The 108,910-nt window shown below is 70.2% G+C and carries 104 protein-coding genes and 1 riboswitch (1 of these 105 cut by a window edge); of the genes, 44 read left to right on the forward strand and 60 right to left on the reverse strand.

The genetic code is table 11. The features are described from left to right. Together EDF53_RS13810 and EDF53_RS13815 are read right to left on the reverse strand one after the other, a co-directional pair. On the reverse strand, window positions 1–2,997 hold the 5' portion of the coding sequence (locus EDF53_RS13810; RefSeq protein WP_123294088.1) for an ATP-dependent DNA helicase. It extends 243 nt beyond the left edge of the window; only the first 2,997 of its 3,240 coding nucleotides appear in the window; its start codon is at window positions 2,995–2,997; its stop codon lies off the left edge, out of view. Next, entirely contained in the window at window positions 2,994–6,149 is a 3,156-nt protein-coding gene (locus EDF53_RS13815; RefSeq protein ID WP_185021047.1) for a UrvD/REP family ATP-dependent DNA helicase, read from the reverse strand. Before EDF53_RS13815 ends, EDF53_RS13810 begins: the two co-directional genes overlap by 4 nt. 127 nt (window positions 6,150–6,276) lie before the next feature. On the opposite strand from EDF53_RS13815, the gene EDF53_RS13820 reads away from it, so the two are divergent. Together EDF53_RS13820 and EDF53_RS13825 are read left to right on the forward strand one after the other, a co-directional pair. Continuing rightward, window positions 6,277–6,501 (forward strand): DUF3107 domain-containing protein, encoded by a 225-nt coding sequence (locus EDF53_RS13820; protein ID WP_111084998.1) that lies wholly within the window; start codon window positions 6,277–6,279, stop codon window positions 6,499–6,501. A 4-nt stretch (window positions 6,502–6,505) separates the two neighbouring features. Then, complete coding sequence (locus tag EDF53_RS13825) at window positions 6,506–6,802, forward strand: hypothetical protein (protein ID WP_123294090.1); 297 nt, start codon at window positions 6,506–6,508, stop codon at window positions 6,800–6,802. 22 nt (window positions 6,803–6,824) lie between these two features. On the opposite strand, the gene EDF53_RS13830 is transcribed toward EDF53_RS13825, so the two are convergent. Next, on the reverse strand, window positions 6,825–7,823 hold the full coding sequence (locus tag EDF53_RS13830; RefSeq protein WP_123294091.1) for an IS481 family transposase: 999 nt from the start codon (window positions 7,821–7,823) through the stop codon (window positions 6,825–6,827). A gap of 95 nt (window positions 7,824–7,918) precedes the next feature. Next, window positions 7,919–8,635 carry a ferritin-like fold-containing protein gene (locus EDF53_RS13835; RefSeq protein ID WP_235035842.1) on the reverse strand — a complete coding sequence of 239 codons (717 nt, stop codon included), beginning with the start codon at window positions 8,633–8,635 and terminating at the stop codon, window positions 7,919–7,921. A 90-nt stretch (window positions 8,636–8,725) separates the two neighbouring features. Here EDF53_RS13835 and EDF53_RS13840 point away from each other — a divergent pair, with 90 nt between their 5' ends. After that, window positions 8,726–10,228: a DEAD/DEAH box helicase gene (locus tag EDF53_RS13840; RefSeq protein ID WP_123294092.1), complete on the forward strand. Its 1,503-nt coding sequence runs from the start codon at window positions 8,726–8,728 to the stop codon at window positions 10,226–10,228. A 178-nt stretch (window positions 10,229–10,406) separates the two neighbouring features. On the opposite strand, the gene EDF53_RS13845 is transcribed toward EDF53_RS13840, so the two are convergent. Next, a complete protein-coding gene (locus tag EDF53_RS13845) occupies window positions 10,407–11,279 on the reverse strand; it encodes a PHP domain-containing protein (protein WP_123294093.1) in 873 nt (290 codons plus the stop codon). A 69-nt stretch (window positions 11,280–11,348) separates the two neighbouring features. Between EDF53_RS13845 and EDF53_RS13850 the strand changes: the two genes are divergently transcribed. Both EDF53_RS13850 and EDF53_RS13855 read left to right on the forward strand, forming a co-directional pair. Then, window positions 11,349–12,833: an aminopeptidase P family protein gene (locus EDF53_RS13850; RefSeq protein WP_123294094.1), complete on the forward strand. Its 1,485-nt coding sequence runs from the start codon at window positions 11,349–11,351 to the stop codon at window positions 12,831–12,833. Window positions 12,834–12,842: 9 nt separating this feature from the next. Then, window positions 12,843–13,331: a GNAT family N-acetyltransferase gene (locus EDF53_RS13855; RefSeq protein WP_123294095.1), complete on the forward strand. Its 489-nt coding sequence runs from the start codon at window positions 12,843–12,845 to the stop codon at window positions 13,329–13,331. A gap of 40 nt (window positions 13,332–13,371) precedes the next feature. Here EDF53_RS13855 and EDF53_RS13860 read toward each other — a convergent pair whose 3' ends face one another. Beyond that, window positions 13,372–14,289, reverse strand: a complete 918-nt coding sequence (locus EDF53_RS13860) for a general stress protein (RefSeq protein WP_123294096.1) — start codon at window positions 14,287–14,289, stop codon at window positions 13,372–13,374. An 83-nt stretch (window positions 14,290–14,372) separates the two neighbouring features. Between EDF53_RS13860 and EDF53_RS13865 the strand changes: the two genes are divergently transcribed. The 5 genes from EDF53_RS13865 (at window position 14,373) to EDF53_RS13885 (ending at window position 19,729) form a co-directional block, all read left to right on the forward strand. Continuing rightward, a complete protein-coding gene (locus EDF53_RS13865) occupies window positions 14,373–15,692 on the forward strand; it encodes a magnesium transporter MgtE N-terminal domain-containing protein (protein WP_111084991.1) in 1,320 nt (439 codons plus the stop codon). 52 nt (window positions 15,693–15,744) lie between these two features. Further along, complete coding sequence (locus EDF53_RS13870; RefSeq protein ID WP_123294206.1) at window positions 15,745–16,245, forward strand: DUF1003 domain-containing protein; 501 nt, start codon at window positions 15,745–15,747, stop codon at window positions 16,243–16,245. After that, window positions 16,238–17,398: an Mrp/NBP35 family ATP-binding protein gene (locus tag EDF53_RS13875; protein WP_123294097.1), complete on the forward strand. Its 1,161-nt coding sequence runs from the start codon at window positions 16,238–16,240 to the stop codon at window positions 17,396–17,398. Before EDF53_RS13870 ends, EDF53_RS13875 begins: the two co-directional genes overlap by 8 nt. A 10-nt stretch (window positions 17,399–17,408) precedes the next feature. Further along, window positions 17,409–18,257 (forward strand): bifunctional 2-polyprenyl-6-hydroxyphenol methylase/3-demethylubiquinol 3-O-methyltransferase UbiG, encoded by an 849-nt coding sequence (locus EDF53_RS13880; RefSeq protein WP_123294098.1) that lies wholly within the window; start codon window positions 17,409–17,411, stop codon window positions 18,255–18,257. Between the two features lie 167 nt (window positions 18,258–18,424). Continuing rightward, window positions 18,425–19,729, forward strand: a complete 1,305-nt coding sequence (locus EDF53_RS13885) for a carbohydrate-binding protein (protein WP_173169501.1) — start codon at window positions 18,425–18,427, stop codon at window positions 19,727–19,729. An 80-nt stretch (window positions 19,730–19,809) separates the two neighbouring features. Here the strand turns inward: EDF53_RS13885 and EDF53_RS13890 are convergent, their stop codons facing one another. Then, window positions 19,810–20,184 carry a twin-arginine translocase TatA/TatE family subunit gene (locus EDF53_RS13890; RefSeq protein WP_111084987.1) on the reverse strand — a complete coding sequence of 125 codons (375 nt, stop codon included), beginning with the start codon at window positions 20,182–20,184 and terminating at the stop codon, window positions 19,810–19,812. A gap of 64 nt (window positions 20,185–20,248) precedes the next feature. Here EDF53_RS13890 and EDF53_RS13895 point away from each other — a divergent pair, with 64 nt between their 5' ends. Next, window positions 20,249–20,881 carry an O-methyltransferase gene (locus EDF53_RS13895; protein ID WP_123294100.1) on the forward strand — a complete coding sequence of 211 codons (633 nt, stop codon included), beginning with the start codon at window positions 20,249–20,251 and terminating at the stop codon, window positions 20,879–20,881. 16 nt (window positions 20,882–20,897) lie between these two features. Here EDF53_RS13895 and EDF53_RS13900 read toward each other — a convergent pair whose 3' ends face one another. After that, a complete protein-coding gene (locus EDF53_RS13900; RefSeq protein WP_123294101.1) occupies window positions 20,898–21,626 on the reverse strand; it encodes an AAA family ATPase in 729 nt (242 codons plus the stop codon). Between the two features lie 127 nt (window positions 21,627–21,753). After that, window positions 21,754–21,924, reverse strand: a complete 171-nt coding sequence (locus EDF53_RS13905) for a DUF3117 domain-containing protein (protein ID WP_017887054.1) — start codon at window positions 21,922–21,924, stop codon at window positions 21,754–21,756. Between the two features lie 127 nt (window positions 21,925–22,051). On the opposite strand from EDF53_RS13905, the gene EDF53_RS13910 reads away from it, so the two are divergent. Then, on the forward strand, window positions 22,052–23,287 hold the full coding sequence (locus EDF53_RS13910; RefSeq protein ID WP_260215731.1) for an AI-2E family transporter: 1,236 nt from the start codon (window positions 22,052–22,054) through the stop codon (window positions 23,285–23,287). Here EDF53_RS13910 and EDF53_RS13915 read toward each other — a convergent pair. Together EDF53_RS13915 and dapE are read right to left on the reverse strand one after the other, a co-directional pair. Further along, window positions 23,266–24,510 (reverse strand): hypothetical protein, encoded by a 1,245-nt coding sequence (locus EDF53_RS13915; protein ID WP_123294102.1) that lies wholly within the window; start codon window positions 24,508–24,510, stop codon window positions 23,266–23,268. The genes EDF53_RS13910 and EDF53_RS13915 overlap by 22 nt on opposite strands. Beyond that, entirely contained in the window at window positions 24,495–25,577 is a 1,083-nt protein-coding gene (gene dapE, locus EDF53_RS13920) for a succinyl-diaminopimelate desuccinylase (RefSeq protein WP_123294103.1), read from the reverse strand. Before dapE ends, EDF53_RS13915 begins: the two co-directional genes overlap by 16 nt. A 131-nt stretch (window positions 25,578–25,708) precedes the next feature. Here dapE and dapD point away from each other — a divergent pair, with 131 nt between their 5' ends. Next, window positions 25,709–26,695, forward strand: a complete 987-nt coding sequence (dapD, locus tag EDF53_RS13925; protein ID WP_123294104.1) for a 2,3,4,5-tetrahydropyridine-2,6-dicarboxylate N-succinyltransferase — start codon at window positions 25,709–25,711, stop codon at window positions 26,693–26,695. A 76-nt stretch (window positions 26,696–26,771) separates the two neighbouring features. Here dapD and EDF53_RS13930 read toward each other — a convergent pair whose 3' ends face one another. The 7 genes from EDF53_RS13930 to typA form a co-directional block, all read right to left on the reverse strand. Next, the gene (locus tag EDF53_RS13930; RefSeq protein WP_123294208.1) at window positions 26,772–28,070 is read right to left on the reverse strand and encodes a citrate synthase; all 1,299 of its coding nucleotides are present in this window, start codon (window positions 28,068–28,070) and stop codon (window positions 26,772–26,774) included. Window positions 28,071–28,254: 184 nt separating this feature from the next. After that, window positions 28,255–29,373, reverse strand: coding sequence for a succinyldiaminopimelate transaminase (gene dapC / locus EDF53_RS13935; protein WP_123294105.1), 1,119 nt, complete (start codon window positions 29,371–29,373; stop codon window positions 28,255–28,257). A gap of 13 nt (window positions 29,374–29,386) precedes the next feature. Beyond that, window positions 29,387–29,704: a ferredoxin gene (gene fdxA / locus EDF53_RS13940; RefSeq protein WP_069711637.1), complete on the reverse strand. Its 318-nt coding sequence runs from the start codon at window positions 29,702–29,704 to the stop codon at window positions 29,387–29,389. Between the two features lie 35 nt (window positions 29,705–29,739). Then, window positions 29,740–30,930: a PIG-L family deacetylase gene (locus EDF53_RS13945; RefSeq protein WP_185021048.1), complete on the reverse strand. Its 1,191-nt coding sequence runs from the start codon at window positions 30,928–30,930 to the stop codon at window positions 29,740–29,742. A gap of 19 nt (window positions 30,931–30,949) precedes the next feature. Further along, window positions 30,950–31,492, reverse strand: a complete 543-nt coding sequence (locus EDF53_RS19420) for a hypothetical protein (RefSeq protein ID WP_123673112.1) — start codon at window positions 31,490–31,492, stop codon at window positions 30,950–30,952. 112 nt (window positions 31,493–31,604) lie between these two features. Further along, the gene (locus tag EDF53_RS13950) at window positions 31,605–32,798 is read right to left on the reverse strand and encodes an amidohydrolase (RefSeq protein WP_185021049.1); all 1,194 of its coding nucleotides are present in this window, start codon (window positions 32,796–32,798) and stop codon (window positions 31,605–31,607) included. A 66-nt stretch (window positions 32,799–32,864) separates the two neighbouring features. Continuing rightward, window positions 32,865–34,787, reverse strand: a complete 1,923-nt coding sequence (gene typA, locus EDF53_RS13955) for a translational GTPase TypA (RefSeq protein WP_111084979.1) — start codon at window positions 34,785–34,787, stop codon at window positions 32,865–32,867. A gap of 121 nt (window positions 34,788–34,908) precedes the next feature. On the opposite strand from typA, the gene EDF53_RS13960 reads away from it, so the two are divergent. From EDF53_RS13960 to EDF53_RS13970, 3 genes are all read left to right on the forward strand, one after another. Further along, window positions 34,909–35,658, forward strand: coding sequence for a CPBP family intramembrane glutamic endopeptidase (locus tag EDF53_RS13960; protein ID WP_123294108.1), 750 nt, complete (start codon window positions 34,909–34,911; stop codon window positions 35,656–35,658). Between the two features lie 9 nt (window positions 35,659–35,667). Further along, window positions 35,668–36,147: a peroxiredoxin gene (locus EDF53_RS13965; RefSeq protein ID WP_123294109.1), complete on the forward strand. Its 480-nt coding sequence runs from the start codon at window positions 35,668–35,670 to the stop codon at window positions 36,145–36,147. A 216-nt stretch (window positions 36,148–36,363) separates the two neighbouring features. Then, the gene (locus EDF53_RS13970; protein ID WP_123294110.1) at window positions 36,364–36,915 is read left to right on the forward strand and encodes a PH domain-containing protein; all 552 of its coding nucleotides are present in this window, start codon (window positions 36,364–36,366) and stop codon (window positions 36,913–36,915) included. Between the two features lie 89 nt (window positions 36,916–37,004). On the opposite strand, the gene EDF53_RS13975 is transcribed toward EDF53_RS13970, so the two are convergent. Next, entirely contained in the window at window positions 37,005–38,723 is a 1,719-nt protein-coding gene (locus EDF53_RS13975) for an ABC transporter family substrate-binding protein (RefSeq protein ID WP_123294111.1), read from the reverse strand. A gap of 256 nt (window positions 38,724–38,979) precedes the next feature. On the opposite strand from EDF53_RS13975, the gene EDF53_RS13980 reads away from it, so the two are divergent. From EDF53_RS13980 to EDF53_RS13990, 3 genes are read left to right on the forward strand one after another with little or no spacing between them, the layout of a single operon-like run. Continuing rightward, complete coding sequence (locus EDF53_RS13980) at window positions 38,980–39,960, forward strand: ABC transporter permease (RefSeq protein WP_123294112.1); 981 nt, start codon at window positions 38,980–38,982, stop codon at window positions 39,958–39,960. Window positions 39,961–39,963: 3 nt separating this feature from the next. Next, window positions 39,964–40,902 carry an ABC transporter permease gene (locus tag EDF53_RS13985; protein WP_123294113.1) on the forward strand — a complete coding sequence of 313 codons (939 nt, stop codon included), beginning with the start codon at window positions 39,964–39,966 and terminating at the stop codon, window positions 40,900–40,902. Beyond that, entirely contained in the window at window positions 40,895–43,039 is a 2,145-nt protein-coding gene (locus EDF53_RS13990; RefSeq protein ID WP_123294114.1) for a dipeptide ABC transporter ATP-binding protein, read from the forward strand. Before EDF53_RS13985 ends, EDF53_RS13990 begins: the two co-directional genes overlap by 8 nt. Before the next feature lie 181 nt (window positions 43,040–43,220). Here EDF53_RS13990 and EDF53_RS13995 read toward each other — a convergent pair whose 3' ends face one another. The 5 genes from EDF53_RS13995 to EDF53_RS14015 all read right to left on the reverse strand — a co-directional run bounded on the left by EDF53_RS13995 (window position 43,221) and on the right by EDF53_RS14015 (window position 49,250). Next, on the reverse strand, window positions 43,221–43,727 hold the full coding sequence (locus EDF53_RS13995; RefSeq protein ID WP_123294115.1) for a PH domain-containing protein: 507 nt from the start codon (window positions 43,725–43,727) through the stop codon (window positions 43,221–43,223). 62 nt (window positions 43,728–43,789) lie between these two features. Next, window positions 43,790–45,532, reverse strand: coding sequence for an ABC transporter ATP-binding protein (locus tag EDF53_RS14000; RefSeq protein WP_123294116.1), 1,743 nt, complete (start codon window positions 45,530–45,532; stop codon window positions 43,790–43,792). Continuing rightward, window positions 45,529–46,479 carry an ABC transporter permease gene (locus EDF53_RS14005; protein ID WP_123294117.1) on the reverse strand — a complete coding sequence of 317 codons (951 nt, stop codon included), beginning with the start codon at window positions 46,477–46,479 and terminating at the stop codon, window positions 45,529–45,531. Before EDF53_RS14005 ends, EDF53_RS14000 begins: the two co-directional genes overlap by 4 nt. Further along, a complete protein-coding gene (locus tag EDF53_RS14010) occupies window positions 46,469–47,398 on the reverse strand; it encodes an ABC transporter permease (protein WP_111084968.1) in 930 nt (309 codons plus the stop codon). Before EDF53_RS14010 ends, EDF53_RS14005 begins: the two co-directional genes overlap by 11 nt. Before the next feature lie 226 nt (window positions 47,399–47,624). Then, complete coding sequence (locus EDF53_RS14015) at window positions 47,625–49,250, reverse strand: ABC transporter substrate-binding protein (RefSeq protein WP_123294118.1); 1,626 nt, start codon at window positions 49,248–49,250, stop codon at window positions 47,625–47,627. Window positions 49,251–49,556: 306 nt separating this feature from the next. Between EDF53_RS14015 and EDF53_RS14020 the strand changes: the two genes are divergently transcribed. Continuing rightward, on the forward strand, window positions 49,557–51,554 hold the full coding sequence (locus EDF53_RS14020) for a S9 family peptidase (protein ID WP_123294119.1): 1,998 nt from the start codon (window positions 49,557–49,559) through the stop codon (window positions 51,552–51,554). Here the strand turns inward: EDF53_RS14020 and gcvP are convergent. The 3 genes from gcvP to gcvT are packed head-to-tail and all read right to left on the reverse strand — an operon-like array spanning window position 51,551 to window position 55,987. Further along, on the reverse strand, window positions 51,551–54,490 hold the full coding sequence (gene gcvP / locus EDF53_RS14025; RefSeq protein ID WP_123294120.1) for an aminomethyl-transferring glycine dehydrogenase: 2,940 nt from the start codon (window positions 54,488–54,490) through the stop codon (window positions 51,551–51,553). The genes EDF53_RS14020 and gcvP overlap by 4 nt on opposite strands. After that, window positions 54,487–54,864 (reverse strand): glycine cleavage system protein GcvH, encoded by a 378-nt coding sequence (gene gcvH, locus EDF53_RS14030; protein WP_123294121.1) that lies wholly within the window; start codon window positions 54,862–54,864, stop codon window positions 54,487–54,489. Before gcvH ends, gcvP begins: the two co-directional genes overlap by 4 nt. A gap of 4 nt (window positions 54,865–54,868) precedes the next feature. Continuing rightward, window positions 54,869–55,987, reverse strand: coding sequence for a glycine cleavage system aminomethyltransferase GcvT (gene gcvT, locus EDF53_RS14035; protein WP_123294122.1), 1,119 nt, complete (start codon window positions 55,985–55,987; stop codon window positions 54,869–54,871). A gap of 151 nt (window positions 55,988–56,138) precedes the next feature. Continuing rightward, window positions 56,139–56,241: riboswitch (glycine riboswitch) on the reverse strand. 96 nt (window positions 56,242–56,337) lie between these two features. On the opposite strand from gcvT, the gene EDF53_RS14040 reads away from it, so the two are divergent. From EDF53_RS14040 to EDF53_RS14055, 4 genes are read left to right on the forward strand one after another with little or no spacing between them, the layout of a single operon-like run. Further along, window positions 56,338–56,712: a BlaI/MecI/CopY family transcriptional regulator gene (locus EDF53_RS14040; protein WP_111084962.1), complete on the forward strand. Its 375-nt coding sequence runs from the start codon at window positions 56,338–56,340 to the stop codon at window positions 56,710–56,712. Window positions 56,713–56,725: 13 nt separating this feature from the next. Next, window positions 56,726–57,463, forward strand: coding sequence for a M48 family metalloprotease (locus EDF53_RS14045; RefSeq protein ID WP_111084961.1), 738 nt, complete (start codon window positions 56,726–56,728; stop codon window positions 57,461–57,463). A 40-nt stretch (window positions 57,464–57,503) separates the two neighbouring features. Beyond that, complete coding sequence (locus EDF53_RS14050; protein ID WP_185021050.1) at window positions 57,504–57,986, forward strand: FBP domain-containing protein; 483 nt, start codon at window positions 57,504–57,506, stop codon at window positions 57,984–57,986. Beyond that, a complete protein-coding gene (locus tag EDF53_RS14055) occupies window positions 57,983–58,243 on the forward strand; it encodes a hypothetical protein (RefSeq protein ID WP_123294124.1) in 261 nt (86 codons plus the stop codon). Before EDF53_RS14050 ends, EDF53_RS14055 begins: the two co-directional genes overlap by 4 nt. Before the next feature lie 40 nt (window positions 58,244–58,283). Here the strand turns inward: EDF53_RS14055 and EDF53_RS14060 are convergent, their stop codons facing one another. Beyond that, complete coding sequence (locus tag EDF53_RS14060; protein WP_123294125.1) at window positions 58,284–59,168, reverse strand: LysR substrate-binding domain-containing protein; 885 nt, start codon at window positions 59,166–59,168, stop codon at window positions 58,284–58,286. A 68-nt stretch (window positions 59,169–59,236) separates the two neighbouring features. On the opposite strand from EDF53_RS14060, the gene EDF53_RS14065 reads away from it, so the two are divergent. Together EDF53_RS14065 and EDF53_RS14070 are read left to right on the forward strand one after the other, a co-directional pair. Continuing rightward, window positions 59,237–59,725, forward strand: a complete 489-nt coding sequence (locus EDF53_RS14065; RefSeq protein ID WP_123294126.1) for a GNAT family N-acetyltransferase — start codon at window positions 59,237–59,239, stop codon at window positions 59,723–59,725. A gap of 29 nt (window positions 59,726–59,754) precedes the next feature. Then, window positions 59,755–59,940, forward strand: a complete 186-nt coding sequence (locus tag EDF53_RS14070; RefSeq protein WP_123294127.1) for a hypothetical protein — start codon at window positions 59,755–59,757, stop codon at window positions 59,938–59,940. Window positions 59,941–59,945: 5 nt separating this feature from the next. Here the strand turns inward: EDF53_RS14070 and EDF53_RS14075 are convergent, their stop codons facing one another. Next, the gene (locus EDF53_RS14075; RefSeq protein ID WP_123294128.1) at window positions 59,946–60,326 is read right to left on the reverse strand and encodes a hypothetical protein; all 381 of its coding nucleotides are present in this window, start codon (window positions 60,324–60,326) and stop codon (window positions 59,946–59,948) included. Between the two features lie 405 nt (window positions 60,327–60,731). Here EDF53_RS14075 and EDF53_RS14085 point away from each other — a divergent pair, with 405 nt between their 5' ends. Then, a complete protein-coding gene (locus EDF53_RS14085; protein ID WP_123294210.1) occupies window positions 60,732–61,505 on the forward strand; it encodes a class I SAM-dependent methyltransferase in 774 nt (257 codons plus the stop codon). Window positions 61,506–61,633: 128 nt separating this feature from the next. Here EDF53_RS14085 and EDF53_RS14090 read toward each other — a convergent pair whose 3' ends face one another. Continuing rightward, on the reverse strand, window positions 61,634–62,821 hold the full coding sequence (locus tag EDF53_RS14090) for a MalY/PatB family protein (RefSeq protein WP_254067067.1): 1,188 nt from the start codon (window positions 62,819–62,821) through the stop codon (window positions 61,634–61,636). A 110-nt stretch (window positions 62,822–62,931) separates the two neighbouring features. Here EDF53_RS14090 and EDF53_RS14095 point away from each other — a divergent pair, with 110 nt between their 5' ends. After that, complete coding sequence (locus EDF53_RS14095; RefSeq protein WP_123294130.1) at window positions 62,932–63,708, forward strand: isocitrate lyase/phosphoenolpyruvate mutase family protein; 777 nt, start codon at window positions 62,932–62,934, stop codon at window positions 63,706–63,708. 82 nt (window positions 63,709–63,790) lie between these two features. Here the strand turns inward: EDF53_RS14095 and EDF53_RS14100 are convergent, their stop codons facing one another. Then, window positions 63,791–65,635, reverse strand: a complete 1,845-nt coding sequence (locus EDF53_RS14100) for an amidase family protein (RefSeq protein WP_123294131.1) — start codon at window positions 65,633–65,635, stop codon at window positions 63,791–63,793. Next, a complete protein-coding gene (locus EDF53_RS19425) occupies window positions 65,632–66,459 on the reverse strand; it encodes a hypothetical protein (protein ID WP_185021051.1) in 828 nt (275 codons plus the stop codon). The genes EDF53_RS14100 and EDF53_RS19425 overlap by 4 nt, the downstream gene beginning before the upstream one ends. Window positions 66,460–66,596: 137 nt before the next feature. Between EDF53_RS19425 and EDF53_RS14105 the strand changes: the two genes are divergently transcribed. Together EDF53_RS14105 and EDF53_RS14110 are read left to right on the forward strand one after the other, a co-directional pair. Then, window positions 66,597–67,208 carry an HD domain-containing protein gene (locus tag EDF53_RS14105; RefSeq protein WP_123294132.1) on the forward strand — a complete coding sequence of 204 codons (612 nt, stop codon included), beginning with the start codon at window positions 66,597–66,599 and terminating at the stop codon, window positions 67,206–67,208. A gap of 273 nt (window positions 67,209–67,481) precedes the next feature. After that, complete coding sequence (locus EDF53_RS14110; RefSeq protein ID WP_111084949.1) at window positions 67,482–67,769, forward strand: hypothetical protein; 288 nt, start codon at window positions 67,482–67,484, stop codon at window positions 67,767–67,769. A 156-nt stretch (window positions 67,770–67,925) separates the two neighbouring features. Here EDF53_RS14110 and EDF53_RS14115 read toward each other — a convergent pair whose 3' ends face one another. Beyond that, entirely contained in the window at window positions 67,926–68,390 is a 465-nt protein-coding gene (locus tag EDF53_RS14115; RefSeq protein ID WP_123294134.1) for a phage tail protein, read from the reverse strand. A gap of 86 nt (window positions 68,391–68,476) precedes the next feature. Between EDF53_RS14115 and EDF53_RS14120 the strand changes: the two genes are divergently transcribed. Next, window positions 68,477–68,956, forward strand: a complete 480-nt coding sequence (locus EDF53_RS14120) for an XRE family transcriptional regulator (RefSeq protein ID WP_185021052.1) — start codon at window positions 68,477–68,479, stop codon at window positions 68,954–68,956. A gap of 30 nt (window positions 68,957–68,986) precedes the next feature. Here EDF53_RS14120 and EDF53_RS14125 read toward each other — a convergent pair whose 3' ends face one another. The 3 genes from EDF53_RS14125 to EDF53_RS14135 form a co-directional block, all read right to left on the reverse strand. Next, window positions 68,987–69,376 carry a DUF2510 domain-containing protein gene (locus tag EDF53_RS14125; RefSeq protein ID WP_123294136.1) on the reverse strand — a complete coding sequence of 130 codons (390 nt, stop codon included), beginning with the start codon at window positions 69,374–69,376 and terminating at the stop codon, window positions 68,987–68,989. 29 nt (window positions 69,377–69,405) lie between these two features. Then, entirely contained in the window at window positions 69,406–70,479 is a 1,074-nt protein-coding gene (gene ychF, locus EDF53_RS14130; RefSeq protein WP_123294137.1) for a redox-regulated ATPase YchF, read from the reverse strand. Between the two features lie 74 nt (window positions 70,480–70,553). Beyond that, a complete protein-coding gene (locus EDF53_RS14135) occupies window positions 70,554–71,111 on the reverse strand; it encodes a hypothetical protein (RefSeq protein WP_123294138.1) in 558 nt (185 codons plus the stop codon). 91 nt (window positions 71,112–71,202) lie between these two features. Here EDF53_RS14135 and EDF53_RS14140 point away from each other — a divergent pair, with 91 nt between their 5' ends. The 4 genes from EDF53_RS14140 to EDF53_RS14155 all read left to right on the forward strand — a co-directional run bounded on the left by EDF53_RS14140 (window position 71,203) and on the right by EDF53_RS14155 (window position 73,773). Continuing rightward, window positions 71,203–71,667 carry a hypothetical protein gene (locus tag EDF53_RS14140; protein WP_123294139.1) on the forward strand — a complete coding sequence of 155 codons (465 nt, stop codon included), beginning with the start codon at window positions 71,203–71,205 and terminating at the stop codon, window positions 71,665–71,667. A 64-nt stretch (window positions 71,668–71,731) separates the two neighbouring features. Further along, on the forward strand, window positions 71,732–72,370 hold the full coding sequence (locus tag EDF53_RS14145; RefSeq protein WP_123294211.1) for an exonuclease domain-containing protein: 639 nt from the start codon (window positions 71,732–71,734) through the stop codon (window positions 72,368–72,370). 90 nt (window positions 72,371–72,460) lie between these two features. Then, the gene (locus tag EDF53_RS14150; protein WP_123294140.1) at window positions 72,461–72,919 is read left to right on the forward strand and encodes an SRPBCC family protein; all 459 of its coding nucleotides are present in this window, start codon (window positions 72,461–72,463) and stop codon (window positions 72,917–72,919) included. Between the two features lie 95 nt (window positions 72,920–73,014). Continuing rightward, on the forward strand, window positions 73,015–73,773 hold the full coding sequence (locus EDF53_RS14155) for a GntR family transcriptional regulator (RefSeq protein ID WP_123294141.1): 759 nt from the start codon (window positions 73,015–73,017) through the stop codon (window positions 73,771–73,773). Window positions 73,774–73,908: 135 nt separating this feature from the next. On the opposite strand, the gene EDF53_RS14160 is transcribed toward EDF53_RS14155, so the two are convergent. The 11 genes from EDF53_RS14160 to iolC all read right to left on the reverse strand — a co-directional run bounded on the left by EDF53_RS14160 (window position 73,909) and on the right by iolC (window position 86,174). Next, window positions 73,909–74,316 (reverse strand): tautomerase family protein, encoded by a 408-nt coding sequence (locus EDF53_RS14160; RefSeq protein WP_123294142.1) that lies wholly within the window; start codon window positions 74,314–74,316, stop codon window positions 73,909–73,911. A gap of 122 nt (window positions 74,317–74,438) precedes the next feature. Further along, a complete protein-coding gene (locus tag EDF53_RS14165; RefSeq protein ID WP_123294143.1) occupies window positions 74,439–75,632 on the reverse strand; it encodes a Gfo/Idh/MocA family protein in 1,194 nt (397 codons plus the stop codon). Between the two features lie 146 nt (window positions 75,633–75,778). Further along, window positions 75,779–76,891 carry a transaldolase family protein gene (locus tag EDF53_RS14170; RefSeq protein ID WP_123294144.1) on the reverse strand — a complete coding sequence of 371 codons (1,113 nt, stop codon included), beginning with the start codon at window positions 76,889–76,891 and terminating at the stop codon, window positions 75,779–75,781. Further along, complete coding sequence (locus EDF53_RS14175; RefSeq protein ID WP_123294145.1) at window positions 76,888–77,757, reverse strand: sugar phosphate isomerase/epimerase; 870 nt, start codon at window positions 77,755–77,757, stop codon at window positions 76,888–76,890. Before EDF53_RS14175 ends, EDF53_RS14170 begins: the two co-directional genes overlap by 4 nt. A 3-nt stretch (window positions 77,758–77,760) precedes the next feature. Then, entirely contained in the window at window positions 77,761–78,792 is a 1,032-nt protein-coding gene (locus EDF53_RS14180) for a Gfo/Idh/MocA family protein (protein WP_123294146.1), read from the reverse strand. Between the two features lie 50 nt (window positions 78,793–78,842). Next, window positions 78,843–79,769 carry a sugar phosphate isomerase/epimerase gene (locus tag EDF53_RS14185; protein WP_123294147.1) on the reverse strand — a complete coding sequence of 309 codons (927 nt, stop codon included), beginning with the start codon at window positions 79,767–79,769 and terminating at the stop codon, window positions 78,843–78,845. Between the two features lie 50 nt (window positions 79,770–79,819). Continuing rightward, a complete protein-coding gene (gene iolD, locus EDF53_RS14190) occupies window positions 79,820–81,727 on the reverse strand; it encodes a 3D-(3,5/4)-trihydroxycyclohexane-1,2-dione acylhydrolase (decyclizing) (protein ID WP_123294212.1) in 1,908 nt (635 codons plus the stop codon). Between the two features lie 17 nt (window positions 81,728–81,744). Next, on the reverse strand, window positions 81,745–82,677 hold the full coding sequence (gene iolB, locus EDF53_RS14195) for a 5-deoxy-glucuronate isomerase (protein WP_123294148.1): 933 nt from the start codon (window positions 82,675–82,677) through the stop codon (window positions 81,745–81,747). A gap of 8 nt (window positions 82,678–82,685) precedes the next feature. Then, a complete protein-coding gene (locus EDF53_RS14200; RefSeq protein ID WP_173169470.1) occupies window positions 82,686–84,197 on the reverse strand; it encodes a CoA-acylating methylmalonate-semialdehyde dehydrogenase in 1,512 nt (503 codons plus the stop codon). Continuing rightward, the gene (locus tag EDF53_RS14205) at window positions 84,194–85,150 is read right to left on the reverse strand and encodes a class I fructose-bisphosphate aldolase (RefSeq protein ID WP_221181218.1); all 957 of its coding nucleotides are present in this window, start codon (window positions 85,148–85,150) and stop codon (window positions 84,194–84,196) included. The genes EDF53_RS14200 and EDF53_RS14205 overlap by 4 nt, the downstream gene beginning before the upstream one ends. Continuing rightward, window positions 85,143–86,174, reverse strand: a complete 1,032-nt coding sequence (gene iolC, locus EDF53_RS14210; RefSeq protein ID WP_123294149.1) for a 5-dehydro-2-deoxygluconokinase — start codon at window positions 86,172–86,174, stop codon at window positions 85,143–85,145. The genes EDF53_RS14205 and iolC overlap by 8 nt, the downstream gene beginning before the upstream one ends. Before the next feature lie 166 nt (window positions 86,175–86,340). Here iolC and EDF53_RS14215 point away from each other — a divergent pair, with 166 nt between their 5' ends. Both EDF53_RS14215 and EDF53_RS19430 read left to right on the forward strand, forming a co-directional pair. Then, a complete protein-coding gene (locus EDF53_RS14215; protein ID WP_123294150.1) occupies window positions 86,341–87,603 on the forward strand; it encodes a DNA recombination protein RmuC in 1,263 nt (420 codons plus the stop codon). A gap of 23 nt (window positions 87,604–87,626) precedes the next feature. After that, window positions 87,627–88,727 carry a DUF1266 domain-containing protein gene (locus tag EDF53_RS19430; protein WP_165901321.1) on the forward strand — a complete coding sequence of 367 codons (1,101 nt, stop codon included), beginning with the start codon at window positions 87,627–87,629 and terminating at the stop codon, window positions 88,725–88,727. 140 nt (window positions 88,728–88,867) lie between these two features. Here the strand turns inward: EDF53_RS19430 and EDF53_RS14230 are convergent, their stop codons facing one another. From EDF53_RS14230 to glpX, 9 genes are all read right to left on the reverse strand, one after another. Beyond that, window positions 88,868–89,494: a hypothetical protein gene (locus EDF53_RS14230; RefSeq protein ID WP_123294153.1), complete on the reverse strand. Its 627-nt coding sequence runs from the start codon at window positions 89,492–89,494 to the stop codon at window positions 88,868–88,870. A 192-nt stretch (window positions 89,495–89,686) separates the two neighbouring features. Continuing rightward, window positions 89,687–90,466: an ankyrin repeat domain-containing protein gene (locus EDF53_RS14235; RefSeq protein WP_123294154.1), complete on the reverse strand. Its 780-nt coding sequence runs from the start codon at window positions 90,464–90,466 to the stop codon at window positions 89,687–89,689. 222 nt (window positions 90,467–90,688) lie between these two features. After that, window positions 90,689–91,228 carry an RNA 2'-phosphotransferase gene (locus EDF53_RS14240; protein WP_123294155.1) on the reverse strand — a complete coding sequence of 180 codons (540 nt, stop codon included), beginning with the start codon at window positions 91,226–91,228 and terminating at the stop codon, window positions 90,689–90,691. 3 nt (window positions 91,229–91,231) lie between these two features. Next, complete coding sequence (locus tag EDF53_RS14245) at window positions 91,232–91,687, reverse strand: SMI1/KNR4 family protein (protein WP_131845300.1); 456 nt, start codon at window positions 91,685–91,687, stop codon at window positions 91,232–91,234. Between the two features lie 343 nt (window positions 91,688–92,030). After that, the gene (locus EDF53_RS19845; protein ID WP_123294157.1) at window positions 92,031–92,312 is read right to left on the reverse strand and encodes a YrhB domain-containing protein; all 282 of its coding nucleotides are present in this window, start codon (window positions 92,310–92,312) and stop codon (window positions 92,031–92,033) included. Between the two features lie 372 nt (window positions 92,313–92,684). Next, window positions 92,685–93,446 carry a PoNe immunity protein domain-containing protein gene (locus EDF53_RS14255; RefSeq protein ID WP_123294158.1) on the reverse strand — a complete coding sequence of 254 codons (762 nt, stop codon included), beginning with the start codon at window positions 93,444–93,446 and terminating at the stop codon, window positions 92,685–92,687. Then, the gene (locus tag EDF53_RS14260) at window positions 93,446–94,996 is read right to left on the reverse strand and encodes a putative T7SS-secreted protein (protein ID WP_395873670.1); all 1,551 of its coding nucleotides are present in this window, start codon (window positions 94,994–94,996) and stop codon (window positions 93,446–93,448) included. Before EDF53_RS14260 ends, EDF53_RS14255 begins: the two co-directional genes overlap by 1 nt. 100 nt (window positions 94,997–95,096) lie before the next feature. Next, on the reverse strand, window positions 95,097–95,993 hold the full coding sequence (locus EDF53_RS14265) for a hypothetical protein (protein WP_123294160.1): 897 nt from the start codon (window positions 95,991–95,993) through the stop codon (window positions 95,097–95,099). An 83-nt stretch (window positions 95,994–96,076) separates the two neighbouring features. Further along, window positions 96,077–97,066, reverse strand: coding sequence for a class II fructose-bisphosphatase (gene glpX, locus EDF53_RS14270; RefSeq protein ID WP_111084799.1), 990 nt, complete (start codon window positions 97,064–97,066; stop codon window positions 96,077–96,079). Between the two features lie 159 nt (window positions 97,067–97,225). On the opposite strand from glpX, the gene fbaA reads away from it, so the two are divergent. After that, window positions 97,226–98,254, forward strand: a complete 1,029-nt coding sequence (gene fbaA, locus EDF53_RS14275; protein ID WP_123294161.1) for a class II fructose-bisphosphate aldolase — start codon at window positions 97,226–97,228, stop codon at window positions 98,252–98,254. A gap of 93 nt (window positions 98,255–98,347) precedes the next feature. Continuing rightward, on the forward strand, window positions 98,348–99,607 hold the full coding sequence (locus EDF53_RS14280) for a M18 family aminopeptidase (protein ID WP_123294162.1): 1,260 nt from the start codon (window positions 98,348–98,350) through the stop codon (window positions 99,605–99,607). A gap of 210 nt (window positions 99,608–99,817) precedes the next feature. On the opposite strand, the gene EDF53_RS14285 is transcribed toward EDF53_RS14280, so the two are convergent. Together EDF53_RS14285 and EDF53_RS14290 are read right to left on the reverse strand one after the other, a co-directional pair. Then, on the reverse strand, window positions 99,818–100,582 hold the full coding sequence (locus tag EDF53_RS14285; protein ID WP_123294163.1) for a DUF6264 family protein: 765 nt from the start codon (window positions 100,580–100,582) through the stop codon (window positions 99,818–99,820). Continuing rightward, window positions 100,579–101,643, reverse strand: a complete 1,065-nt coding sequence (locus tag EDF53_RS14290) for a 4-hydroxy-3-methylbut-2-enyl diphosphate reductase (protein WP_395873674.1) — start codon at window positions 101,641–101,643, stop codon at window positions 100,579–100,581. Before EDF53_RS14290 ends, EDF53_RS14285 begins: the two co-directional genes overlap by 4 nt. Window positions 101,644–101,768: 125 nt before the next feature. Between EDF53_RS14290 and xseA the strand changes: the two genes are divergently transcribed. Next, window positions 101,769–103,028: an exodeoxyribonuclease VII large subunit gene (gene xseA / locus EDF53_RS14295; protein ID WP_123294164.1), complete on the forward strand. Its 1,260-nt coding sequence runs from the start codon at window positions 101,769–101,771 to the stop codon at window positions 103,026–103,028. 25 nt (window positions 103,029–103,053) lie between these two features. On the opposite strand, the gene EDF53_RS14300 is transcribed toward xseA, so the two are convergent. Then, window positions 103,054–103,809, reverse strand: coding sequence for an alpha/beta hydrolase (locus tag EDF53_RS14300; RefSeq protein WP_260215765.1), 756 nt, complete (start codon window positions 103,807–103,809; stop codon window positions 103,054–103,056). 81 nt (window positions 103,810–103,890) lie between these two features. Here EDF53_RS14300 and EDF53_RS14305 point away from each other — a divergent pair, with 81 nt between their 5' ends. The 4 genes from EDF53_RS14305 to EDF53_RS14320 all read left to right on the forward strand — a co-directional run bounded on the left by EDF53_RS14305 (window position 103,891) and on the right by EDF53_RS14320 (window position 107,024). After that, window positions 103,891–104,136, forward strand: coding sequence for an exodeoxyribonuclease VII small subunit (locus EDF53_RS14305; protein ID WP_111084805.1), 246 nt, complete (start codon window positions 103,891–103,893; stop codon window positions 104,134–104,136). Then, the gene (locus EDF53_RS14310) at window positions 104,133–104,768 is read left to right on the forward strand and encodes a DUF4245 domain-containing protein (protein WP_123294165.1); all 636 of its coding nucleotides are present in this window, start codon (window positions 104,133–104,135) and stop codon (window positions 104,766–104,768) included. Before EDF53_RS14305 ends, EDF53_RS14310 begins: the two co-directional genes overlap by 4 nt. A gap of 76 nt (window positions 104,769–104,844) precedes the next feature. Continuing rightward, on the forward strand, window positions 104,845–105,459 hold the full coding sequence (locus tag EDF53_RS14315; RefSeq protein WP_111084807.1) for a carbonic anhydrase: 615 nt from the start codon (window positions 104,845–104,847) through the stop codon (window positions 105,457–105,459). Between the two features lie 161 nt (window positions 105,460–105,620). Continuing rightward, entirely contained in the window at window positions 105,621–107,024 is a 1,404-nt protein-coding gene (locus EDF53_RS14320) for an aspartate ammonia-lyase (RefSeq protein ID WP_123294166.1), read from the forward strand. Window positions 107,025–107,145: 121 nt separating this feature from the next. Here the strand turns inward: EDF53_RS14320 and EDF53_RS14325 are convergent, their stop codons facing one another. Then, entirely contained in the window at window positions 107,146–108,507 is a 1,362-nt protein-coding gene (locus tag EDF53_RS14325) for a PhoH family protein (protein ID WP_185021053.1), read from the reverse strand. Window positions 108,508–108,910: the final 403 nt, after the last annotated feature.

Genomic DNA, 108,910 nt, shown 5'->3' on the forward strand with positions numbered 1-108,910 from the left:
CTCGTAGACGGCGTCGAGCTTGCAGACGACGCTGTGCCCGAGGAACGGGATGTGGATCTCGCGCTCGACCTCGACCGGCGTGCGGCCGGCCCACCGTGAGCGGGCGAAGGTGGCCTGGAAGTCGGCCAGCCGTCGGGCGTCGTCGTCCGTGACCACGGCGTCCGGCGAGGCGTCGACCAGGTCGTCGGCGTCGAGGTCGAGCTCGTCGCCCCACACGTCGAGCGTCTCGAGCGACCCGCCCGTCCGGGCACGCTGCTCCACCCACTGGTGGAAGAGCGTACCGAGCCGGGTCGCTCGGTACGGGCGCTCCGGCATCGGCCGCCGCAGGCGTTCGGCCACCTTGTCCGGCTCGGTGAGGTAGTCCTTGAAGCCGGAGGCCGGCACGCGGTGCGGGACCACGACCGCGTGCTTCGCGTTCCGGGTCGCGCGTCGTTCGGCGAGCAGCAGGTCGATGTCGGCCGCGTACCGGCCGGAGGCACCGGGGTTGGCGTTCCGGACCCGCTCGGCCGCCGCTAGCACCCGGGGCGCCCGCTGCCCGAACGGCACGTGCGGCCAGAGCTGCTGGGCGCCGTCCTCGCCGAGGGGGTTCTCGTCGTGCACGGTGGTCTCCGGGATCGCGGTGCCGTCGACGACCCCGGCCTCGACCAGGTCGTGCAGGTACGGGCTCGGCTCGGTGGGGCGCACGCCGCCGGCCCAGAACGAACCGGACACGAGCAGGTCGTGGCGGGCACGGGTCAGCGCGACGTACGTGAGTCGGCGTTCCTCGTCCTCGTTGCGGGCCTTCACCTGCTCCTTGAAGGCGTCGATCGCGGTCGTGACGTCCTTCTGGATCTCCTGCCCGCGCCACGCCAGGCTCGGCAGCTCGGCGCCGTCCCCCCGGAACTCGTACGGCAACCGGCCGAAGCCGAGCCACCCGGACGAGCCCTCCTGCGGCCGCGCGGGCAGTCCGCCCTCGACCATGCGCGGCACCGCGACGGCGTCCCACTCGAGGCCCTTCGACCCGTGGATCGTCAGGATCTGGACCGTGCCGGCTTCGGGTTCCTCGGAGCGCGGGCCCATGTCGTCACGGCGGGCGGCGGCGTCGATCCACCCCAGGAAGGAGCCGAGGTCGGCACGGTCGTCGGTGGACACGAACCCGGCGAGCTCGTCGATGAAGGCGTCGAGGTACGCCCCGCTGCCCTGCTCGTGCGCCGCGACCTCGATGTCGAGCCGCATCTCCTGCATCACGAGCGTCACGAAGTCGACCAGGTCGCTGCCGGCCCGCGACCGCAGCATCGCGAGCTGCGTGCCGAGCGCCCGCATCCGGCTGCGGCCGGCGGGCGTGATGCCCTCGAGCGCGCCGTGCTCGTCCGGTGCGGTCGCCACGAAGTCCAGGGCGTCGACGATCGAACCGTGCTCGCCCGCAGCCACCGAGGCGCGGAACGCCGCCGTCAGCTCGTCGTCGAGCCGCTGCTGCGTGTGGTCGCGCTGGAACAGCCACCGCGCGAGGTGGTGCAGGGCGACGACGTCCGCCGCGCCCACCCGCCACCGGGCACCCGCGAGCAACCGGATGAGGTCGTTGCCGGCAGCCGGGTCGTGCAGCACCCGCAGGCACGCGACCAGGTCCACGATCTCGGGGCGCTGGAGCAGACCGCCGGTGCCGAGCACGTGGAAGGGCACAGCACGCGCTCCGAGCGCCGCGGTGAACGACGCCAGGTCCTTGCGGGCACGGAGCAGCAGGGCCATCGACCCGGTCGGGTTCCGCTTCCGGTGGCCCTGGAACCAGGCGGCGACCTCGTCGGCCTCTTCCGGCAGGGTCTCCGGGAACACCGCCCGGACCGTCCCGGCGTCCGCACCGGGTCGCGGTGACAGGCGCTCGACGTCGACCTCGGATGCCTCGGACAGCGGCGCCACGATCGCGTTCGCCCCCGCGAGGACGTCGACCGGGTTCCGCCAGCTCGTCGACAGCGCGAACGTCACGGGCCGGACCGCATCCGGCTCGGTGCCGCCGAAGTCGTGCGGGAAGCGTGCGAGGTTCGCGGCACTCGCACCGCGGAACCCGTAGATCGACTGGTGCGGGTCGCCCACGGCCATCACCGAGTGCCCGCGGAACAGCCGGGCGAGGAACCGGGTCTGCACCACCGAGGTGTCCTGGTACTCGTCGAGCAGCACGACGCCGAACCGCTGCCTCAGGTCCGTGACCACCCGCGGCGCGGACTCGGCCGCGGCGAGCGCCAGGGCGATCTGGTCGGAGAACTCGACGAAGCCGCGGTCGACCTTCTGCCGCCGGAACTCCGCGACCAGGTCGGCGAGGGGCTCCAGCGCACCGATCGCGGCGACGGCGTCGGTGATCGCCTTGTACGGCTTGCCACGGTTGCCGGGCAGTTCGAGCAGGTCGGAGAACTCGACGGCGAACCGGCGGAGGTCCTCGGGTTCGACGAGGTGCTCGGACGTGGCCCCGGCGAGCGCCACGACGGCCGCGGTGAGCGTGTCGACGTCGCGGTCGAGTCCGGCCAGTCGGTCGTCACGCGCGGCCACCACGACGCGGCGGGCCAGCTGCCAGGCGGACGGTTCGGTCAGGACCTGCGACTCGCCGTCGCGGCCGACGAGCAGGGCGTTCTCGCGGAAGACGGCGTTCGCGAACGCGTTGTAGGTCGACACCGTGGGCGCTTCGAAGGCGTCGCCCGGGGTGATCAGGCCGACGTCCTCGAGTGCACGGATGCGGTCGTTGATGCGCACCGAGAGCTCGCCGGCGGCCTTGCGGGTGAAGGTCAGGCCGAGGACCTCGTCGGGGCGGACCATGCCGTTCGCGAGCAGCCAGACCACCCGCGACGCCATCGTCTCGGTCTTGCCGCTGCCGGCTCCGGCGACGACCAGGGCGGGGGTGAGCGGGGACTCGATGACGGCGCGCTGCTGTGCGGTCGGGCGGGGGCGGCCGAGGGCGTCGGCGATGGCGTCGGCGCCGTGCTGGACCACAGGCGCAACGAGGACGTCCGTCGTGTCGGTCGTTTCGGTCACCAGGTCACCTCCGAGACCACGTGGATGCGGCACTCGACGCCGGTCCGGGCCTTCTCGCAGTGGTCGTCCACGTTCGCCAGGAAGGTCCGTCCGGCCATGCCGCGCGCGACCCCGTGCAGGCGTTCCCGGTAGGCGTCGCGCGCCTCGGCGTCGAACGCTTGCTGGGTGCGCTCCGAGTAGGCCTGCCCGCCGCGGGGGTTCTGCACGAACACGAGTCGGGCGTCCGTCATGGGCGAGCCGGCCGGAACGCCCTCGACCGCGCCGTCCTCGATCGCCAGCTGGTACGCGCCGAGCTGCGGGTGCTCCGGCATGTCGTTCTTCTCGCTCGGCATCGAGCGTCCGGTCTTGAGGTCCACGACGCTGACACGGCCCTCGGGATCGACCTCGATGCGGTCGATGCTGCCGCGCATCCGGGCGGGGCCGGTGACCAGGGCGAACGAGGTCTCGGCGCCGAGCAACCGGCGGCCGGCGCCCGCGAAGGTCCGCAGGTAGTCGCTGAGCCCCTCGATCATGCGGCGGGTGCGCGCGCGTTCCCGATCGGCCACCCACGGCGACTCGAAGGTCAGTTCGTCCCACCGGGCCTCGACCCGTTCCCACAGCGACTCGACGTCGATCTCGGTCGCGTGCTCCATCGCCTCGTGCACGATCGTGCCGATCCCCATCGCCGGACTCGGCGCACCGCCGCCGAAGGTCTGCACGAACCAGTGCACCGGGCACTCCTCGAACGTGCCGATGCGCGACGGTGAGACGGACACGGTCGGTGCGACGGGTTCGCCGCCCTCGACGTCGGGCACAGGGTCGGCGTCGAGGTCGACCAGCGGCTCGTCGGTGGTGGGCTCGGCGAGGCCGTACCAGTCGTCCGGTGCGGCCCCGGGGACCTCGGCCTCGGCCAACCGGGCCAACGCCGAGGCGGCCTCGTGGTCGCCGGACAGGACGACCCGACGTCGCAGGGACCCGGCCAGTCCGCGCAGGGACAGCGGGTGCACGGTCGGCTGCCGGTCCGGCGGCACCGGCACCAGGCGGACGAACGGCGACGGGGACTCGTCGTCGTTGGCGACGGTGCCGATCACGACCTGCGTGGTCGCGCGGGAGACGGCGCGGGCGAACAAGCGGAGTTCGTCGGCGACCACCGCGGCGCGGTCGTCGATCGGCGAACGCTCGGCCCCCGACGCCGCACGGACCAGGCCGTCCGGGTCGAGCAGACTGCCGCGCTCCCGGGTGTTCGGCCACACGCCGTCCTGCAGTCCGAGCACCACGACGACGTCGCACTCGAGTCCGATCGTCGCCGAGGGGGTGAGCACCCGGACCCGGCCGGCGGTGCGGTCGGGGCCGATGGAGTCCTCGGGCAGGTCGGCGCCGAGCAGGTCGTCGACGAACACCCGGGCCGGGGCGTCCGGGGTGCGTTCGACGAACCGCTTGGCGGCGGTGAACAGGCCGACGACGGCGTCGAGGTGCCGGTCCGCTTCGCCGGCTCCGACCCCGCCGGCTGCGGACTGCCCGCCCCACGACTTCGCGAGGCCGCTGCGCTCCCACAGGCCCCAGAGGATCTCCTCGATGCTCGACCCGGCCTCGGCGTCGGCGTGTGCCTGCACCAGGCTGCGCGCGAGTCGTGTCGCCCGTCTGGCGAAGCCGGCGTCGACCGTGGCCAGACGCTCCGGGGCACCGAGCGCGTCGATCAGGAGTTCGTCGGCCGTGCGGGTGCCGTCGCCGGCGAGCTCTTCGCGCCGCAGGGCGAGCCGCAGCCGGCGCATCGCCAGGGTGTCGAGTCCGCCGAGCGGCCCGGTGGCGAACGCGGTGGCCAGGGCGGCGTCGAGGGGCAGGACCCCGAGGGCGACCGCCGCGGCGTCGAGCAGTGCCCGCGCCGCCGAGTCGTCACGGGGGCGGACGGGCGCGGCACCGGCGGTCGCGGGGACCTCGGCCACCGAGAGCGCACGCACGAGCTCGGGGATCGCGGCGCCGCTGCGGGTGACGACGGCCATCCGGTGCCACGGCACACCGTCGAGCAGACGGTGCTCGCGGAGCCGTCGGGCGACGGCGACGAGCAGCGCCGACCGGCTCGCCGCCTCGAGGTGCACGACGGCGTCGGCTCGGGCGTCCTCGTCACTCGCCGTCGCCGCGCGCTGCCGACCGGCCGCTGCCGTGCCGATGCGCCCCGTGATCCCGGAGACCAACGACCGGATCGGCGCGGGGTACCGGTGCACGGTGCCGAGGAAGAGTTCGTCGACCCGGTCCACGCCGAGCCGCACGGCCAGGCGCCCGAGCACGTCCGGTTCGGCCCCGCGGAACGCCGAGGCGGCGATGTCCGGGTCGCCGAACGCGACGACCTGCACGCCGGACCGGGCGAGCGCACCGAGCAGTGCCACCTCGCCCTCGACGAGTTCCTGGGTGTCGTCGACCACGATGAGTCCGAGGGCGGCGATGCTCGCCGGGAGTTCCCCGCGCAGCACGGCCGCGGTGGCGAACGCGACGAGCTCGCCGGAGTCGAGGCTGGTCGCGCGGAACGCGGTGACCGAGGCCCGGTACTCGTCGACGAAGTCACCGACGGCCCGCCACTCGGGTCGACCGCCCTCGTCGCCGAGCTCGCGCATGTCCTCGGGCTCGACGCCCACCGCGACCGCACGCATCATGACGTCGCGCAGCGCGGTCCGGAACCCGGCGCGCTCGCGCACCACCGCGGTGATGGGTTCGGGCCAGTCCGGACCGGTGCCGTCGAGCTCGTGACCGGCGAGCAGGTCGGCGATGATGCGGTCCTGCTCGCCACCGGTCAGCAGCGTGGGCGCTTCCTGCCCCTGGACCGCGGCGGCGTGCGCGACGATCTGGAAGGCCAACGAGTTCACGGTCCGGGCGAGCGCTCCGGGCACCACGCGGTCGACGGCGGCGGCGAGGCGGTCACGCAGGGCAGTGGCAGCGGTCCGCGACGAGGTCAGCGCGAGCACGGTGGCGTGCCCGTCGGGGCTGATCGCGTCCGGCCGGCGCAACCGGTCGGCGACGAGCCGGGCGAGCGTGGTCGTCTTGCCCGTGCCGGGAGCGCCGATGACCGCCGCGTGCCGGCCGTCGGGCAGCGCGAGCACGGCGGTCTGGGTCGGGTCGTCGACCAGGGCGCGTGCGACGCCGACGTCTGCGGGGGCTGGCGTCAGCGTGGTCTGCGGCACGCTCGTACGGTACCCACGACCGCCGACACCACCCGGCCCGACGCGGGCGCGGCGCGCACCCGGGCCGCCGAGTGCGCCCGCGGCGAACGTCCGATGTCCTCCGGGACCGCTCGGATACGCTGTGCTCGTGGACATCAAGATCGGCATCATCAACAGCCCGCGCGAGATCGCGTTCGAGACCGCCCAGACCGCCGACGAGATCGAGAAGGCCGTGTCTGAGGCCCTCGCGTCGAAGGCGACGCACCTGTCGCTCCAGGACGAGAAGGGCCGTCGCTTCATCGTTCCGGTCGCCGCCCTGGCGTACGTCGAGGTCGGCGCGGAAGAGGCACGCCGCATCGGCTTCGTCGCCTGACGACGTGGAACTGCTCTTCGCCGTCCTCGGCGGCCTGATCATCGGCGGGATCGCGCACGTGGTCCTGCCCTGGCGCGCCAGTCGTGGCGTCTTGATCGGGCCCGCCGTGGGCGGTATCGCCGCTGCCGTGCTGTGGGAGGCACTGACCTGGGCCGGGTGGCGGTACGACGCCACCTGGATCTGGGTCGTGGCCCTGGTCGGTGCGGGCGTCGTCGCCCTCGTCGTCGAGTGGCTGCTCGGGACGCGCCGCGACAAGAGCGACGTCGAGTACTACGAACGACTCAAGGCCCGCGGGGCCTGAGCCGAGCACGGGACCGCCGCGCCTAGGTGTAGTTCCCCGTGAGGTTGTGAACGCGATCTGATGGGGTTTGGCCGCCGAGGCCGGTGTGTGGTCGGTGGTGATTGTAGTGATGCAGCCAGTCCGCGTAGGTCGCGGTTCTGGCTGCATCACTGTCGTAGTGACGGGCGTAGGCCCATTCCGCGGCGAGGGTCCGATTGAACCGCTCGACCTTCCCGTTGGTCTGCGGCCGGTAGGGCCTGGTGAAGCGGTGCTTCGCGTCACCGAGGGCGGTCGCGAAGTCGCGGGATCGGTAACACGCACCGTTGTCGGTCATCACGGCCTCGACATGGATCCCCGCGGCGGCGAAGAACGTGTTTGCGCGGGCCCAGAACCCGGCAGCGGTGGCGCCGAGTTCGTTGTCGTGGATCTCTGAATACGCCAGCCGGGAGTGATCATCGACCGCGTGGTGCAGGAACCGGTATCCGCGAGAGGCGCGACCGCCCCGACGAGCAGCACGATCACGATTCGAGCCGGCGGCGCGGTCCTGGGCAGACCCGCGTCCGTGAGCGCGCCAGCCGCCACCATCTGGGATGCGGCCTTGCTTCTTGATGTCGACGTGGACGAGCTCACCCGGCCGGGACTTCTCGTATCGCACCGGAGTCGGCCGGCGAACCGGGAGCCCGGTTGCTTGGTCAATGTTGCGCAGCAGCGGCATCCGGAACCGGTCCAGGACACGTCCGACTGTCGAGCGGGCCAGGCCCAGGTGGAACGCAATCCGGTGCGGTCCCCACCGCCGGGTGACCCGCAACGCGAGGATGCGGCGTTCCAGCCGGGACGGGACTCTGGTCGGACTCGACAACGGCCTCGACGACCGGTCGGCCATCGACAAGCCCGCTCGGTATCGTGCAGCCCACTTCGCTGCCGTCGCTGGCGAGCACTGGAACCGTTCCGCGGCCCGACGGACCGGCCAACCATCGACGACGATCAGCCGAGCAAGGCGTTCTCTGCCCGTTGGAGTGAACGGGGCATTAGCGTGAGTCACGAAGACCTCCGGTGACGACGTGGTGTGTGGTAACTCACATCGTCCCGGAGGTCTTCACTTACGTCACCCGTTCACAACGTCCCGGGGAACTACACCTAGGCCGTCAGGCCGAGCGCGTCCATCCGACGGGTGTGCGCCGCGATCAGTTCGGTCCAGACCGGCTCGAGCCGCTCCTGGTCCTCGCGCGCGTGCGACGCCAGCGCCGACCGCGCCACGAGCAGGGTGTCGCCGACCAGACGCCGACCCCACATCGCCAGGCGCGAGCCGACCTCGGGGTCGTCCTCGATCCGGGCGGTCAGTTCCTCGACGACCGCGGGTTCCTCACGCGCGTCGAACACGGAGCGCAACCGCTGCCGCACGTCGTTCGGCAGCGACCGCAGCAGGTTGCCGAACAGGTCGTTCAGGATGCCGGCCGTGACGTAGCCGGTCAGCATCGACTCGTACCAGTCGGCGCCGCTCGTGCGCTCGAGGAACCGGTCGATCGCCTCGCGGTGCGGCGCCATCAGTTCCGCCGGGTCCGACCCGTTGCGTTCGATCTCGGCGACGATCGTGCGGTGCCGGTCGAGCGCCGTCGTCGCGAGCACACCGGTCACCAGGCGACCGGACAGCGTCGGCGCCGAGGCACCGGCACGACCCATCGTCTCGTAGACGGAGAGCTGCAGGTACGCGGCCTGGCCCAGGTAGACGTCGAGCTCAGGGGTGACGTCGTCGAGCGCCAGACGCTTGACCTGGCTTGCGTTGCGCGGGTTCCGCGACGCGAGCCACGCTGCTGCGAGCTGCGCCGCGCGCTTCCGGTTCCACCACGACACCACCCGGAGAGCATAGCGGGAACCGCCTCGCGCCCCGCTCCACCCGCCCATCGGTAGACTGGCCCGGACTTCCACCAGAACTAAGGTGATTCTTTGACTTTCGCAGACCTCTCCATCGAGCAGGACATCGTCGACGCGCTCGCGGGCAAGGGCATCCTCGAGCCCTTCCCGATCCAGCAGCAGACGATCCCGCTCGCCCTCACCGGCCAGGACATCATCGGCCAGGCCAAGACCGGTACCGGCAAGACCTTCGGGTTCGGCCTCCCCCTCATCCAGCGCCTCGGCGCCGACCCGGCGCCCGGCGTCAAGGCCCTCGTCGTCGTCCCGACCCGCGAACTCGCGGTCCAGGTGACCGAGGACCTCGAGGTCGCCACCTCGAACCGCCCGACCACCGTCGCGGCGATCTACGGCGGCAAGGCGTACGAGGGCCAGATCGAGCAGCTCAAGGCCGGCGCCCAGATCGTCGTCGGCACGCCCGGGCGCCTCATCGACCTGCAGCGCCAGCGACTCCTCGACCTGTCCCACGTGCAGGAAGTCGTCCTCGACGAGGCCGACCGCATGCTCGACCTGGGCTTCCTGTCGGACATCGAGCGCATCTTCCAGGCCATCCCCGAGGTGCGGCACACGATGCTGTTCTCGGCCACGATGCCCGCGCCGATCGTGGCCCTCGCCCGCCGGTTCATGAGCCGTCCGGTGCACATCCGGGCGACCGACCCGGACGAGGGCCTCATGCAGGCCAACATCAAGCACCTCATCTACCGCGCGCACTCCCTGGACAAGGACGAGGTCATCGCCCGCATCCTCCAGGCCGAGGGCCGCGGCAAGACCGTGATCTTCACCCGCACCAAGCGTGCGGCGGCGAAGCTGGTCGAGGAGCTCAAGGACCGCGGGTTCAACGCCGCAGCGGTGCACGGTGACCTCAACCAGGAGCAGCGCGAGCGCGCGATGGCCGCCTTCAAGGCCGGCAAGCGCGACGTGCTCATCGCCACCGACGTCGCCGCCCGCGGCATCGACGTGGACGACGTCACGCACGTCATCAACCACACGATCCCGGACGACCCGGACACCTACCTGCACCGCGCCGGTCGTACCGGCCGTGCCGGCAAGACCGGCATCGCGGTCACGTTCGTCGACTGGGACGACCTGCACAAGTGGACGCTGATCGACAAGGCCCTCGAGTTCGGCATCCCCGAGCCCGTCGAGACCTACTCGTCGTCGCCGCACCTGTTCGAGGAACTCGACATCCCGAAGGGCACCAAGGGCCGTCTGCCCGGTGCCTCGTCGCACGCCGCGTCGGCCGGTGCCCCCGCCGAGAAGCGCAGCAGTGACCGTCCGGCGTCCGGTCCGCGTGACGCGTCGCGTTCGCGGTCGCGCAGCCGCACCCGGTCAGGAGGCTCGGAGCAGCCCGCCTCGCAGGCTCCCGCCACCGAGTCCGCGGCTCCGACCTCCGCGCCCACCGACGACACGTCGGCCACCGAGGGCGGGACCACCGACGGCGCCGCGAAGCGTCGCCGCCGTCGCCGCCGTCGCGGAGCCGGCACCGGCGATGCCTCGGCGACCGCCTCGGCACCGCAGGGTTCGTCGGACGGCGAGTAGCGCCTCCAGACCGAAGGGTCCGTCGCTGACGCGACGGGCCCTTCGTCGTCCCCACCTGCCGACTGCCCCCGCGAAAGCGACAGATTGCCGCGAACTGTCGGCGGGAATCTGTCGCTTTCGCGGAGGGGTCGGGCCGCGCCGAGCGAGAACTGTCGCTTCGGTGGGGACGAGCCTCGGGTCAGGACAGGCGCGCACCGGGGCCGACCACGGGGGCGCTCCCGGTGGCCTCGGACAGGATGGCGTCGAACGCGACCCGAGCCGTCCGGTGCTCGCCGAGCCGGTTCGGCTTGCCCGTGCCGTGGTAGTCGCTCGAACCGGTGACGAACAGGCCGTAGCGCGACGCCCAGTCGAGCAGGGTGCGCTTGCCGTGCGCCAGGTTCTCGCGGTGGTCGACCTCGAGCCCGCCGAGCCCGGCGTCGACGAGGTCGCGGAGCATCGGCTCGTCGATGACGATCCCCCGCGACGAGGCTGCCGGGTGCGCGATGACCGGCACACCACCCGCCTGTCGGATGAGTTCGACGCCGCGCAGGGGCGACGGCGCCTCGTGCGGTTCGTAGTAGCCGGACGCCGGGTGCAGGATGCCGCGGAACGCCGCGCTCCGGTCGGACTCGAGGCCCCGCGCGACGAGCGCGTCGGCGATGTGCGGGCGGCCGATGGTGGCCCCGGGGCTCGCCTGCGCCAGGACGTCGGCCCAGGTGATCGGGTGGTCCTCGCCGATGCGGTCGACCATGCGGTGCGCGCGGGAGAGGCGGCCGGAGCGGATGCGGTCCGTCTCCTCGACCAGGCCCGGGTCGTGTGGATCGACCAGGTAGCCGAGGACGTGCACGCTGCGGAAGCCGATGCGCGTGCTGAGCTCGAGACCCGGCAGGAGCGTCAACGGCAGCTCGCGTGCGGACCCGGACGCGTCGGCCCAGCCGGCGGTCGTGTCGTGGTCGGTCAGCGCGACGGCGTCCAGGCCGGCGGCCGCGGCCGCTCGGACGAGCTCCGCGGGTCGCTCGGTGCCGTCGGAGACACTCGAGTGCGCGTGCAGGTCGATGAACGGGTCGGGCACGTCGACAATGCTATCCACAGGTGAGGGGCTGCACAGGACGCCGGTGCAGCGCGGTGCGATGATGGGGGCATGGCCGACACGACTCCCCGCGCGACGAGCAACCGATCCACGACCCCCGGGTCCTCGACCTTCAAGGACTTCATCGGGTCGCAGTGGGCCGACCGCGAGCAGACGATCCCCGAGCCCCGCGAGCAGGCCGCCTTCGCTGCCGAGCGTCGGGCCCGCATCTCCGAGCTGCACCCGGGCCGCACGATCGTCGTCCCCGCCGGACAGGCCAAGGTCCGCTCGAACGACTGCGACTACCCCTTCCGCCCGCACTCCACGTTCGCGCACCTGACCGGGTGGGGCACCGACACCGTCGTCGGCTCCGTCCTCGTGATGACGCCGAACGGCTCCGGGCACGACGCCACGCTCTACTTCCGTGCCACGGCCGGTCGTGAGTCGGAAGAGTTCTACGCGAACCCCGAGATCGGCGAGTTCTGGGTCGGCCCGCGTCCCTCGCTCGACGCCGTCGCCGCCGACCTCGGGCTGGCCACGGCCGACCTCGGTGCCTTCTCGGACGTCGCCGACGGGCTCGACGCCTCGGCGCTGCTCGTGCGCGAGGCCGACGACGACCTGACCCGCACCCTCGACGCACGACTCGGCAGCGCCGTCGGCGGCGCGCCGGAGACCGACGACGCACCGGCGACCGACGACGTCCTCGCCCGCGACCTGTCCGAGCAGCGCCTGGTGAAGGACGCGTACGAGGTGGGCGAGCTCCGCAAGGCCGTCGACGCGACGAAGCACGGCTTCGACGACGTGATCGCCGACTTCGACGCCGTCCTGGCACACCAGCGGGGCGAGCGCATCGTCGAGGGCACCTTCAACCGCCGGGCTCGTGCAGACGGCAACACGGTCGGCTACGACACGATCGCCGCCTCGGGCCACCACGCCTGCATCCTGCACTGGACCCGGAACGACGGCGCCGTGCAGCCGGGTGACCTGATCCTCATCGACGCCGGGGTCGAGGTCGACTCGTTCTACACGGCCGACATCACCCGCACGCTGCCGGTCAGCGGCACGTTCTCCCCCGTGCAGCGCATGGTCTACGACGCCGTGCTCGAGGCAGCAGACGCCGCGTTCGCCATCGTCAAGCCGGGCATCACGTTCCGCCAGGTGCACGCCACCGCGATGGAGGTCATCGCCCGCAAGACCGCCGAGTGGGGCTTCCTGCCCGTCTCGGCGGAAGAGTCGCTCGAGCCGGACAACCAGTTCCACCGCCGCTACATGGTGCACGGCACGAGCCACCACCTCGGCCTCGACGTGCACGACTGCGCGAAGGCCCGTCGCGAGATGTACATCGACGGCGTCGTGCAGCCCGGCATGGTGTTCACGATCGAGCCCGGTCTGTACTTCCAGCAGGACGACCTGACCGTGCCCGAGGAGTTCCGCGGCATCGGCGTCCGGATCGAGGACGACATCCTGGTCACCGAGGACGGGGCCGAGAACCTGTCGATCGGCATCCCCCGGACCCCCTCGGAAGTGGAGGGGTGGATCGCCCGCTCCGGCCGCTAGCCTGAGCGGGTGACGACGCCCGACGCCTCCACCGACTCCCGCACGCCGCAGTTCTCGATCGAGGTCGAGCACTTCGACTCCCCCGACGCGCAGCGACTCCGAGCCGCGCAGCGCCTGGAGATCGACCGTGCCTACGGCGGCGACACCGAACCCGGCGAGAAGCCGACGGCGGACTCCATCGCGGTGTTCTTCCTGGCGCGCGACGAGGCCGGCACTCCGCTGGCGTGCGGCGGACTGCGGGTCGTCGACGACGGCATCACCGAGATCAAGCGCATGTACGTCCGGCCGGAGTCCCGCGGCTCGGGTGTGGCAGCCGCGCTGCTGCGTCGGCTCGAAGAGGCCGCGCTGGACCTCGGGTCACCGGCGCTCGTGCTCGAGACGGGGAACGAGCAGAAGCGCGCCGTCGGGTTCTACGAGCGCGAGGGCTTCACGCGCATCGCCAACTTCGGCCCGTACGTCGGCGCCCCGCTGTCGATCTGCTACTCGAAGGTGCTGTAACCCGAGCGCATCGAGCCAGGGCCCACCGACCCTGCAGGCGTCAGGCGCGCTCGTCGCCCTTCGGGGACGACGGGGTCGACGAAGACGACGGTGCCGGCGGCGTCGCACCGGGCACCCGCTCGCCGTACTGCGGCGGGTCCTGCGGACGACGCTCGGGGATCGCCGGCCCTCCCGAGGTGGGTCGGTCGGCGGGGGCGGCGGCCGACGGGTCGGCGTTCTCGCCGTACCGGGGCCCGTCGTTCGTGCCGTACCGCGGCGCGCTCGACGCACCCGACGCCGTGGGCGCATCCGTCTGACCGTCGGGAGCCGACGTGCCGGGCTGCTGCGGGCCTCCTGGCTGCTGGTGGGGTGTGGCGTGTCCGCCGTACGGCGACTGCTGCTGCGGCGGGGCGGGACGCCACGGCTGCTGTCCCTGCACCGGTGCGCCGGGAGCGCCCTGCTGGGGCTGCTCGTTCCAGTGCGTGGACGGCGTCGCACCGTGCTCACCCAGGATCCGCTGCGCCTGACCGGTCAGCTGCGGGTTGACGACGATCTGGTAGTTCGTGGCGAGCACCTGGTGGACGCTCGTGAAGTCGCGCTGTCGCTTGGTGATCGCGAACGAGACGATGCCGTAGAGCATGCCGAACGCGGCGCCGATGATCGCGGCGGCGAGGATCAGGCCACCGGAGCTCGGCGAGAAAAGGGTGAGCACGATGCCGAAGAAGATGCCGAGCCAGAGACCGGACAGGGCTCCGGCGATCGCCGCACGGCCGTAGGTCATCTTGCCGGTGACGCGCTCGACGGTCTTCAGGTCGTTGCCCACGATCGAGAGCTGGTTGACCGGGAAGTCGGCGTCGGCGAGCTTCGCCACGACGCGCTGCGCATCGGGGTAGCTGTCGTACGTGCCGAGGACGTCGCCCTTGGGCAGCGTCGGGAAGGCCTGGGCGGTCCTGCCGGCGAAGGGACTCTGATTGCTCACACAGCCATCATTCACCGCGCACCTTGCAATCGCACGTGCACCGCCGGGGAAGCGCCAGCACGCAACCGACTACGCTGGGTCGGGTGAGCGCCACGAAGGTCTTCGTCGCCCGCCTCGCCGGGTGCTCCGTCTTCGACCCCGCGGGCGACCGCGTGGGCAAGGTCCGGGACGTCCTGGTGGTCTACCGCCGGGCCGATCCCCCGCACGTCGTGGGGTTGATCGTCGAGGTGCCGGGCAAGCGCCGCATCTTCGTCAGCGTCGGCCGCATCACCTCGATCGGTGCCGGCCAGGTCATCACCACCGGGCTCGTCAACATGCGCCGCTTCGAGCAGCGCGGCGGCGAGGTCCGGGTGATCGCCGAGATGCTCGGTCGCAAGGTGCTCATCAAGAACCAGCGCATCCGCGCCACCATCGAGGACGTCGCGATCGAGGACCGCGGGCAGGGCGACTGGGAGGTCGCACAGCTCTTCCTCCGCAAGCCGAAGACCACCCCGTCGCCGTTCGGCAAGGGCCCGACGACGTTCGCGACGTGGAACGAGGTCACTGAGGACGAGCTCCCCGGCGAGGCCCAGTCCGCCGAGCACGTCATCGCCGCGTACTCCGACCTGGTGCCCGCCGACCTGGCGAGCACGCTGCTCGACCTGCCGGAGGAACGCCGGTTCGAGGTCGCCGAGGAGCTCCCCGACGACCGGCTGGCCGACGTGCTCGAGGAGATGCCCGACCAGGAGCGCGTCGAGATCCTGTCGCGGCTCGAGGACTCCCGCGCGGCCGACGTCCTCGACCAGATGCAGCCGGACGACGCCGCCGACGTGCTCGCGCAGTTCTCCGACGAACGGAGCGAGGCGCTCCTGCAGCTCATGGAGCCGGAGGAGGCGCAGGACGTCCGCATGCTCCTGGAGTACGAGCCGGACACCGCCGGTGGTCTGATGACCACCGAGCCCGTCATCGTCTCCGCCGACGCGACCGTCGCCGAGGGGCTCGCACTCGTCCGCCGACACGACCTCGCCCCGGTGCTCGGCGCCGCGGTGTGCGTCACGCTGCCGCCGTACGAGCCGCCGACCGGTCGGTTCCTCGGGCTGGTGCACTTCCAGCGCATGCTCCGCTACCCGCCGAACGAACGGCTCGGCACGCTCATCGACCAGCAGACCGAGCCGGTCCGGGTCGACGCGAGCGCCGCCGAGGTCACCCGCGTGATGGCGACCTACAACCTGCTGTCCGTCCCCGTGGTCGACGACGCCCACCGCCTCGTCGGGGTGGTGACGATCGACGATGTCCTCGACCACGTCCTGCCGGACGACTGGCGAAGTCAGGGCGAGGGGGAACCCTCACCGCTTCCACGCCAACGCCCGCGCAAGACACCCGTGACGACGGGAAGGAGGACCACCCGTGGCCCGAACGGATGAGAACCGTCGTGATCGCGAGCGCTCCGACGTCCGCCTCGACTCCCCCAAGGGCATGCGCACGCGCGTGCTCCCGACCCGCCGTCGTGGCGGACGCGGTGACACGTTCGGTCGCGCGACCGAGGGCATCGCACGGGGCATGGGCACGCCGTGGTTCCTCATCGGCCTCACCCTGTTCTGTGTGGTCTGGATGGGTTACAACACCCTCGCGCCGAAGCCGTGGCAGTTCGACTCCGCCGCGATCGGCTTCACCGCGCTGACCCTGGTGCTGTCGCTGCAGGCCTCGTACGCCGCCCCGCTCATCCTGCTCGCGCAGAACCGGCAGGACGACCGCGACCGCGTGCAGTTCGAACAGGACCGGCAGCGTGCGGAGCGCAACCTGGCGGACACCGAGTACCTGGCGCGCGAGGTCGTCGCGCTCCGGCTGGCGATGCGCGACATGGCGTCGAAGGACTTCATCCGTGCCGAGTTGCGGTCGCTGCTCGAGGAACTCGACCGGCGCGACGCCGACGACGCCGGCTACGCGAGCGAGCCCGGCAGCTCCACCCGTGGCTGACGCGGCTCCCGCCGACGAGCAGCTGGGCACGGCGGTCCTCGCCGCGCTCGGCCGCGTGATCGACCCCGAGATCCGTCGGCCCGTCACGGAACTCGACATGATCCGTGGTGTCGACGTGCAGCCGGGAGGCGCGGTGCGCGTCGACCTGCAGCTCACGATCGTGGGGTGCCCCGCCGCCGACACCATCGAGCGCGACGTGCGCGTCGCCGCCGGTTCCGTGGACGGGGTGTCGTCGGTCGACGTCGACGTGTCGGTGATGGCCCCCGCGACGCGTGCCGCGCTGACCGAACGCCTGCGGGCCGGCCGGCCGAACGGCATCCAGTTCACGGCGGACTCGCTCACCCGGGTGATCGCCGTCACGAGCGGCAAGGGTGGTGTCGGCAAGTCGACGGTCACCGCCAACCTCGCCGTCGCGCTCGCCCGCCGGGGCCTGCGGGTCGGGATCGTCGACGTCGACGTGCACGGCTTCAGCATCCCCGGGCTGATGGGCCTGACCGACGAGCACGGCGTCGCGCCGCGTCCGACCCGGGTGGACAGCATGATCCTGCCGCCCGTCGCCCACGACGTGAAGGTCGTGTCGATCGGGATGTTCGTCGACGACGCCTCCACCGCGGTGTCCTGGCGTGGCCCGATGCTGCACCGCACCGTGAACCAGTTCCTGACCGACGTGTTCTTCGGCGACCTGGACGTGCTCCTGCTCGACCTGCCGCCCGGTACCGGCGACGTCGCGATCTCGGTCGGCCAGCTCCTCCCGCACGCCGAGGTCCTCGTCGTCACCACGCCCCAGGCCGCCGCGGCCGACGTCGCCGAGCGCAGCGGGATCGTCGCACGCCAGACGGGCCAGCGGGTGATCGGGGTCATCGAGAACATGGCCGGGCTCGTGCAGCCCGACGGCTCGGTCCTGCACCTGTTCGGCGAGGGCGGTGGCGCCGAGACCGCCGCACGGCTGTCCCGCGGGCAGGACGCCCCCGTGCCGGTGCTCGGCAGCGTGCCGCTGTCCGTGCCGCTCCGTGAGGGCGGGGACACCGGCCTGCCGGTCGTGCTCGGCGCGCCGGAGGACCCCGCGGCAGTCGCCCTCGCCGCGATCGCCGACGGCATCACGACGATGGGGCGCGGACTGGCCGGACGGAAGCTGGGTCTGTCGCTGTCCTAGGCTCGTCAGCATGAGCATGGATCACGTCAGCGTCGACTGGGACCGCGCCCGCGACACGAACCGGGCGAACTGGGACGACCGGGTGCCGATCCACGAGGGCGCCTACGCCGTCGACGAGCTGTCCGACCCGGCGCACCGCTCGGACGTCGTGCGCGACGACCTGCCGGCCCTGACGCCGTGGCTGCCGGACGGCTCGCTCGCCGGCCTCGACGTCTGCCACCTGCAGTGCCACATCGGCACCGACACCGTGTCGCTCGCCCGCGAGGGAGCCCGGCTCACCGGCGTCGACTTCTCCCCCGCGGCGCTCGCCTCCGCCGCCGGCCTCGCGACGCGGCTCGGCATCGACGTCACCTGGGTGGAGACCGACGTGCTCGACGCCCGCGCTGCCGTCTCCGGCGACTTCGACGTCGTCTACACGAGCATCGGCACGATCTGCTGGCTCCCCGACCTCGACCGCTGGGCCGCACAGGTCGCCGGCTTGCTGCGCCCGGGCGGGGTGTTCTTCATCCGCGACGGCCACCCCGCGCTCTACGGCCTCGACGAGACCGCCGACGAGCTCGTCACCCGGTACCGGTACTTCCCGGACGGCACCGCGCAGCAGTGGGACGACGCCGGCACCTACGCCGGCGACGGCACCGTGGCGAACACCCGCACGTTCGAATGGCCGCATCCGCTGTCCGAGATCGTGAACGCGCTGCTCGGCGCCGGACTCCGACTCCGCCGCCTGGACGAGGGGCGCACCCTGCCCTGGCGCTTCAGTCCCCGCATGGAGGACACCGGTGACGGCTCGTGGGCGTGGCCCGACGCTGATCGCGACCGGGTCCCCCTGACGTACACGATCGTCGCCACCCGCGACTGACGACGGGCGCCTGCCATCCGCTCGGCGCGCGCCTGTACGTTCGTTCATGGACAGGTCGTTCCACCCCGGAGCATTATGCAAGGGCATTGCACAATGCCCTTGCGGAATGTGACCGCCTGGGCTCCACCCGCCGAACGACGACGTCCGGCCGAGGACAGGAGAACCGTGTGAACCAGAACACCCGAGTACGGATCGGCCTCGTGGCCACCGTCGCCGCAGTGATCGCCGGCGGATCCCTCGCCGCAGCACCGGCCATCGCCGCGACACCGTCGTGCGCGACCGCGTGGACCGCCGGCACCGCGTACTCCGGCGGTGCCACCGTCAGCGAGAACGGATCGAACTACACCGCGAACTGGTGGACGCAGGGCGACGACCCCGCGACGCACGCCGGGGCGACGGGCAGCGGCCAGCCGTGGACGTCGACCGGCGCCTGCTCCGGCACGGGCACGGGCACGGGCACGGGCGGCGGGACCACTCCTCCCGGCGGGGGGACGACGACCCCCGGCACGGGCGGGAGCGGCGGCACGGCCAGCGGACTGGTGTTCAGCCCGTACAAGGACATCACCGTGAACCTCGACTGGAACACGAACGTCATGAACACCGCGGTCACCGGGACGCGGATCCCGGTGGTCGGCTCGAGCAACAGCCTGGTGTCGACCCGGGAGCCCGGCCTCAAGGCGATCACCCTCGCCTTCGCGACCGGCACGTGTGGCAGCGAGAACTGGGGTGGCGTCGCGGCGGATGCCTTCGCGAACGCCAACATCCCGAAGCTCGACGCCGCCGGGGTGGACTACATCGTCAGCACCGGTGGAGCCGCCGGTTCGTTCAAGTGCTCGGGCACCGCACTGCAGTCGTTCATCGCCCGGTACGCGACCCCGCACATGATCGGCGTCGACTTCGACATCGAGAGCGGTCAGTCGGCCGCCGACGTGCAGAACCTCGTGAGCGCCGCAGCCCTCGCCCAGGCGAAGTACCCGGGCATGCGCTTCTCGTTCACGCTCGCGACCCTGGCCGCCAGCGACGGCTCGTACGGCGGGCTGAACAGCACCGGCGACGCCACCGTGAAGGCGATCAAGGCGTCGACCCTGACGAACTACACGATCAACCTCATGACGATGGACTTCGGCCGCGCGACCACGGCGAACTGCGTGCTCTCCGGCTCCACCTGCCAGATGGGCAAGTCCTCGATCCAGGCCGTCACGAACCTGCAGCACACGTACGGCATCGCGTCGTCGAAGATCGAGGTCACCCCGATGATCGGCGTCAACGACACCACCGACGAGGTCTTCACCCTCGCCGACGTCGACACCCTGTCCGCCTACGCGAAGGCGAACGGCCTCGCCGGGATCCACTACTGGTCGCTCGACCGGGACACGCCCTGCGCCTCGACGACGGCGTCGTCCACCTGCAGCTCCGTCCCGAGCGCACCGGCACTCGCCTGGACGGATCGCTTCCTCGCCGACCTGAAGTAGTCGTCACCACACCGAAGACGGGAGGCCCGGTGCCAGCTGGCACCGGGCCTCCCGTCCGTCTCGTGGTCACGTGACGGGCGTCAGGTCGCTTCCGCGTCGAACGGTGGCGCTTCTCCCGCGGCCAGCGGCACGACGGGAGCCGTCGCGCGCACCTTGGAGGCGGTCACCTGCGCGGTCTGGACCGCGGCGGCGCTGCTGGCGCTGCCGGAGTCGAGGAGCGCATCGCGGATGATCCGGCGGGGGTCGTACTGTCGCGGGTCGAGCTTCTGCCACTCGATGTCGTCGAACTCCGGGCCCATCTCGTCGCGCATCCGCTCCTTCGCGGTGTCGGCGAACCGGCGGACGGCCTTCACGAACTCGGCCAACTTCTGGGCGTACATCGGCAGGCGCTGCGGCCCGAGCAAGAGCACGGCAATGATCCCGATGATCAGGATCTTGTCGAGCGGGATGTTCACGTGAGCGAGCCTAACCCGTACGGCTCCGATGCACCCCTAGAGTTGTCAACCGAACGGAGTGTGCGTGTCAGAGAAAGAGTCGAACTGGAAGTTCGCCGAGGACATCGTCTCGGAGTCCGAGGCGATCGCCCGCGCTCGTGAGCACTCCCTGGAGCTCGGTGTCGAGGCGATCTCGCCCGCGATCGGCGCGCAGATCGGCGTCATCGCCGCAGCCTCCCGAGCCACGAGCATCATCGAGATCGGGACGGGCCTGGGAGTCTCCGGGCTGTACCTGCTCGGCGGCGCGCCGGACGCGACCCTGACCACGATCGACGTGGAGGTCGACCACCAGCAGTTCGCCCGCGACGCCTACATCAGCGCCGGCACCGCCCCCGCTCGGATCCGGCTCATCCCGGGCCGCGCGAACCAGGTGCTCCCCCGGATGAACGAGGCGTCGTACGACGTCGTCCTGGTCGATGCCGACCCCGAGCACGTCATCGAGTACGTCGAGCACGGGCTGCGGCTCGCGCGCCTCGGCGGGACCGTCCTGGTGCCGCACGCGCTGTGGCGCGGACGCGTGGCCGACCCGGTCAAGCGCGACCGGGCGACGACCGACTTCCGGCTGCTGCTCACCGAGGTGTCGACGTCGGGGGCGGTGCGCAGTGCGCTCTCGCCGGCTGGTGACGGGCTGCTGCAGTTGACGAAGGTCACCGCGTAGCAGCCGTCCCCACCGGTCACTCGAGGTGCCGCAGGTACCGCTCCGGGGACTCGAGGAACGACCGCTGGTTGCGCACCAGGTCGAGGTCCTCCCACTCGGTGCGCCGGAACCCCCACTCGCCGACCTCGTGGATCGTCGCGCCGGGGAACGCCGCCAGGACCGGTGAGTGCGTCGAGAGCACGACCTGCCCGACCCCGCTGTCGACGATCGACCGCAGCAACGCGATGAGCGTCAGGCACCCGGAGAAGGACAGCGCCGACTCCGGTTCGTCGAGGATCCAGAGCCCCGGCCACTGCGCGCGGTCGATGACGAAGTCGAGGAACGACTCACCGTGGCTGCGCTCGTGGAACACCGGCTCGGGGCGGGAGTGGTTGGGGTGGTCCTCGAGGTAGGTGAAGAAGCCGTGCATGGTCTCGGCACGCAGGAAGAACCCACCGCGGGGCGCACCGAAGTCACGGCGGAGGACGATGTGCTGCCACAGCGACGACTCGGACGGACGCGTCGAGTGGTTCGCCAGGGTGGAGCCGCCCTCTGGTGACATGCCGAACCGGAGCGCGATCGCCTCGATCAAGGTGGACTTGCCGACACCGTTGTCACCGACGAACACCGTCACCGGGTCGAGGTCGAGCCCCTCGTCGAGCAGCTGCCGCACCGGGGGCAGCGTCGCCGGCCAGACGTCCCGCGGCATCGGGTCCGGGTCGCGGTACTCCTCGACGCGGCGGATCGGCATGTGGGTCCTCGGCACGAGGCCATCCTGCCGGACCCGACCGACAGCGCGACGGGCGCGCACGCCGACGGCGCGGCGCCCCGGACGCAGACGACGGGCCCGGCGCGTACACGCTCCGGACCCGTCGTTCTGGTGCTTTCGACTACTAGGCCGAGACGACCTCAGCGAGTGCGTCATGGAGTTCCTTGGCCTCGGCATCGTTGACCGAGACGACCAGGCGGCCTCCTCCTTCGAGCGGAACCCGCACGATGATGAGTCGACCCTCCTTAACAGCCTCCATCGGCCCGTCACCGGTCCTCGGCTTCATGGCTGCCATCAGATGTCCCCTTTCGTGCAGTACATGCCCGCTCATTATCTCGTATTGATGGGGCAACTGCGAAACCGCCCAGGTTGGGGGTGTCGGATCGGCGGTTCTTCGCGGGTTCCGTTCGTAACCTTGGCGGATGCCGAACATCCGCTCCATGCGCCGTCAGTCCCCCAGCGGACGTCCCGAGCGGTCCGAGCCGACCGGCAGGTCCGACGACGCAGTGCCCGCTGGCCTGCGGATCGGCGCGGCGTTCACCTGGCGCATCCTCGTCGTCGGTGCCGGCCTCGCCGTCCTGGTGGCGCTGGTCGTGCTGCTGCAGGACATCGTGGTGCCGTTCCTCATCGCGCTGCTGGTCTGCGCGCTCCTCATGCCGATGTCGTCGTTCCTGCAGCGGCACCGGTGGCCGAAGTGGACGGCGGTACTGTCGAGCCTCGTGGCGCTGGTGCTGGCACTCGGTGGGCTGGCGCTGCTCGTCACCGAGCAGGTGCGGTCCGACCTGCCGTCGCTCGAACGCCGGCTCCACCACAGCGTGCAGTCCCTGCGGACCCTGCTCGACAGCGAGCCGTTCGGGATCACAGCGAAGGACGTCGACTCGTGGGTGTCGAACGGCTTCGACTACCTGCAGGAGCACGCCTCGACGATCCTGTCCGGGTTCCAGGCCGCCGGCACCGGCGCCGTGCACGTGCTCGAGGGGCTGTTCATCATCGTGTTCACGACGCTGTTCGTGCTCATCGACGGCCCGCGCATCTGGGGGTGGGTCGTCCGGCTCTTCCCGCGCCGGGCACGTGCTCGCATCGACGTCGCCGGGCACGCCGGCTGGAAGACCCTGACGAGCTTCATCCGCGTCCAGCTGGTCGTCGCCGTCACCGATGCCCTCGGCGTGACCATCGGAGCGCTCGCCCTGCAGATCCCGCTGGCGATCCCGATCGGCGTCATCGTCTTCTTCGGCGCGTTCGTCCCCGTCGTCGGGGCGATCGTCGCCGGTGCGGTCGCGGTGCTCATCGCCCTGGTCTTCAACGGCTGGGTGCCGGCGCTCGTGATGCTCGGCATCGTGGTCGTCGTGCAGCAGCTCGAGAGCCACGTCCTGCACCCGTTCCTGACCGGTACGGCCGTCAAGGTCCACCCGCTCGGAGTCGTCCTCGGGGTGACCGCGGGCACGACGATCGCGGGTGTCGTCGGCGCGTTCTTCGCAGTGCCGTTCATCGCCACCGTCAACGCGATGGTCGTGGCGGCGGCGAACTGGCGGCCGGGTGACCCGGAGCCGATGTCAGCGACGGTGCCGAAGCGCGAGCGGAGCGGTCCCGCCGCACGGCTCCTGGCCCGCGCCCAGGCCCGTGAGCGCCGTGCCGATCACGGCGGGGTCCAGTCGTAGCCGTTGATCCACCAGCAGTAGTACAGCCAGACCCACTGCAGCCCGACGAACGCCACCACGACGGCCACCCGGTACACGCGGGACCGCGGCAGCGCCACGATGCCGAGCAGCGGCGCGATCGGCACCAGGATCCGCCAGGTGCTCGACTGCGGGAAGAACACGGCGAGCAGGTACACGACGTAGGCGATGCCCCAGAGGCGCAGCTCGATCCCGAGCACCCGGGCTGCGGGCATGCAGACGAACGCCACGAATCCGACGACCACGACGGCCAGCAGGACCCCGCCGGCGGGCTGGTGGAACCACCACCCGAAGCCCTGGATCCACGGCGCGAACGGCACGAGCTCCTGCCACCCGACGTAGGACGACCGCCAGGCGAGCTCGGTGTCGGTGTACGCCTTGGGCACCCCGGTGACGGCCCAGGCGATCGCCGGCCACGCCAGGCCGACCAGTCCGGACACGACCGCGACCACGGCGGGCGGCACGAGGCGGCGCAGGGTGAGCGGTTCCGACGACCGCACCCACGCGGGCCGGATCGCCCAGGCGCCGACGAACAGCACGACGAGCAGCGCGAAGGCGAGCCCGGTCGGCCGGGTCATCCCGAGCAGCAGCACGACGGGCAGCATCGTCCACCACCGCCGGTCGACCATGAGCAGCAGCGCGACGAGCAGCAGGAACAGCCCCATCGACTCGGCGTAGGCCACCTGGAACATCGCCGACACGGGCGCGACGCAGAACAGCACCGTGGCGAAGGTCGCCCGCGCCGGGTCGAGGAAGCGCCCCACCAGGCGACGGAACACGAGCGCAGCGCCGAGTCCGGCGAGCAGCGAGACCGCCACCGCGACGAACTCGAACGACGCTCCGGTGAGCAGCATCAGGCCGCGCACCAGGAACGGGTACGCGGGCATGAACGCCCACGCGTTCTCGGTCACGTGCCCCGCGGCGTCCACGGGCAGGGTCGACGGGTAGCCGCCGGTCGCGATGACGCGGTACCAGGCGCCGTCCCAGATGGACGCGAACGACAGGTACGCCGGGTGCTGGACGGTGAACGAGTTCGCCGCCTGCACGCTCGCGAAGGCCTGCATCATCAGTCCGGTGACGAACCGGGCGAGCACGTAGACGACCGTGATGCGGACCCACCACGGCACGACCCGGTAGCGGGCGCGCCAACGGGTGCGTGCAGGGGTCGGCCGGGTGGCCCCGGCCGTCGTCAGGCCGTCAGCCACCGACGGAGGCCGGCCTCGACCGCGGTGATCTGCGCGACCGGGACCTGCTCGTCGTCGTGGTGGGCGAAGACGGGTTCGCCGGGTCCGTAGTTGACCGCGGGCACCCCGAGCGCCGAGAAGCGGGCGACGTCGGTCCAGCCGTACTTCGGGCGGGGCTCCGGGCCACCGACCGCCGACACGAAGTCCTGCGCGAGCGGGGCGTCGAGGCCGGGGCGGGCACCGGCGGCGAGGTCGACGATGGTCACGTCGTAGCCGTCGAAGAGTTCGCGGATGTGCGCCACGGCCTCGTCGGCCGAACGCGACGGCGCGAAGCGGTAGTTCACGTGCACCATCGCCTCGTCCGGGATGATGTTGCCCGCGATGCCGCCGCTGATCCCGACGGCGTTGAGGCCCTCGCGGTACTCGAGCCCGTCGACCGTGACGGTGCGGGGCTCGTAGGCGGCCAGCGTGGCGAGGATCGGTGCCGTCTTGTGGATCGCGTTGTCGCCGATCCAGCTGCGGGCGCTGTGCGAGCGCTTGCCGAACGTGCGGATCTCGGCGCGGAGGTTGCCGTTGCAGCCACCCTCGATCTGCGCGCCGGACGGCTCCCCCAGGATGGCGAAGTCGGCGGCCAGCAGTTCCGGGCGGGTCCGGGCGAGACGACCGAGGCCGTTCAGCAGGTCGCTGACCTCTTCGTGGTCGTACCAGACCCACGTGACGTCGACCGAGGGCTCGACGAGGTCGTACGCGAGCTTGAGCTGCACCGCGCAGCCGGCCTTCATGTCGACGGTGCCGCGACCCCAGAGGATCTCGGTGCCGTCCTCGGCGGTGCGGAACTCGGTCGGCAGGTTGTCGTTGAGCGGCACGGTGTCGATGTGCCCGGCGATCACGACGCGGCGGTCGCGGCCGAGGTTCGTGCGGGCGACGATCGCGTCGCCGTCCCGGATCACCTCGAGGTGCGGCAGCGGTGCGAGCACCGCCTCGATCGCGTCAGCGAGGGCCTGCTCGTTCCCCGACACCGATTCGATGTCGCAGATGGCACGGGTGATGTCGATGGACGAGGCGGTGAGGTCGAGCTGCTCCGGCATGCGGTCACCTTATCTGCCGTCGCTCCCGTCGCGCTGGCCCACGGCACGGCGGCCGGGAGGCACGGTGCGGTTCCGCAGCGTCCGTCCGGTCGGTCCGGTGCTCCCGTCCAGTGCGTCGGTACCCTGGTGCGGTGACCGACACGACCGCTGCCACCGACCCGACCGCCACCGCCGACCGCCCGACGCACGCCTGGGGCCACGGCCTCGCGACGATCGCCGCCGACGGCACGACGCTCGACACCTGGTACCCGGAGACCCACCTCGGCCCGCTGCCGACCAACGCGGTGTTCCCGGCAGCACTGCAGGCGCACGTCGGCGACGACACCCGCCGCGAGGTCCGGATCGAGGCCGTCACCACCGAGGTCACCATCGACGCCGCCCCGACCAGCACCGAGGACGCGTACCTGCGTCTGCACCTGCTGAGCCACCTGCACGTGCGTCCGAACACCATCAACCTCGACGGTGTCTTCGGGTACCTCCCGATCGTCGCGTGGACGAACGCGGGGCCGGTCCACCCGGAGTCCCTGACCCGCCTGCGCCCGTCGCTGCAGCGCGCGGGCATCGCCGTGCACGCCATCGACAAGTTCCCCCGTCTGGTCGACTACGTCGTGCCGGACCGCGTCCGCATCGGTGACGCCAACCGCGTCCGTCTCGGGGCGCACCTGGCGCCGGGCACGACCGTCATGCACGAGGGCTTCGTGAACTTCAACGCCGGCACCCTCGGCGACGCCATGATCGAGGGCCGTGTCTCGCAGGGCGTCGTCGTCGGCAACGGCACCGACATCGGCGGCGGGGCGTCCATCATGGGCACGCTCTCCGGCGGCGGCACGCACCGGGTCTCCCTGGGCGAGCGCGCGCTGCTCGGTGCGAACGCGGGCCTCGGCATCTCCCTCGGCGACGACTCCGTCATCGAGGCCGGCCTGTACGTCACAGCCGGCACGAAGGTCGTCCTGGTCGGCGCCGCACCGAACCCGGACGGCACGCCGAAGACCGTCAAGGCCGCCGAGCTGTCCGGTACCCCGAACGTCCTGTTCCGCCGCAACAGCGTCAGCGGCGCCGTCGAGGCGCTGCAGCGCAAGGGCGAGGGCATCCAGCTCAACACCGCGCTCCACGCGTAGGCCTGGCCCCGCGAAAGCGACAGAGTCTTGCGAACTGTTCGCGGGACTCTGTCGCTTTCGCGGGTGAGAACGCGCGTCAGCGCGCGGGGAGGTCCCGCTTCGGCGCACCCACGTAGAGCTGCTGCGGGCGACCGATCTTGTTGAGCGGGTCGTTGTTCAGCTCGCGCCACTGCGCGATCCAGCCGGGCAGGCGGCCGATCGCGAACAGCACCGTGAACATGCGCGGCGGGAAGCCCATCGCCTTGTAGATGATGCCGGTGTAGAAGTCGACGTTCGGGTACAGCTTGCGGTCGATGAAGTACTGGTCGCTCAGCGCGATCTGCTCGAGCTCCTTCGCGATGTCGAGCAGGTCGTCCTGCACGCCGAGGGACTCGAGTACCTCGTCCGCCGACTCCTTGACGAGCTTCGCGCGGGGGTCGTAGTTCTTGTAGACGCGGTGTCCGAAGCCCATGAGCTTCACGCCGCGCTCCTTGTTCTTCACCCGCTCGACGAAGCGCTGCACCGGCTCGCCGGAGTCCTTGATCTGCTGCAGCATCTCGAGCACGGCCTCGTTCGCGCCGCCGTGCAGCGGCCCGTACAGGGCGTTGATGCCGGCCGAGATCGACGCGAACATGTTCGCCTTCGTCGAGCCGACCAGGCGGACCGTCGCGGTGGAGGCGTTCTGCTCGTGGTCCTCGTGCAGGATGAGGAGCCGGTCGAGGGCCTTCGACAGCACCGGGTTCGGCTGGTAGGTCTCGGCCATGGTGCCGAAGTTCAGGCGCAGGAAGTTGTCGACGAACGACAGCCCGTTGTCCGGGTACAGGAACGCCTGCCCGATGGACTTCTTGTGCGCGTACGCGGCGATGACCGGCAGCTTGGCGAGCAGCCGCACGGTCTGCAGCTCGACCTTCTCCGGGTCGTCGACGTCCATGTCGTCCTCGTAGTACGTCGACAGGGCACTGACGGCGCTGGACAGCACGGACATCGGGTGCGCGGAGTGCGGGAGCGCGTCGAACAGGCGCCGGAGGTCCTCGTGCAGCAGGGTGTGCCGACGGATGCGGGCATCGAAGTCGGCGAGTTCGGACTCGTCGGGCAGCTCGCCGTAGATCAGGAGCCACGCGACCTCGAGGAAGGTGCAGTTCGACGCGACCTGGTCGATCGGGTACCCGCGGTACCGCAGGATGCCCTCGTCGCCGTCGATGTAGGTGATCGCGCTCTTGGTCGACCCGGTGTTCACGAACCCGTAGTCGAGCGTGTTCATCCCGGTCTGCTTCTTGAACGTCGAGATGTCTATCGTGGACGCGCCGTCGACGCTCGGCAGGATCGGGAACTCCGCGCTGCCGCCCGGGTACGTCAGCGTCGCGGTCTCGCCCGTCTGTTCGGCGGCGGGACTCACGGGCACGGGCGTCGTGGGCGGTGTGGCCGTCTTCTGAGCGTCGTTGGCAGTGTCAGTCACGTTGACAGCCTAATCGCGGCGTCTGTCGCTCGTGCACACATCGATGGTCACGACTTGGTGGGAACCCCCGGTTGCGCTCCGGGCGGAATGCACGATCCGGCCGGTCGCGGGGTCCGTCCCCGCGCTACGCGGTGCCGAGCCGACGGCTGCTGGCCAGCCGCTGGGCCGCCGCGGCGATGCGCTCGTCGGTCGCGGTGAGGGCCACCCGGACGTGCTCCCCGCCCGCCGTGCCGTAGAACGTGCCCGGTGCGACGAGGATCCCGCGGTCGGCCAACCACGACACCGTGTCGAGCGCGGGCTCACCGCGGGTCGCCCAGAGGTACAGGCCGGCCTCGCTGTGGTCGATGCGGAAGCCGGCGTCCTCGAGTGCCCGTCGGAGCATGTTCCGGCGCGCCCGGTAGCGGGCCTTCTGCTGTTGCACGTGGGTCTGGTCCGCGAGTGCGACGATCATCGCTTCCTGCACCGGCAGTGGCGGCATCAGCCCCGCGTGCTTCCGGACCGCGAGCACGTCGGCGAGGATCCGGGCGTCACCGGCGACGAACGCCGCACGGTACCCAGCGAGGTTCGACTGCTTCGACAGCGAGTACACGCTGAGCACGCCGTCGACCGAGTCGCCGACGACGCTGGGGTCGAGGATCGTGGGGGTCGGGGTGGTCGCGTACTGCGGGTCCCAGCCGAGCTCGGCGTAGCACTCGTCACCGACGATGACGGCACCGAGTTCGCGGGCGCGGTCGACCGCGACGCGCAGGTCGTCGATCGAGAGCACGCGGCCGTCGGGGTTGCCGGGCGAGTTCAGCCACACCAGCTTCGTCGTCGCCGGCCACGCCGCCGGGTCGTCCGATGCGAGGGCGTCCGCACCGACCAGGGCCGCGCCGAGCTCGTAGGTGGGGTACGCAGCGGCGGGGAACACCACGGTGTCGCCGGCGCCGATGCCGAGCCAGAGCGCCAGGCCGGCGATGAACTCCTTCGACCCGATCGTCGGCAGCGTGTGCGCCTCGGTCAGCTGCACCCCGTGCCGGCGGCCGTACCAGTCGGCGATGGCCTGCCGCAGCGCCGGGGTGCCGGCGACCTGCGGGTAGGCGTGCGCGTCGGTGGCGTCGGCGAGAGCACGCCGGACGACCTCGGGGGTGGGGTCGACGGGCGAGCCGACGCTCAGGTCGACGATGCCGCCCTCGTACCCGGCCGCGCGCTGCTTGAACGGGACGAGCTGGTCCCAGGGGAAGTCGGGCAGGTCGAGCGCCACGTGCGTGTCCGGCTCAGCCGCGGGGCGGTTCGGCCATGACGACCGGGTGGTCCTTGTGGATCACACCGACCTTCGCGGCGCCACCGGGCGAGCCGACTTCCTGGAAGAACTCGACGTTGGCCTTGTAGTAGTCGGCCCACTCGTCGGGCAGGTCGTCCTCGTAGTAGATGGCCTCGACCGGGCACACCGGCTCGCACGCACCGCAGTCGACGCACTCGTCGGGGTGGATGTACAGCGAGCGGTCGCCCTCGTAGATGCAGTCGACGGGGCATTCGTCGATGCAGGCACGGTCCTTGACGTCGACACAGGGCTGGGCGATCACGTAGGTCACGGTTCGGGTGCTCCCTTCGACGAGCGGGTTCGAGTCTACTCGCGGCCCGGGGCCGTCCGGGACCGCAGCCCCGACAGGTCCGGCCACGCGAGCACCAGGGCGGCGATGACGGCGGGGGCGAACGTCCACACGTACCCGGCCGCGTTCGCCAGCACGAGCGGCGAGCCCTGGCCGCCGACGGAGACGAGCACCTGCGTGGCGACGAGGATGCCGATGCCGATCGCGGCGACCATCGCCCGCGACCGGTACAGCAGCCGGATGCCCACGGTCAGCCCGATCACGAGCAGCGTGGTGATCACCATGCCGATCGGGAACGCGGCGGCGCCGACGGTCTGCTGGTGCGTCACCGTGCCCAGTCCGCCGGTGACGAGCCCGAGCACGAGCGCGACGGCGACCGCGGCGACCTTGCCCTGGCCGGACATCTCGGCGTAGGTCTGCGGTGCCGGGGGCTGCGGGTCGGCGTCGTGCCGGAAGGCCTCGACGGCGGGGGCGTGCTCGCGGACGCCGTGCGGCATCACCCACGACAGCGCGGTCGGGTCGGCGGGGTCGACCGGGTCGACGGTGACCTGCGAGCGGTACTGCTCGACGGCGGCACGCACCTTCGCCCGCACCGGCAGGACGTCGACGGTGACGTCGGCCTCCCCGGTCTCCGGGGCGACGATCATCGAGAACGCGACCTCTTCGGCCCGGGCCGCGTACCGAGCAGCGTGGTGCACACGCACGTGGTCGGGGTGGCCGTACCCGCCGTCGTCGGCGTAGCTCACGACCGCGTCCGCCCCGGTGGAGCGGATCGCGGCACGGACGTCGTCGACGACCTCGCCCAGGTCGGCGGCGGTCAGCGAGTCGACGGGGGCGTCGTCGGCGGCGGTCGCCCGGCCGTCGGGCCCCCACTGCATGCCGGAGTCGACGTACCGTCGTTCCGGCAGGTCGGTGGGCCGCGCACCGCGACCGCCGAGCCACAGGTGCGCCGGGCCGCCGAGGGCCGCGAGCGCCGCGTCGATCTCGGTCTCGCGGTGCGCGGCGACGCGCTGCGCGTCGCCGGCCAGGGGTGCGAGCCGCTCGGTGAGCATCTCGCCGCGCTCACCGCGGGTAGCCGTCAACACGGTGACCTCGGCGCCGAGCTCGAGCAGGGTCGCGATCGTCCCGCCGGACGACAGGGTCTCGTCGTCGGGGTGGGCGTGCACGAACAGGACGCGCTCGGGGCGCGTGACGGAGGCCTTCGACATCGCCCCCAAGGGTACGGGACTAGCGGGCCGTGACGATGTAGGTCGCGGTGACGCCGTCGTCGCCGTCCGAGAACGTGAGCACGACGCGGTACCCGTCGCTGCGGAACATCCCGAACGCACTCGACGAGTCGGCGCGCTTCGCCGACTCGGTGTAGCCGGCGTCGGCGAGCTGCTGCGCGGCGGAGGCGAAGTCGTCGACCGAGCCGGCACGCACCTGCACGACCCACCCGGAGCCGTTCGGTCCCGCTCCCCCGCCGAGCACCGTGCCGTCGACGAGCGGCACATCGGACGACGGGAACCCGTCGGGCACCTTGCCGTCAGAGGTGACGTTCGCACCCTTGAGCGCCGTGTCGAGTGCACCGTCGATGCCGCCCGCGACCGAGGACATGCCGTCCTGGATCGCCTTGCCGTCGATGCCCGCGACGCCGTCCGCGACCGTCGAGGCCACTGAGGACCCGAGGTCCGTCGCCTGCTTCACGGAGTCGGACGAGCAGCCGGTGAGTCCGGCCAGGGCGATGCCGGCAGCGACGGCGGCGATCAGCGGGGTACGGAGGGAACGCATGCGCCGACGGTAACGGGTGAGCCGGGAGGCACGGCGCGAGTTGGCTGTGAACGTCCTGTCCCCGGGGCGGTCACCCGCGCGGCGGGGCCGCCCCGCGCCTCCCGTCCGCCCGTCAGGCGACGTAGGCGCGCGTCGCGGCGACCAAGGCGTCGACGCCCACCGGGATCGCGGTCTCGGCCTGCGGCGCGTAGAACGGCGAGTGGTTGCTCGGGATGTCGTCGCCGCGGCGGAACAGCTCCGGGTCGGTGATCCCCGTGAACCAGTACACGAGCGGGACGCCCGCCGCCGTCGCGAGCTGCCCGACGTCCTCCGACGCCATCGCCAGCCCGATCTCCAGCTCGCGCGCACCCGGTACGGCGGCGCTGACGGCCGCGAGCACCCGGGCAGCGGACTCCGCGTCGTTCACGGTCACCTCGGCACCGGGCGACCGCACGATCGTCGGCTCCGGCAGCCCGCCGGCGTCGCTCTCGGCACGGACGATCCGCTCGATCGACGCGATGATCCGCGCCCGGGTCTCCTCGTTGCGGGCACGCGTCGAGATCTCGATGACGGCCTGGTCGGGGATGATGTTCGCGCGGGTGCCGGCGTGGAAGCTGCCGACGGTGACGACGCCGGCGTCGCTCGGCGAGACCTCGCGCGAGACGACGGTCTGCAGCCGGACGACGGCGGACGCGGCGGTGACGACCGGGTCGAGGGATGCCTGCGGCGCGGACCCGTGCGCCCCGCGACCGTTGAAGGTCACGGTGAGCCGGTCGCTCGACGCCATCACCGGGCCGGAGCCGATCGCGACGATGCCGACCGGGGCCGGAGCCGAGTGCTGGCCGAGCACGACGTCGGGCTTCGGGAACCGGTCGACCAGGCCGTCCTCGACCATGGCGCGGGCGCCGGAGATGACCTCCTCCGCCGGCTGGAAGACGCCGACGACCGTGCCGCTCCACTGGCCCCGGGTGGCGACGAGGCGCTCGAGCGTGCCGAGCAGCCAGGTGACGTGGATGTCGTGGCCACAGGCGTGCATCGTCGGGACGTCGTTGCCGTCCTCGTCGGTGCCGCGGTGCTGGCTGGCGTAGGACAGACCCGTCCGCTCCTGGACCGGCAGGCCGTCCATGTCGGCGCGGAGCCACACGACCGGGCCCGCGCCGTTCGACAGGACGCCGACGACACCGGTGCCACCGACGCCGGTGGTCACCTCGATGCCACCGAGTTCGGCGAGCCGGTCGGCCACGATGCCCGCAGTGCGGTGCTCCTGGAAACCGAGCTCGGGGTGGGCGTGCAGGTCCTGGTACAGCGAGAGGAGGTCGAGGGTCACGGCATCCACCGTAACCCCCGACCTCCTCAGGTCGTGCTCTTGCTGACGCGACGCGTCGCTTGGTGCTTACGCGTCCTGACGCTTCAGGCGGGCGTACGAGCGCTGGCGGGCCTGCGCGTCGAGCTCGACCTTGCGGATGCGGACGACGGCCGGGGTGACCTCGACGCACTCGTCCTCGCGCGCGAACTCCAGGCACTCCTCGAGGGAGAGCTGGCGCGACGGCGTCATCGACTCGAAGGAGTCGGCGTTCGCCGAACGCATGTTCGTGAGCTTCTTCTCCTTCGTGATGTTGACGTCCATGTCGTCGGCGCGCGAGTTCTCGCCGATGACCATGCCCTCGTAGACCTCTTCGGTGGGGTTGACGAAGAACGTCATCCGCTCCTGCAGGTTCGTGATGGCGAACGGCGTGACGACACCCGAGCGGTCGGACACGATCGAGCCGTTGATACGGGTCTGGATCGGGCCGGCCCACTCGTCGTAGCCGTGCGAGATCGCGTTGGCGATGCCGGTGCCGCGGGTCTCGGTCAGGAACGACGTGCGGAAGCCGATCAGGCCGCGCGACGGGACGATGAACTCCATGCGCACCCAGCCGGTGCCGTGGTTCGTCATGTTCTCCATGCGGCCCTTGCGAGCGGCCATGAGCTGCGTGATCGCGCCGAGGTACTCCTCCGGCGTGTCGATCGTCATGTGCTCGTACGGCTCCTGCAGCTTGCCGTTCTCGTCACGCTTCGTGACGACCTGCGGCTTGCCGACGGTGAGCTCGAAGCCCTCACGACGCATCTGCTCGACCAGGATGGCGAGCGCGAGCTCACCACGGCCCTGGACCTCCCACGCATCGGGACGACCGATGTCGAGGACCTTGAGCGAGACGTTGCCGATGAGCTCGCGGTCGAGGCGTTCCTTGACCATGCGGGCGGTCAGCTTGTGACCCTTGACCTTGCCGACGAGCGGGCTGGTGTTCGTGCCGATCGTCATCGAGATCGCCGGGTCGTCGACCGTGATGGTCGGCAGCGGGCGGACGTCCTCGGGGTCGGTCAGCGTCTCACCGATGGTGATCGTGTCGAAGCCGGCGACGGCGACGATGTCACCGGGGCCAGCCGACTCGGCCGGGTAGCGCTCGAGGGCCTTGGTGATGAGGAGCTCGGTGATGCGGGCGTTCACGACGGTGCCGTCGTGCTTGACCCACGCGACCGTCTGGCCCTTCTTCATCGTGCCGTGGAAGATGCGCAGCAGCGCGAGACGACCGAGGAACGGCGACGCGTCGAGGTTGGTGACGTGGGCCTGCAGCGGGTGCTGGTCGTCGTACTTCGGCGCGGGGACGTGCTGCAGGATCGCTTCGAACAGCGGCTCGAGGTCGTCGTTGTCGGGCAGCGAGCCGTCAGCCGGCTTGTTGCGCGACGCGGCACCGGCACGACCCGAGGCGTAGACCACGGGGACGTCGAGGATCGCGTCGAGGTCGAGGTCGTCGACCTCGTCCGACAGGTCGGACGCCAGGCCGAGGAGCAGGTCCTGCGACTCGGAGACGACCTCGTCGATGCGGGAGTCGGGGCGGTCCGTCTTGTTGACGAGCAGGATCACCGGGAGCTTCGCGGCGAGCGCCTTGCGGAGCACGAAGCGGGTCTGGGGCAGCGGGCCCTCGGACGCGTCGACGAGCAGGACGACACCGTCGACCATGGAGAGGCCTCGCTCGACCTCACCACCGAAGTCGGCGTGACCCGGGGTGTCGATCACGTTGATGGTGATGGGGCCGTCCGCGCCGAACTCGGTCGCGTGCTTGCCGTTGTAGAGCACCGACGTGTTCTTCGCGAGGATCGTGATGCCCTTCTCGCGCTCGAGGTCGTTCGAGTCCATCATGCGGTCTTCGCCCTCGAAGTGGGCGTCGAACGAGTTGGTCTGCGTGAGCATCGCGTCGACGAGGGTGGTCTTGCCGTGGTCGACGTGTGCCACGATGGCGACGTTGCGCAGGTCGGACCGGGTGGCGAGCGCCATACAGGACATCCTTCAATTTCTGGGAGAGTGTCGGGCCAGTGATTTGTCGGCACCGCACCCGCGGGCAGAACGCCCGACACGCCAGTCTACCGGTAGTTCGCAACCGTCAGGAGTACAGCAGATGAGCCGACGGCGAACGTGGGTCGAGATCACCATCGTGCTGCTGCTCTCACTGGGTGCCAGCGCGCTGTACTCGATCCTCCAGATCATCGACGACCTGTCGCAGACGACCCCGCTCGGCGAGCAGTCCACGGCACTCAACACGTCGTCGACGACGGTGCAGTACGTCGACCTGGCCCGGCAGCTGCTCGGCATCGCAGTGGACCTGGCACCGGTCGCGCTCGTCTGTTTCCTGCTGTGGAGCACGTCCCGCCCGCACCTGTCCCGGCTCGGCATCGACCGGTTCCGGGTGAAGCCCGACCTGGGCGGTCCGGCGCTCATCGCGCTGTGCATCGGGATCCCGGGGCTCGCCCTGTACTTCGCCGGGCGTGCGCTCGGCATCACGGTGAACGTGGACCCCGCTGCCCTGAACTCGTACTGGTGGACGGTGCCGGTCCTCCTGCTGTCCGCGATCCGCTCCGGCCTGCAGGAAGAGGTCATCGTGATCGGGTACCTCTACGCCCGGCTCGGCGACCTGGGCTGGGGGCGGTGGCAGGTGATCCTGTCGACGGCACTGCTGCGCGGGAGCTACCACCTGTACCAGGGCTTCGGCGCGTTCGTCGGCAACGCCGTGATGGGCATCGTGTTCGGCTGGATCTACACGAAGTGGGGCCGCCTGATGCCCCTGATCATCACGCACTGCCTGCTCGACGCCGCGGTGTTCGTCGGGTACCCCTGGGTCGCGAGCGCGTTCCCCCGGTTGTTCTCGTAGCGTGAGCACATGAGCATCCCCGAGGTCGGCGAGTCCGCGCCGACGTTCACCCTGCCGGGCATGATCGTCCGCGACGGGGTCCGCACCGACGACGAGTACGACCTGTCGTCGGAGATCGGCCGGACGGTGGTGCTCGCCTTCTACCCCGGCGACGCGACGGCCGTGTGCACCGCGCAGCTGTGCAGCTACCAGGCGGAACTCGACGAGTTCGACGACCTGGGTGCCGTGGTGTGGGGCATCAGCCCGCAGGCCCTCGACTCGCACGAGACGTTCGCACGCGGCTCCTCGCTCACGTTCCCCCTGCTGAGCGACACGGCCGGATCGGTGATCCGCGACTACGGCGTGCGTGCGCCGGGGATCGGACTCCGTCGGTCGGTGTTCGTGATCGGTCCCGACGGGGTCGTGCGGTGGCGGCACGTCGGGCTGGTCGGTCTGCGGTTCCCGAAGGCCGAGACCATCCGTGAACAGATCGAACTGCTGGTCTCGTAACCGGACCCCGCGGCTTCGGCCGTTCCCGGCGTGGGGAATCCCGGAATCCGTCTCCATGGGGTATTGACACCCGAACTGGGGGCGACGACCATTGTCGGCACGAGAGGTCCACGCAGGATCTGCCTCCCCGGGGAATCGGGTCGTCCGGAGATACGCGCTGGTGTGTCACACCCGCTCCCCGGGCGTCTCCGGGGAGGCATCTCGTAACCTCGTCCGGTGCACACCACCATCGTCGCCCCGGGTCTTCGCCGTCTCGCCATCGTCCTCTGGGTCGTCGCGGTGGCGCTCGTCCCCCTGGCACTGCTCGGTGGCAGCAACCCGTGGCTCGTCCCGGTCCCGAGCATCTGCATCGCGTTCGTGGCGTGGGCCGCCCTCTGGCGTCCGCGCATCGAGCTGACGCCCGAGCACCTGCGGATCGTGGATGTCCGCCGCACCAGCACCTACACGTGGTCGCGCGTCACCGAGGTGCGCACCAAGTACGGCATCGAGGTCGTCACGAGCGAGGGCGTCCGCCGCGTCTGGACCGCGACGCGCCCGACCGCGCGGCTCACCGCGCAGGTCCAGGGCCGACCGGGAGGCCCGGATCACCTCGACGTCGACGCTGCGGCCGCGCGGATGCTGGCCCTCGTACCCGCCCCGGCTCCGCAGGACGGCCCGCCGCCCGCGACCGTGACGGCGGCGCCGATCACCCACCGGGTGCACGGCTGGACGGTCCTGGCGTTCGTCGTGCTCGGGATCGCGGCGTCGCTCGCGGCGGCCCGGCTGTAGCGCCCGGAGTCCCCTCCCGTCGACGCAGAACGACACCCCCGACGTCGTGCGACGTCGAGGGTGTCGTTGCGGGTCGTGCGACCGCGGGACTACTTGGTGTAGCCCACGTCCTGCCACTTGACCGAGGACTGCTGGAACTGCGCGGGCCCGTAGTTCACGAGGTCCTTGCGGACACCCCAGGCGTACGGCTCGGCGAACAGTGGGATCGTGCCGGCGACGGCGACGATCTTCTTGTCGATCGCCTGCGCGTCCTTGATGCGGGCATCCGGGTCGAGCTCGCCGTTCGCCTTGTCCCATGCCGCGCCGAGCGAGTCGTCCGTCACACCGGTGTAGTTCTGACCGGCGTCGGCGGGGTAGTAGATCGACTTGAGCGACGAGATCGGGAACGGCGTGCCCTGCCACGCGAAGTACGTGGCGTCGAAGTCACGCGTCGTCGTGGTGATGTACTTCGTGAAGAAGTCGTCCGAGGGGACGGTGTCGATCGTGACCTTGAAACCGGCGAGCTTCGTCTGCTGCTGCACGAGCTGCGCGACGTTCGCCGAGTTCGGGTTGTCCGACGGGATCACGAAGCGGACGTCGAGCTCCTTGCCGCCCTTGGTCGCGTAGCCGTCCGAGCCGACCTTCCAGCCGGCGTCCTCGAGCTTCGACTTCGCCTTGTCGGTGCTGTAGCCGTAGACCGACGACACGTCGTCCTGGTAGCCCTCCTGACCGGGCAGGTACGTCAGGTTGTTGAGCACGTCACCGGGGCTCTTCACCGGCGACAGGATCGCCTGGGCGAGGACCTTGCGGTTGATGGCCTGCGCGAACGCCTGGCGCACGTCCTGGTCCTTGAAGACGTCCGAGGTGCCGTTCAGCGTGATCTGCCGCTGCGTGGTGCCGAGCGAGCGCTCGATCTTCGAGTCGGAGCGCGAGTTCGCCGTCTTGAGGTTGTCGGCGCTGCCGTTCAGGTTGAACGCGTCGAGTTCCTTGTTGCCGTACGCCTGGGCGACACCGTCGCGCGAGACCGTCTTGAAGACGATGGTGTCGAGCTTGCCCTCGTCGCCCCACCACTTCGGGTTCTTCTCGAAGGTCACGACGCCGCCGTTGGCGTCGAAGGACTTCAGGATGTACGGGCCACCGGAGACGTAGGTCTTGCCGTCGGCGGCGTACGGGCCCTTGGCCCAGGCCTTGTTGAAGTGGTCGGGGGTGTCGACGGCCCAGTACGGGTAGATGGCGCCGAGGACGCTCGCCCAGTCGGCGTTCGTCTTCGAGAACGTCATGATGACGTCGCGCTCGTCCGAGCCCTGCTTGACCGAGTCGACGTCCTCCCACACGTTGGTTGCGAGGGGCGCGAATGCCTTGTTCGTGCCGTTCAGCGCCTTCCAGTTGGCGATGACGTCCTTCGCGCTGATCGGGGTGCCGTCGGACCACACGGCCTTCGGGTTGATCTTGATCTCGACGGTCTGGGGCGAGTCCTTGGTCAACTCGACCGAGGTCGCGTAGTCCTTGTTCGCCTCCCACTCGCCGTTCTCCTTGAACTGGATGAAGCCCGGCAGGTAGGTCTGCGAGATCGTGGTGTCGTCCACCGTCCCGGAGTCCAGGTTGGCGAGCTGCCAGTTGGCCGGTGCGGTGTCGATCGGCAGGGTGATCGACCCGCCGTCCTTGACGTCCGCGCGGTCCGCGACGGTCCAGCCGGTCGACTTCAGCGTCGACTCGGCGACTGCGGAGCTGCTGTTGCCCGCCTGTCCACCGCCGGAGCAGCCGGCCAGCACGACGGCCGCAGCCGCAGCGGTGGCCAGCACGGCGATGCCCTTGATCCTCTTTCGCATGGCGAGGATTCCCTTTCGTTGTGGTTCGCGCAGTTCGCGCTGGAACGCGACGACCCCCGCCGCCACGCCTGTTGGTTGAGAACCCTAGTCACATCCGAAGGCTCCACAAGGGGTGATGCGCGGAATCGAAACATGCTCGTAACGAATGTTGCATAGCGTCACAACAGAAGTCCCACCCCTCCGTCGCGAACGGCTAACCTGTCGCCACCGACAACGCCGTCCGGACGGACGGCCGCACCCCACGAGGTCCCAGTACATGCTTGCCTTCATCGCAAAGCGGATCGTCAACTACATCGTCCTGACGATCGTCGCGACGACCCTCGGTTACATCCTCGCCAGCAGCACCCTGAACCCGGCTGCCCGGTTCCTGGGCCGCAACCCGGCCGTGCCGCAGGGCACGATCGACGAGTCCCTGCGGAAGCTCGGCGCCGATCCGGGCACCCCGCTCATCGTCCGGACGTGGACCTGGTGGTCGAACCTGATCACGCACGGATCGCTCGGCATGAGCACGCGCGGCACCGAGGTGACGGCCGACATCGTCGCCCGCTCCGGCACGAGTCTGCGCTTGCTGGTCATCGGCACCCTGCTCGGCGCGATCCTCGGGGTGCTGCTCGGCGTGTGGAACGCCGTCCGCCAGTACCGCACGTCGGACCAGGTCTCGACGTACCTGTCGTTCGCGGTGCTCGCCACCCCGACCTTCGTCATCGCGGTCGTCCTGATGATCCTCGCGACGGCGATGAACCAGGGGCTCGGCACCCAGGTGATCCGGTTCACGGGTGAGTACACGCCGGGGGTGAACGGGTTCTTCCCCGTGCTCGGCGACCGACTGATCCACCTGTTGTTACCCACGATCTCGCTGACGGTCGGCGCCGTCGCCACCTACTCGCGGTACCAGCGCTCCGCGATGCTCGACGTGTTGTCGAACGACTTCATCCGCACCGCGCGGTCGAAGGGCCGGACGCGCGGATCGGCCATCATGCGCCACGGCGTCCGCGTCGCCCTCATCCCGATGTCGACGTTCTTCGCGTACTCGTTCGGGCTGATCCTGACCGGCGCGAGCATCACCGAGCTGGTCTTCAGCTGGCACGGAATGGGCGAGTACTTCGTCCAGGGCATCACCAACAACGACATCAACGCGGCCTCGGGCACGATCCTCTTCACGGCGATCCTCGTGCTCATCGCAGGAACCCTCGCGGACCTGCTCTACGCCGCGCTCGACCCGCGAGTGAGGGTGTGACCCGTGTCTGTTCTCGACCCCACGACCACGACCACTGCCGGTGACCCCGGTGACGGCAACGCCGGCACCCCGGCGCACGTCATCGAGGTCAAGGGCGGCCGCACGCCGCTCTGGCGCAAGGTGTTCGGCACCTGGCGTGCCCGCATCGGTGGCGGCGCCCTGCTGCTCATCCTGCTGTGGGCCTTCGTCGGCCCGCACCTGTACCACTGGAACGCTGTTGACTCCGACGGCCTGGCGTTCGGCATGCCGCCGAGCGCCGCGCACTGGTTCGGCACGAACGACATCGGCCAGGACATCTACGCGCAGACGCTCGTCGGCCTGCAGAAGTCGCTGCTCATCGGCCTCATCGCTGGTCCGGCCGCCACGCTGATCGCCGGCATCGTCGGTGCGATCGCCGGCTACTTCGGCGGCACCGTGGACCGCGTGCTCGTGTGGGTCATCGACCTGCTGCTCGTGATCCCCTCGTTCTACGCGCTCGTGCTCCTCAGCCCGGTGTTCAAGAACCTGACGTGGGTGGCGCTCATCGTCGGCCTCGCGGTGTTCAGCTGGATGGTGATGGCCCGCGTCATCCGCGGCCAGACGATGTCCCTGCGCGAACGCGACTACGTCAAGGCCGCCCGCTTCATGGGCGTCCCCTCGTTCACGATCATCCGACGGCACATCCTGCCGAACGTGGCGTCCCTGCTCATCATCGACGCGACGCTCGGCGTCGGGGCCGCGATCCTGGCGGAGAGCTCGCTGAGCTTCTTCGGTTTCGGCATCCAGATCCCCGACGTCTCGCTCGGCACCCTGCTCGCCGCCGGCAGCCAGTCCGCCGTCACCCGCCCGTGGCTGTTCGTCCTGCCCGCCGCGACCCTCGTCGCGACCGTGCTCTCGACCAGCCTGCTCGGCGACGCCCTGCGCGACGCCATCGACCCCACCTCCGGAGCCAACCGTGACTGAGCCGTTGCTGACCGTGTCCGACCTGTCGGTCACGTTCAACCCGAAGACCAAGCCCGTCTACGCCGTCCGCGGGGTCGACTACACGGTGGCCCCCGGCGAGTTCCTCGGGATCGTCGGCGAGTCCGGCTCCGGCAAGTCGGTGTCCTCGATGGCCGTGATGGGTCTGCTCCCGTCGTCCGCCCACGTCGAGGGCAGCATCCGCTTCGACGGCCAAGAGCTCTTGGGCAAGAACGACCGCGAGATGTCCCGCCTGCGCGGCGGCGACATCGCGATGGTGTTCCAGGACCCGCTGTCCGCCCTGACACCCGTGTACACGATCGGCCAGCAGATCATCGAGGGGCTGCGACTGCACGACCGCTCCCTCACCCAGCACGCCGCCCGCACCCGCGCCGAGGAACTCCTGCGCGTCGTCGGCATCCCGAACCCCGCTCGGCGCCTCGACGCGTTCCCGCACGAGTTCTCCGGCGGCATGCGGCAGCGCGCGATGATCGCCATCGCCATCGCGAACGACCCGAAGCTGATCATCGCCGACGAGCCGACCACCGCGCTCGACGTGACGATCCAGGCGCAGATCCTCGACGTGCTGCAGACGGCGAAGGACATGACCGGCGCCGCCGTGGTCCTCATCACGCACGACCTCGGAGTCGTGGCCGGCAACGCGGACCGCGTCGCCGTCATGTACGCGGGCCGCATCGTCGAGACGGCTCCGGTCGAGCCGCTCTTCCGCGAGCCCGTCATGCCGTACACGATCGGGCTCCTCCGCTCGATGCCGAACATGACCGCTGCCCGCACCGAACGGCTCGTGCCGCTCGAAGGCCGCCCGCCCCTGCTCACGCAGAAGCCGACCGGCTGCCCGTTCGCCGATCGCTGCCCCGCGGTCATCGACGCCTGCCGCGACGGTGAGCCCGCGCTGGTCGAGCCGACCGTCCCGCAGAGCGGCGACAACCCGGTCCTGACCGGGACCGTCCCGACGATCGGCAACGGCACGCTGCTCGACGACCACACCGCAGCGTGCATCCGTCGCGACGAGATCGCGGCGGGCACCCTCGAGCGGTCGGAGATCTTCCCCCGCCCCGAGGACATCCCCGAAGCGGCGGTCGACCACGGCGACGACGTCGTCCTCGAGCTCACCGACGTCGTCAAGACGTTCCCGCTCACCAAGGGCGCGCTCTTCCGCCGGCAGATCGGCGAGGTGCACGCGGTCGACGGCATCTCCCTGACGCTCAAGCGCGGGCAGGTGCTCGGCCTGGTCGGTGAGTCCGGCTGCGGCAAGACCACCACGATCATGGAGATCCTCGAGCTCGCCGGCGCCCAGCAGGGCACCATCCGGGTGAACGGCGTCGACACCGCGTCGCTGTCGAAGAAGGACCGCCTGGCGATCCGCCGCGACATCCAGGTCGTGTTCCAGGACCCGATGGCGTCGATCGACCCCCGGCTCGACATCGGTTCGGTGATCGGTGAGCCGCTGACGGTGCACGGGGTCGCGAAGGACGAGATCCGCCGCCGGGTCCGCGAGGTCCTCGAGCTCGTCGGGCTCGAGCCGAGCTACATCGACCGGTACCCGCACGAGTTCTCCGGTGGCCAGCGGCAGCGCATCGGCATCGCCCGCGCGCTCATCGTCGAACCGAAGATCCTCGTGCTCGACGAGCCCGTCTCGGCGCTCGACGTCTCGGTGCAGGCCGGCGTGATCAACCTGCTCGAGGACCTGAAGCACCGCCTCGGCCTGTCGTACCTGTTCGTCGCCCACGACCTGTCCGTCGTCCGGCACATCGCCGACGACGTCGCGGTCATGTACCTCGGCCGCATCGTCGAGTACGGCGACGGCGACAAGGTGTTCTCCGACCCGCAGCACCCGTACACGCGGGCCCTGCTGTCGGCCGTGCCGGTGCCGGACCCGTCCGCCGAGGCCGCCCGCGGGCGGATCCTGCTCGACGGCGACCTGCCCTCCCCCACCGAGCGCATCGACGGCTGCCGGTTCCGCACCCGCTGCCCGCTCTACCAGCTCCTCGACGAGGGCCGGCAGGAACAGTGCCGCACCGTCGACCCGCGCCTGCAGGACGTGCACGGCCGCGGCGTCGCGTGCATCCAGACCGACCAGGAGCACCTGCTCACCGAGCGGGTCGGCGCGGTCGTCTGACGACGCGGGTCACGTTCACCGTTCCACATCGTGAGCAGGAATGGTCGGGTCCCGTTGGCGGACCCGACCATTTCTGCTCACCAAGCGCGGCAGTGGACGTGACCAGAGGACGGACGGGAGGCCCGGCGCACGTCGTGCGCCGGGCCTCCCGTCCGTCTCGTGGTCGCGATCGCGAGCCGCGTCAGCCGCCCAGCGACAGGCTCAGCAGCGAGACCACGAGGAGCGCCAGCGCGACCGCACCGACGATGACGGCGGGGCGGTCCCAGCCGCGCACGGCGTCGCCGTCACCGGCGACGGCACGCTGCTCAGCCCACCGGTCGAGCAGCACGGTCATCTCGTCCGGCTGGCGCAGCACGGCACGCTCGCCGCGCCGGGCCGGCTTCGGCCGGGGCAGCGATGGGCCGCCCCAGCACTGCACGCGACGGCCTGCGACCGTCTCGATGACGATCTGCCAGCGGAGCTTGACGTCGGCGACCGCGTGCCACGGCACCACGGTGCGGCGGAGCGGGTTGACGACGGTGACGGCCGTGTCGTCGATGCGGATGCACGGGCGGTACGTGAGCACCCACAGGACCCAGACCAGCACGGCGATCGGTCCGACGGCGTCGAGCACCACGATCCAGCTGCCGCGCACCGCCGCGTCGACCAGCAGGAAGAGGCCCAGGACGGCGACGAGGCCGGCCGCCACGGCGCCTCTGCGACCAGCGCGGAGGACGACGGGACGTCCGGCCTCGTTCGTGTCCAGCAGGATCAGCGTCCGAACTCGAACCCGGCGCCGGGGATGGCAGCCAGGAGGTCCTTCGTGTACTGCTCCTTCGGGGCGGCGAAGACCTCGTCGGTCGTCGCCTTCTCGACGATCTTGCCCTGGCGCATGACGCACACGTTGTCCGCGACCAGGCGGACGACCGCCAGATCGTGCGTGATGAACAGGTAGGTCAGGCCGAGTTCGGTCTGCAGCTCCGTCAGCAGGTCGAGGATCTGCCCCTGCACGAGCACGTCGAGCGCGGAGACGGCCTCGTCGAGGACGATGACCTCCGGCTTGAGCGCGAGCGCGCGAGCGACGGCGATGCGCTGCCGCTGCCCGCCCGAGAGCTCGTTCGGGTAGCGGTTGACCATCGACTTCGGCAGCGCGACCTGGTCGAGCAGCTCGAGCACGCGGGCCCGGCGCGATGCCTTGTCGCCCACCTTGTGCGTGGCGAGCGGCTCGGCGATCGTGTTCCCGACGTTGTACATCGGGTCCAGCGAGCCGTACGGGTCCTGGAACACCGGCTGCACACGGCGGCGGAAGTCGAAGAGGTCCTTGCCCTTCAGCGCGCCGATGTCGATGCCGTCGAACTGCACGGTGCCGCTCGAGATGCTCTCGAGCTGCAGCACCAGCTTGGCGACGGTCGACTTGCCCGAACCGGACTCGCCGACGAGCGCCGTGGTGGTGCCCTTCGGGATCGCGAACGACACGTCGTCGACGGCCTTGAGCTCGCGGGTGGCGAGGCTCTTGCCACGCAGCTTGTAGATCTTCTCGAGGTTCTTCACCACGATGAGGTCCTCGGCGGGACGGTGCTCCCGCTCCTGCGCCCGGGCGATGAGCTCGGCGTCGTCGTTGCCGGCGTCGGCGATCTCGATGCGCTCGTGCTGCACCTTCGACTGGATGCGGCGGCTCGCGAGCGAGGGCGCCGCGGCGACCAGGCGCTGCGTGTACGGGTGCTGCGGGTTCGCCAGGATCTCCTTCGAGGGACCGGCCTCGACGACCTGGCCCTTGTACATCACGACGAGCTTCTCGGCCCGCTCGGCGGCGAGGCCGAGGTCGTGCGTGATGAACAGCACCGAGGTGCCGAAGTCGCGGGTCAGGCTCTCGAGGTGGTCGAGGATGACGCGCTGGACCGTGACGTCGAGCGCGCTCGTCGGCTCGTCGGCGATGAGCAGCTGCGGGCGGCTCGACAGACCGATGCCGATGAGCACGCGCTGTCGCATACCGCCGGAGAACTCGTGCGGGTACTGCTTGAGGCGGGTCGAGGCGTCGCCGAGGCCCGCTTCCTTCAGGACCTCGATCGCACGGTCGCGGACCGCCTTCTTGCCGGTGGCCATGCCGTTCGCACGGATCGCCTCCTCGACCTGGAAACCGATCGACCACAGCGGGTTGAGGTTCGACATCGGGTCCTGTGGGACGTAGCCGATCTCCTTCCCGCGGATCTCGGACATCTCCTTGTCGCTCAGCCCGACGAGCTCGCGCCCGTTGAACTTGATCGACCCGCCGGTGACCTGACCGGTGCCGGGCAGCAGCTTGATGATCGCCTGGGCGCTCGTCGACTTGCCGGAACCGGACTCGCCGACGATGGCCAGACGCTCGCCCTGCTCGAGGGTGAGGTCGACACTGCGCACGGCCTGCACGAGACCGGACTGCGTCTTGAAGCCGACCTGCAGGTTGCGGATCTCGAGCAGCGGGGCGCCGTCGGCGTTGGTGCGTCGGCCGGTGGGGTTGGTCAGCGTCTCGCTCATCGGCGGGCCCTCGCCTTCGGGTCGAGCGCGTCGCGCACCACGTCACCGAGGAGCAGGAACGCGAGCACGGTGATGGACAGCGCGGCCGACGGCCAGAAGATCGTCGACGGGTTGGTGCGGATCGACGTCTGCGCCGTGCCGATGTCGAGACCCCAGCTGAGGGCCGACGGCGGCAGTCCGATGCCGAGGAACGACAGGGTCGCCTCGGCCACGATGAACGTGCCGAGCGACACGGTCGCGACCACGATGACCGGAGCCAACGAGTTCGGGATGACGTGGCGCACGAGCGTCCGGAACCGGCTGGCGCCGAGGGCCGCCGACGCCATGACGTAGTCGGCCTGCTTGGCGCTCAGGACGGCACCGCGCATGATGCGGGCGATCTGCGGCCACGCGAAGGCCGAGAGCACGAGCGCGACGGTGATCGCGTTCCGCGCGGGGATGACGGACATGATCACGATCGCACCGAGGACGGTGGGGATCGAGAAGAAGATGTCACCGATGCGGGACACGATCGTGTCGAGCCAGCCGCCGTAGAACCCGGCCAGCGCACCGATCACGATGCCGACGATGGACACCAGGACCGTCGCGACGATGCCGACGATGAGCGAGTTCTGGGCGCCCCAGATCACGCGGGCGTAGACGTCGGAACCCTGACGCGTGAAGCCGAGGATGTGCCCGGCCTCGGGTCCGCCGTCACTGTTGTCGAGGTTCGACGCACGCGGGTCGACGTGGGCGAAGAGCCCGGGGAAGACCGCGACGACGATGATCAGCAGGATCAGGATCGAGGAGATCCAGAACGTCGGGCGGGTCCGCATGGACTCCCAGGCGTCGGTCCACAGGGAACGGGTCTTCTCGTCCTCGTTGACCTGGTCGATCGCCTGCAGGGGCGTTTCCTCCAGCGGGGCGACGAAGTGCGTCGCCGAGCGGGGTGCGGCGTTACTTGGCATAGCGGATCCTCGGGTCCAGGACGGCGTAGAGCAGGTCCACCAGGAGGTTGGCGAGCATGAAGATGATGACCATCACGGCGACGAAGGAGACCACCGTCGGGCCCTCGCCGAGCTTGACGGCGCGGAACACCGTGCCGCCGACACCGTTGATGTTGAAGATGCCCTCGGTGACGATCGCACCGACCATCAGGTTGCCGATGTCGACACCCAGGTAGGTCACCACGGGGATGAGCGAGTTCCGGAAGATGTGCACGCCCACCACTCGACGACGGGGCAGGCCCTTCGCGGTCGCGGTACGCACGAAGTCCGCCGTGGTGTTCTCCGCCACGCTCGCGCGGGTGAGCCGCACGATGTAGGCGAACGACACGGACGCCAGCACGATCGCCGGCAGGATCAGTTCGTCCCACGGCGCCTGCCCGGACACCGTGACCCGGAACAACCCGAGCTTGATGCCGAACACGTACTGCAGCACGAACCCGACGACGAAGGTCGGCACCGAGATGAGCAGGAGCGACACGACCAGGGCGGTGGCGTCGAAGAGCTTGCCCTTACGCAGACCCGCGATGACGCCGACGACGATGCCGGCGACGGCCTCGAACACGAGCGCGAGGATCGCGAGGCGAGCGGTGATCGGGAACGCCGAGGCGAGCTGCTGGCTGACCGGCAGACCCGAGTAGGTCACGCCGAGGTCGCCGCGGAACACCCCGCCGATCCAGAGCAGGTACTGGACGATGAACGGCTTGTCCAGGTTGTACTGCTGGCGCAGGGTCTCGATGACCTGCGGCGACGGCTGGCGGTCGCCGAACAGCGCTGCGATGGGGTCGCCGGGCAGCGAGAACACCATGAAGTAGATGAGGAACGTGGCCCCGAAGAACACGGGGATGAGTTGCAGGAGGCGCTTGCCGAGGTACCAGAGCATCAGATCCCTGCCCGGTCCGGAGCGATGTCGATCAGGTTCATTGTGGTGAGGGGTGGACGTTCCGAGGGTCGGCACGGATGTCCGGTTCGGGCGGCGGCGCCCGATGTGGTGGGGAGGTGTTGCCGCCGAGGTACGGGGGTTCGAGGACCGTTGTGGTCCCCGAACCCCCGTCCGGTGGTCGCGAGGCAGGATACCTGCTCGCGCTTTGGTCTCTGGGAGACCTAGATCAGTTCTTGACCTCGATGTCGTAGTACAGCGGCACCGAGTTCCAACCGAACTTCACGTTGGACACGTTGTCTGCGTTCCAGACACCGGTGACGTTCGAGTACCAGAGCGGGATCTCCGGGAGGTCCTTGAACAGGAGCTCCTGGGCCTGGTCGAAGGCCTTGTTGCCCTCTTCGACCGTGGCGGCCGAACGGCCCTCGGCGAGCAGCTCGTTGTACTCCTTGGAGTCGTACCGCGAGTAGTTGTTCGACGAGCCCTCACCCATGGTCGGGCCGAGGAAGTTGTACAGCGACGGGTAGTCGGCCTGCCAACCGGTGCGGCTGCCGCCCGTGAGCTTGTCGTTCGTCTGGAGGTCAAGGGCCTCCTGGAACGTCGGGATCGCGTTGCCCTCGGCCTTGATGCCGAGCGTGTTCGAGATCGAGTTCGTGACCGCGGTCACCCACGCCTCGTGCCCACCGTCGGCGTTGTACGTGATGGTGAGGGTGTCGTCGTACTTCGAGATCTTGTCGGCCTCAGCCCACAGCTTCTTGGCCTCGGACTCGTTGTAGTCCAGGACGTCGGAGCCGTCGAGGTCGTCGTTCCAGCCCGCGATGACCGGCGACGTGAAGTCCTTCGCCGGGGTGCGCGTGCCGTCGAAGATCTTGTCGGTGATCTGCTTGCGGTTGATGGCCATCGAGACGGCCTCACGACGGAGCGTCCCTTCCTCGCCCTTCCAGTGGTCGAGGTAGAACGGCAGGTAGATCGCCTGGAAGATGGCGGCCGGCTGGTTGACGTTCGAGTCCGGGAAGTCCGACTTGTACGTCTTGAAGGCGCTGTCCGGCACGGCGTCGAGGACGTCGAGGTTGCCGCCCTGCGCGTCGGAGTACGCGGTGTCCTGCGAAGCGTAGAACGTGATCGTCAGACCACCGTTCTTCGGCTTGCGCTTGCCCTCGTAGTCCTTGTTGGTGACGAGCTTGATGGACTGGTTGTGCGTCCAGGCCTTCTTGCCGTCGAGCTTGTACGGACCGTTGCCGATCGGGTTCTCACCGAACGCCTTGGTGTCGTCGTAGAACGAGGACGGCAGCGGCACGAACGCCGAGTAGCCGAGCGACAGCGGGAAGTCCGACTGGGCCGACTTCAGCGTGACGGTGAACTCGTCGTCGTCGACGACCTTGAGGCCCGTGAGCTCCGAGTCCTTGTCGGCGTTGTAGCCCTCGATGTTCTCGAAGAAGTAGCTGGCGCCCTGGGCGTTCGACTTCTGCGCGGCCCAGTTCCAGGCCTTGGTGAAGGACTCCGCGGTGACCTTCTCGCCGTTCGTGAACGTGTAGTTCGTGTTCAGCTTGATGTCGAAGGTCTTCGAGTCATCGGTGTCGATGCTCTTCGCGACCTCGTTGACGGACTTGCCGTCGGCGTCGTAGGACACGAGGCCCTCGAAGAGCGAGTCGATGATCTTGCCGCCACCGGTCTCGGTGGTGTTCGACGGGATCAGCGGGTTCTGCGGCTCGCTGCCGTTGGTCGTGACGATGCCGGAGGCGTTGGACGAGCCCGAGCCACCCCCACTGTTGCTGTTGCTGGAGCAGGCGGTCAGGGCGAGTGCTGTGGCCCCGAGCACGGCGAGGGCTGTGAGCCCGGCGCGCTTCTTGATCAAGGTTCCTCCTGGTGCATGGGACGCGCAAGGGCACAGCGGTGTCACCCGGGCGCGTTTGACATCTGCACTGTAGGCAAGGTGGACAGCAGCCTCCAAACCCTGGAGCGAACGGTTACAAGCCGGTAACCAACTTGCACGATCCTTGCGAGAAGATGCAAGATTCGCGCGCTTGCTGAACGCCCTCGCGCTTTTGTTGCATCTGCATGAAACTTGTTGCACTGCGACACAGTTCTGTGCAAGGAAGATCTGTTCCGAGTCCCCCTCAGGACCCGGGCATCCGCGCCGCACCAGCCGTACCGTGAACACGTGCTCGCGAACGACATCCCCCATCTCCACGTCCCCTCCTCCCCCACCGTCAGCGGTGATCCCGGGGACGGCGGAGCGGCCTTCGTCGCCGTCTCGCGTCCGGACCTCGAACAGGACGCGTACCGCAGCACCATCGAGCGCGTGACCGCCGAGGGCGTGGTCCGCTGGACGTCCGGTGACCGCGACTCCTCGCCGGCCCTGTCCCCCGACGGTCGCTCGCTCGCCTTCCTCCGGTCCGTCCGGGACGACCACGGCGTCGCACACCCGCAGCTCGCCGTCGCACCGGTGCACGGCGGCGAGGCCCGCGTCGTCACCGCGCTCCCCCTCGGTGCCGGCGACCCCGTTTGGTCCCCCGACTCGACACGCGTCGCCGTGACCGCACGCTTCCCCGAACCCGGACGCTACGGCTCCGCAGTCCCCGGCGGCGACCGTCGCCCGGCAGCGGCCGCCGAGGCGCCGCGGCTCGTGTCCCGGCTCGACTTCCACGTCGACGGCACGGGGTACCTGCTCGACAAGCCGCAGCAGATCGTGGTCGTCGACGTCACCGACCCGGCAGCGGCACCGGTGGACTCCCCGCTCACGAGTGCGCCCTGCTCGGTCTCCGCACCGGCCTGGTACCCGGACGGCGGCGCGCTCCTCGTCGTCGCCCCGCGAGACCTCGGTGTGCGTGAGAGCCACGACGACGACCTGTACCGCGTCGACGCGTCCGACGGCACGATGGCGCTGGCGGTCCGGACCGAGGGCTCTGTCAGCTCGATCGCGATCGCCCCGGACCGTACCGTCCACTACGTCGGGGCGTCGCACCGCGACGGGCGACTGGTCGGCGAACCCGAAGGGCTGTGGGTCGCGGCGCACGACTCCGAACCGGTCCGACTGACCGCCCGCGAGACGGTCGACGTCGCAGGGATGCCGGTGTTCCACCGCGACGACGTCCTCGTGCAGGTGCTCGACCGCGGCACCGTCACCGTCCGTCGTGTCCCGGCCGGCACGACGGCTCCGCTCCGGCTGGACCAGCTGGGGGTCGTCCTCGGCGGCCGCCTGGTCGTCTCGGGCTTCGACGTCGACGGGGACGTCCTGGTCGCCACGGCTGCCACGACGGACTCGCCCGGCGAGGTGCACGTGGTCGACCTGACCGCGTCCGACGATGCCGTCCCGACGGCGCTCACCGACTACGCGGCCCCGCTCCGGTCCGAGGCATCAGCCCCCGGTGTCCGCCGCATCGAGGAGCTCAACGGCACAGCTCCAGACGGCACCCCGGTGCACGGCTGGGTCGTCCTGCCCGAGGGCGAGGGGCCGCACCCCGTCCTCCGGGTGGTGCACGGCGGACCGTTCGGCCAGGACACCTGGGCGTTCTTCGACGAGGCGCAGGTCTACGCCAGTGCCGGGTACGCCGTCGTCATCGGCAACCCGCGAGGATCCGGTGGCTACGGACTCGACCACGGCCGCGCGGTCATCGGGGCGATGGGCACCGTCGACGTCGACGACGTGCTCGCCCTGCTCGACGCAGCGCTCGAGCGCCCCGACCTCGACGCGGCACGCGTCGGCATCATGGGCGGCTCCTACGGCGGGTTCATGACGAGCTGGGTCGCCGCCCACCACGGCCAGCGGTTCGTCGCCGCGTGGAGCGAGCGCGCCGTGAACGCGTGGGACTCGTTCGCGGGCAGCTCCGACATCGGTTGGTACTTCGCCGACGCGTACGTCGGCGCCGACCCGGAAGAGCAGCGTCGCCGCAGCCCGCTGACGTACGCCGCGCAGGTCACGATCCCGTTCATGGTCGCGCACTCGGAAGCGGACTGGCGCTGCCCGATCGAGCAGGGGCAGCGCCAGTTCGTGGCCCTCCGGCGCGCAGGAGTCGACGCGTCGTTCCTCGTGTTCCCCGGCGAGGGCCACGAGCTCTCCCGCTCCGGCACGCCGTGGCACCGCGTGCAGCGGTTCGAGCACGTCCTCGCCTGGTGGGCGGAGCACCTGCCCGTCACGCCGGTGGACGCGGGTCGCTAGGCGAACGCCTCCACCGGCGGGCACGCGCACACCAGGTTGCGGTCGCCGTACGCCTGGTCGATCCGGCGCACCGGCGGCCAGTACTTGCGGCCGCTGATGCCCGGCAGCGGGTAGACGGCCTGCTCGCGGGTGTAGGCGTGCTCCCACTCCCCCGAGATCACCGACGAGGCCGTGTGCGGGGCGTGCACGAGCGGGTTGTCGTCCGCCGGCCACTCTCCGCGCTCCACCGCCGAGGCCTCGGCACGGATGGCGAGCATCGCGTCGACGAAGCGGTCGAGCTCGGCCAGGTCCTCGCTCTCGGTCGGCTCCACCATCAGGGTGCCGGCGACCGGGAACGACATGGTCGGGGCGTGGAAGCCGTAGTCGACCAGGCGCTTCGCGACGTCGTCGACGGTGATGCCGGTGGCGTCGCGCAGTGGCCGCAGGTCGAGGATGCACTCGTGCGCCACGAGGCCGTCCTCGCCCGTGTAGAGCACCGGGAACGCGTCGCGCAGTCGGGCCGCGATGTAGTTCGCTCCGAGCACGGCTGCCTCGGTCGCACGGGTGAGGCCTTCGAGCCCCATCATCCGGACGTAGGTCCACGTGATGGGCAGGATACTCGGGCTGCCGTACGGCGCCGCGCTGACCGGGCCGCCGGCGTGCGCCAGGCGGTCGTCGGCCTCGGCCGCGGTCGAACCGGGCCGTCGGTCGGCCTGCTGCGCGAACGGGTGCCCCGGCAGGTACGGCGCCAGGTGTGCCTTCGCCGCGACCGGACCGACACCGGGTCCGCCGCCGCCGTGCGGGATGCAGAAGGTCTTGTGCAGGTTGAGGTGCGAGACGTCGCCGCCGAAGTCGCCGAAGCGGGCGTGGCCGAGCAGTGCGTTGAGATTCGCGCCGTCGACGTAGACCTGGCCGCCGGCGTCGTGCACGGCGTCGCAGATCTCGCGGATGTCGTGCTCGTACACGCCGTGGGTCGACGGGTACGTGATCATCAGCGCCGCGAGGGTGTCGGCGTGCTGTTCCGTCTTCGCCCGCAGGTCCTCGAGGTCGACGTTGCCGTTCTCGTCGCAGGCGACCACGACGACCTTCATGCCGGCGAGCACCGCGGACGCGGCGTTCGTGCCGTGCGCGCTCGACGGGATGAGGCAGACGGTGCGCGCGGTGTCGCCGTTCGCCAGGTGGTACCCGCGGATCGCGAGGAGTCCGGCGAGCTCGCCCTGGCTGCCCGCGTTCGGCTGCAGGGACACGGTGTCGTACCCGGTGACCTCGGCCAGCCAGGACTCCAGGTCACCGATCATGTCGAGGTAGCCCTCGACGTCGCCGCGCGGCGCGAACGGGTGGATGTTCGCGAACTCCGGCCACGTCACCGCGGCCATCTCGGTCGCCGCGTTGAGCTTCATCGTGCAGCTGCCGAGCGGGATCATGCCCCGGTCGAGCGCGTAGTCCTTGTCGGCCAGGTGCTTCAGGTACCGCATCATGCGGGTCTCGCTGCGGTGCGCGCTGAAGACGGGGTGCGTCAGGTACTCGCTCTCGCGCAGCAGACCGGCCGGGAGGCCCGTGGCCGCGTCCCGCACGGCCACCTCGGTCGCGGGGACGGTCACGTCCACCGCCCCGAACACGCCCGCCAGTCGCGTGACGTCGTCGGGCGTGGTCGTCTCGTCGACGGAGAGCTGGAACACGTCCTCGTCCACCTGGTGCAGCAGGAAGTCGGCGTCCTGCGCTGCGCCGACGATCGCCCCGGCGCGACCGGTGGCCCGCAGGGTGAGCGTGTCGAAGTACGCGTCGTGCACGACGTCGAGGCCGGCGTCGCGGGCGACCGCGGCGAGCGCCGACGTCGTCCGGGCGACCCGGTCCGCGATGAACCGCAGCCCCTCGGGCCCGTGGTAGACGGCGTACATCGAGGCCATCACGGCGAGCAGGACCTGCGCGGTGCAGATGTTGCTCGTCGCCTTCTCGCGGCGGATGTGCTGCTCGCGGGTCTGCAGGCTGAGGCGGTAGGCCATCGCACCGTCGGCATCGAAGGACACTCCGACCAGGCGACCGGGCAGCTGGCGTTCGAGCCCGGCACGCACGGCGAGGTAGCCGGCGTGCGGGCCGCCGAAGCCGAGCGGGACGCCGAAGCGCTGGCTCGTGCCCACGGCGACGTCGGCACCCAGGTCACCGGGGCTGGCGAGCAGGGTCATGGCGAGCAGGTCGGCCGCGACGACGGCGATGCCGCCGCCGGCGTGGACGCGCTCGATGATCGACGACGGGTCGACGATCCGGCCGGAGGCACCGGGGTACTGCACGATCACGCCGAAGGCGCCGTCGAGCTGTTCGTCGGTCGGCCCGGCGACGGGGTCGAACGCCCGCAGCGTGATGCCGACGGCGTCGGCGCGGTGGTCGAGCAGCGCGCGGGTCTGCGGCAGCAGGTCGTCGTCGACCAGGAACGCGTCGCCCTTCACCTTGGAGGCGCGGCGGGCGAGGAGCATGCCCTCGACCACGGCGGTGCCCTCGTCGAGCATCGAGGCGCCGGCGGTGGCCATGCCCGTCAGGTCGGAGACCATCGTCTGGAAGTTGATGAGCGCTTCGAGCCGGCCCTGCGAGATCTCCGGCTGGTACGGCGTGTAGGCCGTGTACCAGCTCGGGTTCTCGAGCACGTTCCGCTGGATCACGGCGGGGGTGTGGGTGCCGTGGTAGCCGAGGCCGATCATGGCGCGGCGGACGGTGTTGCGCCCGGCCTTGGCGCGGAGTTCGGCGAGCGCCTCGGTCTCGCCGACGGCGGCGGGGATCACCGAGTCGGTGACGAGTGCTGCGTGGATCGACTCCGGGATCGCGGCGCGGACCAGGGCGTCGAGCGACGGCCGGCCGACGGTGTCGAGCATCGTCTGCTGGTCGGCCGGGGTGGTGCCGATGTGGCGGTCGGCGAACGCGGTCTGCAGGTTCTGGAACACCTGCTGGTCGTCGGGGCCGGTCATGCGATGGACGCCCGGTACGCGTCGTGGTCCATCAGGTCCTCGGGGAACGACGTGCCGTCGACCTTGATCTTCACGAGCCAGCCGGTGCCGAACGGGTCCTGGTTGACGGTGTCGGGGGCATCGACCACGGCGTCGTTGACCGCGACGACCTCGCCCTCGATCGGCGCGAAGAGTTCACCGACGCTCTTGGTGGACTCGATCTCGCCGATCTGCTCGCCCGCGGTGGTGGCGGTGCCGACGGCGGGGAGCTCGACGTAGACGACGTCACCGAGCTGCTCGGCGGCGTGGTCGGTGATGCCGACGGTGACGGTGTCGCCCTCGACGAGGAGCCACTCGTGGTCGGCGGTGTACTGGAGTGCGGTCTGGTCGCTCACGGGATCAGCCTTTCTGAGGACGGCGGTAGAAGGGGAACGCGGTGACGGTGCTGGGTATGGCCGTTCCGCGGACGTCGATGTGCAGGACTTGTCCCTCGGTGGCGAGCGCCGGGTCCACGAAGGCCATCGCGACCGGGTGGCCGAGCGTCGGCGAGAGGGCTCCCGAGGTGACGGTGCCGACGACCGCGCCGTCGTGGACCACGTCGTAGCCGGCACGCGGGGCGCGGCGCCCCTCGGTGACGAGCCCGACGAGCACGCGGGCGTCGTCCGACGGCGCGACACCGGCAGCGCCGACGAAGTCACCGCTCTTCGCGACCACGCGGCCGAGGCCTGCCTGGGCGGGGCGCACGTCGGTGCCGAGCTCGTGCCCGTACAGGGGCATGCCGGCCTCGAGCCGCAGGGTGTCGCGTGCCGCCAGTCCGGCGGGGACGACACCGCGGTCGGCACCGGCCTCGAGCAGCGCGTCCCAGATCGCCGGGGCGACCTCCGGTGCGCTGTACAGCTCGAAGCCGTCCTCGCCGGTGTACCCGGTGCGGGCGACGAGCACCTCGGAGCCGTCGAACACGGCGTGCAGGGCGCGGTAGTAGCCGAGGTCGTCGAGGGGGCTCTCCGGCTGCAGGCGGTCGGCGACGACGAGGGCGTCGAGCGTGCCGGCGGCCGCGGGGCCCTGGATCGCGACGAGTGCGGTGCTGTCCGAGTCGTCCGACACCGCGACGTCGAACCCGTCGGTGCGCGCGGACAGTGCGGCGACGGCGACCTCGCGGTTCGAGGCGTTCGCGACGACGAGGAACACGTCGTCGTCGGTGCGGTACACGACGAGGTCGTCGAGGATCCCGCCGTCTTCGGCGAGCAGCAGCGAGTACTTCGCGCGGCCGAGCGGCATCGCGCCGAAGGAGCCGGCGAGCGCGTGGTCGAGGAACGCGACGGCGTCCGGACCGGTGACGCCGATCTCGGCCATGTGCGACAGGTCGAAGACCCCGGCCGACTGGCGCACGGCGTGGTGCTCGGCGAGGTCGGACGAGTAGCGCACGGGCATGCGGTACCCGGCGAAGTCGGTGAAGGTCGCACCGGCGGCTTCGTGCGCGGGTTCGAGCGGGGACGAACGCAGTGGCGTCGGACTCATGGCGGAGTTCTCCTGGCATCAGCAGGGCCCGGCGACGATCGCCGGGTGGAACTCCCCCTCTGTCATGGGCCTGAGAGTTTCACCGCGGCCCGTGAGGTCCGGCGGCTTTCACCGTGGGCGAGACGACTGAGCGTCTGCTTTTCAGAGTGGCCTGTCCGCTGCGGTGTGGGACCTGAGAGATTGACGGGGGGATTGCTCCTTCGGTGCCGTGCGTGCGCCCATGGGCACTGCACGGCGTCTCCCGCGACGGATGAGCGGCCGGTGTGTTCAGTTGTCCGCGCTGAGCATACCGAGACCGCGTTACGAACGTGTGTCGCGTGCCGGCCTTCGACATCTCGTAGAATGCGGGGATGGCCGGACAGCGATCACGCCCCAGGGGGCAGCTCGAGCAAGCGGTGCTCGACGCGCTCCGCTCCGTGACCGACGGCCTCACCGCACGACAGGTGCTCGATGCCTTCCCGGAGCCCCGGCCGGCGCTGACCACCGTGCTCACCGTCCTCGACCGGCTCGGCCGCAAGGGCCAGGTGGAGCGGCAGGAGCACGACGACGCCCCGCTGAGCTTCCGTGCCGTGCACAGCCGCGACGAACAGACCGCGTCCCTCATGTCGAGTGCGCTCGCCGCCTCGGCCGACCGTGAAGCAGCGTTGCTGCAGTTCACCGGCTCGCTCGCCTCCGACGATCTCGAGGCCCTGCGCCGCGCCCTCGACGCCCGCGCACGTTCCTGACCGGGGTCGCTCCGTGGTCGTCGCCGGCATCGCGCTCATCGTCCTCGCCCTGCTGGTGGTCGTGTTCGCACCGCGGGTGCTGACCCGGTCCGCCTGGACCATCGACCGCCCGCGCACCGCCCTGGTCTGCTGGTCGCTCGCGGTGCTGCTCGGCGTCGTCGGGTTCGTCGCCGGCATCGCCCTCGTCGTGCTCGCCGACCGCCCGCTCACCGAACTCCTCGGCGGTGACGGCTCCCCCACGCACGGCTTCAACGTCGGCGTCGCACTGCTCGCGGTCATCGCGTTCGTCGTCGCCGTCCGCGTCCGGCCCGGGCCCGAGCACGAGGCCGTCCGCCAGGCCATGCGCTCCGGCGTCGCGCCGCACCGCGAGATCGACGGCACCCCGGTGGCCGTCGTCGATGCGGACCACGCCCTGGCCTGCGCCGTGCCCGGGCGGAGCGGCGGTGTGCTGGTCAGCACCGGCTTGGCAGACCGGTTGCGGACGGACGAACTGGAGGCGGTGGTCGCCCACGAGCGCGCCCACCTGACCCAGCACCACGCGGCTGCGGTCGCGGTCGCCGAATCGATCGAACGTGCGGTCCCGTGGGTGCCCGGTGCGCGCGCCATGGCGCGCTCGACACGCGTCCTCGTGGAGTTCGCCGCCGACGACGCCGCAGCCCGACGTGTCGGACGCGACGCCCTGCGCCGGGCCGTCCTGGTGGCGGACGAGAGCAGCGCGCTCGGGGCGATCCGCGCCTCCCGTCTGTCCTGAGCGAGCACGTGTCGGAGGCGAGGCATATGGTGATCGGACCGTGAAGCCACTGACCGAAGCCGACATCCGATCCTCGTTCGTCAACGCCACCCCCGACGAGCTCGCGCAGCTGCCGATCCCCGGCCTGCACGAGATGCTCTGGGACGAGCGCGAGTTCCTGGGCTGGCGCGACCCGCAGGCCGCCCGCCGCGGGTACATCGTGTCCTGGATCGACGACCGCCCCGTGGGCATCATCGTCCGGTCCGCGGGCGGGTCCCTGCGCGCCGGCATCGCCGCGATGTGCTCGTTCTGCCACTCCCCGCAGCCGGCGACGCAGGTGCGGCTGTTCTCGGCACCCCGTGCGGGCGAAGCCGGGCGCAACGGCAACACGATCGGCACCTACATCTGCGAGGACCTCGGGTGCTCGATGCTCATCCGCACCGCTCCCCCGCACCTCAACCCGCCGGCGACGATCGCGATGCGCGGTGCCTCGCTGCTGCAGCGCGTGCAGAACTTCACCGCGGACATCATGAAGTCGGCGTGAGCCGCTTCGGCACCGCCCGCTGGGCCGTGGTCGAGGAACTCGGCGACGGCCGTTGGCGCCTCACCCTGCGCGACGAGGCCGACGACGAACTCGGTGCGTTCGGCCTCGGGGTCGAGGGTCCGTGGGACCCGGACGTCGAACCCCACGTCGGGTTCGTGCTCGTGCAGCTCGGGCTGACCCTGCGGGGTGCACGGCCGTGGCACGTCGACGAGCTCGGCGACCACCGGGCGCCCGTGCTCGCGCTCGCGCTCGGCTGAGCGAAGCGCTTCCAGCCGGGCGTCGCTCAGTCGGCGTCGCTCAGTCGGCTTCGACGAAGTTGCGCAGGATCTCGCGGTCGTCGTCGGCGCGCATCGCCCATGACAGCTCGCTGCGGTGATCGCTGTCGGTCAGCGGCAGCAGCACGACGGTGTCCGGTGCGGCGAGCGCGGCACTCTCCGGAGCGACGGTCACGCCGAGTCCCGCGCCCACCAGGTGCAGGACGGTGGCCCAGGTCGTGGCCTCCTGCACGACCGCGGGCCGTCGGCCACCGGCGGTGACCGGGGCGAGGTTCCGCTCGGTCGCGAGCGAACCGGCCACGGCGGGGAAGAACACGAACGGCTCGTCCACGAGCTCGGTGCCGCGGATCGCCGCACGGCCCGCGAGCCGGTGTCCGCGTGGGACCGCCGCGACGAACGCCTCGGTCCGGAACGGCAGCAGCCGCACGGCGGGATCCGGATCCGGGTCGCGCACGACGGCCAGGTCGAGCTCGCCCCGCACGATCCGGGCGAGGAGCGTCGACGAGTAGCCCTCGGTCAGGTCCACACGGACCAGCGGGTACCGCTCGCGGAACGCCTGCACCCGCTCGATCGGCCCGAGGGGCAGCGCGGAGACGACGAACCCGACGTCGAGCCGGCCGGCCTCACCTCGACCGACCCGGACCGTCTCGTCGAGGTCACGGCGCACCTGCCCGAGCAACGACCGCGCACGTCCCTGCAGCACCTGGCCGGCGGCGGTGAGGGCGACGCTGCGGCTCGTCCGGACGAACAGGTCGACGCCGAGTTCGCGCTCGGTGCGGCGGATCTGCTGGGACAGCGCCGGCTGCGCGATGCGGAGGCGTTCGGCCGCGCGCCCGAAGTGCAGTTCGTCGGCCACGGCGAGGAACGCGCGGAGCTGGCGGAGGTCGACGTCCGGATCCCGATCCATGCACGCAGCCTATCGATCGACGCGAACGAGTATTGGACGTGACCTCATCCGGGTCGGAGGATGGAGCCATGCCCGAAGCGACCTCCACCGTCACCATCGCCGACCTCGCCACCCCCGCTGACGCCGAGGCGTTCCGCGTCCTCAACGAGGCCTGGATCACGCAGTTCTTCGCACTCGAGGACGAGGACCGCAAGTTCCTCGGCGACCCCGTCGGTCACGTCGTCGAGCCCGGCGGCGCCGTCTTCGTCGCGCGACTCGACGACCAGGTGATCGGGTGCATCGGCATCGTGCCGACGACTCCGGGGGTGTTCGAACTCGTGAAGATGGCCGTCGCTCCCGGCCACCAGGGGCACGGCACCGGTCGGAAGCTCATCGCCGCTGCCCTCGATCGCGCCCGGGAGCTCGGCGCGCAGCGGATCGACCTCGAGAGCAACGCACAGCTGGCCAGCGCCGTGCACCTGTACGAGGCGTTCGGCTTCCGGCACCTGCGCGACGACGAGCTGGTGCCGAGCCCCTACGTCCGCGCCGACGTGCACATGACGCTCGAACTTCGCTGACGACAGCGCCGTTTCGGTACGCTCGCGGCATGGCGACGTACGAAGTGCAGGCGGTCCGTGAGCGCGGCGCGTGGCAGGTGTTCATCGACGGGTTCATGGTCACCGAGGTCGACCGCTGGCCGGCCGTCGGCTTCGTCGCCCGCGAGATCCTGGCGATGGACCGCACCGACCACCTGCAGATCCGTGTCGTCGGGCGCAACCAGTACATCGACTGACCCGGTCAGCGAGCGGCGGCGACCAACTGCTGTGCTCGCTGGTGCGACACGTGGAGCAGCGGTCCGATCTCACGCACCGTGAGCCCGGACTCGTGCAGCACCAGCGCCGCGGCGGCCGTCTCCTTCGCCGCTTCGATGCGCGCTCGCTCGGATTCCTCGCGGAGCGCCACCGCGCGGTCCAGGTGCGCCTGTGCCGCTTCGGGCATCGACACCTCGACGACGAGCTCGAAGGACTCCGGATCGCGGTCGTCGTTCATCAACGAGAGCCAGTCACGGGCCATGAGCTCGATCTCACGCTCGCGCTTCGCCTGGGTCCGGATGACCCCGTCGATCCAGATCACCCAGTACTTCTTGCCGCGCTCAGCTCGCACCGTGTGTCGGCTCATCGTCGCCCATCTCCTTCTCGGTCGCAGTCACGGAGGATGCCGCGCGCCGTCATCTCCTCCACCTCTCGGTGCCTCGGGACGACGATCGTGTTCCGACCGAAGCGGAACAGGTCGTGACTCCCGCCGTGACGGTGGAACACGAACGCGACATCGTTCTCGTCAGCCTTCCGAGCGAGCCGGCGAAGCAACTCCGTGCGCTTCACCGTAGTTCGCCAACCAGGACTAGGCAAGTCTGCCTATCGCGGCTGGACAAGGACGGCTCGTATGTCTGCATCCACCGACCGTGGCGGCCCGCGGAGTGCGATCCGGGAGCGCCGTGGTGATCTGTGGACAGGCTGCAGCCGGGGCATGCTGTGGAGGAACAGCGGTTGGCACTCGCACCGGCGAGACGCCACCATGGACGGCATGCGCACCACGTTCGACGACCTGATCGCGATCGGCGAAGCCGCCGACGTCACCGGCTGGGACTTCTCGTGGCTCGACGGCCGTGCCACCGAGGAACGCCCGCCGTGGGGCGACGCGAAGATGCTCGGCGAGCGACTCGGTCGCCTCGCCGGGGTCTCCGGCACCGCGAGCCTCGACGTGCAGACCGGCGGTGGCGAGGTCCTCGCCGAGGCGCCGGCGTTCCCGGCCACCGCGGTGGCGACGGAGTCCTGGGCACCGAACATCGCCACCGCCACACGACTCCTGCACCCACGCGGCGTGGTCGTCGTCGCCGATCCGGACGAGCCGCCGCTGCCTTTCGCCGACGGCGCCTTCGACCTCGTGACGAGCCGGCACCCCGCTGCGATCCACTGGGACGAGATCGCCCGGGTCCTTGCTCCCGGCGGCACGTACTTCGCCCAGCACGTCGGCCCGGCGAGCGTCTTCGAGCTGATCGAGTTCTTCCTCGGCCCGAAGCCCGTCGAGCGGCGCGGACGGCACCACGACGACGAGGCCGACGCAGCACGCGCCGCCGGACTCGAGGTCGTCGAGCTGCGGACGGCGCGGACCCGGATCGAGATCCACGACGTCGCCGCGGTCGTCTACCTGCTCCGGAAGGTGATCTGGTGGGTGCCGGACTTCACCGTCGAGCGGTACCGCGACCGCCTGCTAGACCTGCACGAGCTGATGCAGCGAGACGGACCGTTCGTGGCGCACTCGACGCGCCACCTCATCGAAGCGCGCCGACCCGCCTGAGCCGACCCGGGCCTCCTGGCCGCTGCGTCCCGCTCGAGTGAGCAGAAGACGTCGAGTGCGCGCTGCCGACCCGACGTCTTGTGCTCACTCGATGCTGCACAGGCGGCAAACCACGCCGTTCCACGCGCTCACGCGACGTGCCAGACCAGCCCCTCCTGCGCACTCGACGGGTACGCCGAGGCAATGCGGAACACGGCTTCGCGCAGCGTCTCCGGTGAGCACGCCAGGTTGAGGCGGACGAACCCACGCCCCTCGCTCCCGAACCCGAGCCCGGAGTTCAGCGCGACGTAGGCGTTCTCGCGCAGCGGCACGGCCGGGTCGTCGCCGAGCCCGATACCGCGAAAGTCGAGCCACGCCAGGTATCCCGCGCGCGGCCGTGTGTAGACGACACCGGGCAGGTGCTCGGCGAGGAGCTTCGCGAGCAGCCGGTCGTTGGCCACGATCCGGGACACCACGTCGTCGAGCCAGGTGGTCCCGACGGTGAACGCGGCGAGGTTCGCGTGCAGCCCGAGGATGCTCGTGCGGCAGGCGACCTCTTCCCACAGGGTGTCGAGGAGTGCGGCGGTCCGGTCGTCACCGGCGACGATGATCGAGCACTTCACGCCCGCGAGGTTCCAGCCCTTGCTCGCCGAGGTCACGCAGACGCTGCGGGCGCCGACCGGCTCGGCGACGGCCGCGAACGGGGTGAACTGCACGCCCGGGTGTGTCAACGGTGCGTGGATCTCGTCACTGATGACGAGCACGTCGTACTTCGCCGCGAGTTCGGCGATCGCGAGCAGGTCGGCCCGGTCGTGCACGAGTCCGACGGGGTTGTGCGGGTTGCAGAGCAGGAAGACGCCGACCCCGCTGACGAACGCCCGCTCGAGTCCCTCGAGGTCGAGTCGGTACTGGCCCCACTGCTCGAGCAGCGGGACCTCTTCCACCTGACATCGGGCCTCGTCGACGAGCTCGAAGAACGGCGGGTACACCGGCGGCGTGATCGCGACGCGACCGCCGTCGGGCAGCGCGAGCCGCAGCGACTCGACGATGCCGACGCTGACGTCGGTGGCCAGGTGGATGCGGGGCGGGTCGATCTCCCAGCCCCAGCGGTCGAGCGCGAACTGCGCGAACGCGGGCGCGAGTGGCCCGGGCCCGTCGAGGTAGCCGAGGTCGGACTGCGACACGCGCTCGATCAGGGCCTGGCGGATCTCCGGCGCGACGTCGTGGTCCATCTCGGCGACGAAAAGCGGCAGCACGTCGGGCGCGTACCGCGTCCACTTGATGCTCGTACGGACCCCGCGGAGCGTGCCGACCGGGTCCTGCTCGTCGCTCGCCATGCGTCCCAGCATGCACCGACCGGGAGGCCCGGCGCGAGCCCGCCTGTCATCCAGCGTCGTCTTCCGCGCGCCCTGGGACGCGGGGCGTCGCCCCGCCTACTGTCGGTCCCATGAGCACGAGCACCGCCGACAAGGCCACCACCCTCAAGCAGCTGCACGAAGCCCCGGAAATCCTCCGCGTCGTGAACGTGTGGGACGCGATCACCGCGAAGGTCGTCAGCGACCTGCCCGGCACGAAGGCGATCGCCACCGCCGGGCACTCGATCGCCGCGTCGTACGGGTACGAGGACGGCGGGATGCCCCTCGACCTCGCGCTGTCGGGCGCCGCGATCGTGGCCGCCGCGACCGACCTGCCGGTCACCGCAGACCTGGACGACGGCTACGAGGACCCGGCCGAGACCATCCGCCGCGCGATCGGCTCGGGCATCGTCGGCGCCAACGTCGAGGACCGCCTGCGTCCCTTCGACGAGGCCGTCGCCCGGGTCGCCGCGATCACGGCCGCTGCCCAGGCCGAGGGCGTCGACTTCCAGTTGAACGCCCGCACCGACGCGATCGCCCGCGGCGGCGACCGTCCGATCGACGAGAGCATCGCGGACGCCATCGCACGCGGCAAGGCGTTCCTCGACAACGGCGCCGCGCTCGTCTTCGTGCCCGGCGCGATCCAGCGCGACGTCGTGGAGCAGCTCGTCGCGGGCCTCGGCCGCGGCAAGCTGTCGGTCATCGGCCTGCCGGGAGCCCTGCCCGCCGCCGAGTACGAGGCGCTCGGCGTGGCCCGCATCTCCTACGGTCCGCTCACCCAGCGCGTCGCGCTGCGCGCGCTCCGCGACCTGGCGACCGACCTGTACGCCGACGGCGTCGTGCCGGAGGACACCCCGACCCTGAACTGACGGAGCGGACGGACGGGAGGCCCGGTGTCAGCTGGCACCGGGCCTCCCGTCTGCATGTGGTCGCGATCGCGACCCGCTCAGCTCAGCCGAGCGCCGGGTACAGCGCGGGCGTGGTGCGCGCCTTCGTCTCCTGCTCGAAGGCGTAGCCGAGGCCGATCAGCGTGCTCTCGTCGAACGAGCGACCGAGGAACTCGAGGTTCACGCCGGCGCCGGTGACCGTGCCGTCGGCCGCGGTCGCCTGCCCCATCGGGACGGTGATCGCCGGCATCCCGGTGTTCGGGCTCAGACGCATGTTCGTCGACTGCGTGCCGTAGGGCGTGCCCGACGGGTAGATGAGCGAGTCGAGGTCCTGGTCGTCGAGCATCTGCGTGACGAGCTGCTTGCCGGTGGCGAGCTGCGTCGTGTGCGACCCCGTCGGCCCGGCCCACGCCTGGTACTGCGCGTCGGTGATCAGGTCGCGGGACTCGTAGGTCGACTTGCGGCTCGGCACGTACTCGCCCGAGGCCAGGATGCCCTGCAGCGACCGGGCGGTCACGTCGGGGTCGAGGTGCTTCGCGACGTACTCGTCCAGGTCGTGCTTGAACTCGTTCGTGCTGCCGCTGCCCTCGGACAGGACCCGGTTGAAGGCCGTCGTCGCGGTGATCGGGACGACGGTCGCCCCAGCGGCCTCGAGCTTCGCGACGGACGCGTCGAACAGTCGCTTGGCTGTGGCGTTCGTGCCGACCATGCTCGTGACGTAGCCGATGCGGGCGCCGTCGAGCGAGTCCGCATCGAGCGACGACGTGTACGAGGTCGGCACCTTGCCGGACTGCGCGCTCGTGACGGGGTCGGCCGCGTCCACGCCGGTCACGGCGTCGAGCGCGACGGCCGCGTCGGTCACCGAGCGGGCGATGGGCCCGCCGGTGTCCTGCGACAGCGCGAGCGGGATGATGCCGTCGCGGCTGGCCAGGCCGACCGTCGGGCGGATGCCGACGAGCTGGTTGTACGTCGACGGGATGCGGATCGAGCCACCGGTGTCGGTGCCGAACCCGATGCCGGCGAGGTTCGCTGCGATCGCCGCACCGGTGCCGCCGCTGGAGCCACCGGCGGTCTGCGCCGTGTTGTACGGGCTGGCGACCAGCAGGGACGAACCGGCGGGCTGGTTCGACGAGAACTCCGAGACGAAGCCGTAGGCGAACTCATCGAGGCTGGCCTTGGCGAGGATCACCGCACCGGCCCCTCGCAGTCCGGCGACCATGGTGGCGTCGGTGTCGGTCTGGTTGTCGTCCCAGCAGCCGCAGCCGCCCGTGGTCGGCATGTCCTTGGTGTCGTAGTTGTCCTTCACCGCGATCGGCACGCCCAGCAGCATGCTCGTCATGCCGTGCTCGGCACGCTCGGTGTCCGCCGTCTTCGCCGCGGCGAGGGCCTCGGCGTTCGTCGTGACGATCGAGTTGAGCGCGCGGCCGGTCGACGCGGAGTCGACCTTGGTGCGGTCGTACGCGGCGATGCGGTCGAGGTAGTCCTGGGTGATGGCGACCGAGGTGGTGACCCCGGCGTTCATCGCAGCCTGCATGTCGATGGTGGACGCCTCGACGAGCGTGAACGGGCCGTCGTCGTAGATCATCCGCTGGGACAGCGCCGCGAGGTCCGCGACGGTGATCGTGCCGTCGGCGTCGGTGTCCGCGGCGCTGACCGTCGCCCAGTCACCGCTGGCACTCGTGGCCCCGAGGTGCTCGGTGAGCACCGCGAGGTCGGCCTTCGTGACCTGGTCGTCGCCGGTCAGGTCGAGGTCCGTGTAGTACGGCGCGAGCATCGCGGCGGGGCTGGCGTCCACGGCTGCCGGTGCTGCTGCGGCCGTGATCGCGGGGGTCGCGGCGAGGACGGTGCCGACGAGGGCGATGAGCGAGGCGCCGGCGACGGCCGTGCGCTTCCGGCTGGTGGCGGTCATTCGGCTGCTCCGGTGCGCTCGCGGCGGGCGCGGCGCGCACGCAGGGTGATCAGGGTCCCGCCAGCGGCGAGGAGGGCCAGCGACGCGGCGATCCACGGGGCGACGTCGGCGCCGGTCCAGGCGAGTTCGCCGCCGGTCGGACGGTCACCACCGGCTGCGGCCACGGCGGTGGCGCCGCTGGTCGGGCCGGAGGGGTCGCTCGGGCCGGCGGTGGTCGTCGGGTCGGGGTCGCCGGCGCCGGCGCCCGGGTCGGCCGTGGCGGTGGCGCCCGGGGTGGGCGTGGCCGTCGGGGTGGGCGTCGGGGTGGCCGTCGCTGCTGCAGCGATCGAGATCGAGGTGCTCGCCGGGTCGGTGAGCGTCGTCGAGGTGCCGTCGGAGCCGACGAGCGTGATGCTCGTGACCGCCAGGTCGACGCTGCCCGGTGCGGTCGGCGTCAGGCCGATCGAGGCAGCGAGGTCGCCGTCGAGCGCCGGGGACGTCCCGAGCCGGGTGTGCACGATCGTCAGGGCGTCGCCGTCCTGCTCGACGCTGTCGAAGCCGCCGTCGGGACCGGTGACGCTGTCCTCCACGTACGACACGGAGTCCGCGTCGGCGTCGAGGGTGATCTCGTAGGCGTAGACGTCGGTCGTCGCCGGGATCGTCAGGTCGACGTCGAAGGCGGTGCCGACGGTCGCGGTGGTGGGGGCGTCGATGGTGGCGGTCGTCGCGGTCGGTGCTGCCTGGGCCGGCGAGGCGGTCAGGGCGGCGAGGCCGATCGCCCCGGCGGCGACGAGTGTCGAGGACACGATCGTCGCGCGGGGGCGCAGCCGGAGGCGGTGCTGCATGGGTGCAGGTCCTTCGGGAGGAGGTCGGGTGCTGAGCGGGTACTCAGTGATCCGAAAGCTAACGGTGCGCTGTTTCCGGCTCGGGCCCGGCACGTTTCCGCGCCGTTACGGCTCCGTCGCACCGCTACTGTCGTGGCATGTCGCTCGACGTCGAAGCCCTGCTCACCCCGCCCTCCCCCGTCGCCGCACGGGCGTTGGACGTCGTCCGCACCTGGTCCTCCCCCGCCCTGGTGAACCACTGCCTGCGCTCGTGGGCGTGGGCGGTCCTGCTCGCCCCGACCGTCGACCTCGAGCCCGACCCCGAGCTGCTGTTCGTCGCGACGATGCTGCACGACCTCGGCGTCACACCGTCGTTCGATGCCCACGACGTGCCGTTCGAAGACGCCGGCGGTGCTGTGGGCTCCGTCTTCGCCCTCGGCGCCGGGTGGGACGCAGCGCGCGCTCGACGCGTCGGCGAGGTCATCGAGCGGCACATGTGGACCTCCGTCGACCCCGCGGTCGACGTGGAGGGGCACCTGCTCGAGGTCGCCACCTCGCTCGACGTCTCCGGTGCCGGGTTCTCACGGTGGTCCACCGACGACCTGCACGCCGTCGCCACCGCACTGCCCCGCCTCGGGTTCTCCGGCACGTTCGACGAACTCATCCACGCGCAGGCTTCGCGCAAGCCGTCCTCGGCCGCTGCTCGGCTCGACGGCTCCGGCAACGTGGCTGCAGGTGGCTCGCGATGGGACGCGTTCCTGGCGTCCTGAACCGTCTTCCTGGTCTGCGCTGGACTTCTGCGCCTCGTGTGCGTATAGTTCTTGGTTGGTGCACTGCAGCGAACCCATCTGACTCGCGCACACCAACGTCTCGAGACCGACTCACCCGAGTCGCATTCCAACCGAGACCACCGCTCGATCCGAACGGATCAGCAGCACGTTGAAACTCGACGTGCGCGCCCCGCACTCGATGCGTCGCGCCGGACTGAGACGTCCGCCGACACCGAGTCGCCCTGGCGCCGAATGACCAGGAAGTACAGCACCATGACCAGCAACGAACGAATCACCGTGTTCGGGACCGCTCTCGCGGCCCCGACGATCACCCCCGACCGCATCGCCGAGTTCCCCGTGCGTGACGACCGCTCGCAGCGCGAGTACCTCGTCCGCATCGCGGCCGACGACCTGCAGACCTTCGTCACCCGCGGCACCCGTCTGGACGCCGTCGGCGAGGCCGGCTGGACCGTCCCGGGCCGCTCCTGGGCCGGCGAGGCCAGCCGGACCCTGCTGCAGGCACAGTCCGTGCACGCGGGCGACATGGCCCTCGCGGCCTAGCCTCCACCAGGACGAACGCGAAGCGCCGCCGGGCTCCCCGGCGGCGCTTCGTCGTGCGTGGGACGCGCGGCGCTTCAGTGCGAGGTTCCGTGCATGGTGCGGGGCCGCGATCGTCGCACGACGTACGGAACCTCGCACCGTTCGCGCGGACCGACGTCAGTACTCGCCCTTCACGACGAAGAACGAGCCGCGGATCGTGCCGGCGAGCTTCGACTTCTGCCGCGCGAACTTGAACTTGTCGGCGAGTTCCTCGGGCACGTCCATGCCGTCGGAGAGCTTGAAGCCGACCGCACGCTTGCCACCCGGTTCGAGCGTGTAGAGCACGTTGATCGCCAGGCCGGACTCGTAGAACACGTACGTCCAGCGCACGCCGTCGACCAGGGCTTCTGTCGCTTCGAGCGGTGGCGACGCGATGACCAGCCCGCGTTCTTCCTCGAGCACCCGCCGCACGTATGCGACCAGGTCCGGCACGTCAGCTGCGGCGTGGGTGGTGAACACGTGGTCGTACTTGTTCGCGAAGTACCGCGCCTCGTTGGCCCGGAGCCCGGCGAGTGCGTCGGCGACCGGCGAGGACTCCAGACCCACCGTGGACACGTTCACGAAGTCGACGACGTACGACATGGGGCCTCCTCGGGCGCTCGGACGGTCTGAATCTAGCCCCTCGACTCCCTCCCGAAGCCGACGCGAACCACCTACAGTCGATGATCGTGGTGGAAGCGACGACGCGAATCGACCGCGCCGCGGAACTGATCCGTGCTGCGCGCGAGGACATCGGGTTCTCGCGGGCCGACCTCGCCGAAGCCGCGGGAGTGGAGTTTCCGGAGCTTTCCGACTACGAGAGCGGACGGAGCCGACCCCGCCCGGAGTCTCTCGAGCGCATCCTCACCGCTGCTCGCACCCGACCGAGCATTCCGCTCGTGGTCTTCGCGGACACGATCCGCGACGAGGCGAAGCGCTTCCACATCGAGAACGTCCGCGTCTTCGGATCTGCTCTGCGAGGTCACGACACCGAGCACAGCGACATCGACCTCCTGGTTAGCCTGACGCCCGCGGCTTCGCTGTTCGACCTCGGCGGGTTCGCCCACGAGGTCGAGCGCATCACCGGTTTCGAGGTCGACGTCCTCACCGATGACGTCGAAGAGGACGATCACTTCGCACACGTCCTCGACGAAGCTGTGCCGCTCTGACCATGCGCGCCATCGGCCGGTACTGGGTGCTCAGTCGATCCGCTCGAACACCATGGTGGCCTGCAGTCGGTCTCCGCCACCGAACCCCGTACTGCCCGACGAAGCCGTCGTGATCGTGTGCAGCCGGTAGCCGAGCGCCGCCTGTGCGTTGATCGCCTTCTCCAGCTCGGTGAGGTTGCCGGATCCCGTCCCGAAGAACTTCTCCCGCAGGACCACCTGCAGGACGACGTAGCTCATGCCGTTCTGCGCCGGCCGAGGCTGTCCGCCTGCCGCGGCCTCCGCTTGGATACGGTCGATCACTCCGCCGATACCGGGCGCGCCCGGTGCCTTCGGCTGCACCTGCTCCGTCCACGCCGAGCCGTCCCACCACCGCATCGCGCCGGAACCGTCGTCGTACCAACCTGCCTGTGGGTTCGTCATGCGCTCATCCTGGCGCACCCACGGCGAGGTCAGTTGTTGAAGCGGAACTCCACCACGTCGCCGTCCTGCATGACGTAGTCCTTGCCCTCGATCCGGGCCTTGCCCGCAGCGCGGGCCTCGGCGATGGAGCCGGTCTCGACCAGGTCCTCGAACGAGATGACCTCGGCCTTGATGAAGCCCTTCTCGAAGTCGGTGTGGATGACGCCGGCAGCCTGGGGAGCCTTCCACCCCTTGCCGATCGTCCACGCACGGGCTTCCTTCGGACCGGCCGTCAGGTAGGTCTGCAGCCCGAGGGTGTCGAAGCCGATCCGTGCGAGCTGGTCGAGTCCGGATTCGGTCTGGCCGGTCGACTCGAGCAGTTCGGCAGCGTCGGCCGCGTCGAGGTCGATGAGCTCTGACTCGACCTGGGCGTCGAGGAACACGGCCTGGGCCGGGGCGACGAGCGCGGCCAGCTCGGCCTTGCGGGCGTCGTCGGTCAGGATCGCCTCGTCGACGTTGAACACGAAGATGAAGGGCTTGGCCGACAGCAGGCCGAGCTCGGCGATCGGCGCGAGGTCGATCTTGGTGGCCGAAAGCAGGGTGCCCTGCTCGAGCGCGGCACGGGCCTCGCGAGCGGTCTCGAGCACGATCGGCTCGGCCTGCTTCAGCTTCACGGTCTTCTCGTACCGCGGGAGCGCCTTGTCGATCGTCTCCATGTCGGCGAGGATCAGCTCGGTGTTGATGACCTCGAGGTCGTCCTTCGGGGACACCTTGTTCGCCACGTGCACGACGTCGTCGTCGGTGAAGCCGCGGACGACCTGCGCGATGGCGTCGGCCTCGCGGATGTTGGCGAGGAACTTGTTGCCAAGCCCTTCACCCTCGCTTGCACCCTTGACGATGCCGGCGATGTCGACGAAGGACACCGGCGCGGGCACGGTCTTCTCCGAGTGGAAGAGTTCTGCGAGCTGGTCGAGCCGCGAGTCGGGCAGGTTCACCACCCCGACGTTCGGCTCGATCGTCGCGAACGGGTAGTTCGCGGCGAGGACCTGGTTCTTGGTCAGGGCGTTGAACAGGGTCGACTTGCCGACGTTCGGGAGACCGACGATTCCGATGGTGAGAGCCACGGAAGAAGAGCCTACCGGCGGCGGCCCGCCGGAGCCGACCCGGGCCTCCAGTCCGTCCGTCAGAACGGCGGAGGCTATCCGCCCGTCTGGTGTGCGGCCAGGGCCGCGACGCGACGCTCGACGACGTCGAAGACGTCGGCTTGCAGCCGCTGCGAGCGCCGCCAGTCGCCGGCCACCTGCAGCGAGTGGTCGGCACGGTCGACGGTCAGGAGGCGCGCAGCAGTCCCCGAGACCCGCTCGGGCCGCCACATGGTGTCGTCTCCACCCCCGATCGCGTCGTGCGCGTCGGTGGCGGCGGCGAGCGCCCTGGCCACGTCGTCGTGCGTGAGGACCGGCGTGAGCCAGACCCCGGGGACGTCGTTCCGGATCGCCCAGGGCAGGGCGAAGCACCCGAACGACTTCGCGATGACCAGGTCGGGTAGGCGATCGCCCAGCGCAACCCCGATCGCGGCCTCGACGAACGCCACCGGGTCGACCCCGGCACCGTCGTCGATGGTCCAGGCCGGAGCCACGACCTCGCACCCGGCCGCCGATGCGATGGCCTGTGACCACCACAGCAGCGGCGCCTGCTGACCGTAGCCCGCTCCGGCGAGCACCAGCACGAGCGGCCGATCATCTCCGTCGTTCCCCATGCCCGCACGCTACCGCGGGGAACGCAGCACAGTCGGTTCTGGCAGCGTGGTCCCCGTCGTCCGGACCGGGCGACGGAACAGGAGGACGTCGATGTGGTTCGAACGCGACGAGCGCGGTGTGCACTCGGTGGGCATGGGAGAGCCGGGGCTGCGCCAGCGCTTCGCTCCGGAGACCCTCGCCGCCCTCGAGCAGGCCTCCCGCGCTGAGCTCGAGCAGCTGCACGACGCGATGGCCGAGCTCGAGGCGGACGTCCTGGTCGTCTACGACCCCGAGGACGACACGATCGACTACGCCGAGGAGGACCGCTTCCGCGGGATCCCGCTCCCCCGTGACTCCGGCTTCCCGGTCATCACTGGCGACCTGACCGCCGGACTCACCGAACACGTCGAGAGCCTGCCGCTGCGCTGGCGACTGGACGGCGTCGCGGTGGCGTTCGAGATGGTGGGCACCCTGCTCGCGCCGTACTGGAAGCGCGAACGAGCCCGTCGGACGGCGACCTGGCGCGCAACGGCGCGACGTCGGCGCAGCGGTTCCCGGTCGGCACGCCGCCGCTGAGCGTCCGGCCGCAACGCCGAGGCGGCTTCCGGCGATGTCGGCGCCCCGTGCGACGATCGGAACCGTGCCGTTGAACTTCACCGCGATCGACTTCGAGACCGCGAACAGCTCGCCCGCCAGTGCGTGCTCCGTCGGACTGGTCAAGGTCCGCGCGGGCCGGGTCGTCGACCGGGCGTCGTGGTTCATCCGCCCACCGTTCGGACACGATGCGTTCCTCGAGTGGAACACCCGGATCCACGGGATCGTCGCCGAGGACGTCGTGCGCGCGAAGACGTGGGAGCAGCAGTACCCCGACCTCGTGGCCTTCGCCGAGGGTGACGTCCTGGTCGCGCACAACGCCCGGTTCGACATGGGCGTCATCGCCGGTGGGTGCTCGGCAACGGGCATCGACCTCGCCGAGCACCACTCGATGTGCTCGCTCGCGGTGGCCCGCAAGACCTACACGCTCGACTCCTACCGACTGCCGGTCGCCGCGATGGCGGCCGGGTTCGAGGGCTTCCAGCACCACGATGCCGCCGCCGATGCCGAGGCGTGCGCCGCGATCGTCATCCACGCCGCCGGCCACCACGGCACCGACACGGTCGAGGCCCTGGGCGCAGCGACCCGCGTGACGATCGCCCCGGTCCGGGCCCGAGCCGAGAAGCCCAAGGCCTCGACGCCGCAGCCCCGGTTGTCGAACCGCCCGATGGTCTTCGCCGACTGAGCTGACCGAGCCGGCCGGCCGGCCGGCCGGCCGAGCTGGCCGAACCGAAGGTCCCTGTCGCGCCCTCGACCGCGGCGCTACGCTCAGCGCATGGCAGCGCCCACCACGATCGAACGCGAGACCGTCATCACGGCTCGCGCCGCGGACATCACCCCGTACCTGGCAGACCTGCACCGCTGGGTCGAGTGGTCGCCGTGGGAGGGGCAGGATCCCGCGCTGCACCGGACGTACACCGGTGAACCGGGGACGGTCGGCTCGACGTACGCCTGGAAGGGCAACCGCAAGGCCGGCGCTGGGTCGATGGCGATCACACGGGTCGATGCCACCGAGGTCGACGTCGACCTGCAGTTCACCGCACCGTTCAAGTCGTCGAGCGCGGTCGCGTTCCGGTTGCACGAAGCGACCGACGGCACGCGGGTCGTCTGGTCGATGACGAGCCCGCAGAACGTGATGTCGCGCGTGATGGGGGTGTTCGTCAACATGGACAAGTTCCTCGGCGGCGACTTCGAGAAGGGCCTCGCCAAGCTGAAGGCTGCGGTCGAGCGCTGACGGGAGTGGCACACCGGGGAGCAGGGCACCCGGTGGTATTGTCACGACAATCCCTCGGCATCGATGCCGAACCCGCAATTCCCCGAAGGACCGCGATGACCAACGAAGGCCAGCTGCCGTCCGACCTGTTCATGGACCTGGACCGGTCGGGTCCCATGCCCCTCTACTTCCAGGTGGCCTCGCGCATCGAGGAGTCGATCCGCTCCGGTGTGATGCCTCCCGGCGCCCGTCTCGAGAACGAGATCGCGCTCGGCGAACGCCTCGGGCTGTCCCGCCCGACGATCCGCCGGGCGATCCAGGACCTCGTCGACAAGGGTCTGCTCGTCCGCCGCCGCGGCATCGGCACACAGGTCGTGCACGGCCCGGTGACCCGCAAGGTCGAGCTCACGAGCCTGTACGACGACCTGGCCCAGGGGTCACAGGCACCGGCGACGAAGCTCCTCGAGCGCAACGACGTCCCTGCCTCGGACGAGGTCGCCGCAGCTCTGAGCATCGAGCCCGGCACGATCGTCGCGCACATCCGCCGCGTGCGGTTCGCCGAGGACGTCCCGATGGCGATCCTCGAGAACTACCTGCCGCCGGAGTTCCTCGAGATCACCGACCAGGACCTGCAGGACCACGGGCTCTACCAGCTGCTCCGCGGTCGCGGTGTGACGATGCGGGTGGCGAAGCAGCGGATCGGTGCCCGCGCGGTGACCGACGAAGAGGCCGGTCTGCTCGAGATCGAGGACGGCGACCCCGTGCTCACCATGAGCCGCACCGCGTACGACGCCTCGGGGCGCGCGGTCGAGTACGGCGTGCACTGCTACCGCCCCGACCGCTACTCGTTCGAGGTCACCCTCGTCGACAAGTAGGCAGTTCGCGCTGACCGCGTGACGTCGAGGTTCCACGAACTGCCGTACGCGTGACGCCGAGGTTCCACGGATGGCCGCTGGACGCGCCAAGATGCCGAGATTTCGGAACCTCGGGACCGGGCCGGATGGCCGCGCTCAGGCCGGCGCGGGCACGCCGAGCTCGCCGGTCACGTACTGGGCACGCCCGAAGCCGAACGACCAGTCCTGCGGCCCGTTCTCGACGTAGCCGATGAAGACGTCCTCGGACGCGACACCGATCGCCGCCAGGGCGTCGTGGATGGCCGCGTACAGCGTCGTCTTCGCCTCGTCGGTGCGCCCGCGCTGCGTGAAGACCTGGATCACGACGACGCCCTCGGTGCGCTCGAACCCCAGGCCGGCGTCCTCGGCGATGATCTGCTGCGCCGGGTGCTCGGTGATCACCTGGAACCGGTCGCGCACGGGGATCGCGTACACGTCGACGATCGCCTGGTGGATCGCGTCGGCGATGGCGCGCACCGCCTGCGGCGTGCGGCCGGTGGCGAGGTCGATACGGACGAGCGGCATGGTGCCTCCTGCAGTTCGGGACTTTGTCCTGACAAACTAACATGGATCGAGGCGCAGCAACAGACGGACTGGAGGCGCAGTGCCAGCTGGCACCGCGCCTCCCGTCCGTCGTCCGCGACCGTCTAGAGCACGGGGGTCGCCGCCGCGTAGGTGAGCGGTCCGTCCACGCGCGCGACGTCGTGCCACGCGCCGTCGGCGAGGGACGCCTCCGCCGCCTCGACGATGGACGCGGCAGCCAGCCCGTCGGCGACCGACGGGGCGAGCTGCTCCCCGCGGCGGACGCTCGCGATGAACTGGGCGGCCTCGATCGTCTTCAGGTCGTCGTAGCCCATGGCCGTGCCGGCGCCGGGCTGGAAGCGCGCGAACTCGCCGTCACCCGCGGCGACGTAGTGCGTGGCGTAGCCGTCCACCTCTTGCCCGTCGAGGTACACCTCGAGCTCGTTGAGACGCTGGAAGTCCCACCGCACCGAACCCCTGGTGCCGTAGATCTCGAGCGTGTACTCGGCGTGCGGCCCCCGCATGACGCGGCTCGAGTCCATGGTGCCGACGGCGCCGTCCTCGAAGCGGAAGAGCAGGGCTGCGTAGTCCTCGTTCTCGACGCGGCCGAGGTCGCCGGTGGCGGCGGCGCTCCGGTCGACGATGCCCGCGGCTGGCTTCGGGCGCTCCTGGATGAAGGTCTCGGCGAGCGCGCTCACACTGGCGATCCGACCGACGACGTACTGCGCCAGGTCGAGGCCGTGCGACAGCAGGTCGCCGAGCACGCCCGAACCGGCACGCTCACGCTCGAAGCGCCAGGTCAGCGGCGCCGCCGGGTCGGACGAGTAGTCGGCGAGCAGCGAGCCGCGCACGTTCGTGATGCGACCGAGGCGGCCGCTGCGGACGAGTTCGCGGGCCCGCTCGATCGCTGGGGCGTGCCGGTAGTTGAACCCGACGCTCGTGATGACGCCCGCGCGCTGGACGGCCTCGTGGATCTGCCGGGAGTCGCTGGCGTAGCGGCCCATCGGCTTCTCGATCCAGAAGGGCTTGCCGGCCTCGGCAGCGGCGACCGCCATCTCGCGGTGCAGGAAGTTCGGCGAGCAGATCGACACGACGTCGACGGCTGGGTCCGCGAGGACCTCGTGGTAGTCGGCGACCGCCCGCTCGTAGCCCAAGCGGGTGACGGCCTGGTCACGTGCGGCCTTGATCGGGTCCGCGGCGACGACGAGCCGGGGCTGCACGCCGAGCTCCGGGAAGTGGTCCGGCAGGGCGCGGTAGGCGCGGGAGTGCAGCCGCCCCATCCAGCCGACTGAGATGAGGCCGACACCGATGCTGTCCATGGGAACTCCTTCGTTCGTGGGCGCCGATTGGAGCGCGCCAACCATCGTACGGGATCGCTCGTGGTTTGTCAGTACAAAGACCGTGAGCAGAAGACGTCGGGTCACCTGGGGCGACCCGACGTCTTCTGCTCACGAAGTGGCTCGGCTCAGTTCGGCGGGAAGATGATGTCCCGCACCAGGGCGTCGAACTGCGCGTCGGCGTCGAGGAACTGGCGCAGCGTCGTCACCGTGGCACCGAACCGGTCGAACTCGTCGATCGTCATGCCGTCGACGTCGTACCCGCGCGCGAACTCGGGCGTCGCCGCGCGCAGGGCCGCGATGACGTCTGCCGGCACCTCGTCGTGGATGGCGTCCGGACGGAACGGGAACGCGTTCGCGTTGATGTCCTTCGTCCACTGGAACGGCGGCGAGACGACGAGGTCCCCGCCCTGGAACTCCGACCACTGCAGGGCGTTCCGGAAGGCGGCGACGAGCACGCGCGACCGGAAGCCACGCTCCTGGAACACCCGGTAGGCGTTCTTCACCGCGGCGACGCCGGCCCACTCGAGGATGCCGGGGTCGACCATGACGTGGTCCCGCTTGACGACGGTCTTCAGCCAGTCGTCGAACCGGCCGGCCATCAGCGTGACGACGTGGCCGAACTCCTGGTCGGGCAGCCCGTCGGCGGCACGACGGTCGAGCGCACGCTCGATGGCTTCACCGACGGCGACGACCTGCGGCACCGTGAACGACACCGTCGCGTTGATCGAGACCCCGCGGTAGGCGGCCTCCTCGATCGCGGCGATGCCGACCTTGGTGGCGGGGATCTTCACGATGATGTTCGGGGCGAGCTGCGAGAACCGCACGGCCTGCTCGACCAGGGCGTCGGCGTCGCGGTGGAAGCGCGGGTCGGTCTGCATCGACAGGCGACCGTTGCGGCCGCCGGACGCCTCGAACGCGGGCAGCAGCTGCTCGGCCGCCGCGATGGAGAGCTCCTCGACGGCCTTCCAACCGATCCAGGACTCCCCCGCGGTCGGGTGCTCCGCGGCGATCTCGCGGATGCGTGGCACCCAGGTCTCCGGGTCCTGCTTGATGCAGGTGTACGCGATCACCGGGTTGCAGGTCGCCCCGACGGCGCCGTACTCGTGGATCGCGGTGGACAGTTCGCGCGGGTCGGCGGAGTCGTTCCACAGGGCGGTCACGGTCTGCGACGCGGCCTGCAGTGTGACGGGTCGGACGTCGGCGTCGGTGGTCGCCGGTGACGAGAGGGTGTCGGTCATCGTGTGAGTCCCTTCTTGATCGTGTCGAGCTGGAAGCGCGAGACCTCGTCGGCGTTCTCGTCCTCGGCGAAGACGCTCGACACCGCGACGGTGTCCTCGCGCGCCGTGAAGCCGACCCGGTCGAGGGCGGCCCAGAAGGCGTCGAAGTCGACGTCCGCCTGGCCGACCGGCAGGTGCTGGTGCACGCGGACCGGGTTGCCGGGCGGGTTGGTGATGTAGCGCAGGCCGTGCGACCGGTGGTGGTCGTACGCGTCGGCGACGTGCACGAGCTGCAGCGAGTCGCCCGCGGCGTCGATGATCTCGTCCATGTTGCCGCCGTAGTGGAACGTGTGGCAGGCGACGTAGACGAAGCCGATGCTCTTCGAGTTCAGCCCGCGGATCACCCGGAGCGCCTCGAGTCCGTCCTCGACGAAGTCGTCGGGGTGCGGGTCGATGAGGACCCGGATGCCGGAGTCCTCGATGATCGGCAGGAGCTCTTCCATCGCCCAGTGGAACTGGTCCTCGGACTCCTCAGCGCGTTCGGGTCGGCCGGAGAACTCCGTGTTGATCGTGTCCACGCCCAGGCGCTTCGTGATCTCGATGACCCGCTTCCACTTCTTGACGGCGGCCTCGCGGGCCTCCTTGTCCGGGCCGGCCCAGCGCAGGACGGGCAGGACCGACGCGACCTGGACCCCGGCCGTCGTGCACGCCGCGGCGAACGCGTCGACGAGGTCGTCGTCGGCCGTGGGGTGCCGGTAGAAGGGGATGAAGTCCTCGTGCGGGGTGAGCTGCAGGTACTCGTAGCCGAGGTCGGCGACCTTCTGCGGGAACTCCAGCAGCGACAGGTCGTGGTGGTACGGCGTGGGGTCGAGCGCGATCTTCGGCATCGATCAGGCCGTCTCGTAGAACGCGGGCTTCGCGGTGGCGTACGTGATCGGCTCGAGCGCACCGGACTGCTGCGCACGCACGGCGACCTCGGCGACCACCGACGCCGTGTAGCCGTCCCAGGCGCTCGGACCGTCGATGCCCCCGGTGCGCGCGGCGTCGACCCAGCGCTGCACCTCTTCGTCGTACGCGGCACCGAAGCGCTCGACGAACGACGGGGTGACGCCCTGGCCGGAGACGCCCTGCGACACGAGGTTGAGCGAGGTCTCGCGACCGATGTACGCGACACCGGACTCGAACACCGCGTCGGTCGTGACCTGGTAGCCGAACTGGGCGTTCACGTTGATCTCGACGATCGCCATGGTGCCGGACTCGGTGGTGAACAGCACGAACTGCGGCTCGGGCAGGTCGGCCGGGGCGAGCGAGTTCTTGCGGGGCTTCTTGACCTCGACGCTCGTGATCGCCTCGCCCGTGATGAACGGGATGATGTCGATCTCGTGGATCACCGAGTCGTGGATGAGCATCGACTCGCTGAAGTTCGGCGGCGTGGTCGGGTTGCGGTGCGCGTGGTGCAGCGCGAGCAGGGCGCCGTTGGCCCCGGACTCCCGCAGCGCGCGCAGCTCCTGGTAGCCCTTGTCGAAGCGGCGCATGAAACCGACCTGGATCTTCGGACGGTCGGACGTGGCCTGCTCGAGCTCGACGATCCGCAACGAGTCCTCGGCCGAGGTCGTCAGCGGCTTCTCGCACAGGACGGCGAGACCGCGCTCGATCGCCGGCACCAGGACCGGCTCGTGCAGGAAGCCGGGCGTCGCGACGATGACGGCGTCGATCGGGGTGGCGTCGAGCGCCTCCTCGAACGATGCCGCGGTGATCGCGCCGGGCGCCTTCGCGGCGGCGGCGGTCGCCCGGCCGGTGTCCGGGTCGACGATCGCGACGACGTCGGCGCCGGCGATGGTCGAGGTGATGCGACGGATGTGGTCGCTGCCCATGGCGCCCGCGCCGACGACGGCGACGCGGAGGTTGTCAGTGGTGCTCATGGCGGTGCTCCTGGGGTAGATGACGCTGCGTGGACGGCTGCTGGGGCCGGTCAGGACACGCGGGCTGCGGACGTGGAACCGAAGATGTGCTGGAAGGTGCGCTCGGCGATCGGGCCGGGGGCGTCGACCGAGCAGCCGTACATGTCCTGCTCGACGATGCCGAAGATGTCCGGGTTGATCTTCGCGACGGCCTCGATGATCGGGCCGAGCTCCGGGGTACCGTGCGGCGGCTCGGTCATGATGCCCTGCGACACGGCGGTGGCGAACGGCACGTCGTTCTTCAGCACGTCGAAGAGCAGGTCGGTGTCCACCTGCTTGAGGTGCAGGTACCCGATGCGCTCCGGGTGCGCGGCGATGAGCTTGAGGTTGTCGCCGCCGTAGTACGCGAAGTGCCCGGTGTCGAGGCAGAGGTTCGTGTACGCCGGATCAGTCTCCGACAGGAACCGCACGGTCTCCTTGTAGGTGCCGACGTGGCTGTCCGCGTGGGTGTGGAACTGCTGGTGGACGCCGTACTCCTCGAGCAGCGCCTTGCCGAGCTGGTCGTGGCCCTTGCCGAGGCGGTCCCACTGCTCGTCGGTCAGGGTGCGCGACTCGAGGACCTCCTCGGTTGCGTCCGAGCGCCACAGGTCCGGGATCGTCACGAGGTGCTGGGCGCCGAGCTTCGCCGCCAGACCTGCGACCGCCACGGCCTGGTCCCAGGCACGCTGGAACTGGTCCTCGCCCTTGTGGAACCCGGTGAACACCGTTCCGGCGGACAGCTTCAGCCCGCGCGACTCGAGCTCGTCCGACAGCTGCGACGGGTCGGTCGGCAGGTAGCCGTACGGTCCGAGCTCGATCCACTCGTACCCGGCTGCGGCCGCTTCGTCGAGGAAGCGCTTCCACGGCACCTGGTTGGGGTCGTCGGGGAACCAGACGCCCCACGAGTCGGGGGCGGTGCCGATCCGGATGGCGTCGGTGGCGGTGGCGGTGTCGGTCATGACGTCGTCGTCTGCTTTCTGGGTGTGGTGCGTGTGGTGGACGGTGGTGCTCAGCCGAGCAGCGGGCGCTGTGCGGCGACCTGCTGCTCGTACTCGGCGCGGGCGGTCTGCGTGCTCGACAGCGTCGAGGTCTGCGCCACCGGCACGTCCCACCAGCCGTCGCCCTCGGGGGCGTAGACCAGCGGGTCCGAGTTGATGTGCACGAGGGTGGTGTGGTCGTTCGCCTTCGCCTGGCGCACCGCGGCCTTGAGGTCCTCGATGCTGTCCGGGCCGGGCTGGACCTCGATCACGTCGACGCCGTACGACCGCGCGTTCGCCGCGAGGTCGACCGGCAGCGGGTCGCCGTTGTCGAACGACTGCGTCTCGTCCAGGTAGCGGTACTTCGTGCCGTAGCGCTCGGACCCGACGGTCTCGGACAGGTGCCCGATCGACGCGTACCCGTGGTTCTGGATGAGCACGACGATGATCTTGATGCCCTCGGCCACGGCGGTGACGAGCTCGGTGTGCAGCATGAGGTAGCTGCCGTCGCCGACCATGACGATCGCGTCGCGGTCCGGGGCGCCACGACGGACGCCGATGCCGCCGGCGATCTCGTAGCCCATGCACGAGAACGCGTACTCGACGTGGTAGCCGAGGGCGTCCTGCACGCGCCAGAGCTTGTGCAGGTCGCCGGGCAGCGAGCCGGCCGCCTGGATGACGACGTCGCGCGGGTCGGACACCGACTGCACGGCGCCGATGATCTCCGGCTGACCGGGCAGGGCGGCGCCGGACGGCGCGAACGCGCCGTCGACGGCTGCGTCCCACGCCGCCTTCAGCGACGCGATCTCCGCAGCGTAGGCGGCGTCGACGACGAACGCGGGCTCTGCGGGTGACGACCCGGACGACGCGAGCGCCGCGGTCAACGCGACCAGGGCCTCCCGGGCATCCGCGATCAGCGGCAGCTGCGAACCGTGCTTGTACGCGTCGAACGCGGCCACGTTGACGTTCACGAACGTGACGTCCGGGTTCTGGAACGCGGTCCGCGACGCGGTCGTGAAGTCGCTGTACCGCGTGCCGATCCCGATCACGACGTCCGCCTGCGCGGCGACCGCGTTCGCGGCGGCCGTGCCGGTCGCGCCGATGCCACCGAGGTACTGCGGGTGGTCCCAGACGAGCGAGCCGCCGCCGGCCTGCGAGGTACCGACCGGGATGCCGGTGGCCTCGACGAAGGCGGCGAGCTCGTGCTCCGCGCCGGAGTACAGCACGCCACCGCCCGCGACGATCACCGGACGCTGCGCGCCCCGGATCGCGGCGACCGCACGCGCCAGCGGCCCGTGCTCGGGCAGCGGCCGACGGATGTGCCACTCGCGCGGCTGCAGGAACGCGACGGGGACGTCGAACTCCTCGGCCTGCACGTCCTCGGGCAGGGCGATCGTCACGGCACCGGTCTCGGCCGGGTCGGTGAGCACGCGCATCGCGGCGAGGGCGATCGAGAACAGCTGTTCGGGGCGCTCGACGCGGTCGAAGTAGCGCGACAGCGGACGGAACGCGTCCGTCACCTGGATCGAGGTGTCGTGCGGCAGCTCGATCTGCTGGAGCACCGGGTCGGTGGTCCGTGTCGCGAACGTGTCCGACGGCAGCAGCAGAGCGGGCAGGCGGTTCGTCGTCGCGAGCGCAGCGGCGGTGAGCATGTTCGCGGCGCCCGGGCCGACCGACGCCGTCGCGGCGAAGGTCGCACGGCGGCGGTGCATGCGGGCGAAGCCGACGGCCTCGTGCACCATCGCCTGCTCGTTTCGGGCCTGGTGGTACGGCAGCAGGCCGGGCTGTTCGACGTGGAGCTGCTTGATGGCCTGTCCGACGCCGGCGACGTTGCCGTGCCCGAAGATGCCGAAGATCCCCGGGATGGTGCGTTCGCGGACGTCGCCGTCGACGGTCCACTGGTTGGCCAGGAACTCGACGAGTGCCTGGCCGACGGTCATCCGGCGCGTGTTGGTGGTCACGCGTGCTTCCTTTCGTAGGGCAGGCGCGGGTCGAGCTGCTCGCTCGCCCAGGCCTGGCGGACCCAGCCGTGGGCCGGGTCGTCGGTGATGTTCCAGACGCGCTCCGGGTCGGGCCCGGCCATCACGTTGAGGTAGTACATGTCGTAGCCGGGGGCGGCGACGGCGGGACCGTGCCAACCGTGTGGCACCAGCGCGACGTCGCCGGTGCGCACTTCGCGGAACTCGTCGATCGGACGGTCGTCCGAGGCGTACGTGCGGTGCAGTGCGAACGGGTCGGCGGTGGCCGGAGCCGAGACACCGCGTGCGACCGCGGACTCGTAGTAGTAGATCTCCTCGAGGTTCGACTCCTCGCCCGGCACGTTCGTGTCGTGCTTGTGCGGCGGGTACGACGACCAGTTGCCGGCCGGCGTGATCACCTCGCACACGATGAACTTGTCGGCGTCGAGGGCCGCCGGGGTGCCGAAGTTGTGCACCTGGCGGCTGGACTGCCCGGCACCGCGGAGCTCCACCGGCACGTCCTGCCGGGCCACGTACGTGGTCGGCTTGACGGTGTCGGTGGGCGCCTCGGCGACCGCGAACCGGCCCGCGCCGGTGATCGTCGCCGCGGTGCCCGATCCGAGGTACAGGACGTCGGTGGGGCCCTCGAAGACGTTCGCGCGCCCCTGCAGGGCCTGCTCGCCGTCCCCGGCGGCGCCCGCGTAGGTCACGTGGAACGACCCGGCGAGCGGCACGACGATGCGCTCCACGGCGTCGGCCGGGAGGCGCAACTCGCGCGTACCGGTCGGGTCACCGTCCGTCAGGGTGCCGGTCCGGAGCCCGGTGTGCGCCCATCCTGCGATGCGGCCGTCGACGACGTCGGTCCAGCCGGCCTCCGGCCGGCTCCCCTTCGGGATGAACCACTGGTCGTGCTCGTGCTGTTCGTTCGCCATGCTGCGGCTCAGTTGTTCGACGGGAAGCCGAGGTTGATGCCGCCGTGCGACGGGTCGAGCCAGCGGCTCGTGATCGCCTTCTGGCGGGTGAAGAAGCTCACGCCGTCGGCACCGTACGCCTTGTGGTCACCGAACAGCGAGTTCTTCCAGCCGCCGAACGAGAAGTACGCGACCGGCACGGGGATCGGGACGTTGATGCCGATCATGCCGACCTGCACGTCGCGCTGGAATCGACGGGCAGCGCCGCCGTCGTTGGTGAAGATGGCGGTCCCGTTGCCGTACGCACCCGAGTTGATGAGCTCGAGGCCCTCTTCGTACGTGGCGACCCGGACGACGCTCAGCACCGGGCCGAAGATCTCCTCGGTGTAGACGCGGCTCGTGGTGGGGACCTGGTCGATCAGCGTCGGGCCCAGCCAGAAGCCGTTCTCGTCGCCGTCGGGTCGGACGGTGCGGCCGTCCACCACAACCACCGCACCGTCCTGCTCTGCGACCTCGATGTACGAGGCGACCTTGTCACGGTGCTGCTTCGTGACGAGCGGGCCCATGTCGCATCCGCGACGACCGTCGCCGATGCGCAGTGTGGCCGCGCGGTCCTTGATCTTCTGGATGAGCTCGTCGGCCACCGGCTCGACGGCGACGACGACCGAGATCGCCATGCAGCGCTCACCGGCGGAGCCGAAGCCCGCGTTGATGGCGTTGTCAGCGACAAGGTCGAGGTCGGCGTCCGGCAGCACCAGCATGTGGTTCTTCGCGCCGCCCAGGGCCTGCACGCGCTTGCCGTGCTTCGTGCCGGTCTCGTAGACGTACTGCGCGATCGGCGTCGAACCGACGAACGAGATCGACTCGACATCGGGGCTCGTGAGCAGGCCGTCGACGCTCAGCTTGTCGCCGTTGAGGACGTTGAAGACACCGTCGGGGAGACCGGCCTCGGAGAACTTCTCGGCGAGCCAGATGGCGGCGCTCGGGTCCTTCTCGGACGGCTTCAGCACGACGGTGTTGCCGGCGGCGATCGCGATCGGCAGGAACCACAGCGGCACCATCGCCGGGAAGTTGAAGGGGCTGATGATCCCCACGACGCCGAGCGGCTGCCGGATCGAGTAGACGTCGATGCCGGTCGAGACCTGGTCGGAGAACTCGCCCTTGAGCAGGCTCGGGATGTTCGTCGCGAGCTCCACGACCTCCTGCCCACGGGCGATCTCGCCCAGGGCGTCGTCGATGACCTTGCCGTGCTCGCTCGTGATGATCTCGGCGAGCTCGCCCTTGTCGCGGTTCAGGATCTCGCGGAACGAGAACAGGATCTGCTGGCGCTTGGTGAGCGACAGGTTGCTCCACGCCGGGAACGCCGCCTTGGCGCTCGCGATGGCGGCCTGGATCTCATCCTCGTTCGCCAGGGCGACCTGCTTCGTCGCGACGCCCAGGGCCGGGTCGTACACGGGGGCGCTGTTGCCCGACGCGGACTCGACGTGCTTGCCGCCGATCCAGTGGCCGACGGTGGTGGTGGCGGTCTCCGTGGTGGTCATGCGTTGCTTCCTTCGAGTGTGGTGGCTTGTTCGTGCGTGGTGCCGGCGTTCGCGGTGCCGGCGCTCCCGGTGTGGACGAGGCCGGCGGCCACGTCGACCGCGGTGGCGACGTCGCCGTCCGGCGGGTAGAGCAGGGTCCGGCCGACGACCAGGCCGCGCACGCCGGGCAGGGCCAGGGCATCGGCCCACTTGGCGTACGTCTCGAGCGGCTTGCTCGACGGGTCGCCACCGAGCAGGAGCGTCGGCAGCGTCGTCGCCGCCATCACCCGCTCCATGTCGTCGACGACCGGGATCTTGAGCCAGCTGTAGGCGCTGGACTCCCCCAGGCCCGCGGCGATCGCCATCGAGGTGATGACGGCGTCGGCGGTCAGGTCGTTCACGACCCGGCCGTCCTGCCACGCGGACATGAACGGCTCGAGCATGATCGGCAGCTGGAGTGCGGCGGCCTCGCTGACGGCGCGGGCCGTGGCCTCGAGCGTCGGGGCCGTGCCCGCGTCCTCGAGCGCGATGCGCACCAGGAGCTTGGCGAAGTCGAGTCCGGAGTCCTTGATGGCCTGCGCCGAGTACGCGGTGTAGCGGTCGTCCATCTCGAACGTCGCGCCGCGCAGCCCGCCGCGGTTCATCGACCCGACGACGACCTTGCCGTCGAGGGCGCCGAGCAGTGCCAGGTCCTCGAGGATGTCGGGCGTCCCGAGCACCCCGTCGACCCCGGGGCGACCGAGCGCCGTGACGAGCCGCTCGAGCAGGTCGTAGCGGTCGGCCATGGCGGACTCGTCGTTCCGGACCGCCAGGGCGCCGCGTGCCGGGTGGTCGGCGGCGACGATGAAGAGCTTGCCGTCGTCGGCGAGCAGGGAGCGCTTGTGCCGAGCGTCGAGCACGGACTGCACCAGTTCGGGCTGTCCGGCGCGGATGTCCCGGAGGCGCTGGAAGTCAGCGGGGCTGATCTCAGGCATGGGTCTTCTCCTCGGTGTTGGTCGCGCCCGTGCTCGTGTGGTTCGTGCCGTCGGCGGGGTTGCTGGCGATGAACGACTCGATCTCGTCGCTCGTGGGCATCGCCGTCGAGCACTCGAACCGGGTCGCGACGATGGCGCCGGCGGCGTTGCAGAAGGCGAGGATCCGTTCGAGGCCCCAGCCCTGCAGCAGGCCGTGGGTCAGCGCGCCGCCGAAGCCGTCACCGGAGCCGAGCCCGTTGACGACGTCGATGTGGTGCGGGCGGAACTCGACGAACTCGTCGCGGGTCTTCGCCAGCACGCCCTTGGGGCCCTGCTTGACGATGGCGATCTCGACGCCGCGCTCGAGCAGGGCGTCGGCCGCACGGACCGGGTCGGTCTCACCGACGGCGACCTCGCACTCCTCGCGGTTGCCGACGGCGACCGTGGCGTGTTCGAGGGCGACGGCGACCTCGCGCGTCGCGGCCTCGGGGCTCGACCAGAACATCGAGCGGTAGTCCAGGTCCAAGACGGTGTGGTTCTTCGTGCTGTTCTGCGCGGCTGTGCGCGCTTCGTACGCGACGTGGTGTGCCTGCCGACTCGGCTCTTCGCTCAGGCCGGTCACCGTGGTCCAGAAGATCTTCGCCCGCTCGATCTCGTGCAGCGGCAGCGACTTCGCCGTGATCATCAGGTCCGGCGCCTTCGGGGCACGGTAGAAGTACAGCGGGAAGTCGTCCGGCGGGAAGATCTCGCAGAACGCGACGGGGGTGTTCAGCCCCTCGACCGTCTCGACGAAGGCGTTCGCGACGCCGAACTCCGGCAGGGTGCGGGCGATGTACCGGCCGAAGGGGTCGTTGCCGGTGCGGGTGATGACCGCGGCGTCGGCACCGTGGCGCGCTGCGGCGATGGCGACGTTGGTCGCGCTGCCGCCGACGGACTTCGAGAACGTCGTGACGTCTTCGAGCGGGCCGGTCTGCTGCGGGTAGATGTCGACGCTGACGCGTCCCATCGTGATCACGTCGTAGGCGTGGGGAGCGGGGTTCGTCATGCGACGTGGTGGACCTTCCGTGCGGCTTCATCGGCGGACGTTCACGACTGTACACCGTGTTTGCCCTAATGTCATGACATGGTTTTCGGGGCTTGTCCCGCCGGGCGCGTGGCCGCGTCGGTGTGCCGGGAGGCCCGGTGTCGGTGGGTCCTGCCAAGGTCACGACATGCAGATCCTCGCCCTGGTCATCGGTCTCGTGATCGGCATCGCCGTCGGTGCGGTCGTCGCCTGGTCGCTCGCGCGGTCGCGCGCCGGCGTCGACGCCGCCGCGTCGCGCGCGAGCGCCGAGGCACTCCGCACACGGCTCGACGAGGTCCGCCGCGACGCCGAGGAACGCCTCGACGCGCAGGACGCCCAGTACCGCCGACAGGTCGACTCCCTCGAACGGCGCTCGGCCGAGCTCGAGCACCTCGTGCAGCGCATGCACGGCGCGGACTCGGCCCGGAACCAGAACGAATCGAAGGTGCTGTCCGCCCTCAGCCCCGTCGCGCAGACCCTCGACGTCATGCGCACGAAGATCGCCGAGCTCGAGCAGTCCCGCAGCGAGCAGTACGGCGCCCTGTCCGCCCAGCTCCGGTCGGCCGCCGAGTCCGAGGAACGCCTGCGCGCCACGGCCGACACCCTGGCCAGCGCCCTGTCGTCGAACAGCACCCGCGGCGTGTGGGGCGAGACGCAGCTGCGCAACGTGGTCGAGGCGGCCGGGTTGCTCGAACGGGTCGACTTCGACGTGCAGTCCTCGGTCACCACCTCGGTCGGCACCGCCCGGCCCGACATGGTCGTGCACCTGCCCGGCGGCAAGACCATCGCCGTCGACGCCAAGGTGCCGTTCAGCGCCTACCTGCAGGCCGTCGAGATCCCGTCGACCGCCACCGGCGCCGAGGGGGCTCGGCGCGACGCGCTCATCGGGCAGCACGTCAAGGCGCTTCGCGCGCACGTCGACGCCCTGGCCGCGCGCGAGTACTGGACCGGGTACGACGCCTCCCCCGAGCTCACCGTCGCCTTCATCCCGTCCGAGTCGCTCATCTCGAGTGCCCTCGCCGCCGACCCCGGCCTGCTCGACCACGCGTTCCGCAAGCGCATCGCCCTCGCGTCGCCCGTGACCCTGTGGTCCGTGCTCAAGACCGTGGCGTTCTCGTGGCAGCAGGACGTCGTCTCGCAAGAGGCCCACGAGCTCTTCAAGGTCTCCCGCGAGCTCTACGGCCGGCTGTCCACGATGGCCGGGCACGTCGACAAGCTCGGCCGCTCGATCCGGGGCTCCGTCGTCGACTACAACCGGTTCGTCGGGTCCCTCGAGCGCCAGGTGCTGCCGAGCGCCCGTCGGCTGTCGCTGCTCGACGAGTCGAAGGTCATCGCCGACCCGTCGTCGATCGAGGACGAGCCACGGCTGCTCACGGCGCCGGAGCTCGTCGGCGCCGTCGACGAGGACTGAGCCGCTCGCTACGATCGATCGTCATGGGGGAAGCACTGCAGAACCATCCCGGCGACCGCGAGTTCCCGGTCCGTCCACGCTGGCGGCACCGGGCGATGGTCGCCAAGGCGCGGAAGCAGACCGGGCGACGACGGGACCGCGCCGCAGCGTGGATCATCATGGCGATCGCGATCGTCGCGTTCTTCGTCGCCCTCGTCGCCGCCACAGCCGGTCCGTACGACGTCCGGGCGCACTTCGGGTACGGCATCCAGGCGGTGTGGCGCTGCTTCCTGATCGCCGTCGTCGTGTGGTTCGTGCTGACCTTCATCACCTCGCTCCGTGACATCGGGCTGCCGGTGCGGGAACAGCGGCGGTACCGGGAGCGCACCGGTGCCCGCGAGCTGCCCGTCCGCCGACTGCAGCAGCTGGCCCTCGCCTCGTTCGGCGACTTCCACGACGGATGGTGGCCGGCGTCGCTCGCCCCGTACGGTTCGCGGGTGGAGCTCGGCGGCGAGTACCTGCAGGACACCACGCCGTCGCCCTTCGTGACCATACCCCTGCCCCCGCTGACGTTCCTGCGCCGCGAACTCGACGAGACCTACAAGATCGCAAGCGGGCGGGACGCACAGGCCTTCGCCGTCGACCTGCTCGGCCCGAAGAGCGTGTCGTGGCAGTTCCTCGCGTTGAGCCGATCCGCCGAGGGTGAGACCCGGCTCACCCGGCTGTCCTCACTGCTCGGCACCGACCCGTGGGCAGGGTCGAGCCTGCTCGAACGCCGAGCGGACCGCCCGCCGAAACTGCTCTGGTCGATGGACGTCAAGAACGCGGTCACCGCCGTCAGAGGTGCGTACGCCGCCGGGCTCCTGAGCGAGGACGATGCCTGGTCGTCGATCGACCTGGTCTCCGATGCCGCCTTCACCCTGTTCGACTCGTGGGAAGACTACTTCGACAACCTGCGGGCCGCGTACGCCCTGGTCTACGACGAGCTCAAGACGGTGCAGGAGTTCGATGCCGGGCGGCGCGAGCTCTTCGCCTCGAACTGGCCGGTCACGCGGTTGCCGTGGCCTGCGTCGCCGGGAGCGCCACTGCCCCGGACGGTCAGCGACCCGCTGTGGGCGGACGAGGACGACGCGTCGGTCTCCTGAACGCGACAGGATCACCGTCGGGGCGGCGGCTCATGAGTCGGAGGACCCGGGAGCGCGCGGACGGCCTCGGCGTTGCGGTCCCACACGTGTTCTTTCGCGACGAGAAGGCCATCGGTCATTCTGCCTGGTCAGCTCATCAATCAGATGAGGGGGTTACCCTCGAGGACCTTCTTCGACAACGCTTCCCAATCACCAAAATCCGGCGTGTTCGCCCAGTTCGGCTCGACGTCGACTCCGTGGAACTGCTCCAAGTCTTTTGTCTGTTTGGAGTGGTCGATCCGCGTGCGCTGCCCCTCACCGTTCGGAGACAGGTGCAATTGATTGGAGAACAGGGGCTTGTTGGCCAGTGCACGCTCCTTCGGCCTGAAGTCATCAGGTTCGGGGAAGATCTTGTAGATCACTTCGCTGAGGAACAGCTGTCCGCCCCACCGGTTCGAATACGTGCCAAGGGTCACGTTGCGATTGTTTGCGTCCCAAACGAACACTTGGAAAGCTGGCCCGTCAACGGCAATACCGCCCCGAGGCGTGACCTCCATGGTCCAGGACGGCACAGCAGATGAGGGATCGATTGCAAAGCCGCCATCGTCCCGCCTGACGAAGGTGCCGACGCTCGGTTCGGCGGGGACCACAGTGAACCAGTCCATCTGGTCATCCTGATGCTGGCGCCAACGCCCGCGACAGTCTTGCTCGCTCAGGAATCCTCTCGGATCCGGTGTTCGGGTGAAGTGATTCCACTTCTGCATGTAGAGGTATCCGTGCTCGATCACGGGTTCTTCGATCGTCCTCGAGTTCTCGGCTCTACCGAATCTGAACATCAATCACCCCCGGCATTGAAAGAAGCACCGCGCCAACGTGCGTCAGCCAGTGCGGGGGGAAAGTTTCTGGGCACATATCGAGCGCCGACGCGATCCACGCTCTCGTCGAGCCGTACTTCAGTCAATTGAATGCCTCTAGATCATTCACGCCGTCTGCCTCCGCTCGAGCTTAGCCGCACGATCGAGCACCTTGATCAACGGCTTCGGCGCCAGGAACGCTCGTGCCAGCCCTTGAGCGGTGAAGCCGTCTGCACCGACCAATCTGGCCTTCGCTCCAGCACTCAGCATTGCACTGGCGCCAGCCACCGCGTCGTCCACGGAGACCGGATGTGGGTTCGATCGATTCGGTCGCACGGGGAGAGAACGTCGTACGAGCAGTCGGAGCGGAGTCTCTCCAGCCACGGCAGAGTTGAGCAGAGCCGCATCGGCACGAATTGCTGACTGGATGTCGATGAGGGACCCATGCGTAGCGGCCTCGAACACGACCGATACGCCCGCCTCATCATCCTCGAACACCCGATCCTGCTGCAGCATGGTGATGAGCCCGGCGGGTGCGTCCCCCAAGATTCGGGCATAGCTCAGTGGGGTCGCACCAAGGTCGTTGACATGGCACGGATCAGCGCCGACGTCGAGCAAGACGGCGACCGGATCAAGTCCGCCGTCGCCTGAGTTCGTCACTGCGAGCTGCAGCGGCGTCGTCCCCCAATGGTCCGGCGAGTCCACCTCCACCCCGAGGTCCAGGAGTGCTCGCATCGCATGCACCGCACCGGCCTGAGCCGCGAAGTGGAGGGGCGTGAGGGCGTCGGCATTGGCGCGTGATGCTGAGGACACTTCGAAGCCTTCCGACGCGATCCTCGTGATCGCCTGCGGATCGTCCGCGACGATCGCATCCCAGAACGCAGAACTGTCCATCGCCGTGCTCATCGGATGATGCTATCCAGGACGTCCACGCCAGCCGACTGCAAGCCCAGCTGGTCGGATCTGCGCTTCTTCCGAGCAGTCTCACGTCTGATGAGACGAGACTGCTGTCGCCCCCCTCGCACTCGGGGGAGACTGAGAGATCGATCCGTTCGACGGGTGACCGTCTCGAGCGCATCGCCCCAGCAATGCAGGAGCCCCGCTACTCGCGCGGCTGAGTCAGGCGCGTCATTCCGCCGAGATGTACCGCGCGGGAACGAGCAAGGCGAGGGTCACCCGGTCGTGGCCCTCCGAGAACTCCACGCCCTCCAGGTGCGCTCGAGCTGCATCGATTCGCAACAGGACGGGAGCGGTGGACTTGCGCCGCCCCGCCTGTATCGCCAGCTCGCGATCGGTCGTCAGATGCGCGTACTGGCGCCCCATCGGCAAGAGCCCGTCGCGCAGGATCGACTCAGCCGCAGCGGGGGAAGTTGCGTGCCAGAGCACCGGCTGCGGAACGATCGACGGCTTCACGATGCGCTCGTCCGTCGAGTGCCCGTACTGAGCACGGATCCGGTCGCCTTCGACGGCGAAGCGCTGCTTATCGGACTCGGCGACCACTCGGCGCAGATCTTCCAACGATGCCTGAATGCCCGACCGCTCCAAAGCGTCGGCAAGATCTGCGAGCGGGACGCTCCCGTCGGCACCGAGTTCCAGCCCGTACGCACCCGGTTCGTGCCGCAACGCGTGCGACATCGCCTTGCTGATCGACGTGTCCCTACGGGGCATGTCTCAGTCCTCTTCCTGCTCCGCGAGCCACGCTGCTCGATACTCCTCCATCTCCTCCCACCAGACGTCGAAGGACGTCCACTGCCCCCGGTACTCCGTCCCAGGCGAAGCAAACGTATGGATGATCAGCACGGGAGGGTCGCCCGAATGGTCGCCACCGTCAAAGCAGAACACATCGTCAGTGTCCTGGTGCTTTGCGAAGGGTACGAGGGAACGGGCCGGATACTGCTCGCCAACGATGTCAACCCAGTTCTTTGTCTGGTTCTCGTACTCAGACGTCCACATGAAGGGATCAATGTCGGGAAGCGGGTCTTGTGCAAGGGCGCGTTGGAAGCGCTCGGGGTACTGAAATCCCTCGGGCGCAATCAAGCGCGCCTCGACTTGCCGTTCCTCGACGGTTGTTAGTCGATGTTCCCTCACTGTGGTCCTCCGGTGAGCTTCGGGGGTCGTGAGACCCATCTGGATTCGCTTTCAACCAATTCGCGCCTTGCGACTTTATCCGACCCTCAGCGCCCCCAGCGTTCTGGGCTCGGCGTGGCCACGCCTCGTGAAGCATTCAACCTCTTTTGCCGTCAACGATTGATGCGGTTCGTGTACTCGGCCCCTGCACCGGAAAATCAGTGTGAGACTTGGCAGATCGTCGGATCAATTCAGATTGGCGCTTGATCAGTTCCCGCCTTGCCCTGCTACCCGACCAGCGGTCAACGGAATCCGGAGCAATCGCAAAGAGTTCCAGCTAGAAAGGCTACGGGTACGACCCTCGACCGTCACCTCGTTCTTCTACACTCGAGCCGAACTGGCTTCATCGAGACCGACTGATGACCCGCTGACCCCGTTCCTCTATTTGTGATTCAACCGATGTGTTCGTTTGAAGAGCAAAACAGGCAATGCCGTCTTTTGGTACAACAAAGGGGGCATTCCCAGATAGGCTGACCAATGGGTTTTGTGTCTCGTAATACTCTCGGCTGTTGTACAGAACGATCCACCAATCGTCGGTCTCGATCCATCCCCTATCCCAAATAAGGTCTTCGTCAGCGCGCACTCCCTTCGCAAATTCGTCCTGAGCATCCTTCAGAGTTCGCATGCAAAATCACCGTGTCTTGAGTAGGAAGAGTTGATCGAAGTTCTCCAACTTGGCAAACGTTCCTGACTGTCCGTCGAGAAACGCAACGCCATTCCGATCATGCTGGCCGACTGGATCGGTACCCGCCCTGGTCCCAAAGACAACGCCACGAGCCCCCTCACCAGAGGAGTTCCACTTCCACTCGTATAGCTGGGGCAGGCACGTCATTCTGCGCTGTCGCACTGTCCGGCCTCGAGCAACCCACCGCACGCCAGAGCAAAGCGCAGCACACGGTCAGTGACGCGTCGGTGAACGGCGGCATCTAGCGATGACGCCACCGGCGTCGAGCCGTCTGGTAGGCCATTTCAGATGTGGTCCGGAGGGTCCCTCCTCTTACAGGAGATCGAGCGGCAGGAAGGGCGATTTCATCTCAACGAGGTGCATGTCGGTCGCTTTCGCGATCGCCGGCAGTTCCAGCGCCCAATACCCGACGAATCCCGCACCGTAGCTGTCGCCCGGGGCGACTGCTTCCAGCGACCCCATCCAATCCATCGGTTTCATCCGTGATGGCCAGTCTGCGAGATACGTCTCGATGGCATGGCTGGCTTCGACTGGCTGCTCGAGCGCCGTGAGCAGGGGCCGCGCGAACCTCGGCGTCGAATGCTTGTTCTGATCCCAGGAGTGCTGAAGTCCGGTCGCAGACGCAAGCGCCGAGAACAGCGGGTCCGCCCCCTGCCGAACCACCGTCTCGAGGACCGTCCGCGCATGAGTCGTCCGGCCACAGCCCATCGTGATGCCGAGAAGCCGCAGCACACTGATGTAGTACTCGTTTCCGTCGCCGAGGCTGGGCGACGGCTTCTGGTCGGAGGACGCTAGGTCGACCCACGTGCAGTACGCATCCGCCACCGATTCAGCGACATCTCCGATGACGTCCAGGCCGACGCCCGCGGAGTACTGCGCGGCCAGGTAGCGGAGGCCCATGTGCCACTCGCCACGAACGGCGCTCAAGCGCTTCGTGGGATCGGTTGCTCGCTGCGCGGCAGCCTTGCGTCCTTCCCAATTGGTCGAGGTCACCTCGATGGCGCTCTGCCAGTATCGCGCATCGAACTCGGCGGCCCGCTGCCGGAGTGCAGTCTTGCGCCGGAAAAGCGGCATCAGGGGATCACCTTTCCACCCGTATCGACCATGAATCGTGTTGAACCTCCATCATGTCCGACGACGACGACACTTCGGGGGAGCTTCCCCTCGTCGAGCAGCTTCTGGACCGCGTCGAAGTGGCGCTCGTCCACGGCTCGTTCCAAACGAGTCAAGGCATCCCGCCCTGCTGGAGAGTCGATCCACTGATCACTCAGCTGACGCCCGCTCAGTTTCGTGTTCTTCAACAGGCTGTTCGGAGCAGCATCATCGTGCTTCGAGAACTTCGCCTCGCCGATCTCGTACTCGCCGGTCTTCTTGTTGAAGTAGACACCGTCGAGCCCGTTGGCACTGGTGCTGCCCTTCGTGTCGATCCGGTCGAAGCCGGAGCGAGCGTAGAGGTCGTGCATCTGCTGCTCTCCGAAGGCAGCCTTCTCGTCCTTGGTCGCGGTCCGTGCCAGGGTCCGCCCGTTCGGGTTGACCCTGACGCCGAGGGGCAGTTCGACCCGACGCCCGAACGGAACGGCAGACTTGGCCTTCCCGATGACCGATCTTCCCGCGGCGAGGACCCGGCCGCCTGCGCGAGAGATCCCACCCATGCCTCTCGCGTACTTGCCCAAACTCGCCAACCGCCCCAGTGCGCCGGCTGCGGGGACGCAGTCGAGCAGGGAGAACGCGAGGTCCCACCCGTCGGCTTCGCCCTTGCTCATCTTGTACAACGTGTCCGCCAACACCACGAGCGCGATCGCCGCGATGATCAACGTCCACGGCCCCGGGATGATCATCGCGATGATCCCACCCACCGCCACGACGACCTTCGCCACCGAGACGATGGTCTCCCATGCCTCGGACCCGAAGATCTTGTCCCACGTGGACTGCTTCCCGAGCCCCGCGTCCGCAGCTTCGCCGATCTTCGTCGCGGTCCGCTGCTCCGCGTCCTGCCAGTCACCCTTCGCATCCGCCACGAGCCGCTTCGCCGCATCGATCCGCGACTGCGCCGCCGAGATGTCCCCCTGCGCCGACGACACCGACCCCTGCGCGACGGACGCGTTGTCGGACGCTGCCCGCAACTGCGCCAGCGAGGGAACATTCACCCCGTCCGGCACGTCGGAACCTGCCGGGTACTCGTCCGCGACCTTCGACAGGTCCTTCGACGTCGACTCGTAGTGCGACAACGTCGACTGCGCATCCGCCAACCGGTCCTGCGCCGCGGCGAGGTCCCCGGTGGCGTCCTTCGCATCCGCCAACGCACCATCGGCCCGGTACTGGGTGTCATCGACCGTGTCAGCCCACCCCGACAACGCCGTCGCGGCGAGCTCGTACGAATCGACGAGCTTGGTCAAGTCCGACGGGGTGTCCTCGATCGCGTCGACGAACACATCAGCGGCCTCACCCTCCCAGTCGGTCAGCCACCCAGACCCCTTCACCGACTGCAACCGCGTCGAGGCGTCATCGGCCGCGTCGGAGATGCGCTGGTACTCCCGCGCCATCATCCGCAACGTCGACGGATCACCCTTGACCGGATCATCACCCTGATCGACAACGTCCCACCCCGACGGTCGCCCCATCATTCCTCCCCAGGTCCGATCTCTCGCGCCGTTGTCCACAAGCGCGCGAGTGTGACCATATCAGGGGGCAGCGACGGGGACGAGTGCCACCGACGCGGCCGCGTCAGAGGGCTGCGCGGATGGCATCGAGGTCGGGGAACCCTCGGAGCCGGTACCGGGCGGGGCGGACGTCGAGCTCGTCGATCAGGTCGGTCGCCAACTCCCGGAGCCGACCGAAGGGCACGGGCTGCGTCTGGCCGTCGAGTGTGACGAGCACCACGGTGTCGACCGCGGCGACGATCGTCTCGACGTCCTGGGTCCACGACGAGTACGAGAAGGCCGGGGAGTCCTCGGCGAGCCGCGCAACCGACACCGCAGCGACGTGCACTTCCTCGCCCCGGCGATCGAACGACGCCTGGAGGTCGTCCTGCTGCAGGTTCGCGACCGTCGACGTCCACAGCGCTCGGATCGTCCGCAGTTCCCCGTCGAGCGACGGGTGCTCGAACCGCACCCACCCGTCACCGCGCAGCACCATGGGCGGTCCGCTCAGGACCTCGCCCTCGTCGTCGGCCAGGATCTGCTGGGCGACACCGGCCGCGACCTGGAGCCCGTCCTCGTCCTGGTCGCCGGTGACGATGAACGTCGTCGGCGCGACCGGGAAGACCACTGCGCTGCCGCGGAACTCGATGCCCTGGAACGCCTGCGGTGCGAGTACGAGCACCACGGCGAGGTCGGGGTCCTGGATGACGATCGTTCCGGGCTGGATCACCGCGACGTCGCCTCCGGCCTGCTCCTGCGCGGCGGCGACGGCTGCACGCAGGACGTCGTCGTCCGCCCAGCCCATCTCGGCGAGCGCCGGCGCGGTGAGGATCGCACCGTCCTCGTCCGCCAGGATCACGCCGAGGTCGGGCGCCACCGGCACGACGTGCGGCAGCCGGTCGGCCGTGCCGTCCGCCTCCGCGTGCAGCGTGCGGATGCCCGCGGTGTCCAGTCCGACGATCCGTGCCGTTGTCGCAGTCATGCGTCGAGCCTACGCAAGGGCTCGTACAACGGGGCGCCGCCGGAAGACCGGCGACGCCCCGAAGCGGCGGACGATCGTCCGGCCTAGAACCACTTCTCCGCACGGTGGTCCGCCTGGATGCGGCGGATGGTGTTCGAGCGCGACCGCAGCACGAGCGAGTCGGTGTGGATGACACCGCGCGAGCGACGGACACCGTCGACCAGGACGCCGTCGGTGACGCCGGTGGCGACGAAGAACGTGTTGTCACCCGTGACCAGGTCGTCCTGGTCGAGGACCTTGTCCAGGTCGTGGCCGGCGGCGATGGCGCGCTCGCGCTCCTCGTCGTCCTTGGGCTGGAGCTTGCCGAGGATCACGCCGCCGAGCGCCTTGATCGCGCACGCCGTGATGATGCCCTCGGGAGTGCCACCGACACCGACGCACATGTCGATCGTCGAGCCGGGCAGCGCGGCGGCGATGCCACCGGCGACGTCACCGTCGAGCAGCAGACGCGTCCCGGCGCCGGTCGCACGGATCGCACGGATCAGCTCGTCGTGACGGGGACGGTCGAGCACGGCCACGACCATGTCCTCGAGGTCCTTGCCCTTGGCCTTCGCCAGCGCGCGGATGTTCTCACCGATCGGCTTCTCGAGGTCCAGGACCCCGCGACCCTCGGGGCCGGCGGCGATCTTGTCCATGTAGAACACGGCGGAGGGGTCGTACATCGAACCGCGGTCCGAGACGGCCATGACGGAGATGGCGTTCTGACGGCCGGCGGCGGTGAGCGAGGTGCCGTCGATCGGGTCGACCGCGATGTCGCAGGCCGGGCCGTGGCCGTTGCCGACGTGCTCGCCGTTGTAGAGCATCGGGGCGTTGTCCTTCTCGCCCTCACCGATGACGACGACGCCGTCGAAGTTCACCGTGCCGAGGAACTTGCGCATCGCGTCGACGGCCGCACCGTCGGCGAGGTTCTTCTCACCACGCCCGACCCACGGCTGCGCACGGATCGCGGCGGCCTCCGTCGCACGCACGAGCTCGAGGGCCAGGTTGCGGTCGGGCTGGAGGAACAGGGAGCCGGTTTCCGTAGAGGGAGTCACGACCCGAGCCTACCGACCGGCGGCCGACCGGCGGTCCGGACACCGGGCCCGTGCACGCATGTGCACGACTGACGCGAGCCGACCGCGTAACCCGCACCGCGCCTCCAGAGCTTCTGACTACGATCGGCGGGGACATCACCGAAGTCGAAGGAGATCCACGTGCCCATCGCAACGCCGGAACAGTACGCCGAGATGATCGAACGCGCGAAGGCGGGCAAGTTCGCGTACCCCGCGGTCAACGTGTCCTCGTCGCAGACCATCAACGCGGTCCTCCAGGGCCTGCAGGAGTCCGGTTCGGACGGCATCCTCCAGGTCACGACGGGCGGTGCCGACTACTTCGCCGGCCAGACGATCAAGAACCGTGCCGCCGGTGCCCTCGCGATGGCGAAGTTCGCCCACGAGGTCGCGAAGAACTACGACATCACGGTTGCGCTGCACACCGACCACTGCCCGAAGGACGCCCTCGACGGCTTCGTCCTGCCGCTCATCGCGGCGAGCGAGGAAGAAGTCCGCGCCGGGCGCAACCCGATCTTCCAGTCGCACATGTGGGACGGCTCGGCCGTGCCGCTCGACGAGAACATCGAGATCGCGAAGACCATGCTCGAGAAGACGCGGAACATCAACGCGATCCTCGAGGTCGAGATCGGCGTCGTCGGCGGCGAAGAGGACGGCGTCGAGCACGAGGGCACGAACGACGCCCTGTACACGACCCCGAACGACGTCGAGAAGGTCGTCGACGCACTCGGCCTGGGCGACAAGGGGCGCTGGATCGCCGCGCTCACCTTCGGCAACGTGCACGGCGTCTACAAGCCGGGCAACGTCAAGCTCCGCCCCGAGCTGCTCGGCGAGATCCAGGCCTCGGTCGCGGCCAAGCACGGCACCGGCGAGAACCCCCTCGACCTCGTCTTCCACGGCGGCTCCGGCTCGACCGACGACGAGATCCACGAGGCCGTCCGCAACGGCGTCATCAAGATGAACATCGACACGGACACGCAGTACGCGTTCACGCGCTCGATCGCCGACTCGATGTTCCGGAACTACGAGGGCGTCCTGAAGATCGACGGCGAGGTCGGCAACAAGAAGCAGTACGACCCCCGCGCCTGGGGCAAGGTCGCCGAGTCCGCCATGGCGGCTCGCGTGGGCGAGGCCGCGAAGGTGCTCGGTTCCGCCGGTCACACCAAGGGCTGACACCGGGAGCAACTGCCAGGAGGAACGGGGCGCGTCCGACGGACGTGCCCCGTTCTGCGTCCGGCCGCCTCCACCGCATGCCACGATGGGCAGGTGACCGTCGACGCCATCGCCTCCGAGTTCGCCCAGTTCGTCACCGAGTCGCCCACCGCGTTCCACGCGGCAGCGGCCTCCCGCGACCGTCTCGTCGCAGCCGGGTTCACCGAGCTGTCCGAGCTCGACGCCTGGCCGACCGAACCCGGCGCGTACGTCGTGGTCCGCGACGGTGCGGTCATCGCGTGGCGCCTGCCGGAGGGTGCACCGGCGACGACCCCGTTCCGGATCCTCGGCGCACACACCGACTCCCCCGGGTTCCGGATCAAGCCGAACCCCGGAGTCCGCACCGGCGGGTGGGAGCAGCTGAACGTCGAGGTCTACGGCGGCGCGCTCCTGTCGACGTGGTTCGACCGCGACCTGCGCATCGCCGGCCGGGTCGTCGACGCCGACGGCAGCGTGCGGCTCGTCAGCACCGACGCGGTCGCCCGCATCCCGAACCTCGCGATCCACCTCGACCGCGGGGTGAACGACGGCAAGGAGATCGACCGCCAACGCCACACGCTGCCGATCGTCGGGGTGGACGGCGACGCCGGAGGGACCTCGGTCGTGGAGTGGTTGCGCGCTCGCCTCGGAGACGATGCCGTGTCGTGGGACCTCTTCCTCGCCGACACCCAGGCCCCCGCCCGCATCGGCATCGAGCGCGAGTTCCTGGCGTCGGGCCGGATGGACAACCTGACGAGCGTGCACGCCGGACTCCGCGGCATCGTGGACGCTCCGGCCGACGGTGACCACATCCCCGTGTTCGCGGCGTTCGACCACGAGGAGATCGGCTCCTCGACCCCGTCCGGTGCCGGTGGCCCGTTCCTCGAGGACGTCCTCGGCCGCGTGCAGGAGGGTCTCGGCGCCACCCGCTCCGAGGCCGCTCGGGCGTTCCGCGCCTCGTGGCTGCTGTCGAGCGACGCCGGGCACCTGGTGCACCCGAACCAGCCGGAGAAGCACGACCCGACGAACCGTCCGCGCCCCGGCGCCGGTCCGCTGCTGAAGATCAGCGCGAACCAGCGCTACATGACCGAGGCCAAGGGCGAGGCCGTCTGGGCCGCCGCGTGCGACACCGCCGGGGTGTCGTGGCAGCCGTTCGTCAACGTCAACACGATCCCCGGTGGCTCGACCATCGGCCCGATCGCGGCGACCCGGCTCGGGATCCCGACGATCGACATCGGCGTCGGGCTGCTGTCGATGCACTCGATCCGCGAGCTCGTGCACGTCGAGGACCTGGCGTCACTGCACGGCGCCGTCGCGGCGTTCCTGGCAGGCTGAGCCCTGGCATGCTGAGCCCTGCCCGGCGTCCGCGGGCCGGGGTGGTCGCGACTCCCCGCGCGCGCAGGACCGAGTGGTCACGAACTGTCGGGGGCCCCGGCGCCCGACGACACTTCGTGACCGCTCGACGGCGGGCGCGCGGCGTGTTGCGACCACTCGACGCGCGGATGCCAGCGCCGCGAGCAGCCTGGCGGTCAGGCGGTCCGAGGGTCAGGCGCCGGCCTGGCGCATCATGAACTCGACGAACTGCGGGTCTTGGAACACCACGACGACGAACGCGATCGTGCTCACGAAGGTGGCCACGACCGCACCGACGATCGGCACCCAGAACGTGCGCTTGCGTGCCCGGAGCCGGCGGATCGACCACCACGCCACGAGCGCGAAGACCACGACGTTCGTGATCGCCCCGATGATCGCGGCACCGCTCAGTGCACTCGGGTCGTTCAGCGCCGTGTACTGCGTCTCGAGGGTCCGACGCACCGTCGACGCGACGTTGGTCACCGCGAGGGACTGCACCACGGAGATGAGTCCGAAGGCGAGCAGCCCGACCGTCAGGACGAAGTCGGCGGGCGTGCGTCCGAACCGGCTCGTCGACGCGGACCGCTGCGACCCGCCCGTGGTCGGGTCGCCGGCTGCGCCGGGTCGGCCTGGAGGCACGGTGCCGGTCGGCGCACCGGCACCCGACCGGTACGCGGTCGCGCCGTCCTGCCCGGCCTGGCTCGCCGCCTGCTGGCGACGGTCGCGCTCCTGCTGCTCGCGCTCCTGACGTTCCTGTTCGACCAGGACCGGGTTGACCCATCCCTCTGGCGCGTACTCGCCGTACGCGGGGGCGGGCCGGCCGTGGACCCGGCCGCTGACGGCACCGGCGGCCGTCGTCGGGGACGTGCCCCGGGCCTCCTGGCCGGCTGCCGCCGTGTCGTCGACGTGACCCGGCTCGCGCTGCGGCACCGAGCCCCAGCCGTCCGCGCCGCTCATGCCCGACGCCCGCCGAGCGCGCGCGTCGGGTTGCCCGACGCGTCGGTGCGGAGCTCCTTGGGGAGCGAGAACATCAGGTCTTCGTGTGCGGTCACGACTTCTTCCACGGCGCCGTACCCGGCGTCGGCGAGTTGCTCGAGGACCTCGGCGACGAGCTCTTCGGGGACGGACGCGCCGCTCGTGACGCCGACGGTGGCGACGCCGTCGAGCCACTCCTGGCGGATCTCTTCCGCGTAGTCGACGCGGTGCGCGGCCTTCGCCCCGTGCTCCAGGGCGACCTCGACCAGACGCACGCTGTTCGACGAGTTCGCGGAGCCGACGACGATCACCAGGTCGGTGCCCGGGGCGACCTTCTTGATCGCGACCTGGCGGTTCTGGGTGGCGTAGCAGATGTCGTCGGACGGCGGATCCTGGATGGTCGGGTACTTCTCGCGCAGCAGGCGGACGGTCTCCATCGTCTCGTCGACGCTCAGCGTGGTCTGCGACAACCAGACGAGGTTGTCGGGGTCGGGGACGTCGAGCGCGGCGACGTCGTCCGGGCCGTTGACCAGGATCGTGCGGTCGGGGGCGTGGCCCATCGTGCCCTCGACCTCTTCGTGGCCGGTGTGCCCGATCAGGATGATGGTCCGCTCGGCCTTGGCGAACCGGGTGGCCTCGCGGTGGACCTTGGTGACCAGGGGGCAGGTGGCGTCGATGGCGTGCAGGTCGCGGTCGGCGGCACCGGCCACGACGGCGGGTGAGACGCCGTGGGCGCTGAACACCACGTGCGAACCGCGCGGGACCTCGGCGACGTCGTCGACGAACACCGCACCGCGCTGCTCGAGGGTCGACACGACGTGGACGTTGTGGACGATCTGCTTGCGGACGTAGACGGGCTCGCCGTACTGCTCGAGCGCCTTCTCGACCGCCACCACCGCCCGGTCGACCCCGGCGCAGTAGCCGCGGGGTGCCGCGAGCAGCACCTTCTTCGGACCGGCGACCGGCTCGTCACGCAGTCGCCCACGCGCCGCGTGCACACGCGGAGGGGCGAGCGGGACCGTGTGGCCGTTGGTGATCGTCACGTCCCCGATGATAGGTGAGCGGGACGCACGCGACCTGGGCGCGGGGGCCGGCTGTGGAGAACCCGCCGCTCGCCCGCTGTCACCGGTGTCGGGCACGATGGACGTCCCGCACGAGAAGGAGCGACATGGCGATCGAACAAGGCCCGCCGACGGCCGACAACCCGTGGCCGGTCGCGCTCCTCGGCGCGAAGCTCCGCGACTGGATCGACCGGCTCGGCACCGCGTGGATCGAGGGCGAGATCACGCAGTGGAACGTCGCCGGCGGCAACGTGTACGGCAAGCTCAAGGACGTCGAGGTCGATGCGACGGTGTCGTTCTCGATCTGGTCGAGCGTGCGGTCCCGGGTGCCGGCGGACATCAAGCAGGGCGACCGGGTCGTCGCAGCGGTCAAGCCGAACTACTGGGTCAAGGGCGGCTCGCTGACCATGCAGGTCGTCGAGATGAAGCACGTCGGTCTCGGTGACCTGCTCGAACGGCTCGAACGCCTGCGCCGGACCCTGGGCGAAGAGGGGCTGTTCGATCCCGCACGCAAGAAGCGCCTGCCGTTCCTGCCGCACCGCATCGGCCTGATCACCGGCAAGGACTCCGACGCAGAGAAGGACGTCAAGCGCAACGCGCAGCTCCGGTGGCCGCAGGTCGAGTTCCGCACCGTCCACACCGCGGTGCAGGGCGAGCGGACCGTGGGCGAGGTCACGGCGGCGATCCTCGAGCTCGATGCCGACCCGACGGTGGACGTCATCATCATCGCCCGTGGTGGCGGCGACTTCCAGAACCTGCTCGGCTTCAGCGACGAAGGACTCGTCCGCGCAGCAGCAGCGGCGAGCACACCGATCGTGTCGGCCATCGGGCACGAGGCCGACCGTCCCATCCTCGACGAGGTCGCGGACCTCCGTGCCTCCACCCCCACCGACGCCGCCAAGCGCGTCGTGCCCGACGTCGCGGAGGAGCTCGCGAACGTCCGGCAGGCCCGCGCCCGCATCGGCCTGCGGTTGTCGCAGACGCTCGCGGTCGAGGCCGACCGGATCGCCGCCCTCCGGTCACGCCCGGCGCTCGCGTCGACGGCGTGGCTCGTCGACACCCGTGCGGAGGAAGTGGCCCGCGACCTCTCCCGGTCGCGGGAGCTGCTCGACCGTCGGCTCGAGCGGGGCCACTCGGAGGTCGGGCACCTGACCGCCAGGCTCCGTGCGCTGTCGCCGCGCGACACGCTGCGCCGCGGCTACGCGATCGTGCAGCGGGCCGACGGCGGCGTGGTGCGGTCGTCCGACGACCTCACCGGGCAGACGCCGGTGCACGTCACGCTCGGCGCGGGGACGGCGATCGGAACGCTCGAGCCGGACGGGCCGGGTCCGGACGGGTCGGGGTCGGGGTCGGGGTCGGCCGCCTGACGCGTCGGGGTCGCCGACGGCCTGGTCACCAGCCGCGGTCGCGCAGCCAGGTCGTCGCCAACGTGCTCCACGCCTCGGCCGGCCCGAGGCCCTCGGCGAGCCCGATGCCGTGCACCCCGCGCTCGAACACGTGCAGGTCGAACGGCACCCCGTGCCGCGCCAGCGCGTGTGCGTAGGACAGCGAGTGCGTCACCGGCACGTGCTCGTCCTCGGCCGTGTGCCACAGGAAGGTCGGCGGAGTCCGGTCGTCGACGAGCAGGTCCACGTCCACCGCGGACCGCTCGCGGACGCTCGCGCCCGGTCCGAGCAGGTTGTCAGCGCTGCCGACGTGCGGGTGGTCCGTCATCGACGTCACCGGGTAGCAGAGCACCGTCAGGTCGGGCCGGTCGTCGACGTCCGACACGGCGCGCTCGGCCGGCGTCGGTGCGTTCGACACGAGGGCCGCCAGGTGCCCGCCTGCCGACGAACCGATCACGACGATCCGCGGATCGGACGGGAGGCCCGACCAGCGTCCGGCACGCAGGTCACGGACGAGCGCTCGGGTCGCCACCACGGCGTCCGGGTGGCGGTGCGGGGCGAGCGGGTACGCGAACACGACTGCGTCGATGCCGATCCCGTTCAGCCAGCGGGCGTACCCCTCCCCCTCGTGCGGGGCGTGCATGCCGTACCCGCCGCCGGGCAGGACGACCGCGAGCGGGGGACGGCCCGGCAGCCCGTCGCGCTCCGCACTCGGTCCGTCCGGTGCCGGGTACCAGTCCACGCCCTCGGGGAGATCTGTCATGGCGCGACCCTACCGGCCGGTGTTCTCCCCAGGCGCAGCGAGCACGTCGGTCAGTCGGTGGACCCTCGGTAGGATCGAGTCGTGCCATCCCAGCAGGAACCCGAGCAGACCGACGTCCAGTCGCTGAGCTACGAAGCAGCCCGCGACGAACTCGTGCGTGTCGTGAGCGAGCTCGAACAGGGCTCCGCGACCCTCGAGCGCTCGCTGTCGCTCTGGGAGCGCGGCGAGGCCCTGGCCGCCCGGTGCGAAGAGTGGCTCGTCGGCGCTCGTGCCCGGCTCGACGCGGCCCGCGCGGCCAGCAGCGCCGAGGACGGCTCCGCCCGATGACCGACGCGAACGGTCGTCCGATCGTCGCCGAGCTCGGCCGACCCGAGACGGCAGAGGAGACCTGGGCACGCAAGGACGCCGCACGGACCGCTCGCCGCCAGCACCAGACGGCCTTCAACCTCGTGATCGCGCTCATCGCGTCGCTCGGCATCGTGCTGTTCCTCGTCGCCGTGGTCGTGCGGCCGAACACCACGGTCGACCGCACCGTCGATTACCAGCAGATCGCGGCCGATGCCCACGTCGGCGACATCTCGCTCGCCGCCCCCGACCTGCCGAGCGGCTTCACGTCGAACCGCGCCGACTTCTCCGACAAGACCTCGGACGACGTCGACGTCTGGACCGTCGGGTTCGTGACCCCGGACAAGCAGTACCTCAGCCTGCAGCAGGGCGTGGACGCCAACGGCTCGTGGGTCTCGAACCAGCTCGACCAGCGACCGTCGACCGGCACTCGCGTCATCGACGGCACGAAGTGGACCGTGTACGACCGACGGGCCGAGGGCTCGGATGCCGGCAACCACGCGTACTCGCTCGTGTCCACGTTCGGCACCAACACGATCGTGCTCTCCGGCACCGCCGACGACTCGTCGTACCGCACCGTGGCCACGGCCGTGACGAAGCAGTTCTCCCAGTAGCGACCGCCGGACGAATCCTGCCGGACACCCCGCAGCCCGACCACTCGACCTGATCCGACCCGATCCGAGGAGCCCCATGCCCGACCGCGCCGCCTCCACCCCGTCCGACGCCCTGCGCCTGCTCGTCGACGGCAACGCCCGCTTCGCCGCCGACAAGCGCCGCATGGGCCGCACGGACCCCGACCGCCGAACCGAGCTCCAGGGGTCGCAGGCGCCGTTCGCGACCGTCCTCGGCTGCTCCGACTCGCGCGTGCCGTTCGAGCACGTGTTCGACGCGGGCATCGGTGACCTCTTCGCCATCCGCAACGCCGGGCAGATCGTCGACGACGTCGTGCTCGGGTCGATCGAGTTCGCGGTCGTCGCGCTCGGCACCCCGCTCGTCGTCGTCCTGCGCCACACACGGTGCGGTGCCGTCGCCGCGGCCCGCTCGGGTGAGCCGGTCCCCGCGCCGCACCTGCAGGCCCTGGTCGACGCCATCGCCCCGAGCGTCGAGAAGGTCCGTGCCACCGACGCCGAGCTCCCGCAGGAAGCGATCGGCGCCGCCCACCTCGAGGCCACGCTCCGCCAGGTGCTCGAGCGCTCCGGGGCCGTCTCCGACGCGATCGCCGAGGGCCGGCTGGCCGTCGTCGGCGCGACCTACGACCTCGGCACGGGCGAGGTCACGATCGACACGGTGGTCGGCAACGCCTGACGGCCCCTCGGCGCCGCACCCGCACGTCCCACATCCGTCGCACCGGTACAGTCGAACGAGACGCCCGGCGCCGGTTCCGTGACCCACGGAGACCTCGTGCGCCGGCGCAGTCCCCCGACGCGACCGCGTCCGGCGAGCACCCCAGGAAGGACCACGACGACGTGACCGACACCACCGAGACCGAGTTCCGCATCGAGCACGACACCATGGGCGAGGTGCGGGTGCCGAAGTCGGCGTTGTACCGCGCCCAGACCCAGCGCGCTGTCGAGAACTTCCCCATCTCGGGCACCGGGCTCGAGTCGGCCCAGATCGTGGCGCTCGCCCGCATCAAGCGCGCTGCGGCCATCGTGAACGGCGAGCTCGGCATCGTCGAGCCCGCCGTCGCCGACGCCATCGCGGGCGCGGCGGACCTGATCATCGGTGGGCAGCACCACGACCAGTTCCCCGTCGACGTGTACCAGACCGGCAGCGGCACCTCGTCGAACATGAACATGAACGAGGTCCTGGCCACGCTGGCTTCGGACATCGGCGGCACCGCGGTGCACCCGAACGACCACGTCAACGCCTCGCAGTCGTCGAACGACGTGTTCCCGACCTCGGTGCACGTCGCCGTGACCGAAGCCCTGCTGCGCTCGCTCGTCCCGGCGCTCGAGCACCTCGCCGAGTCGCTCGAGGCCAAGGCGACGCTGTGGGCCGACGCCGTGAAGTCCGGCCGCACGCACCTGATGGACGCCACCCCGGTCACCCTCGGCCAGGAGTTCGGTGGCTACGCACGCCAGATCCGCCTGGGCATCGAGCGGGTCACCGCGACGCTCCCCCGCGTCGCCGAGGTCCCCCTCGGCGGCACCGCCGTCGGCACCGGCATCAACACCCCGAAGGGCTTCCCGCAGCGGGTGATCGCCCAGCTCGCGAGCGACACCGACCTGCCGATCACCGAGGCCGTCGACCACTTCGAGGCCCAGGGCGCGCGCGACGCCCTGGTCGAGGCCTCCGGGGCACTCAAGGTGCTCGCTGTCAGCCTGACGAAGATCAACAACGACCTGCGCTGGATGGGGTCCGGCCCGAACACCGGGCTCGGCGAACTGCACATCCCCGACCTGCAGCCGGGCTCGTCGATCATGCCCGGCAAGGTCAACCCGGTCATCCCCGAGGCCACCCTGATGGTGGGCGCGCGGGTCATCGGCAACGACGCCACCATCGCCTGGGCGGGTGCGTCCGGCGCGTTCGAGCTCAACGTCGCGATCCCCGTGATGGGGACGGCGCTGCTCGAGTCGATCCGTCTGCTGGCGAACAGCTCGCGGGTGCTGGCCGACAAGACCATCGACGGGCTGCAGGCGAACCTCGAGCGGGCCCGGGCGTTCGCCGAGTCGTCGCCGTCGATCGTCACCCCGCTCAACCGGGTCATCGGCTACGAGGCCGCGGCCAAGGTCGCGAAGTACGCCGTCGCCGAGGGCATCACCGTCCGCCAGGCCGTCGTGGCACTCGGACACGTCGAGCGTGGCGAGGTCACCGAGGAGCAGCTCGACGCGGCACTGGACGTCCTGTCCATGACCCACCCGAACTGAGCTCCTGCCGCGCGACCCCTCCGCGCTGACCCCTCCGCGCTGACCCCTCCGCCAAAGCGACAGATCTCCGCGAACTGTTCGCGGAGATCTGTCGCTTTCGCGTGTGGGGAACAGCCGGGCGCTAGACCAGGTCGGGCGAGTCCAGCAGGTCCGTCACGAGGGCGGCGATCGCGGAGCGCTCCGACCGGGTCAGCGTGACGTGGGCGAACAGCGGGTGACCCTTGAGCCGCTCGATGACGCTCGCGATGCCGTCGTGGCGGCCGACCCGCAGGTTGTCGCGCTGCGCGACGTCGTGGGTGAGCACCACGCGGGAGTTCTGCCCGATGCGGGAGAGCATGGTGAGCAGCACGTTCCGTTCGAGCGACTGTGCCTCGTCGACGATCACGAACGCGTCGTGCAGGGACCGACCGCGGATGTGCGTGAGCGGCAGGACCTCGATCAAGCCGCGCTCGATCACCTCGTCGAGGACGTTGTCGGACACCACCGACCCGAGGGTGTCGTAGACCGCCTGCGCCCACGGGTTCATCTTCTCGCCGGCGTCACCGGGCAGGAACCCGAGGTCCTGGCCACCCACGGCGTACAGCGGCCGGAAGACCATGATCTTCTTGTGCTGCTGCCGTTCGAGGACCGCTTCGAGCCCGGCGCACAGGGCCAACGCGGACTTGCCCGTGCCGGCGCTGCCGCCCAGGGACACGATGCCGATCTCGGAGTCGAGCAGGGCGTCGATCGCGAGCCGCTGCTCGGCGGAGCGGCCGCGCAACCCGAAGACCTCGCGGTCGCCACGGACCAGGGCGACGGAACCGGCGGTGTGCACGCGCCCGAGGGCCGAACCGCGCTCGGAGTGGATGACGACTCCGGTGTTGACCGGCACGCCGTCGAGCTGGACGGAGCGGATCTCCTCCTTCTCGTACAGGTCGGCCATCTGCTCGCCCGAGACCTGCAGGTCGGCGATGCCGGTGTAGCCGGAGTCGACCGCGAGCTCGGCGCGGTACTCCTCGGCCGCCATGCCGATCGACGACGCCTTGACGCGCAGGGGCAGGTCCTTCGACACGACGACCACGTCGAGCCCGTCGTTCTGCAGGTTCGAGGCGACGGCGAGGATGCGGGAGTCGTTGTCGCCGAGCTGCAGCCCGGACGGCAGGACGGACTGGTTGGAGTGGTTCAGCTCGACGCGGAAGGAACCGCCGTCACCGAGCGCGATCGGGAAGTCGAGCCGTTCGTGTTCGATGCGCATCTCGTCCAGCAGCCGCAGGGCCTGCCGCGCGAAGTACCCGATCTCCGGGTCGTTGCGCTTCGACTCGAGTTCGCTGACGACCACGACGGGCAGGACCACCGCGTGCTCGGCGAAGCGGAACAAGGCCCGCGGATCGCTGAGGAGCACCGATGTGTCGAGCACGTACGTGCGCTGGGCAACCGACGTGGACGAGTCCGCGGTGGGCTGGTGCTGGGTTCCGCGAGAGACGTTCTGAGAGGTCACGACCACTCCATCCCCGGGCCGCGAGCAGCCCGGTCCATGTCCTCGAACGCGGCCGTGGAGCGGGTCCCGAAGCACCGACTGTGGCCGCTTCGATCGGGCGCGGTGCCCGATGGGGACAACGTACGTCCGCCCTCCGACACCCCGCCAGCGACACGCGGATTCCGGCGTTACGGTCACGTGAACAACGTGACTCCGGCAGTCGACGTGGCCGACCACCGGACGGGAGGCCCGTGGCGGCGCCGCCCCGCGCCTCCCGTCCGCCCTTCCGCACGTCCAGATCCGCGAAAGCGACAGATCTCCGCGAACCGTTCCCGGGTGGATTCAAGTGGTCGGTGCAACACCGCCTGTCAGTGACGCCGAGAGTAGCTCGTCGAGAGCCTCTCTCGGCGTCATGGCGTCGAGGCGTTTG

The organism is Curtobacterium sp. PhB78, assembly GCF_003751685.1.
Lineage (GTDB): Bacteria > Actinomycetota > Actinomycetes > Actinomycetales > Microbacteriaceae > Curtobacterium.

Bases quoted from the DNA above. Each gene is read 5' to 3' on its own strand.
- EDF53_RS14160 (WP_123294142.1), bottom strand. From the start codon at position 74,316: ATGCCGCTCGTCCGTATCGACCTCGCCACCGGCCGCACGCCGCAGGCG.
- EDF53_RS14115 (WP_123294134.1), bottom strand. From the start codon at position 68,390: ATGTCGTACGTCGTCGACTTCGTGAACGTGTCCACGGTGGGTCTGGAG.
- iolD (WP_123294212.1), bottom strand. From the start codon at position 81,727: ATGACCGTCGGCCAGGCACTCGTCGAGTTCCTGGCCAACCAGTGGACC.
- EDF53_RS19420 (WP_123673112.1), bottom strand. From the start codon at position 31,492: ATGCGTTCCCTCCGTACCCCGCTGATCGCCGCCGTCGCTGCCGGCATC.
- EDF53_RS14285 (WP_123294163.1), bottom strand. From the start codon at position 100,582: ATGAGCGGCGCGGACGGCTGGGGCTCGGTGCCGCAGCGCGAGCCGGGT.
- EDF53_RS14000 (WP_123294116.1), bottom strand. From the start codon at position 45,532: ATGAGCGAGACGCTGACCAACCCCACCGGCCGACGCACCAACGCCGAC.
- EDF53_RS14215 (WP_123294150.1), top strand. From the start codon at position 86,341: ATGCAGATCCTCGCCCTGGTCATCGGTCTCGTGATCGGCATCGCCGTC.
- EDF53_RS14170 (WP_123294144.1), bottom strand. From the start codon at position 76,891: ATGACCGACACCCTCTCGTCACCGGCGACCACCGACGCCGACGTCCGA.
- EDF53_RS13870 (WP_123294206.1), top strand. From the start codon at position 15,745: ATGCGCACGCGCGTGCTCCCGACCCGCCGTCGTGGCGGACGCGGTGAC.
- EDF53_RS14105 (WP_123294132.1), top strand. From the start codon at position 66,597: ATGTCGCTCGACGTCGAAGCCCTGCTCACCCCGCCCTCCCCCGTCGCC.
- EDF53_RS14245 (WP_131845300.1), bottom strand. From the start codon at position 91,687: ATGGGTCTCACGACCCCCGAAGCTCACCGGAGGACCACAGTGAGGGAA.
- EDF53_RS14175 (WP_123294145.1), bottom strand. From the start codon at position 77,757: ATGCCGAAGATCGCGCTCGACCCCACGCCGTACCACCACGACCTGTCG.
- EDF53_RS13945 (WP_185021048.1), bottom strand. From the start codon at position 30,930: ATGTCGAAGGCCTCCGTCACGCGCCCCGAGCGCGTCCTGTTCGTGCAC.
- EDF53_RS14165 (WP_123294143.1), bottom strand. From the start codon at position 75,632: ATGGACAGCATCGGTGTCGGCCTCATCTCAGTCGGCTGGATGGGGCGG.
- EDF53_RS14300 (WP_260215765.1), bottom strand. From the start codon at position 103,809: ATGACAGATCTCCCCGAGGGCGTGGACTGGTACCCGGCACCGGACGGA.
- iolC (WP_123294149.1), bottom strand. From the start codon at position 86,174: ATGACGAACCCCGCTCCCCACGCCTACGACGTGATCACGATGGGACGC.
- EDF53_RS14235 (WP_123294154.1), bottom strand. From the start codon at position 90,466: ATGAGCACGGCGATGGACAGTTCTGCGTTCTGGGATGCGATCGTCGCG.
- EDF53_RS14085 (WP_123294210.1), top strand. From the start codon at position 60,732: ATGCGCACCACGTTCGACGACCTGATCGCGATCGGCGAAGCCGCCGAC.
- EDF53_RS14185 (WP_123294147.1), bottom strand. From the start codon at position 79,769: ATGACCGACACCGCCACCGCCACCGACGCCATCCGGATCGGCACCGCC.
- EDF53_RS14180 (WP_123294146.1), bottom strand. From the start codon at position 78,792: ATGAGCACCACTGACAACCTCCGCGTCGCCGTCGTCGGCGCGGGCGCC.
- EDF53_RS14090 (WP_254067067.1), bottom strand. From the start codon at position 62,821: ATGGCGAGCGACGAGCAGGACCCGGTCGGCACGCTCCGCGGGGTCCGT.
- EDF53_RS14060 (WP_123294125.1), bottom strand. From the start codon at position 59,168: ATGGATCGGGATCCGGACGTCGACCTCCGCCAGCTCCGCGCGTTCCTC.
- EDF53_RS14070 (WP_123294127.1), top strand. From the start codon at position 59,755: ATGGCGACGTACGAAGTGCAGGCGGTCCGTGAGCGCGGCGCGTGGCAG.
- EDF53_RS14255 (WP_123294158.1), bottom strand. From the start codon at position 93,446: ATGCCGCTTTTCCGGCGCAAGACTGCACTCCGGCAGCGGGCCGCCGAG.
- EDF53_RS14075 (WP_123294128.1), bottom strand. From the start codon at position 60,326: ATGAGCCGACACACGGTGCGAGCTGAGCGCGGCAAGAAGTACTGGGTG.
- EDF53_RS13850 (WP_123294094.1), top strand. From the start codon at position 11,349: ATGGCCGACACGACTCCCCGCGCGACGAGCAACCGATCCACGACCCCC.
- EDF53_RS13880 (WP_123294098.1), top strand. From the start codon at position 17,409: ATGAGCATGGATCACGTCAGCGTCGACTGGGACCGCGCCCGCGACACG.
- EDF53_RS14155 (WP_123294141.1), top strand. From the start codon at position 73,015: ATGACCAACGAAGGCCAGCTGCCGTCCGACCTGTTCATGGACCTGGAC.
- EDF53_RS14310 (WP_123294165.1), top strand. From the start codon at position 104,133: ATGACCGACGCGAACGGTCGTCCGATCGTCGCCGAGCTCGGCCGACCC.
- EDF53_RS14315 (WP_111084807.1), top strand. From the start codon at position 104,845: ATGCCCGACCGCGCCGCCTCCACCCCGTCCGACGCCCTGCGCCTGCTC.
- iolB (WP_123294148.1), bottom strand. From the start codon at position 82,677: ATGGCGAACGAACAGCACGAGCACGACCAGTGGTTCATCCCGAAGGGG.
- EDF53_RS19425 (WP_185021051.1), bottom strand. From the start codon at position 66,459: ATGCAGCACCGCCTCCGGCTGCGCCCCCGCGCGACGATCGTGTCCTCG.
- EDF53_RS13975 (WP_123294111.1), bottom strand. From the start codon at position 38,723: ATGCGAAAGAGGATCAAGGGCATCGCCGTGCTGGCCACCGCTGCGGCT.
- EDF53_RS14200 (WP_173169470.1), bottom strand. From the start codon at position 84,197: ATGACCACCACGGAGACCGCCACCACCACCGTCGGCCACTGGATCGGC.
- EDF53_RS14100 (WP_123294131.1), bottom strand. From the start codon at position 65,635: ATGACCGCCACCAGCCGGAAGCGCACGGCCGTCGCCGGCGCCTCGCTC.
- EDF53_RS14240 (WP_123294155.1), bottom strand. From the start codon at position 91,228: ATGCCCCGTAGGGACACGTCGATCAGCAAGGCGATGTCGCACGCGTTG.
- EDF53_RS14150 (WP_123294140.1), top strand. From the start codon at position 72,461: ATGGCAGCGCCCACCACGATCGAACGCGAGACCGTCATCACGGCTCGC.
- EDF53_RS14005 (WP_123294117.1), bottom strand. From the start codon at position 46,479: ATGCCAAGTAACGCCGCACCCCGCTCGGCGACGCACTTCGTCGCCCCG.
- EDF53_RS14065 (WP_123294126.1), top strand. From the start codon at position 59,237: ATGCCCGAAGCGACCTCCACCGTCACCATCGCCGACCTCGCCACCCCC.
- EDF53_RS19845 (WP_123294157.1), bottom strand. From the start codon at position 92,312: ATGCGAACTCTGAAGGATGCTCAGGACGAATTTGCGAAGGGAGTGCGC.
- EDF53_RS19430 (WP_165901321.1), top strand. From the start codon at position 87,627: ATGGGGGAAGCACTGCAGAACCATCCCGGCGACCGCGAGTTCCCGGTC.
- EDF53_RS13965 (WP_123294109.1), top strand. From the start codon at position 35,668: ATGAGCATCCCCGAGGTCGGCGAGTCCGCGCCGACGTTCACCCTGCCG.
- EDF53_RS14110 (WP_111084949.1), top strand. From the start codon at position 67,482: ATGACCAGCAACGAACGAATCACCGTGTTCGGGACCGCTCTCGCGGCC.
- xseA (WP_123294164.1), top strand. From the start codon at position 101,769: ATGGCGATCGAACAAGGCCCGCCGACGGCCGACAACCCGTGGCCGGTC.
- EDF53_RS14205 (WP_221181218.1), bottom strand. From the start codon at position 85,150: ATGCCTGAGATCAGCCCCGCTGACTTCCAGCGCCTCCGGGACATCCGC.
- EDF53_RS14125 (WP_123294136.1), bottom strand. From the start codon at position 69,376: ATGACGAACCCACAGGCAGGTTGGTACGACGACGGTTCCGGCGCGATG.
- EDF53_RS13905 (WP_017887054.1), bottom strand. From the start codon at position 21,924: ATGGCAGCCATGAAGCCGAGGACCGGTGACGGGCCGATGGAGGCTGTT.
- EDF53_RS14135 (WP_123294138.1), bottom strand. From the start codon at position 71,111: ATGGGGAACGACGGAGATGATCGGCCGCTCGTGCTGGTGCTCGCCGGA.
- EDF53_RS13980 (WP_123294112.1), top strand. From the start codon at position 38,980: ATGCTTGCCTTCATCGCAAAGCGGATCGTCAACTACATCGTCCTGACG.
- EDF53_RS14010 (WP_111084968.1), bottom strand. From the start codon at position 47,398: ATGCTCTGGTACCTCGGCAAGCGCCTCCTGCAACTCATCCCCGTGTTC.
- EDF53_RS14260 (WP_395873670.1), bottom strand. From the start codon at position 94,996: ATGATGGGGCGACCGTCGGGGTGGGACGTTGTCGATCAGGGTGATGAT.
- gcvT (WP_123294122.1), bottom strand. From the start codon at position 55,987: ATGAGTCCGACGCCACTGCGTTCGTCCCCGCTCGAACCCGCGCACGAA.
- EDF53_RS14095 (WP_123294130.1), top strand. From the start codon at position 62,932: ATGAGCACGAGCACCGCCGACAAGGCCACCACCCTCAAGCAGCTGCAC.
- EDF53_RS14040 (WP_111084962.1), top strand. From the start codon at position 56,338: ATGGCCGGACAGCGATCACGCCCCAGGGGGCAGCTCGAGCAAGCGGTG.
- dapE (WP_123294103.1), bottom strand. From the start codon at position 25,577: ATGCCGGAGCAGCTCGACCTCACCGCCTCGTCCATCGACATCACCCGT.
- EDF53_RS14140 (WP_123294139.1), top strand. From the start codon at position 71,203: ATGTGGTTCGAACGCGACGAGCGCGGTGTGCACTCGGTGGGCATGGGA.
- EDF53_RS13910 (WP_260215731.1), top strand. From the start codon at position 22,052: ATGCCGAACATCCGCTCCATGCGCCGTCAGTCCCCCAGCGGACGTCCC.
- typA (WP_111084979.1), bottom strand. From the start codon at position 34,787: ATGGCGCTCGCCACCCGGTCCGACCTGCGCAACGTCGCCATCGTGGCA.
- EDF53_RS14265 (WP_123294160.1), bottom strand. From the start codon at position 95,993: ATGACTGCGACAACGGCACGGATCGTCGGACTGGACACCGCGGGCATC.
- gcvP (WP_123294120.1), bottom strand. From the start codon at position 54,490: ATGACCGGCCCCGACGACCAGCAGGTGTTCCAGAACCTGCAGACCGCG.
- EDF53_RS13960 (WP_123294108.1), top strand. From the start codon at position 34,909: ATGAGCCGACGGCGAACGTGGGTCGAGATCACCATCGTGCTGCTGCTC.